General features: G+C 68.6%; 115 protein-coding genes, 1 tRNA gene and 1 pseudogene (1 of these 117 running past the window's edge). 68 read left to right on the top strand and 49 right to left on the bottom strand.

Features of this window, described 5'->3' with window-relative positions; genetic code table 11:
- Nucleotides 1–154: 154 nt before the first annotated feature.
- Together AC07OA_RS06625 and AC07OA_RS06630 are read right to left on the bottom strand one after the other, a co-directional pair.
- A pseudogene (locus AC07OA_RS06625) lies at nt 155–240 on the bottom strand (hypothetical protein).
- A gap of 146 nt (nt 241–386) precedes the next feature.
- Nucleotides 387–518, bottom strand: coding sequence for a hypothetical protein (locus tag AC07OA_RS06630; RefSeq protein WP_494662997.1), 132 nt, complete (start codon nt 516–518; stop codon nt 387–389).
- 143 nt (nt 519–661) lie between these two features.
- Here AC07OA_RS06630 and AC07OA_RS06635 point away from each other — a divergent pair, with 143 nt between their 5' ends.
- A complete protein-coding gene (locus tag AC07OA_RS06635) occupies nt 662–1,438 on the top strand; it encodes a methyltransferase domain-containing protein (protein ID WP_494662998.1) in 777 nt (258 codons plus the stop codon).
- Here AC07OA_RS06635 and AC07OA_RS06640 read toward each other — a convergent pair.
- Entirely contained in the window at nt 1,432–3,186 is a 1,755-nt protein-coding gene (locus AC07OA_RS06640; protein ID WP_494663738.1) for a patatin-like phospholipase family protein, read from the bottom strand. The two genes, AC07OA_RS06635 and AC07OA_RS06640, sit on opposite strands and share 7 nt — an antisense overlap.
- 113 nt (nt 3,187–3,299) lie before the next feature.
- Between AC07OA_RS06640 and AC07OA_RS06645 the strand changes: the two genes are divergently transcribed.
- Genes AC07OA_RS06645 through AC07OA_RS06675 form a run of 7 tightly spaced genes read left to right on the top strand, consistent with a single transcriptional unit; the run spans nt 3,300 to nt 10,752 of the window.
- Nucleotides 3,300–4,907 carry a carboxyl transferase domain-containing protein gene (locus tag AC07OA_RS06645; RefSeq protein WP_494662999.1) on the top strand — a complete coding sequence of 536 codons (1,608 nt, stop codon included), beginning with the start codon at nt 3,300–3,302 and terminating at the stop codon, nt 4,905–4,907.
- 13 nt (nt 4,908–4,920) lie between these two features.
- Entirely contained in the window at nt 4,921–5,394 is a 474-nt protein-coding gene (locus AC07OA_RS06650; protein WP_494663000.1) for a hypothetical protein, read from the top strand.
- A gap of 14 nt (nt 5,395–5,408) precedes the next feature.
- Nucleotides 5,409–6,248 carry an enoyl-CoA hydratase-related protein gene (locus AC07OA_RS06655; RefSeq protein WP_494663001.1) on the top strand — a complete coding sequence of 280 codons (840 nt, stop codon included), beginning with the start codon at nt 5,409–5,411 and terminating at the stop codon, nt 6,246–6,248.
- 30 nt (nt 6,249–6,278) lie between these two features.
- The gene (locus AC07OA_RS06660; protein WP_494663002.1) at nt 6,279–7,670 is read left to right on the top strand and encodes a DUF3667 domain-containing protein; all 1,392 of its coding nucleotides are present in this window, start codon (nt 6,279–6,281) and stop codon (nt 7,668–7,670) included.
- 25 nt (nt 7,671–7,695) lie between these two features.
- Nucleotides 7,696–9,660, top strand: a complete 1,965-nt coding sequence (locus tag AC07OA_RS06665) for an acetyl/propionyl/methylcrotonyl-CoA carboxylase subunit alpha (protein WP_494663003.1) — start codon at nt 7,696–7,698, stop codon at nt 9,658–9,660.
- An 8-nt stretch (nt 9,661–9,668) separates the two neighbouring features.
- Nucleotides 9,669–10,070, top strand: a complete 402-nt coding sequence (locus AC07OA_RS06670) for a DUF1489 family protein (RefSeq protein ID WP_494663004.1) — start codon at nt 9,669–9,671, stop codon at nt 10,068–10,070.
- A gap of 4 nt (nt 10,071–10,074) precedes the next feature.
- Complete coding sequence (locus AC07OA_RS06675; RefSeq protein ID WP_494663005.1) at nt 10,075–10,752, top strand: phytanoyl-CoA dioxygenase family protein; 678 nt, start codon at nt 10,075–10,077, stop codon at nt 10,750–10,752.
- Here AC07OA_RS06675 and panC read toward each other — a convergent pair.
- Nucleotides 10,749–11,612: a pantoate--beta-alanine ligase gene (panC, locus tag AC07OA_RS06680; protein ID WP_494663006.1), complete on the bottom strand. Its 864-nt coding sequence runs from the start codon at nt 11,610–11,612 to the stop codon at nt 10,749–10,751. The genes AC07OA_RS06675 and panC overlap by 4 nt on opposite strands.
- 181 nt (nt 11,613–11,793) lie before the next feature.
- Here panC and mipZ point away from each other — a divergent pair, with 181 nt between their 5' ends.
- Nucleotides 11,794–12,630, top strand: coding sequence for a division plane-positioning ATPase MipZ (mipZ, locus tag AC07OA_RS06685; RefSeq protein WP_494663007.1), 837 nt, complete (start codon nt 11,794–11,796; stop codon nt 12,628–12,630).
- Nucleotides 12,631–12,660: 30 nt separating this feature from the next.
- Nucleotides 12,661–13,083, top strand: coding sequence for a J domain-containing protein (locus AC07OA_RS06690; RefSeq protein WP_494663008.1), 423 nt, complete (start codon nt 12,661–12,663; stop codon nt 13,081–13,083).
- Nucleotides 13,084–13,089: 6 nt separating this feature from the next.
- On the opposite strand, the gene AC07OA_RS06695 is transcribed toward AC07OA_RS06690, so the two are convergent.
- Nucleotides 13,090–14,397 (bottom strand): serine hydrolase, encoded by a 1,308-nt coding sequence (locus tag AC07OA_RS06695; protein WP_494663009.1) that lies wholly within the window; start codon nt 14,395–14,397, stop codon nt 13,090–13,092.
- 302 nt (nt 14,398–14,699) lie between these two features.
- Between AC07OA_RS06695 and AC07OA_RS06700 the strand changes: the two genes are divergently transcribed.
- The 4 genes from AC07OA_RS06700 (at nt 14,700) to AC07OA_RS06715 (ending at nt 17,643) form a co-directional block, all read left to right on the top strand.
- Nucleotides 14,700–15,134, top strand: a complete 435-nt coding sequence (locus tag AC07OA_RS06700; protein WP_494663010.1) for a phasin family protein — start codon at nt 14,700–14,702, stop codon at nt 15,132–15,134.
- A gap of 120 nt (nt 15,135–15,254) precedes the next feature.
- Complete coding sequence (locus tag AC07OA_RS06705; RefSeq protein ID WP_494663011.1) at nt 15,255–15,713, top strand: RidA family protein; 459 nt, start codon at nt 15,255–15,257, stop codon at nt 15,711–15,713.
- The gene (locus tag AC07OA_RS06710; protein ID WP_494663012.1) at nt 15,713–16,486 is read left to right on the top strand and encodes a glycerophosphodiester phosphodiesterase; all 774 of its coding nucleotides are present in this window, start codon (nt 15,713–15,715) and stop codon (nt 16,484–16,486) included. Before AC07OA_RS06705 ends, AC07OA_RS06710 begins: the two co-directional genes overlap by 1 nt.
- On the top strand, nt 16,483–17,643 hold the full coding sequence (locus tag AC07OA_RS06715) for a GNAT family N-acetyltransferase (RefSeq protein ID WP_494663013.1): 1,161 nt from the start codon (nt 16,483–16,485) through the stop codon (nt 17,641–17,643). Before AC07OA_RS06710 ends, AC07OA_RS06715 begins: the two co-directional genes overlap by 4 nt.
- Here AC07OA_RS06715 and AC07OA_RS06720 read toward each other — a convergent pair.
- Nucleotides 17,640–18,125 (bottom strand): pyridoxamine 5'-phosphate oxidase family protein, encoded by a 486-nt coding sequence (locus tag AC07OA_RS06720; protein WP_494663014.1) that lies wholly within the window; start codon nt 18,123–18,125, stop codon nt 17,640–17,642. The genes AC07OA_RS06715 and AC07OA_RS06720 overlap by 4 nt on opposite strands.
- 53 nt (nt 18,126–18,178) lie before the next feature.
- On the bottom strand, nt 18,179–18,769 hold the full coding sequence (locus AC07OA_RS06725; protein WP_494663015.1) for a DUF5655 domain-containing protein: 591 nt from the start codon (nt 18,767–18,769) through the stop codon (nt 18,179–18,181).
- A 51-nt stretch (nt 18,770–18,820) separates the two neighbouring features.
- Here AC07OA_RS06725 and AC07OA_RS06730 point away from each other — a divergent pair, with 51 nt between their 5' ends.
- Nucleotides 18,821–19,252 (top strand): HIT family protein, encoded by a 432-nt coding sequence (locus AC07OA_RS06730; protein ID WP_494663016.1) that lies wholly within the window; start codon nt 18,821–18,823, stop codon nt 19,250–19,252.
- 60 nt (nt 19,253–19,312) lie between these two features.
- Nucleotides 19,313–19,756, top strand: a complete 444-nt coding sequence (locus AC07OA_RS06735) for a BLUF domain-containing protein (protein ID WP_494663017.1) — start codon at nt 19,313–19,315, stop codon at nt 19,754–19,756.
- Between the two features lie 2 nt (nt 19,757–19,758).
- On the opposite strand, the gene AC07OA_RS06740 is transcribed toward AC07OA_RS06735, so the two are convergent.
- The 4 genes from AC07OA_RS06740 to AC07OA_RS06755 all read right to left on the bottom strand — a co-directional run bounded on the left by AC07OA_RS06740 (nt 19,759) and on the right by AC07OA_RS06755 (nt 24,322).
- The gene (locus tag AC07OA_RS06740) at nt 19,759–20,100 is read right to left on the bottom strand and encodes a CCDC90 family protein (RefSeq protein WP_494663018.1); all 342 of its coding nucleotides are present in this window, start codon (nt 20,098–20,100) and stop codon (nt 19,759–19,761) included.
- Between the two features lie 115 nt (nt 20,101–20,215).
- Entirely contained in the window at nt 20,216–22,540 is a 2,325-nt protein-coding gene (gene clpA, locus AC07OA_RS06745) for an ATP-dependent Clp protease ATP-binding subunit ClpA (RefSeq protein WP_494663019.1), read from the bottom strand.
- Between the two features lie 11 nt (nt 22,541–22,551).
- Nucleotides 22,552–22,881 (bottom strand): ATP-dependent Clp protease adapter ClpS, encoded by a 330-nt coding sequence (gene clpS, locus AC07OA_RS06750; protein WP_494663020.1) that lies wholly within the window; start codon nt 22,879–22,881, stop codon nt 22,552–22,554.
- 415 nt (nt 22,882–23,296) lie between these two features.
- Nucleotides 23,297–24,322 (bottom strand): NADP-dependent oxidoreductase, encoded by a 1,026-nt coding sequence (locus AC07OA_RS06755; RefSeq protein ID WP_494663021.1) that lies wholly within the window; start codon nt 24,320–24,322, stop codon nt 23,297–23,299.
- Nucleotides 24,323–24,439: 117 nt separating this feature from the next.
- Between AC07OA_RS06755 and AC07OA_RS06760 the strand changes: the two genes are divergently transcribed.
- Entirely contained in the window at nt 24,440–25,360 is a 921-nt protein-coding gene (locus tag AC07OA_RS06760; protein ID WP_494663022.1) for a Gfo/Idh/MocA family protein, read from the top strand.
- 7 nt (nt 25,361–25,367) lie between these two features.
- Here AC07OA_RS06760 and AC07OA_RS06765 read toward each other — a convergent pair whose 3' ends face one another.
- The 3 genes from AC07OA_RS06765 to xth form a co-directional block, all read right to left on the bottom strand.
- Nucleotides 25,368–25,703, bottom strand: a complete 336-nt coding sequence (locus tag AC07OA_RS06765; protein ID WP_494663023.1) for a hypothetical protein — start codon at nt 25,701–25,703, stop codon at nt 25,368–25,370.
- A 63-nt stretch (nt 25,704–25,766) separates the two neighbouring features.
- Entirely contained in the window at nt 25,767–26,633 is an 867-nt protein-coding gene (locus tag AC07OA_RS06770; RefSeq protein ID WP_494663024.1) for an SRPBCC family protein, read from the bottom strand.
- Nucleotides 26,634–26,677: 44 nt separating this feature from the next.
- The gene (gene xth / locus AC07OA_RS06775) at nt 26,678–27,466 is read right to left on the bottom strand and encodes an exodeoxyribonuclease III (protein ID WP_494663025.1); all 789 of its coding nucleotides are present in this window, start codon (nt 27,464–27,466) and stop codon (nt 26,678–26,680) included.
- 35 nt (nt 27,467–27,501) lie between these two features.
- Between xth and AC07OA_RS06780 the strand changes: the two genes are divergently transcribed.
- A complete protein-coding gene (locus AC07OA_RS06780) occupies nt 27,502–27,840 on the top strand; it encodes a hypothetical protein (RefSeq protein ID WP_494663026.1) in 339 nt (112 codons plus the stop codon).
- Here the strand turns inward: AC07OA_RS06780 and AC07OA_RS06785 are convergent.
- Nucleotides 27,837–28,169, bottom strand: coding sequence for a HesB/IscA family protein (locus tag AC07OA_RS06785; protein WP_494663027.1), 333 nt, complete (start codon nt 28,167–28,169; stop codon nt 27,837–27,839). The two genes, AC07OA_RS06780 and AC07OA_RS06785, sit on opposite strands and share 4 nt — an antisense overlap.
- Nucleotides 28,170–28,247: 78 nt before the next feature.
- Between AC07OA_RS06785 and AC07OA_RS06790 the strand changes: the two genes are divergently transcribed.
- The 8 genes from AC07OA_RS06790 (at nt 28,248) to tatC (ending at nt 34,898) form a co-directional block, all read left to right on the top strand.
- Nucleotides 28,248–29,432: a deoxyguanosinetriphosphate triphosphohydrolase gene (locus AC07OA_RS06790; protein WP_494663028.1), complete on the top strand. Its 1,185-nt coding sequence runs from the start codon at nt 28,248–28,250 to the stop codon at nt 29,430–29,432.
- A gap of 113 nt (nt 29,433–29,545) precedes the next feature.
- Nucleotides 29,546–30,352, top strand: a complete 807-nt coding sequence (ftsN, locus tag AC07OA_RS06795) for a cell division protein FtsN (RefSeq protein WP_494663029.1) — start codon at nt 29,546–29,548, stop codon at nt 30,350–30,352.
- Nucleotides 30,353–30,362: 10 nt separating this feature from the next.
- Nucleotides 30,363–31,388, top strand: a complete 1,026-nt coding sequence (gene nagZ, locus AC07OA_RS06800) for a beta-N-acetylhexosaminidase (RefSeq protein ID WP_494663030.1) — start codon at nt 30,363–30,365, stop codon at nt 31,386–31,388.
- On the top strand, nt 31,385–32,209 hold the full coding sequence (locus AC07OA_RS06805; protein ID WP_494663031.1) for a segregation and condensation protein A: 825 nt from the start codon (nt 31,385–31,387) through the stop codon (nt 32,207–32,209). Before nagZ ends, AC07OA_RS06805 begins: the two co-directional genes overlap by 4 nt.
- Nucleotides 32,206–32,859 carry an SMC-Scp complex subunit ScpB gene (gene scpB, locus AC07OA_RS06810; protein WP_494663032.1) on the top strand — a complete coding sequence of 218 codons (654 nt, stop codon included), beginning with the start codon at nt 32,206–32,208 and terminating at the stop codon, nt 32,857–32,859. The genes AC07OA_RS06805 and scpB overlap by 4 nt, the downstream gene beginning before the upstream one ends.
- Before the next feature lie 163 nt (nt 32,860–33,022).
- Nucleotides 33,023–33,247 (top strand): twin-arginine translocase TatA/TatE family subunit, encoded by a 225-nt coding sequence (locus AC07OA_RS06815; protein ID WP_494663033.1) that lies wholly within the window; start codon nt 33,023–33,025, stop codon nt 33,245–33,247.
- Nucleotides 33,248–33,387: 140 nt separating this feature from the next.
- On the top strand, nt 33,388–33,990 hold the full coding sequence (tatB, locus tag AC07OA_RS06820) for a Sec-independent protein translocase protein TatB (RefSeq protein ID WP_494663034.1): 603 nt from the start codon (nt 33,388–33,390) through the stop codon (nt 33,988–33,990).
- Entirely contained in the window at nt 33,987–34,898 is a 912-nt protein-coding gene (gene tatC, locus AC07OA_RS06825; RefSeq protein WP_494663035.1) for a twin-arginine translocase subunit TatC, read from the top strand. Before tatB ends, tatC begins: the two co-directional genes overlap by 4 nt.
- A gap of 94 nt (nt 34,899–34,992) precedes the next feature.
- Here tatC and AC07OA_RS06830 read toward each other — a convergent pair whose 3' ends face one another.
- Nucleotides 34,993–35,457, bottom strand: coding sequence for a hypothetical protein (locus tag AC07OA_RS06830; protein WP_494663036.1), 465 nt, complete (start codon nt 35,455–35,457; stop codon nt 34,993–34,995).
- 239 nt (nt 35,458–35,696) lie between these two features.
- On the opposite strand from AC07OA_RS06830, the gene serS reads away from it, so the two are divergent.
- The 4 genes from serS to dipM all read left to right on the top strand — a co-directional run bounded on the left by serS (nt 35,697) and on the right by dipM (nt 40,404).
- A complete protein-coding gene (gene serS, locus AC07OA_RS06835; protein WP_494663037.1) occupies nt 35,697–36,992 on the top strand; it encodes a serine--tRNA ligase in 1,296 nt (431 codons plus the stop codon).
- Nucleotides 36,989–37,783 carry a 5'/3'-nucleotidase SurE gene (surE, locus tag AC07OA_RS06840; protein WP_494663038.1) on the top strand — a complete coding sequence of 265 codons (795 nt, stop codon included), beginning with the start codon at nt 36,989–36,991 and terminating at the stop codon, nt 37,781–37,783. Before serS ends, surE begins: the two co-directional genes overlap by 4 nt.
- Nucleotides 37,783–38,439, top strand: a complete 657-nt coding sequence (locus tag AC07OA_RS06845; RefSeq protein WP_494663039.1) for a protein-L-isoaspartate(D-aspartate) O-methyltransferase — start codon at nt 37,783–37,785, stop codon at nt 38,437–38,439. The genes surE and AC07OA_RS06845 overlap by 1 nt, the downstream gene beginning before the upstream one ends.
- A 99-nt stretch (nt 38,440–38,538) precedes the next feature.
- Complete coding sequence (gene dipM / locus AC07OA_RS06850; RefSeq protein WP_494663040.1) at nt 38,539–40,404, top strand: cell division endopeptidase DipM; 1,866 nt, start codon at nt 38,539–38,541, stop codon at nt 40,402–40,404.
- A 163-nt stretch (nt 40,405–40,567) separates the two neighbouring features.
- Here the strand turns inward: dipM and AC07OA_RS06855 are convergent, their stop codons facing one another.
- On the bottom strand, nt 40,568–40,807 hold the full coding sequence (locus AC07OA_RS06855; RefSeq protein ID WP_494663041.1) for a hypothetical protein: 240 nt from the start codon (nt 40,805–40,807) through the stop codon (nt 40,568–40,570).
- Nucleotides 40,808–40,826: 19 nt separating this feature from the next.
- Entirely contained in the window at nt 40,827–41,666 is an 840-nt protein-coding gene (locus tag AC07OA_RS06860) for an ATP-binding protein (protein WP_494663042.1), read from the bottom strand.
- A gap of 118 nt (nt 41,667–41,784) precedes the next feature.
- Here AC07OA_RS06860 and yajC point away from each other — a divergent pair, with 118 nt between their 5' ends.
- The 6 genes from yajC to AC07OA_RS06890 all read left to right on the top strand — a co-directional run bounded on the left by yajC (nt 41,785) and on the right by AC07OA_RS06890 (nt 46,610).
- Nucleotides 41,785–42,096 carry a preprotein translocase subunit YajC gene (yajC, locus tag AC07OA_RS06865; RefSeq protein ID WP_494663043.1) on the top strand — a complete coding sequence of 104 codons (312 nt, stop codon included), beginning with the start codon at nt 41,785–41,787 and terminating at the stop codon, nt 42,094–42,096.
- Between the two features lie 56 nt (nt 42,097–42,152).
- Entirely contained in the window at nt 42,153–43,751 is a 1,599-nt protein-coding gene (gene secD / locus AC07OA_RS06870) for a protein translocase subunit SecD (RefSeq protein WP_494663044.1), read from the top strand.
- Nucleotides 43,752–43,765: 14 nt separating this feature from the next.
- The gene (gene secF, locus AC07OA_RS06875) at nt 43,766–44,719 is read left to right on the top strand and encodes a protein translocase subunit SecF (protein WP_494663045.1); all 954 of its coding nucleotides are present in this window, start codon (nt 43,766–43,768) and stop codon (nt 44,717–44,719) included.
- Nucleotides 44,719–45,078, top strand: coding sequence for an Mth938-like domain-containing protein (locus AC07OA_RS06880; protein ID WP_494663046.1), 360 nt, complete (start codon nt 44,719–44,721; stop codon nt 45,076–45,078). Before secF ends, AC07OA_RS06880 begins: the two co-directional genes overlap by 1 nt.
- Before the next feature lie 90 nt (nt 45,079–45,168).
- Nucleotides 45,169–45,783, top strand: a complete 615-nt coding sequence (locus tag AC07OA_RS06885; RefSeq protein ID WP_494663047.1) for a urate hydroxylase PuuD — start codon at nt 45,169–45,171, stop codon at nt 45,781–45,783.
- An 83-nt stretch (nt 45,784–45,866) separates the two neighbouring features.
- The gene (locus tag AC07OA_RS06890; protein ID WP_494663048.1) at nt 45,867–46,610 is read left to right on the top strand and encodes a squalene/phytoene synthase family protein; all 744 of its coding nucleotides are present in this window, start codon (nt 45,867–45,869) and stop codon (nt 46,608–46,610) included.
- A 142-nt stretch (nt 46,611–46,752) separates the two neighbouring features.
- Here AC07OA_RS06890 and AC07OA_RS06895 read toward each other — a convergent pair whose 3' ends face one another.
- The gene (locus AC07OA_RS06895) at nt 46,753–47,814 is read right to left on the bottom strand and encodes a hypothetical protein (protein ID WP_494663049.1); all 1,062 of its coding nucleotides are present in this window, start codon (nt 47,812–47,814) and stop codon (nt 46,753–46,755) included.
- A 60-nt stretch (nt 47,815–47,874) separates the two neighbouring features.
- Entirely contained in the window at nt 47,875–50,007 is a 2,133-nt protein-coding gene (locus AC07OA_RS06900; RefSeq protein WP_494663050.1) for a prolyl oligopeptidase family serine peptidase, read from the bottom strand.
- Between the two features lie 292 nt (nt 50,008–50,299).
- Between AC07OA_RS06900 and lpxC the strand changes: the two genes are divergently transcribed.
- From lpxC to recN, 3 genes are all read left to right on the top strand, one after another.
- Nucleotides 50,300–51,196: a UDP-3-O-acyl-N-acetylglucosamine deacetylase gene (lpxC, locus tag AC07OA_RS06905; protein ID WP_494663051.1), complete on the top strand. Its 897-nt coding sequence runs from the start codon at nt 50,300–50,302 to the stop codon at nt 51,194–51,196.
- Between the two features lie 154 nt (nt 51,197–51,350).
- Complete coding sequence (locus tag AC07OA_RS06910; protein WP_494663052.1) at nt 51,351–52,316, top strand: outer membrane protein assembly factor BamD; 966 nt, start codon at nt 51,351–51,353, stop codon at nt 52,314–52,316.
- A 127-nt stretch (nt 52,317–52,443) separates the two neighbouring features.
- Nucleotides 52,444–54,138, top strand: coding sequence for a DNA repair protein RecN (gene recN, locus AC07OA_RS06915; protein ID WP_494663053.1), 1,695 nt, complete (start codon nt 52,444–52,446; stop codon nt 54,136–54,138).
- 2 nt (nt 54,139–54,140) lie between these two features.
- On the opposite strand, the gene AC07OA_RS06920 is transcribed toward recN, so the two are convergent.
- Together AC07OA_RS06920 and AC07OA_RS06925 are read right to left on the bottom strand one after the other, a co-directional pair.
- Complete coding sequence (locus tag AC07OA_RS06920; RefSeq protein WP_494663054.1) at nt 54,141–54,551, bottom strand: hypothetical protein; 411 nt, start codon at nt 54,549–54,551, stop codon at nt 54,141–54,143.
- 36 nt (nt 54,552–54,587) lie between these two features.
- On the bottom strand, nt 54,588–55,712 hold the full coding sequence (locus AC07OA_RS06925) for an acyltransferase family protein (protein WP_494663055.1): 1,125 nt from the start codon (nt 55,710–55,712) through the stop codon (nt 54,588–54,590).
- A gap of 977 nt (nt 55,713–56,689) precedes the next feature.
- Here AC07OA_RS06925 and ligA point away from each other — a divergent pair.
- The 3 genes from ligA to AC07OA_RS06940 all read left to right on the top strand — a co-directional run bounded on the left by ligA (nt 56,690) and on the right by AC07OA_RS06940 (nt 60,151).
- Complete coding sequence (gene ligA / locus AC07OA_RS06930; protein ID WP_494663056.1) at nt 56,690–59,041, top strand: NAD-dependent DNA ligase LigA; 2,352 nt, start codon at nt 56,690–56,692, stop codon at nt 59,039–59,041.
- Complete coding sequence (locus AC07OA_RS06935; protein ID WP_494663057.1) at nt 59,041–59,646, top strand: 3'-5' exonuclease; 606 nt, start codon at nt 59,041–59,043, stop codon at nt 59,644–59,646. Before ligA ends, AC07OA_RS06935 begins: the two co-directional genes overlap by 1 nt.
- An 85-nt stretch (nt 59,647–59,731) precedes the next feature.
- Nucleotides 59,732–60,151: a DUF2147 domain-containing protein gene (locus AC07OA_RS06940; protein ID WP_494663058.1), complete on the top strand. Its 420-nt coding sequence runs from the start codon at nt 59,732–59,734 to the stop codon at nt 60,149–60,151.
- Nucleotides 60,152–60,196: 45 nt separating this feature from the next.
- Here AC07OA_RS06940 and AC07OA_RS06945 read toward each other — a convergent pair whose 3' ends face one another.
- The 3 genes from AC07OA_RS06945 to AC07OA_RS06955 are packed head-to-tail and all read right to left on the bottom strand — an operon-like array spanning nt 60,197 to nt 63,230.
- Entirely contained in the window at nt 60,197–60,988 is a 792-nt protein-coding gene (locus tag AC07OA_RS06945; RefSeq protein ID WP_494663059.1) for a TrmH family RNA methyltransferase, read from the bottom strand.
- Nucleotides 60,989–60,993: 5 nt separating this feature from the next.
- Nucleotides 60,994–61,896: an RsmD family RNA methyltransferase gene (locus tag AC07OA_RS06950; protein WP_494663060.1), complete on the bottom strand. Its 903-nt coding sequence runs from the start codon at nt 61,894–61,896 to the stop codon at nt 60,994–60,996.
- A 17-nt stretch (nt 61,897–61,913) separates the two neighbouring features.
- The gene (locus tag AC07OA_RS06955; RefSeq protein ID WP_494663061.1) at nt 61,914–63,230 is read right to left on the bottom strand and encodes a glycosyltransferase family 2 protein; all 1,317 of its coding nucleotides are present in this window, start codon (nt 63,228–63,230) and stop codon (nt 61,914–61,916) included.
- A 315-nt stretch (nt 63,231–63,545) separates the two neighbouring features.
- Between AC07OA_RS06955 and AC07OA_RS06960 the strand changes: the two genes are divergently transcribed.
- From AC07OA_RS06960 to AC07OA_RS06975, 4 genes are read left to right on the top strand one after another with little or no spacing between them, the layout of a single operon-like run.
- Nucleotides 63,546–64,181 carry a TetR/AcrR family transcriptional regulator gene (locus AC07OA_RS06960; RefSeq protein ID WP_494663062.1) on the top strand — a complete coding sequence of 212 codons (636 nt, stop codon included), beginning with the start codon at nt 63,546–63,548 and terminating at the stop codon, nt 64,179–64,181.
- A 4-nt stretch (nt 64,182–64,185) separates the two neighbouring features.
- Nucleotides 64,186–64,986, top strand: a complete 801-nt coding sequence (locus tag AC07OA_RS06965) for an ABC transporter substrate-binding protein (protein WP_494663063.1) — start codon at nt 64,186–64,188, stop codon at nt 64,984–64,986.
- On the top strand, nt 64,929–65,969 hold the full coding sequence (locus AC07OA_RS06970; RefSeq protein WP_494663064.1) for a FecCD family ABC transporter permease: 1,041 nt from the start codon (nt 64,929–64,931) through the stop codon (nt 65,967–65,969). The genes AC07OA_RS06965 and AC07OA_RS06970 overlap by 58 nt, the downstream gene beginning before the upstream one ends.
- Nucleotides 65,966–66,736 carry an ABC transporter ATP-binding protein gene (locus tag AC07OA_RS06975; protein WP_494663065.1) on the top strand — a complete coding sequence of 257 codons (771 nt, stop codon included), beginning with the start codon at nt 65,966–65,968 and terminating at the stop codon, nt 66,734–66,736. The genes AC07OA_RS06970 and AC07OA_RS06975 overlap by 4 nt, the downstream gene beginning before the upstream one ends.
- On the opposite strand, the gene AC07OA_RS06980 is transcribed toward AC07OA_RS06975, so the two are convergent.
- Nucleotides 66,733–68,907: a transglycosylase SLT domain-containing protein gene (locus tag AC07OA_RS06980; RefSeq protein WP_494663066.1), complete on the bottom strand. Its 2,175-nt coding sequence runs from the start codon at nt 68,905–68,907 to the stop codon at nt 66,733–66,735. The two genes, AC07OA_RS06975 and AC07OA_RS06980, sit on opposite strands and share 4 nt — an antisense overlap.
- Nucleotides 68,908–69,168: 261 nt before the next feature.
- Between AC07OA_RS06980 and dapA the strand changes: the two genes are divergently transcribed.
- Complete coding sequence (gene dapA, locus AC07OA_RS06985; RefSeq protein WP_494663067.1) at nt 69,169–70,053, top strand: 4-hydroxy-tetrahydrodipicolinate synthase; 885 nt, start codon at nt 69,169–69,171, stop codon at nt 70,051–70,053.
- Nucleotides 70,053–70,511: an SsrA-binding protein SmpB gene (gene smpB, locus AC07OA_RS06990; RefSeq protein ID WP_494663068.1), complete on the top strand. Its 459-nt coding sequence runs from the start codon at nt 70,053–70,055 to the stop codon at nt 70,509–70,511. Before dapA ends, smpB begins: the two co-directional genes overlap by 1 nt.
- Here the strand turns inward: smpB and AC07OA_RS06995 are convergent.
- Together AC07OA_RS06995 and AC07OA_RS07000 are read right to left on the bottom strand one after the other, a co-directional pair.
- Nucleotides 70,508–71,179 carry a spermidine synthase gene (locus AC07OA_RS06995; protein ID WP_494663069.1) on the bottom strand — a complete coding sequence of 224 codons (672 nt, stop codon included), beginning with the start codon at nt 71,177–71,179 and terminating at the stop codon, nt 70,508–70,510. The two genes, smpB and AC07OA_RS06995, sit on opposite strands and share 4 nt — an antisense overlap.
- Nucleotides 71,180–71,313: 134 nt before the next feature.
- Complete coding sequence (locus AC07OA_RS07000; RefSeq protein ID WP_494663070.1) at nt 71,314–71,517, bottom strand: SHOCT domain-containing protein; 204 nt, start codon at nt 71,515–71,517, stop codon at nt 71,314–71,316.
- 205 nt (nt 71,518–71,722) lie between these two features.
- Here AC07OA_RS07000 and AC07OA_RS07005 point away from each other — a divergent pair, with 205 nt between their 5' ends.
- The 5 genes from AC07OA_RS07005 (at nt 71,723) to AC07OA_RS07025 (ending at nt 80,053) form a co-directional block, all read left to right on the top strand.
- Nucleotides 71,723–72,499 carry a class II aldolase/adducin family protein gene (locus tag AC07OA_RS07005; RefSeq protein WP_494663071.1) on the top strand — a complete coding sequence of 259 codons (777 nt, stop codon included), beginning with the start codon at nt 71,723–71,725 and terminating at the stop codon, nt 72,497–72,499.
- Nucleotides 72,500–72,606: 107 nt separating this feature from the next.
- Nucleotides 72,607–73,296 (top strand): hypothetical protein, encoded by a 690-nt coding sequence (locus AC07OA_RS07010; protein WP_494663072.1) that lies wholly within the window; start codon nt 72,607–72,609, stop codon nt 73,294–73,296.
- A 119-nt stretch (nt 73,297–73,415) separates the two neighbouring features.
- Nucleotides 73,416–74,540 carry an efflux RND transporter periplasmic adaptor subunit gene (locus AC07OA_RS07015; RefSeq protein ID WP_494663073.1) on the top strand — a complete coding sequence of 375 codons (1,125 nt, stop codon included), beginning with the start codon at nt 73,416–73,418 and terminating at the stop codon, nt 74,538–74,540.
- A complete protein-coding gene (locus AC07OA_RS07020; RefSeq protein ID WP_494663074.1) occupies nt 74,540–77,683 on the top strand; it encodes an efflux RND transporter permease subunit in 3,144 nt (1,047 codons plus the stop codon). The genes AC07OA_RS07015 and AC07OA_RS07020 overlap by 1 nt, the downstream gene beginning before the upstream one ends.
- A 15-nt stretch (nt 77,684–77,698) precedes the next feature.
- Nucleotides 77,699–80,053: a thiamine pyrophosphate-binding protein gene (locus AC07OA_RS07025; protein ID WP_494663075.1), complete on the top strand. Its 2,355-nt coding sequence runs from the start codon at nt 77,699–77,701 to the stop codon at nt 80,051–80,053.
- A gap of 7 nt (nt 80,054–80,060) precedes the next feature.
- On the opposite strand, the gene AC07OA_RS07030 is transcribed toward AC07OA_RS07025, so the two are convergent.
- From AC07OA_RS07030 to AC07OA_RS07040, 3 genes are read right to left on the bottom strand one after another with little or no spacing between them, the layout of a single operon-like run.
- Complete coding sequence (locus AC07OA_RS07030; RefSeq protein WP_494663076.1) at nt 80,061–80,414, bottom strand: nuclear transport factor 2 family protein; 354 nt, start codon at nt 80,412–80,414, stop codon at nt 80,061–80,063.
- Nucleotides 80,411–80,779: a nuclear transport factor 2 family protein gene (locus tag AC07OA_RS07035; protein WP_494663077.1), complete on the bottom strand. Its 369-nt coding sequence runs from the start codon at nt 80,777–80,779 to the stop codon at nt 80,411–80,413. Before AC07OA_RS07035 ends, AC07OA_RS07030 begins: the two co-directional genes overlap by 4 nt.
- A 12-nt stretch (nt 80,780–80,791) precedes the next feature.
- Complete coding sequence (locus AC07OA_RS07040; RefSeq protein ID WP_494663078.1) at nt 80,792–81,289, bottom strand: c-type cytochrome; 498 nt, start codon at nt 81,287–81,289, stop codon at nt 80,792–80,794.
- A gap of 290 nt (nt 81,290–81,579) precedes the next feature.
- Here AC07OA_RS07040 and AC07OA_RS07045 point away from each other — a divergent pair, with 290 nt between their 5' ends.
- From AC07OA_RS07045 to AC07OA_RS07055, 3 genes are all read left to right on the top strand, one after another.
- Nucleotides 81,580–82,065 carry a GcrA family cell cycle regulator gene (locus AC07OA_RS07045; RefSeq protein WP_494663079.1) on the top strand — a complete coding sequence of 162 codons (486 nt, stop codon included), beginning with the start codon at nt 81,580–81,582 and terminating at the stop codon, nt 82,063–82,065.
- A gap of 34 nt (nt 82,066–82,099) precedes the next feature.
- Complete coding sequence (locus tag AC07OA_RS07050; RefSeq protein WP_494663080.1) at nt 82,100–82,333, top strand: hypothetical protein; 234 nt, start codon at nt 82,100–82,102, stop codon at nt 82,331–82,333.
- Nucleotides 82,334–82,590: 257 nt separating this feature from the next.
- Complete coding sequence (locus tag AC07OA_RS07055; protein ID WP_494663081.1) at nt 82,591–83,115, top strand: MarR family winged helix-turn-helix transcriptional regulator; 525 nt, start codon at nt 82,591–82,593, stop codon at nt 83,113–83,115.
- Nucleotides 83,116–83,125: 10 nt separating this feature from the next.
- Here AC07OA_RS07055 and AC07OA_RS07060 read toward each other — a convergent pair whose 3' ends face one another.
- The 5 genes from AC07OA_RS07060 to AC07OA_RS07080 all read right to left on the bottom strand — a co-directional run bounded on the left by AC07OA_RS07060 (nt 83,126) and on the right by AC07OA_RS07080 (nt 87,220).
- Complete coding sequence (locus AC07OA_RS07060; protein ID WP_494663082.1) at nt 83,126–83,635, bottom strand: GNAT family N-acetyltransferase; 510 nt, start codon at nt 83,633–83,635, stop codon at nt 83,126–83,128.
- Nucleotides 83,636–83,784: 149 nt separating this feature from the next.
- The gene (gene arfB / locus AC07OA_RS07065; protein ID WP_494663083.1) at nt 83,785–84,207 is read right to left on the bottom strand and encodes an alternative ribosome rescue aminoacyl-tRNA hydrolase ArfB; all 423 of its coding nucleotides are present in this window, start codon (nt 84,205–84,207) and stop codon (nt 83,785–83,787) included.
- Complete coding sequence (locus AC07OA_RS07070) at nt 84,204–84,659, bottom strand: YaiI/YqxD family protein (protein WP_494663084.1); 456 nt, start codon at nt 84,657–84,659, stop codon at nt 84,204–84,206. Before AC07OA_RS07070 ends, arfB begins: the two co-directional genes overlap by 4 nt.
- A complete protein-coding gene (locus AC07OA_RS07075) occupies nt 84,656–85,564 on the bottom strand; it encodes an alpha/beta hydrolase (RefSeq protein ID WP_494663085.1) in 909 nt (302 codons plus the stop codon). Before AC07OA_RS07075 ends, AC07OA_RS07070 begins: the two co-directional genes overlap by 4 nt.
- Nucleotides 85,565–85,624: 60 nt before the next feature.
- A complete protein-coding gene (locus AC07OA_RS07080; RefSeq protein ID WP_494663086.1) occupies nt 85,625–87,220 on the bottom strand; it encodes a DHA2 family efflux MFS transporter permease subunit in 1,596 nt (531 codons plus the stop codon).
- A 65-nt stretch (nt 87,221–87,285) separates the two neighbouring features.
- Between AC07OA_RS07080 and AC07OA_RS07085 the strand changes: the two genes are divergently transcribed.
- The 5 genes from AC07OA_RS07085 (at nt 87,286) to AC07OA_RS07105 (ending at nt 90,381) form a co-directional block, all read left to right on the top strand.
- Nucleotides 87,286–87,879, top strand: a complete 594-nt coding sequence (locus AC07OA_RS07085) for a TetR/AcrR family transcriptional regulator (protein WP_494663087.1) — start codon at nt 87,286–87,288, stop codon at nt 87,877–87,879.
- On the top strand, nt 87,876–88,340 hold the full coding sequence (locus AC07OA_RS07090) for a PaaI family thioesterase (protein WP_494663088.1): 465 nt from the start codon (nt 87,876–87,878) through the stop codon (nt 88,338–88,340). The genes AC07OA_RS07085 and AC07OA_RS07090 overlap by 4 nt, the downstream gene beginning before the upstream one ends.
- Nucleotides 88,337–89,464, top strand: coding sequence for an HlyD family secretion protein (locus AC07OA_RS07095; protein WP_494663089.1), 1,128 nt, complete (start codon nt 88,337–88,339; stop codon nt 89,462–89,464). Before AC07OA_RS07090 ends, AC07OA_RS07095 begins: the two co-directional genes overlap by 4 nt.
- 364 nt (nt 89,465–89,828) lie before the next feature.
- Nucleotides 89,829–90,008 carry a hypothetical protein gene (locus AC07OA_RS07100; protein ID WP_494663090.1) on the top strand — a complete coding sequence of 60 codons (180 nt, stop codon included), beginning with the start codon at nt 89,829–89,831 and terminating at the stop codon, nt 90,006–90,008.
- Nucleotides 90,009–90,156: 148 nt separating this feature from the next.
- The gene (locus tag AC07OA_RS07105; protein WP_494663091.1) at nt 90,157–90,381 is read left to right on the top strand and encodes a hypothetical protein; all 225 of its coding nucleotides are present in this window, start codon (nt 90,157–90,159) and stop codon (nt 90,379–90,381) included.
- Here AC07OA_RS07105 and AC07OA_RS07110 read toward each other — a convergent pair.
- Nucleotides 90,378–91,016 (bottom strand): TetR/AcrR family transcriptional regulator, encoded by a 639-nt coding sequence (locus AC07OA_RS07110; RefSeq protein WP_494663092.1) that lies wholly within the window; start codon nt 91,014–91,016, stop codon nt 90,378–90,380. The two genes, AC07OA_RS07105 and AC07OA_RS07110, sit on opposite strands and share 4 nt — an antisense overlap.
- A 416-nt stretch (nt 91,017–91,432) precedes the next feature.
- On the opposite strand from AC07OA_RS07110, the gene AC07OA_RS07115 reads away from it, so the two are divergent.
- Nucleotides 91,433–93,946, top strand: coding sequence for a TonB-dependent receptor (locus AC07OA_RS07115; RefSeq protein WP_494663739.1), 2,514 nt, complete (start codon nt 91,433–91,435; stop codon nt 93,944–93,946).
- 60 nt (nt 93,947–94,006) lie between these two features.
- Here the strand turns inward: AC07OA_RS07115 and AC07OA_RS07120 are convergent, their stop codons facing one another.
- Together AC07OA_RS07120 and AC07OA_RS07125 are read right to left on the bottom strand one after the other, a co-directional pair.
- Nucleotides 94,007–94,540 (bottom strand): hypothetical protein, encoded by a 534-nt coding sequence (locus AC07OA_RS07120; RefSeq protein ID WP_494663093.1) that lies wholly within the window; start codon nt 94,538–94,540, stop codon nt 94,007–94,009.
- A gap of 95 nt (nt 94,541–94,635) precedes the next feature.
- Nucleotides 94,636–94,710 (bottom strand) — tRNA-Thr (locus tag AC07OA_RS07125).
- Nucleotides 94,711–94,838: 128 nt separating this feature from the next.
- Here AC07OA_RS07125 and AC07OA_RS07130 point away from each other — a divergent pair.
- The 3 genes from AC07OA_RS07130 to AC07OA_RS07140 are packed head-to-tail and all read left to right on the top strand — an operon-like array spanning nt 94,839 to nt 97,916.
- Nucleotides 94,839–96,158: a serine hydrolase domain-containing protein gene (locus AC07OA_RS07130; protein WP_494663094.1), complete on the top strand. Its 1,320-nt coding sequence runs from the start codon at nt 94,839–94,841 to the stop codon at nt 96,156–96,158.
- 39 nt (nt 96,159–96,197) lie between these two features.
- On the top strand, nt 96,198–97,133 hold the full coding sequence (locus AC07OA_RS07135) for an NAD(P)H-dependent flavin oxidoreductase (protein WP_494663095.1): 936 nt from the start codon (nt 96,198–96,200) through the stop codon (nt 97,131–97,133).
- 15 nt (nt 97,134–97,148) lie between these two features.
- Nucleotides 97,149–97,916: an SDR family oxidoreductase gene (locus AC07OA_RS07140; RefSeq protein ID WP_494663740.1), complete on the top strand. Its 768-nt coding sequence runs from the start codon at nt 97,149–97,151 to the stop codon at nt 97,914–97,916.
- A gap of 8 nt (nt 97,917–97,924) precedes the next feature.
- Here AC07OA_RS07140 and AC07OA_RS07145 read toward each other — a convergent pair whose 3' ends face one another.
- On the bottom strand, nt 97,925–98,776 hold the full coding sequence (locus AC07OA_RS07145) for an arginyltransferase (RefSeq protein WP_494663096.1): 852 nt from the start codon (nt 98,774–98,776) through the stop codon (nt 97,925–97,927).
- A 136-nt stretch (nt 98,777–98,912) separates the two neighbouring features.
- Nucleotides 98,913–99,812: a flagellar motor protein MotB gene (locus tag AC07OA_RS07150; protein WP_494663097.1), complete on the bottom strand. Its 900-nt coding sequence runs from the start codon at nt 99,810–99,812 to the stop codon at nt 98,913–98,915.
- A 116-nt stretch (nt 99,813–99,928) separates the two neighbouring features.
- On the opposite strand from AC07OA_RS07150, the gene AC07OA_RS07155 reads away from it, so the two are divergent.
- Complete coding sequence (locus AC07OA_RS07155) at nt 99,929–100,783, top strand: NAD(P)-dependent oxidoreductase (protein WP_494663098.1); 855 nt, start codon at nt 99,929–99,931, stop codon at nt 100,781–100,783.
- A 712-nt stretch (nt 100,784–101,495) separates the two neighbouring features.
- Here AC07OA_RS07155 and AC07OA_RS07160 read toward each other — a convergent pair.
- Nucleotides 101,496–102,149 (bottom strand): SRPBCC family protein, encoded by a 654-nt coding sequence (locus AC07OA_RS07160; RefSeq protein WP_494663099.1) that lies wholly within the window; start codon nt 102,147–102,149, stop codon nt 101,496–101,498.
- A 111-nt stretch (nt 102,150–102,260) separates the two neighbouring features.
- Between AC07OA_RS07160 and AC07OA_RS07165 the strand changes: the two genes are divergently transcribed.
- Complete coding sequence (locus AC07OA_RS07165; RefSeq protein WP_494663100.1) at nt 102,261–102,866, top strand: TetR/AcrR family transcriptional regulator; 606 nt, start codon at nt 102,261–102,263, stop codon at nt 102,864–102,866.
- A 4-nt stretch (nt 102,867–102,870) separates the two neighbouring features.
- Here the strand turns inward: AC07OA_RS07165 and AC07OA_RS07170 are convergent, their stop codons facing one another.
- Both AC07OA_RS07170 and AC07OA_RS07175 read right to left on the bottom strand, forming a co-directional pair.
- Nucleotides 102,871–103,128 carry a hypothetical protein gene (locus AC07OA_RS07170; RefSeq protein ID WP_494663101.1) on the bottom strand — a complete coding sequence of 86 codons (258 nt, stop codon included), beginning with the start codon at nt 103,126–103,128 and terminating at the stop codon, nt 102,871–102,873.
- 96 nt (nt 103,129–103,224) lie between these two features.
- The gene (locus AC07OA_RS07175) at nt 103,225–104,070 is read right to left on the bottom strand and encodes a metal-dependent hydrolase (protein ID WP_494663102.1); all 846 of its coding nucleotides are present in this window, start codon (nt 104,068–104,070) and stop codon (nt 103,225–103,227) included.
- Nucleotides 104,071–104,141: 71 nt separating this feature from the next.
- On the opposite strand from AC07OA_RS07175, the gene AC07OA_RS07180 reads away from it, so the two are divergent.
- Nucleotides 104,142–104,738, top strand: a complete 597-nt coding sequence (locus AC07OA_RS07180; protein ID WP_494663103.1) for a TetR/AcrR family transcriptional regulator — start codon at nt 104,142–104,144, stop codon at nt 104,736–104,738.
- Here the strand turns inward: AC07OA_RS07180 and AC07OA_RS07185 are convergent.
- The 5 genes from AC07OA_RS07185 to AC07OA_RS07205 form a co-directional block, all read right to left on the bottom strand.
- Nucleotides 104,735–105,139: an NUDIX hydrolase gene (locus AC07OA_RS07185; RefSeq protein ID WP_494663104.1), complete on the bottom strand. Its 405-nt coding sequence runs from the start codon at nt 105,137–105,139 to the stop codon at nt 104,735–104,737. The genes AC07OA_RS07180 and AC07OA_RS07185 overlap by 4 nt on opposite strands.
- Nucleotides 105,140–105,173: 34 nt before the next feature.
- Complete coding sequence (locus AC07OA_RS07190) at nt 105,174–106,262, bottom strand: serine hydrolase domain-containing protein (protein ID WP_494663105.1); 1,089 nt, start codon at nt 106,260–106,262, stop codon at nt 105,174–105,176.
- 32 nt (nt 106,263–106,294) lie between these two features.
- Nucleotides 106,295–107,158, bottom strand: coding sequence for a helix-turn-helix transcriptional regulator (locus AC07OA_RS07195; protein WP_494663106.1), 864 nt, complete (start codon nt 107,156–107,158; stop codon nt 106,295–106,297).
- 1 nt (nt 107,159) lies between these two features.
- Nucleotides 107,160–108,161 (bottom strand): porphobilinogen synthase, encoded by a 1,002-nt coding sequence (gene hemB, locus AC07OA_RS07200; protein ID WP_494663107.1) that lies wholly within the window; start codon nt 108,159–108,161, stop codon nt 107,160–107,162.
- Nucleotides 108,162–108,252: 91 nt separating this feature from the next.
- Nucleotides 108,253–108,399, bottom strand: the 3' portion of a protein-coding gene (locus AC07OA_RS07205; protein WP_494663108.1) for a DUF6289 family protein. Its footprint extends 105 nt past the window's final position; 147 of the gene's 252 nt are visible here — the last part of the coding sequence; the start codon falls outside the window, past its right edge; it ends in the stop codon at nt 108,253–108,255.

Raw genomic sequence — 108,399 nt, forward strand, 5'->3', positions numbered from 1 at the left:
GCCCCTTGCCGCCGCTGCCCCCTCAGTCGCTTCGCGACAGCTCCCCCAAGGGGGGAGCATGAAATGCAAGGGCCGCCCCGATTGCTCGGGGCGGCCCTCCATCGTCGTGGCCGCGCTCGCGCGGCGTGACTTGAACCTTAGGCGTTCAACGCCTTCAGTTGGAAACCTCGTTCTTAAGGCTCCAGGTCACGACTTGCGACCGCGGTTGGAGACAATGAGACACTGGTCACCTCCTTTCAGTTGGTTGAACAACACAAGGAGAATATGGGCGCCGATCGGTGGTCCTGCAAAGGGGTAAGTGGCGGCGCGATGTCGCGGTTCGGCGGGAAAAGGCACTCCCGGGTCGCGCAAGGGGGGGAAGCGCGACCCGGGTCCGCATCGTCCGGTCAGGCGTAGAGGGCTCGCCCGGCCAGAACGATGAGGGTCCACAGACCGACGTTGAGCCCCAGCATGGCCAGGCGATGCACGTTCAGGGCGGGACCCTTGGCGGCAATGGCGATGGCGGCGGCGCGGCTCACGGCGGTTTCCTCATCCTGTGGCGCCTGTCGATCAGCGCCTTAACCAAAGATAGGGAATGTCGGCTCCCGGACCCATGCGACAAATGCGACGTACCCGTGCAAAAAGACGGACGAATTGTCGCAGTTTCGAGCAGGAGGGCCGGATGCCGGTCTGGGATCCCGACGTCTACCAGCGCTACAAGGCCTATCGCGACCGTCCGGCCCTGGACCTGATGCTGCAGATCCCGCGCGATCTGGACCCGCGCGAGATCTGGGACCTGGGCTGCGGCACGGGCGAGCACGCCGCCCTGCTGGCCTCGCGCCATCCGAACGCCCGCGTCCACGGCCTGGATTCCAGTCCCGAGATGCTGGCCCGGGGCAGGGCGCGGCGCGAGGACATCGACTGGGTGCTGGGCGACATCGCCGCCTTCCAGCCCGAAATTCCGCCCGACCTGATCTTCACCAACGCCGCCCTGCAGTGGGTGGGCGACCACCAGACCCTGTTCCCGCGCCTGATGAGCCTGTTGGCTCCTGGCGGCGTGCTGGCCTGCCAGATCCCGGTGGTGGCCGACGACGGCTGGCGGCGCAGCCTACGCGAGACGGCTCTGGACGGGCCGTGGGCGCCGCGCCTGAAGGACGTCGAGCGGGTAGGCTCCGGCGTCGACCCGCGCCCCTATCACGACTGGCTCTCGCCCCTGAGCGAGGACCTCGACATCTGGGTCACCACCTATGTCCACGCCCTGGGCGGCGAGGACCCCATCGTCGACTGGACCTCGGGCACGAGCCTTAGGCCTTATCTGGAGGCCCTGACGGACCCGGCCGAGCAGGCGGCGTTCCTGTCGGCATGGCGCGAGCGGTTGTCGGTCGATTATCCCCGCCGCGAGGACGGGGTGACCCTGTTCCCGTTCACGCGCCTGTTCGTGGTCGCCCGGCGCTACTGACGCCGGCTGGGCTGGGCCGCCAGGTCCGCCAGGCTGGGGCGGCGGCGCAGTTCGGTGACCGGCTTGCCCAGGCTGTCCAGGGCCAGGCCGGCGGCGGCGCGCCCGGCCGCCACCGCCTCGTCGAAGGCCTTCCAGTCGCGGATGTCGATCTTGTCGAGCTTGGGCGTGATCAGCACGTCGGAGGCCTCGCGGCTGGCGGTCAGGTCGCGGCCGGTCGAGACGGTGGCCGCGCGCATCAGCAGGGCCACGATGGGCGGACCCTTGCGCCACTCGCCCGACCACAGCCAGCGCCACAGCGAGGCGGGGCGGTCGACATCGTCGGCGGTGATGCTGCGGCCGCGCGTGACGTCCACCCCGACGATGGGGCCCAGCTGGAAGGCGCGCATCACGTCGGCGGGGAAGTTCTTCATCACCGCCCCGTCGACCAGCACCGAGGTTCCGTCGGCCACGGGCGGCAGCACCCCCGGCAGCGAGATCGAGGCGCGCAGGGCGTCCTGCAGCACGCCCTGCCGATGCAGGTGGTACGAGCCCGAGGTCAGATTCGACGAGACGCAGAAGAACGGCAGCCACAGGTCGGCGATCTCGATGGCGTCGAAATGCTCCTCCAGCCGCGCCTTGACCTTCAGCCCCTGGGTCATGGCCACCAGGGGGAAGGCGATGTCGTCCAGGGGACTGGTCTCGACGAAGGCCTTGCGGATGCGGGCCTCCATCTCGCCGTCGTCCCAGCCCATGGCCAGGCCCGCGGCGACCACCGCGCCCATCGAAGCTCCGCCCACGAAGTCGATCGGCACGCCACGCTGGCGCAGGGCCTGGATCGCGCCGATATGGGCGTAGGCCCGCGCCCCGCCGCCCGACAGCACCAGCCCCACCGACTGGCCGGTCAGCACCCGGGCCATCCGCTCGACGTCGGCCATGCCGTTTTCGCGCAGATGGAACAGCCGCGCGGCCTGGGTGGCGTTCAGCCACTCGGCCGAGCCCTTGGGATGGGTGACCCCTGCCGGCTGCAGCAGGATCAGGTCGACCAGCCGCTGGTCCTGCAGCGGGCCCGAGGCGTAGGAGGGGATGACGGCCGGCGGCCGGCGGTCGCCCTGGCCGACGCGGAACAGCCGGTCCACCTGGCGGCCGACCACGTGCTTCCAGGCGGTCTCGTCGGCCTCGGCGACGTACAGCACGAAGTCGTGCCGCCGCTCGACGCTGCTGAACCACTCGGTCGGGGCCAACAGGGATTCCGCACCCTCGACGGTGACGGTGTAGCCCAGCAGCGAAATGGCGTGGGCGATACGCTCGACGATGGGGCGGATCGGCTTGCCGGGCTCGACCGCGATGAAGCCGTAGACCGACGGGTCGCCGATGGAGGCGTGGGCGCCGGCGTTGCGGGCGCGGCGAATCATCAGCCGCGACAGCTCGATCATCACCTCCGGATCGCGCTCGACGGCCTCGAAGAAGGCGGCGCGGGGCAGGGCCAGGATTTCCGAGTCGCGCAGGGCCACCAGATTGGCCGAGTGGGACGAGCCGGCGATCATCGCCATCTCGCCGGCCGGCTCGCCCGGGCGGATCACGCCCAGGAACTGCGGCTCCTGGCCTTCTTCGCGCCGGAACGCGCCCAGCCGGCCGGTGCGCAGGAAGTAGAGGTAGTCGGCCGCCTCGCCGGGCGCATACAGTGTCGCCCCGCCGGGCAGGGAAAACCACGCGGCGTCGCCCTCGCGATGTTCGTGCGCGAAGAGCCGGGCTAGGGCCGTGTCGGCCATGAAGTCGGGTAGGGTGACCACGACGGAGACGCTAACTTGAACCGCCGAACTTGACCATCGCAGGTCAAAAACTGCGGCTTCCGGTCTGAAATGGAAAAGGCTATGCCTCGCTAATGCCGAAGATGAACACGGGTATCGACAAAAGCGGCGAGTCTTTCGCCAAAAACGCCGCGCACAACCTCGCCCTGGTCGAGGGACTGCGCGAAAGGGTCGCGACGGCGGCCCTGGGCGGTCCGGAAAGCGCCCGCGTGCGCCACACGTCGCGCGGCAAGCTGCTGCCCCGCCAGCGCGTCGAGCGCCTGCTGGACGCCGGTTCGCCCTTCCTGGAGATCGGCCAGCTGGCCGCCTGCGACCTCTATGGCGGCGAGGCCCCGGGGGCGGGCGTGATCACCGGCATCGGCCGGGTCTCGGGCCGCGAGGTGATGATCGTCGCCAACGACGCCACCGTGAAGGGCGGCGCCTATTTCCCGATGACGGTGAAGAAGCACCTGCGCGCCCAGGAGATCGCCCAGCAGAACCGCCTGCCGTGCGTCTATCTGGTCGACAGCGGCGGGGCCAATCTGCCCCACCAGGCCGAGGTGTTCCCCGACCGCGACCACTTCGGCCGCATCTTCTTCAACCAGGCCCGGATGAGCGCCCAGGGCATCGCCCAGATCGCCTGCGTCATGGGCTCGTGCACCGCCGGCGGGGCCTATGTGCCGGCCATGAGCGACGAGACGGTGATCGTCCGCAACCAGGGCACCATTTTCCTGGCCGGTCCGCCGCTGGTAAAGGCCGCCACCGGCGAGGTGATCAGCGCGGAGGAACTGGGCGGGGCCGACACTCACGGTCGCCGCTCGGGCGTGGTCGACCACGTGGCCGACGACGACGAGCACGCGCTGGAGATCGTCCGCTCGATCGTCGCCAACCTCAACACCACCAAGCCGTCCGAGACGGTGCTGGCCGACGCCAAGCCGCCCTTGTTCGACGCCCAGGAGCTGTACGGCATCGTGCCCACCGACGTGCGTGCGCCCTACGACGTGCGCGAGGTCATCGCCCGCATCGTCGACGGCAGCGAGTTCGACGAGTTCAAGGCGCTGTACGGCACGACTCTGGTCTGCGGCTTCGCTCGCATCTGGGGCCAGCCGGTGGCGATCCTGGCCAATAACGGCGTGCTGTTCAGCGAGAGCGCCGTGAAGGGCGCGCACTTCATCGAGCTGGCCTGCAAGCGCAAGATCCCGCTGGTGTTCCTGCAGAACATCTCGGGCTTCATGGTGGGCGGCAAGTACGAGGCCGGCGGCATCGCCAAGGACGGCGCCAAGCTGGTCACCGCGGTCGCCTCGGCCGAGGTGCCCAAGTTCACCGTGCTGATCGGCGGCAGCTTCGGGGCCGGCAACTACGGCATGTGCGGCCGCGCCTACAGCCCGCGCTTCCTGTTCACCTGGCCCAACAGCCGCATCAGCGTGATGGGCGGCGAGCAGGCGGCCAGCGTGCTCTCCACCATCAAGCGCGACGGCATGGAGGCCAAGGGCGAGACCTGGGCCGTCGAGGACGAGGAGGCCTTCAAGGCCCCGATCCGCCAGCGCTACGAGGAAGAGGGCGACCCCTACCACGCCACCGCGCGCCTGTGGGACGACGGCATCATCGACCCGGCCCAGACCCGCGATGTCCTCGGCCTGGCGATCAGCGCCAGCCTGAACGCCCCGATCCCGGACACCACCTTCGGCGTCTTCCGGATGTAGGCGAGGAGCCGCGATGATCCTGATCCCCCTCCTGGCCGCGCTGCTGGCCGCCGCGCCGGCCCAGGCGTCCAAGCCGGTCATGGTGCAGATGCCCGTCGACGATCCCGTCCTGCCGACGGGCCCGCTGACGGCCGTCGGCCCGGCGGCGGAGGGGACGTTCTACGTGGACGCGTCCAGCTTCGAGCGATCGGATATCCCGGACACCATCCGCATCACCACCGTGATCGTGCGCCAGGACGCGGCCGAGCCGCTGCTGGTGGCCCTGACCTGGGTCAACTGCGCCAAGGACGTCTATCAGGTCTCCAGCGGGCGGACCTACGACGCCGCCGGCAAGGAGATCCGGCGGACCACGTTCGTGCGCGACAAGGCCTATGCCGAGGGCTCGGGCCCGGCGCGGTTCGCGGCGGCCTATTGCTCGCCCCAGGGGCCGGGCCTGGGCGACGCGGCCACCGTCGCGGACTACCGCGCGGCGCTGGCCGCGCACTGAACCGAGGGCGATCCATGACCAACCCCATCGCCGATCCCATCGTCGAGGTGCTCGACACCGACGCCATGACGCCGCTGGTTCACCTGGACTCCACGCCCGACGGCGCGGTCACGGTCTGGATCAACCGGCCGGCCAGGAAGAACGCTTTCGACGCGGCCACCATCGCGGCCCTGCACCAGGCGTTCGAGACCCTGCACGGGGCCGAGGGCGTGCGGATCGTGTTCCTGCGCGGGGTGGGCGGGGCGTTCAGCGCCGGGGCCGACCTGGAATGGATGAAGGCCGCCGCCGACTGGAGTGAGGACGACAACCGCGACGACGCCCTGGGCCTGGCCCGCATGCTCAAGGCCCTGCACGACATCCCGGCCCTGACCGTGGCCCTGGTCGAGGGACCGGCCTTCGGCGGCGGGGCGGGCCTGGTGGCCGCCTGCGACCACGCCCTGGCCGCGGCCGACGCCAAGTTCGCCTTCTCTGAGGTCAAGCTGGGCCTGACCCCGGCCACCATCAGTCCGTATGTGATCGCGGCCATCGGCCCGCGCACCGCCAAGCTGCTGTTCGCCACCGGCCGGGTGTTCGACGCCGACCAGGCCTGGGCCTACGGCCTGGTCGACGAGGTGTTCGACGACGTGGCCGGCCTGGTCGCGGCCCAGAAGGCCCTGATCGCCGAGGTGGCGGTCTGCGCGCCCGGCGCCATCGGCGACGCCAAGGCCCTGGTCAACGACTTTGTCGGCCAAAAGATCGACAAGGGCCTGATCGACGAGACGGCAAAACGCATCGCGCGCCGTCGCGTGTCGGACGAGGGACAAGAAGGCGTGCGCGCGTTCCTCGAACGCCGTAAACCCAACTGGACGATCTAGAGTCGAGTAGGGGGTCTTATGACGGCGGACATGGAAGCGGCTGCGGCCGACTCGTTCACCGAGTTCTTCAGGCGGCGCAACAAGAAGCACGCCTTCGACGGCGTGGGTAAGCCGTGCGCCAACTGCGGGACCACGCTGGAGGGTCCGTACTGCCACGTCTGCGGCCAGAACGCCGACAACCACAAGCGCTCGATCTTCCACCTGATCATCGAGGCCATCGAGGGGATGTTCCACCTCGACGGTCGCCTGGCCCAGACACTGCCGCTGCTGTTCTTCCGGCCCGGGGTCCTGGCCAAGGACTATATGGAAGGCCGGATCGTGCGGCACGTGCCGCCGTTCCGCACCTTCCTGGTGGCCCTGCTACTGTTCATCTTCGCCGCCGAGCACGCCATCCACTCGGTCCAGCACCATGCCGAGGAAGAGGCCCACAAGCGCGCCGAGGCCCTGGCCACGCCGCAGGGCCGGGCCGCCGAGGCCGGCAAGATGCGCGTCGAGGCCGCCAAGGACCGCGACGCGCGCCTGAAGGAGGTCACCGAGGACCGCGACGGCGCCCTGGCCGAGGCCGCCAAGGACCGGGACGAAGCCTTGAAGGAGGCCGGCGCCGACCGCGCCCAGGTCCTGAAGACCTATCAGGACGCCGTCGCCGAGGCCCAGGCCAGGTTCAAGGAAAGGACCGACAGGGCCCAGGCCCGTTACGCCAAGAACCTCGCCGACGCCGATCACCTGCAGAACAATCCGCTGGCGGCCAAGGAAATCCTCGAGGCCGACGAGAAGATGCGCAAGAAGGCGGCCGACACGATCCGTGGGGCCAAGGTCACCAGCGTGTTCGACGGCGACCAGGTCGAAGCCCAGGCCAACAAGTTCGCCGAAGACGCGACCGACACCATGACGGTCGGCGGCGTCGACATAAAGACGCCCAAGCCCGAGGCCGCTCCCGCTGAAACCGACCACGGCGGGATCGCGGTCCCGGTCGGGGACGGCGCGCACGGCAAGGAGCACTGGCTCAAGACCGGCCTGATCAAGGCGCTGGAAAACCCCGAATACTACATGCTGGTGATGTTCGGCTGGGGCCACCGCCTGGCGGTGCTGCTGCTGCCGATGCTGGGGCTGAGCCTGGCGCTGGTCTATGTGAACAAGCGCCAGTTCTACATCTACGACCACCTGATCGTGGCCACCAACCTGCTGTCGTTCGCGTTCCTGACCAACGCGCTGGGGCTGGTGCTGCCCGAGGCCGTCCGGGGCTGGTGGTTCTTCCTGTTGATGTTCTGGACCCCCATCAACCTGTTCCAGACCCTGCGCGGGGCCTACGGCTCCAGCATCGTGGGGGCGGTCTTCAAGACCCTGTTCGTCTGGACCTCTACGTTCTTCTCGTTCCTCGTGCTTCTAACCGGCTTGCTGATCTTCTCCTTGGCGCAGATTTGAGCGCCCAGTTTCTAGGATTTCACCGTTGATCTCTTCCGTCCTCATCGCCAATCGCGGCGAAATCGCCCGTCGGATCATCCGCACCGCCCGTGAGCTGGGCGTGCGGACGATCGCGGTCTATTCCGAGGCGGACGCCGACGCGCCGTTCGTTCTGGAGGCGGACGTCGCCATCCTGATCGGCCCGGCCCCGGCGCGCGAGAGCTACCTGGTCCCCGAGAAGATCCTGGCCGCCGCCCGCCAGACCGGCGCCGAGGCCATCCATCCGGGCTACGGCTTCCTGTCCGAGAACGCCGATTTCGCCCAGGCTGTGATCGACGCCGGCCTGGTGTGGATCGGCCCGCCGCCCTCTGCGATCCGCGCCATGGGCCTGAAGGACGCGGCCAAGAAGGTGATGATCCAGGCCGGCGTGCCCACCACGCCCGGCTATCTGGGCGACGACCAGACCGTGGAGCGCCTGACCGCCGAGGCCGAGAAGATCGGTTTCCCGGTCCTGATCAAGGCCGTGGCCGGCGGCGGCGGCAAGGGCATGCGCAAGGTCGACAAGGCCCAGGACTTCGCCGCTCTGCTGGCCTCGTGCCAGCGCGAGGCGTCGGCCAGCTTCGGCGACGAGCGGGTGCTGCTGGAAAAGTACGTCACCCGTCCGCGCCACATCGAGGTGCAGGTGTTCGGCGACAGCCACGGCCAGGTCGTCCACCTGTTTGAGCGCGACTGCTCGCTGCAGCGCCGCCATCAGAAGGTCATCGAGGAGGCTCCGGCCCCGGGCATGGACGAGGCCACTCGCGCCGCCGTCTGCGGCGCGGCGGTCAAGGCCGCCCAGGCGGTGGGCTATGTGGGCGCCGGCACGGTGGAGTTCATCGCCGACGCCAGCGAAGGCCTGCGCGCCGACCGCATCTGGTTCATGGAGATGAACACCCGCCTGCAGGTCGAGCATCCGGTCACCGAAATGGTCACCGGCCAGGACCTGGTCGAATGGCAACTGCGCGTCGCTTCGGGTGAACCGTTGCCGCTGGCCCAGGACGAGATCACCCTGACGGGCTGGGCCATGGAGGCGCGCCTCTATGCCGAGAACCCGGCCACGGGCTTCCTGCCGTCCACCGGCCCGCTGACCCATTTCCGCCTGCCCGAGGGCGACGTGCGGGTGGACAGCGCGGTGGAGGAGGGCGGCGAGGTCACGCCGTTCTACGACCCGATGATCGCCAAGCTGATCGCCCACGGCGCCGACCGCGAGGACGCCGCCTACCGCCTGGCCGAAGCCTGCGCCCTGGTCGAGGTCTATCCGGTCAAGACCAACGCCGCCTTCCTGGCCAAGTGCGCCAGCCACCCGGACTTCATCGACGGCGCCATCGACACCGGCTTCATCGAGGCGCGGCTGGAGGAACTGACAGAGCGCGACTTCTCCGACGCCCCGACCCTGGCCGCCATCGGCCAGCGGCTGGAGGCCTTCATGGACGCCGACCAGCCCAAGGCCGACGTCTGGGCCAGCGCACCGTCGCGTCTGCTGGGCTTCCGGATGAACGCCTCCCGGGCCGCCATGGCCCTGCCGATGAGCGTCGACGGCAAGGCCGTGCCGCTGCGCGTGGCCCTGGCCGGCGGAAAGGGTGACGACTGGTCGTGGGACATCACCGTCGAGGACGGCCGTCCGCTGGACGACGTCGACGTGCTGCCCGGCACGTTCGGCGGCGATCCGCTCTATGTGTTCGAGGGCGGCGACGTCCAGGAGTTCGATTTCACGCCCAAGGTCGGCGGCGGCGCCCATGCGGCGGCCTCGGACGGGGCGATCCTGTCGCCCATGCCGGGCAAGATCGTTTCGGTCGCGGTCGAGGCCGGCCAGAGCGTCGTTAAGGGCCAGACCCTGCTGACCCTGGAGGCCATGAAGATGGAGCACGCCCTGGCCGCGCCGTTCGACGGAGTGGTGGCGGAACTGTCGGCGTCCGCCGGCGGCCAGGTCAGCGAAGGCGTGGTGCTGGCGAAGCTGGAGCCGGTCGCCTAAGTAGGCGCATGCCCCTGCACATCATCAAACTGGTCGTCGGTTGCGACAACATCGACGAACTCGTCGCCTGGCACGCCGAGGCCGACCGCCCCTGGATCATGCACACCCGCATGACCCCCAAGCGCATCGACGAGGTGCTGGACGGCGGCTCGCTGTATCGGGTGATGAAGGGGCAGATCCTTTGCCGCCAGACCATCCTGAAGATCGACACCGTCGGCGACGGCCAGGCCTCGCGCTGCGAGGTGACGGTGGATCCGACCATCGTGCGCGTGGCGCCCACCCCGCGCCGCCCGTTCCAGGGCTGGCGCTATCTCAAGCATGAAGACGTGCCGCCGGACCTGACCGAGGCCGAGGCGGCGGAGATGCCGGCCGACCTGGCGCGCCAGTTGCGCGAACTGGGAGCCTGGTAGGGTCATGAGCGGGGGCGGGGCGGTCACCGAGGTCGAGCCTCTGGACCCGGCGCTGGCCGCCGCCCTGGACCGCGACGGCTATCTGCTGCTGCGCGGCGCCGTGCCCGAGGCCTGGCGCGAAGACCTGCGCGCGGCCTTCGACGCCGGTGTCGGAACCCCGGACCAATGGTCCGCGCCGCGCGGCCCCGGCTGGCGTCACGCCCTGGTCGACCTGGATCCCGTCGTGCAACGCGCCTGTCGCGCGCCGGCGCTGCTGGCGGCGGCGGCGCGGATGCTGGGCGAGCCGTTCTTCCTCTCCCAGGTGGAGGGGCGCGAGCCGCTGCGGGACGGCGGTCATCAGCCCCTGCACCGCGACGGTCTGGGCCAGAACGCGGTCGCCGCCCTGATCTTCCTGGATCCCTATGGGCCTGAGAACGGCGCCACCCGGGTGACGCCGCGCCATCTGGACCAAGGTGAGCCGGACGAGGCCTTGTCGCTGACCCTGTCGGGCGAGGCGGGCGACATCCTGGTGTTCGACGCCGACCTGCTGCACGGGGCCACGCGCAACCGTTCGGGCGAGCGGCGGCGCTCGCTGTTGCTGGGCTTCAAGCCGGAAGATGTCCGTGTGATCGCGGACCAGACACGTGGGGTTCGCGACGTGCGAATGGACACCAGCGAGCGTTTCGTCCCGCGAACGGTCTAGCCGACGGCCATGTTGTCGATCAGCCGGGTCTTGCCCAACCAGGCGGCGGCCAGCAGCCGCGCCGGGGCGCCGTTCAGTGGGCCGGGACCCAGCCGCGACAGGTCGGCGGCGTCTCGCACGTCGAAATAGTCGATCTGGTGGAAGCCGGCCTGGATCAGGGCGGTCTTGCCGGCCGCCTCGGCGTCGTCGACGCGGCCGCCGGCGACCAAGGCCTGGATGGCGGCCTTCATGGCTTCGGGCAGGGCCACGGCGGCGGCGCGCTGCTCGGGCGTCAGATAGGCGTTGCGCGAGGACAGGGCCAGGCCGTCCTCGGCCCGGGCGGTGGGGGCGCCGACAATTTCGACCGGGATGTCCAGGTCGCGGACCACGCGCTTGATGACCTGAAGCTGCTGGTAGTCCTTCTCGCCGAAGATCGCCACGTCGGCCTGGCTCTGGATCAGCAGCTTGGTCACCACCGTGGCCACTCCGCCGAAGAACTGCGGCCGCGCCGCGCCTTCCAGCGGTTCAGAGACGCCGGTCAGGTTGATCGTGGTCGAGAAGCCGGGGGCGTACATCTCGTCGACGTTCGGGGCGAACATCAGGTCGCAGCCGACGGCCGCCAGCAGCTCGGCGTCGCGGGCCTCGCCGCGCGGATAGGAGTCGAAGTCCTCGTGCGGAGCGAACTGCTTGGGATTGACGAAGACGCTGGCCACGGTGCGCCCCGCCAGGGTCTGGCCCAGCTGGATCAGCGACAGGTGGCCCTCGTGCAGCGCGCCCATGGTCGGAATCAGCGCCACACGCTCGCCAGCGGCCTTCCACGCGGCCACTTCCGCCCGCAGATCGGCGACGGTGCGGACGATTTTCGGCGTCTTGAGGCCCACGGAGAACTCCTGTCTCGAACAGGCGTTGGCTTATGACGGAGACGGCGCCGGGCGTCCACCTGCGACAATGGGTCCACAGGGAACGAGGCCCAGGATTGACGTCCCGCCCTCTCAGGGCGTCTCCTGCGTGTTAATCTTTCATTGAGAGTCGCCGAGTCGGGCGAAAAGAAGGAAAGAAGGCATGGCCGAAACGCGTGTCATCGTCGTCGGCAACGAGAAGGGCGGGGCGGGCAAGTCCACCATCGCCGTTCACCTGGCCACCGCGCTGCTCTACGGCGGCGCCAAGGTGGCGTTGCTGGATCTCGACCTGCGCCAGTGCACCTCGATGCGGTTCTTCGAGAACCGCGACGCCTGGATCGCCGGCAACAACGTGACCCTGCCCGTGCCGCTGCAGTTCCGACTCAGCGAGGACGACATCGCCCTGGCCGCCGCCTCGGAAGAGGAGCAGGTGGCCAAGTTCGAGGCCGCCTTCGTCGCCGCGCGGGAAGCGGCCGACTTCGTGCTGATCGACACCCCAGGCGGCGACACCGCCATCTCGCGCATGGCCCACGGCCTGGCCGACCTGATCGTCACCCCGATGAACGACAGCTTCGTCGACTTCGACATGCTGGGCCACGTCGATCCGGTGACCATGGAGCTGCAGAAGCCCAGCCTCTACTCCCTGACCGTGTGGGAGGCCCGCAAGGCCCGCGCCCTGTCGGGTCAGCGCCAGGCGCTGGACTGGGTGGTGCTGCGCAACCGCCTGGCCACCACCGAGGCCCGCAACCGCAAGCGCGTCGAGGACCGCCTGACGGCCCTGTCCAAGCGCGTCGGCTTCCGCATGGGCCCGGGCCTGCGCGACCGGGTCATCTATCGCGAGCTGTTCCCGTTCGGCCTGACGATCGCCGACCTGTCGCCCCAGGTGCGGCCGGTGCCGGTGTCGCTGCAGCACCTGGCCGCGCGCCAGGAACTGCGGGCCCTGATGCATTCCCTTGGCCTTTCGGCCTATTCCGGGGAAACTCTGCTCGCCGCCCAGTAGGTTTCGGGGCGGCGTCGGGACAGACGCTTCATGTTCTATCTGCTGCTGGGCGGCGTCGTGCTGCTGTTCATCCTCTCGGGACGCGCCTCGCGCCTCCTGAAGGGCGACGGCTGGCGCGTGGGGGCGGGGGCCTTGGCCATCGTCTGCTTCGCCGGCGCGGGCTATGCGGGCATCCGCCAGGCCTGGGAGGTCTGCATCGTCCTGCTGGTCATCGGCATCTGGACGGCGACCACGGCCAAGCAACGGCCGGTGATCCGCAAGGTGGCCGAGAAGGCCGAGGTCGGCCTGGCCGAGGCGCGCTCGATCCTGGGCGTCGGGCCCGACGCTTCCAAGGCGGAGATCCAGGCGGCCTATGCCCGCCTGATGCGCCTGGCCCATCCCGACAAGGGCGGCACGGCGGGCCTGGCCGCGCAGCTCAACGCCGCGCGGGACCGGTTGCTGGGCGGGAAGTAGCGCGCCTTAGCGCGGCGACAGGACCATGCAGGGCTGGCGCTTGGCGGTGATGGCCTGGCAGGCGCCGCGGGCGGCCTCGGCCGTCAGGCCCTGGAACTGGGCGCGGAAGGTGCTGCTGGCCGCGCCTTCGACCGCGCCCTCGGCGTCGGCGACGAACTTGCCGAAGCGCGAACGCACCAGCGCCAGCTGCTCGTTGGCCAGGCTCTTGGACTTGAACGCCCCGACCTGGACCGACCACTCGCCCTTGGCCTTCTTGGGCGTGGGCTTGGCTTGAGCGGCTTTGAGTGTCGGCGCGACCTTCAGGGCCGGCGGCGGCTTGGGATTGTCGGTCAGCACGATCTTCAGCCCGGCCTGGTCGCCGTCGCCTTCCTCGGTGGAGGGGCGCATGATCGGGCCGCGCGGCTCGTCCTCGTAGAGGTTGGCGGCGATGCTGGTGCGCTCGCCGTGCGAGCGGCGCTTGAGCACGTCGAAGCCGGTGGTCAGCAGGTCTTCCATGTTGTTGTCGCGCCAGGCGGTGGACGAACCGCCCAGGACCACGGCGATCAGGCGGCGACCGTCACGCACGGCCGAGCCGGCGAGGTTGTAGCCGGAAGCGTTGGTGTAGCCGGTCTTCAGGCCGTCGAAGCCGGGCATGCTGTTGAGCAGGCGGTTGTGGCCGGCGATGTAGCGGCCGCGGAACTCGAAGCCCTTGATGCTGAAGTACGAATAGTACTGCGGGAAGTCGCGCATGGTGGCGCGCGACAGGATGGCCAGGTCGCGGGCGGTCGAGATCTGGCGGCTGTCGGGCAGGCCCGAGGCGTTGACGAAGCGGGTGTTGCGCATGCCCAGTTCCTGACCGCGCAGGGTCATCAGGGCGGCGAACCGCGACTCGCTGCCGCCGATGCGCTCGGCCATGGCCACGGCGATGTCGTTGGCCGATTTCACGGTCATGGCGCGAATCGCCTCGTCCACGCTGACGCTGTCGCCGACGGGCAGGCCGAGCTTGGTGGGCGCCTGGGCGGCGGCGCGCGAGGTGATCGGCACGCGGTCGGTCAGCTTCAGACGGCCCTCGCTGAGCGCCTCGAAGGTAAGGTACAGCGTCATGACCTTGGTGACCGACGCTGGATAGCGCGGGCTGTCGGCCCTTTTGTCGTAAAGCATTTCGCCCGAATTGGCGTCGATCACGATGGCCGAATATTTCGGCTCGGTCGCGTTCATCTGCAGATACGGAATTTGCGCGGAAGCCGTCGTCGACGCGGTCAGGCCGCACATCAGGGCGCCGGCGAAACCGGCGGCGGCGAGAACGAAGCGGGCGGACTTAAGCTTGGCGAACATGGGAATGCGTCCGTCATTTGAACTGAGCGGTTCCGCACCGCCACACGCGTGACCTTAGCATGGGGGTTGTCGCCTTTCTCTAAGGTAAACAACTGGTGAGCGATTTCGCCGCGGAGATGGATATTTTCAAGGCGTTGCGGCGAAGCTTCAACAGGGTGAACAAGCGTTTACGCTAGGTCATGGTGCGCTGCACAAAATTCTTGACTGCTGCACTGCAACATGAGACACCGGCGTTGTCCCATCGCATGGGCTGGATCGTCGGTCCGGCGCCATGCCCCGCCCCCACGCCAGGAGACATCCCCATGGCCGCCGCCGAAACCCTGAAGAACACCGTCGAGCAATTCAGCACCGCCTCGAACCAAGCGTTCAAGGACGGCGTGGAGAAGTCTCTGGCCGCCCTGGCCGAAGCCAACACCCACTCCAAGCAGAACCTGGAAGCCGTCATCGCCTCGGTGACCGCCGCCACCAAGGGCGCCGAAGCCCTGGGCGCCCAGACCTTCGCCTATTCGAAGAAGGCCGCCGAGGACCAGGTCGCCGCCGCCAAGTCGCTGGCCGCCGCCAAGAGCGTGCAGGAAGCCGTCGAGCTGCAGACCGCCTGGGCCAAGTCGACCCTGGAAGCCTACATCGCCCAGCTCAGCAAGGCCTCGGAGATCGTCTCGGCCTCGATCAAGGACTCGGTGAAGCCGCTGAACGAGCGCGTCACCGCCACGGTCGAAAAGCTGCAAGCCGCCCGCTAAGCGGCTGGACCTTCGCGGGTCCGAAACGAACAGAGGCCCGAGCCGGCAACGGTTCGGGCCTTTTTTCTTGTCCTGTCATCCCGCCGCGCTAAGCATGCGTCCAGGTTTCAGGAGAGCGTTATGTCCAAGGTCGAAGAGCGTCTGGCGGAACTCGGGATCGTGCTGCCCCAGCCGGTCGCGCCGGTGGCCAACTACGTGCCCTTCGTCCAGTCGGGGAACCTGGTCCACATCTCCGGCCAGATCTCGCTCGACGCCAACGGCGGCCTCAAGGGCACGGTAGGGACCGACGTGGATCTGGAGACCGCACAGCAGGGCGCGCGCCTGTGCGGCATCAATCTGCTGGCCCAGATGAAGGCCGCCACTGGCAACCTCGACCGCGTCAAGCGGGTGGTCAAGCTGGGCGGCTTCGTCCAGGTCAGCCAGGACTTCACCGACATCCCCAAGGTCATCAACGGTTGCTCGGATCTGATGGTCGAGGCGTTCGGCGACGCCGGCCGCCACGCCCGCTCGGCGGTGGGGGTCTACAAGCTGCCGCTCGGCTTCTCGGTCGAGGTCGACGCCGTGATCGAGGTCGCCTGATGCGCGCCCGCCCGCGCCCCGGAACCGAGGTGTTCGGCGAGGCGTGGGAGCGCCTGTTCGAGCCGGCGGTGGCGCATCGCGGGCTGTGGACGCCGGGCGGCGCGCCCGAGAACTCCCTGGCCGCCTTCCAGGCCGCCTGCGCCCACGGCTACGCCATCGAGCTGGACGTTCAGCTGACCGCCGACAACCACGTGGTGGTCTTCCATGACGACAATCTGGAGCGCCTGACCGGCCAGCCGGGCAAGCTGCGCGACCACACGGCCGCGGACCTGAGCCGGATGACGCTGGCGGGCACGGACGAGACGATCCCGACCCTGGCCGACGCCCTGACCCTGATCGGCCACCGGGCCATGGTCTATATCGAGCTGAAGACGCCCTTCGGCGAGGTGGGCGAGCTGGAGAAGCAGGTCAGCCAGATCCTGCTCGACCACAACGGCCCCACCGCCGTGATCGGCTTCAATCCCTATTCCCACGCCTGGTTCGCCGAGCACCAGCCGCAGATCCTGCGCGGGCTGGACAGCTACAACTGGGACGACGAGGGCGCGCGCAAGCTGTCGCCGGAGATCCGCAAGTCGCTGGCCAATCTGGAGCAGGTCGAGATCGCACGGCCCGACTTCCTGGCCCTGGGCCTGGACATGCTGCCCAGCGCCCGCGCCGATCTTTTCCGCGCCAAGGGCATGCCGGTGATCGCCTGGACCGTGCGCTCGGCCGAGCAGTGGGACGCCGTGCGCGACCATTGCGACAACCTGATCTTCGAGGGCTTCGCCGCGTGACAGCCGTCAAGGCGGAGGTGCGCGTCCATCGGCGCATCGCCGAGATCGGCCGCGAGGCCTGGGACGTCTGCGCCGCGCCGTTCGGCGATCCGTTCGTCAGCTACGACTTCCTCAACGCCCTGGAGGAGAGCGGCTGCGCGGTCGAACGCACCGGTTGGGCGCCACATCACCTCAGCGTCGAGGACGAGCAGGGCAGGGTGGCGGCGGTGATGCCACTCTATCTGAAGTCCCACAGCCAGGGCGAATACGTCTTCGACCACAGCTGGGCCGACGCCTACGAGCGGGCCGGTGGCCGCTACTATCCCAAGCTCCAAGGCTCCGCGCCGTTCTCGCCGGTGACAGGGCCTCGGCTGATCGTGCGGCCCGACGTCGATGTCGACGACGGCCGCTCGGCCCTCCTGGGCGGGGCGCTCACCCTGTGCGACCGCCTGAACGCCTCGTCCCTGCACGTGACCTTCCCCCGCCAGGAGGAGTGGGACTGGATGGGCCATCGCGGCATGCTGTTGCGGCAGGACCAGCAGTACCATTGGTTCAACAACGGCTACGCGACCTTCGACGACTTCCTGGCGGCCCTGTCCTCAGGCCGCCGCAAGACCATCCGCCGCGAGCGTCGCGACGCCCAGGCGGGGCTGGAGATCGTGGCCCTGACCGGCGACCAACTGACTGAAGACCACTGGGACGCCTTCTTCGGCTTCTACATGGACACCGGCGGCCGCAAGTGGGGCCGGCCCTATCTGAACCGGGCCTTCTATTCCCTGCTGGGTCAGCGGATGGCCGACAAGGTGCTGCTGATCATGGCCCGCCGGCCGGGCGGACCGTGGATCGCCGGGGCCCTGAACCTGATCGGCGACGACTGCCTCTATGGCCGCCACTGGGGCTGCACCGAGGACGTGCCGTTCCTGCATTTCGAGCTCTGCTACTACCAGGCCATCGAGCACGGCATTCGCCTGGGCCTGCCCCGCGTCGAGGCCGGCGCCCAGGGGCAGCACAAGATCGCGCGCGGCTATCTGCCCAGCGCCGTCTATTCCGCCCACTGGATCGCCGATCCCGCCCTGCGCGAGCCCGTGGCCCGCTACCTTGAACGCGAACGCGAAGCGGTCAGCGCCGAGATCGAGGCGCTGACCGAGGAATATTCGCCGTTCCGGCACGAGGGCTAGTTCAGTCGGACCTCGCCGGTCTTGTCGGCGTAGTCCTTCTTGGGATCGACGCCGAGCAGCATCTTCAGCCCGGCGAACAGGCTGTTCTCGTTCAGCCAGATCTGGGCCTCGGTGGGATCGAAGCGCAGCAGGCGGATCTTGGGATCGTCCTTGCCCTCGAACCAGGCGGCGATGAAGGGATTCCACAGGCGTTCGATCGTGGCGCGGTCGGTGCTGACCGAAAGGTCGCCCTCGACCTTGGCGAACAGTTCGTGGCCTTTGGAGGCGAAGTTCAGCAGAGCCGGGTGGCGGCTGCCGGCGCCCTCGACCAGATCGTTGCCGGCGGCGGTGAAGAACCAGATCGGCCCGCCTTCGTCGCCCTCGATCTGGGCGGTCATCGGCTGGCCGCCGTCTTCCTCCGAGCCGACCAGACCCAGCATGGCGGTGCGGTCGGACTTCAGGGCCTTCCAGAACTTCGACTTCAGTTCGGCTTCGTTGGGCATGGGATGTTCCTCCGTGGGTGAAACCAACGGAGAGGCGGGGCAGCCCGTTCCAATCACGACCGTTCCCAGGCCGCCTTCAGCAGGGCGCGAACCTCGTCGTCGACCTGCGCCGGCGAGGCCAGGACGAGCTTGGACTTCAGGCGCTCGGACCAGCTTTCGTTCTTCGGCTCCAGTAGGCGAGGGGAGGCGTCGGGCGTCACGGCCAGGCCCAGGGTCGCCGTGCCGCCCTTGACCGGCTTGGCGGCGGCGAACTGGAACTCGCGCGACCAGGCGGTGAAGGTCTTGCGCTGGCCGGTGACCAGGTTGTCCAGATCGGCGACGGCTTTTTCGAGCGCTTCCAGGATCGCGGTCGAGGCCGGGTCGGCCCACAGGGCCGTGCGCAGGTCGCCCGGATTGTCCCAGGCCATCTTCTTGTCGGGGAAGGCTTCGGACAGCACATAGGCGGCGCGGTTGACGCCCAGGCCGTGGTGCTCCTTCAGCCAGGCCTGGCGGGCGCGGGGCTTGGTCTCCGGGCAGGTGCGGGCGATGGTCACCCACTCCTCCAGGCTCTTGCCGGTGTCACGGGCGAGGCCTTCGCGCACAGAGGCGAACCACTTCTTCTGGCGCTCGGTCAGGTGCTCGGGGCCGCCCGTGTCGCTTCCCATGGCCTGCTTCTCCCCGGTTTGCTAGGACGCTTCCCGAGACAGGAGACGACCATGAGCCTTCACGGAAGCTACGACGCCGACAACATCTTCGCCAAGATCATCCGCGGCGAGATTCCGGCCGTGAAGGTGTTCGAGGACGACCAGGTCCTGGCGTTCATGGACGTGTTCCCCCAGTCGCGCGGCCACGTTCTGGTGATCTCCAAGACCAGCCAGGCCCGCAACCTGCTGGAGGCCGAGACCAAGACCCTGGGGCGGCTGATCGGGGCGGTGCAGAAGGTGACCCAGGCGGTGACCACGGCCCTGAAGCCCGACGGCGTGGTGGTGACCCAGTTCAACGGCGCGCCCGCCGGCCAGACGATCTTCCACCTGCATTTCCACATCATCCCCCGCTACGAGGGCGAGGCCCTGGGCCGTCATGGCGAGGGCATGGCCGACACCGAAGAGCTGAAGGCCCTGGCCGAGAAGATCTCGGCGGCGCTGTAGCCGAACCTTTGACAGGCCTGGGCATTGCTCAGGTCACAGTAGCTTGGGGCCAGCCCGTTCATGCTCGAATTCGACGACGCGCCGAAGGGCCTGGCTCGCCTGATCTATGCCAGCCGGGCGACCGGACCGGCGGGAGGCTTTTCCGAGCAGGTTCGGCAGATCCTGCTGCGGTCGATCCACAACAATCGCATGGCCGACATCACCGGTTTTCTGGCGGTGGGCGAGGGGCGGTTCCTGCAACTGCTGGAGGGGCCGCAAGTCCAGATCGAGGCGACATTCGCTCGTATCCAGAAAGACGCTCGGCACGCCGACGTCACGGTCATCGCCGAAGGGGCGGCCGACAAGCGGCTGTTTCGCGATTGGAACATGGGCCAGCACGTGCTGGGGCCGGGCGACGCCGGCCTGCTCTCCGCGGTCGGGCTGGAGGCCTTCACACCGGAAGCGCTGGACGAGGAGAGGGCGCTGAAACTGCTCGTCGCCCTGGGCGCGCACCACCTGCGCTGAGATCAGGGGACCAGCTTGATCAGGGCGGTCGAGATCGTCATCAGCACCGCCACCCCGCCCATGATCGCCCAGCCCTGAAGTCGGATCTTCTCGCTCAGGTCCGCGCGCAGCCGGCTCTCCATCAGGGCCATGTCGGCTCGTACGCCGGCGATCTCGCTCTTCAGGTCGACCTTGAGCTCCGACTTGGCCGCATCTAGTTCTGATCGGGTGGCGAGGTCGCTGATATCGGGCATGCGGGCTGTCTGCTGGACGAGTTCGACCACCGCCTCGGCCACGCGTTCGTCCATGCCCGCTTCCCGCAGGCGTTTTGACGCGTTGAGCGTGTCGAAGGCGATCGAGGTCATGGCTGCACGCTAGCCGCTTGTTCTCGTTTCGTCCACAATTTTCGCGCGACCTGACGGGCAAGAAAAAGGCCCGGATCGCTCCGGGCCTTTCGCTGTTTCGTCCTGTTTGGCCAAGCTACTCGGCAAGCGCCGGTTCGGCCTCGTCCTCGGACTTGGGAGACTTGCCGGGTTTCTCCGGCGCGCTCTCGATCTCGAAGTCGATCTTGCTGTCCTTGAGCACCACCTTGACGTGGCCGCCGCGGACCAGGCGTCCGAACAGGATGTCGTCGGCCAGAGGCTTCTTGATGTGCTCCTGGATGACCCGCGCCAGGGGGCGGGCGCCGTAGAGCTCGTCGAAGCCGTTCTTGGCCAGCCAGTCGGCCGCGTCGTCGCCCAGCGAGATCGTCACGTTCCGGTCGGCCAGCTGGGCCTCCATCTGCATGACGAACTTCTGCACGACCTGGCGGATGATCTCCGGCGTCAGCGGCTTGAAGGCCACCACGGCGTCCAGGCGGTTGCGGAACTCCGGCGTGAACAGGCGCTTGAGGGCGGCCTCTTCTTCACCTTCGACCTTCGAACGGCCAAAGCCGATCGACTGGCGCTGGGCGTCGGTCGCGCCCGCATTGGTGGTCATGATCAGGACCACGTTGCGGAAATCGACCTTCTTGCCGTTGCTGTCGGTCAGGGTGCCATGGTCCATGACCTGCAGCAGGATGTTGTAGACATCCCCGTGCGCCTTCTCGATCTCGTCCAGCAGCACCACGGCGTGCGGGTGCTGGTCGACGGCGTCGGTCAGCTGGCCGCCCTGATCGTAGCCGACATAGCCGGGAGGAGCCCCGATCAGGCGGCTGACGGTGTGGCGCTCCATGTACTCCGACATGTCGAAGCGGATCATCTCGATCCCCAGCGTGTGGGCCAGCTGCTTGGCGGCTTCGGTCTTGCCCACGCCCGTCGGACCGCTGAACAGGTAGCAGCCGATCGGCTTTTCCGGTTCGCGCAGGCCGGCCCGGGCCAGCTTCATGGCCGAGGCCAGCTGGGTCAGGGCTTCGTCCTGGCCGAAGACGGCGCGCTTCAGGTCGGTCTCGAGTTCCTTCAGGGCCTCGGTGTCCGACTTGCTGACCGACTTGGGCGGGATGCGGGCGATCTTGGCCACCACGGCCTCGATCTCCTTGACGCCCAGGGTCTTCTTGCGACGGCCTTCCGGCAGCAGCATCTGGCCCGCGCCCGCCTCGTCGATCACGTCGATCGCCTTGTCGGGCAGCTTGCGGTCGGTGATGTACTTGGCCGACAGCTCGACGGCCACCTTGATGGCGTCGTTGGTGTACTTCAGCTTGTGGAAGTCCTCGTAGTAGGACTTCAGGCCCTTGAGGATCTTGATCGTGTCCTCGACCGTCGGCTCGTTCACGTCGATCTTCTGGAAGCGACGGACCAGGGCCCGATCCTTCTCGAAGTGCTGGCGGAACTCCTTGTAGGTGGTCGAGCCCATGCAGCGCAGGGAGCCCGAGGCCAGGGCCGGCTTCAGCAGGTTGGAGGCGTCCATGGCCCCGCCCGAGGTGGCGCCCGCGCCGATCACCGTGTGGATCTCGTCGATGAACAGCACCGCGTTGGGGTGGTTCTCCAGCTCCTTGACCACCTGCTTGACGCGTTCCTCGAAGTCGCCGCGATAGCGGGTGCCGGCCAGCAGCGCGCCCATGTCGAGCGAGTAGATGGTGGCGCCGGCCAGGACTTCGGGGACCTGGTTGGTGATGATCTTGCGGGCCAGGCCTTCGGCGATGGCGGTCTTGCCGACGCCGGGTTCACCCACCAGAAGCGGGTTGTTCTTGGTGCGGCGGCACAGGATCTGGATCGCGCGTTCCACTTCGTTCGCGCGGCCGATCAGCGGGTCGACCTTGCCCTGGCGGGCCTTTTCGTTGAGGTCGACGCAGTAGGCCTCGAGCGCCTCGCCGCCGGTCTTGGCGTTGGGCTTCTCGACGTCTTCCTCGACCGCCGCGCCCTTGGCCGCCTTGGGCTCGGACGCGCCGGCCTTCTTGGCGATGCCGTGGGCGATGAAGTTCACCGCGTCGTAGCGGGTCATGTCCTGCTCTTGCAGGAAGTAGGCGGCGTGGCTCTCGCGTTCGGAGAAGATGGCGACCAGCACATTGGCGCCGGTGACCTCTTCGCGACCCGAGGACTGCACGTGGATGACGGCGCGCTGGATCACGCGCTGGAAGCCCGCCGTGGGCTTGGCGTCGTCCTCGTCGTCGACGACCAGCGAGGTCAGTTCCACGTCGAGATAGTTCACGAGGCTCTTCTTCAGAGCGTTGAGGTCGACATCGCAGGCCCGCATGACGCCGGCCGCGTCGTCGTCGTCGGTGAGCGACAGCAGCAGGTGTTCCAGCGTGGCGTATTCGTGCTTGCGCTGATTGGCGTAAGCGACGGCGCGATGCAGGGATTCTTCAAGTGGGCGCGAAAAAGAGGGCAAGGGGAGGCTCCTCAGTCCTTTTCCATGGTGCACTGCAGTGGGTGCTGATGCCTGCGCGCCGAGTCGATCACTTGCGCGACCTTGGTCTCGGCAACTTCGTAGGTGTAAACGCCGCAAACGCCGACGCCATGCTGATGAACGTGCAGCATGATCCGGGTCGCATCTTCGCGCGACTTGTTGAAGAAACGTTCAAGTACGTAAACGACGAACTCCATCGGAGTATAATCGTCGTTCAAGATCAGTACGCGATAGAGCGAAGGCTTCTGTGTCTTCGGTTTCACTTCCGTGATCACCGAAGAGCCCGCGCCGTTGTTTTGTCCGCCTTGCTTGCGCTCGGCCATCGACCGCTTTCTCCCGGCGGGCCGAACCACCCGCCTTACATGGATTAGATATGGAAACGCGGCAGCATTGGAAGAGGCTGCCGCGCGGCTGCGCCGCTTTAACACAGGGGCGCCGCGCAAAGTGGCTTGTCGCTTGGGATAGCGGCGTCGCCGGCCTTTGGTTGCCGGCGGCGAGGGGCGGAGATGGGGGCGTGTTTCGGCCTCCGCAAGGGGCGGAAAGGCCGACTCAGTCGAGGTTGCGGCTGACGTCTTGCCACATCACTTGCCCCCACCTGGCGACTGACGTCGCCTGTCCGCCCCCATAGGGGGCGGAGCCTTGTAGAGCTCGTCGCAGCTCCGCCCCCTATGGGGGCGGACAGACCGCGAAGCGGTCAGGTGGGGGCAAGTACGAACCCACGGCGCTCGATCAGGGGCCTCAGCCCAGCTTCACCAGCATCTTCCCAAGGTTCTCGCCCTTGAAGAGCTTGATGAAGGCGTCCGGCGCCCGGTCGACGCCTTCTTCCACCGTCTCGTTCCACTTGATCTGGCCCGCGCCGATCCAGCCGGCCATGTCCTTGAGGAACTGCGGCGCCAGGTCGTAGTGGTTGGAGACGATGAAGCCCTCCAGCCGCAGGCTCTTGCCCACCGCCTGGATGATGTTGGCCGGACCGGTCAGCTTTCCGGTCTCGTTATACTGCGAGATCATCCCGCACAGGGCGAAACGGCCGAACGGGCGGGCAGAGTTCAGGGCCGCCTCCAAGTGCACGCCGCCGACGTTCTCGAAATAGACGTCGATCCCCTTGGGCGCGGCTTTCTCCAGTTCGGCGACCACATCGGGCGTGGCCTTGTAGTCGATGACGTGGTCGACGCCGATGCTCTTGAGGAACGCCACCTTGTCGGGGCCGCCGGCCGAGCCGATCACCGTGTGGCCCTTCAGCTTGGCGATCTGGCAGACCACCTGGCCCACGGCGCCGGCGGCGGCCGAGACGAAGACGACGTCGCCGTCCTTCAGCGCCGCCACCCGCAGCAGGCCGACATAGGCGGTCAGGCCGGGCATGCCGGCCACGCCCAGGAAGGTCTGGGGCGGCAGGCCGTGGGTGTCGATCTTGGTGATCGCCCCCATCCCTCCGGCCGCCAGGGCCTTGGGCGAGGCGTTGAACACCTCGCGCCAGCCGAACATGGTCGAGACGATGTCGCCGACCTTGAAGTCGGGATCGTTGGAGGCGGTGACCTCGCCGATGGCGCCGCCCTGCAGGGCCTTGCCCAGCTCGAACGGCGGCACATAGCTCTTCCGGTCGGTCATGCGGCCGCGCATGTAGGGATCGACCGACATCCAAAGGTTCTTGACCTGGATCTCGCCGTCGCCCGGCGCGGCGACCTCGACGCTGGCCAGTTCGAAGTTCTCTTGGGCCGGAACGCCCACCGGGCGGCTCTTCAGGCGGATTTCGCGCGACGTGACCATGGTCGTTTCTCCCAGCCTCGCTCGTCGAGGTGCGTTGTTTAAACGAACGTTTAGACCGGTCTCGCCAAAGGCTCCAGTGCCTTCCCGCGACAAAGCGAACGAGATAGAGAGCGGGGCATGACCCAGGATGTTCTGAAAGCAGGCGTCGTCGGCGCCGGCGTGTTCGGCGGCTATCACGCCAAGAAGTATGTCGAGTTGCCCGGCGTCGAGCTGGTCGCCGTGTTCGATGTCGATCTGGCGCGGGCCCAGACCCTGGCCGCCCCGCTGGGCGCCGAGGCCTTCGACGACCAGGCCGCCTTCCTGGCCGCCGTCGACGTGGTCACGGTGGCGACCCCGGCCATCCACCACGCCCCGGCCGTTCTGGCGGCGCTGAAGGCCGGCAAGCCGGTCTATTCGGAAAAGCCCCTGGCCGTGACGCCGCAGGACGCCGACGCCCTGGTCGCCGAGGCGGCCAAGCGCCAGCTGCCCCTGGCCTGCGGCCACCAGGAGCGCGTGGTGTTCCAGGCGATGGGCCTGCTGGATATTCCCGAGCAGCCCCTGCGCTTGGAAGCCGTGCGCCGCGGCACGCCCTCGGACCGCAATCTGGATGTCTCGGTGGTGCTGGACCTGATGATCCACGACATCGATCTGGCCTTGGCCCTCTGTGACGGCGAGCCGGTGACGGTGGAAGGCGAGGGAGCGATCACCCGCTCGACCTCTCTGGATTGGGTGAAGGCCGAGGCCACCTTCGACAACGGCTTCACCGCCGTGTTCGACAGCTCGCGCGTGGCCGAGGCCCGCGAGCGGACGATGAAGGTGGTCTATCCCTCCGGCGAGGTCGAGATCGACTTCCTGGCCCGCACCTTCCGCAACACCACCCCGTTCCCGCTGATCGAGGACTTCACCGAGACCCCGGCCGGCAAGGACCCCCTGGGCCAGAGCATCGCCGGCTTCCTGGCCGCCGTGCGCGGCGAGGCCCCGCGTCCGGTGGTGACGGGCGAAGAAGCGGCCCGGGCGCTGGATTTGGCCCTGGCCGTGGAGCAGGCGGCGGGCGGGTAGAGCGGCCCTACTTCTTCGTCTTCCGGAAGTCCTTGTAGAACAGGTCCTCGGGCGGGCGGTTCTCCGGCGCGGGCGCGCGGAAGTCGTTGGGGCGGTTGAGGCTCTGGTCGAACATCGAGGCGCGCCATTCCATGGCGGCCGCCGCGCGGGCCGGGGCGCTGAGGCGGACCGGGACGATGACGCCGCGATCCCGTTCGAGCCAGGCGGCGGCTTCCTCGGTGCTCACTACGCCGTCACGGTTGGTGTCGGCCGGGATCAGGGCCAGCGGCTGAGTCTGCGTGGTGGCGGCCAGGGCCGGAGCGGCCGTGAAGGCGAGCAGGGCGGCGGCGAGGACGATGCGCATCGATCGGAACTCCCAGGCTGACAAGGCCATTGGGCGGTCGAACGCGCGAGCTGTCAAACCCTTCTAATCGTCCAGGTCGAACGGCAGCTCGTCCTGATCGCCCTTGGGCGCCCGCGAGGCCTTGGAGACCGGTTTGTAGGACTTGGCGGGGATCGGCGGCGGATCGTCGTCCAAGTCATCGTCCCAGGGCGCTTCCATCGGATCGGCGGTGGTGTCGATCTCGTCGAACAGCGGCGCGGTCTTGGTCGGGCGGGCCTGGGGCGGCAGGGTTTCGGCGCTGACGGCCTCCAGCGCGGGCGTGTAGGGCTTGGGCGCCGGGGCAGGGCGGGGCGCCTCGGGCTCCGGCGCGGGCGCGCGCGACTGGATCGCCGGCTCGGAAGGCGCCTCCGGCTTGGACTTCGGGGCCAGCGGGCGGCGGACGATGGCGTCGGCGCGCAGCAGCCAGCGGTTGGCTTCCTGGATGGCGTCGGCGGGCGAGCGGCTCTCGCGGCGCGCCTGGTCGCCGTCCAGCCACAGGTCCAGCTCGAAGTCGGGATGGCGCGGATCGTCGAAGATCAGCTTCAGGGTCACCTGGGCGGCCTGCTGGACGATCTGGTCGATGGCCCGCCGCTGCTCGCCCCGGAACACCCGGCCGATCACCTGGCCGTCGACCGACAGCTCGGCCCCCATCAGCTCGTCGATGCGATAGATCAGGCACCAGGCGCCGCTGTCCCAGGCCACGGCGGCCTGGTTGGTCGAGAAGTTGAAGCCCGCGCCCCGGCCGCGCCCCTTGGCGACGATCACGGTTTCGGGCGCGCCTTTCAGCACGTGGCGCAAGGCGCGGCGGATGCGCCGTTCCTCGTCCATGAACCAGATCGCGGCGCTGCCCACGAAGGTCACGGCCGACGCGGACAGGGTCACGAGCACCAAGAGACGCCAGAGTTCGCTCATGAGATCAGGCTAGCGGGAGTCCCGGTTTCCGAAAAGTTGACGTTTCAGAGCGCCAGCTCGGCCACCACGGGAACGTGATCCGAGGGCTTTTCCTTGTCGCGCTCGTCGCGGTGGATGACCACGCCCGCCAGCTTGTCGGCCGCCTGGGGCGACAGCAGCAGGTGATCGATGCGAATCCCCAGGTTCCGGGGCCAGGCGCCGGCCTGGTAGTCCCAGAAGGTGTAGCCGCCCGGCGCGCCGTCGGCCTGCATGTAGGCGTCGGTGAAGCCCAGATTCTTCAAGGCCCGGAACGCGCCCCGGCTCTCGGGCTGGAACAGGGCGTCGCCCAGCCAGGCCTCCGGATTGGCCACGTCCTCGACCTCGGGGATGACATTGTAGTCGCCGGCGATCACCAGCGGCTCCTCCAGGGCCAGCAAGCCCTGGGCGCGGGCGTGAAGGCGCTTCATCCAGGCCAGCTTGTAGGCGAACTTCTCGGTGCCGATCGGATTGCCGTTGGGCAGATAGATGCCGATCATCCGGAAGGGCGTGGGCGCGCCGATCACCGCCTCGATGTAGCGCGACTGCTCGTCGACCTCGTCGTCATGCAGGAAGGGCAGGCCGCGCCGCACGTCTTCCATGGGAAACTTCGAGAGCATGGCCACGCCGTTATAGGTCTTCTGGCCGTGGACGGCGACGTTGTAGCCCAGGCGCTCGAACGCCTCGGTCGGGAACTTCTCGTCGACGCATTTGATCTCCTGCAGCACCGCCACGTCGGGCGAGGCCGATTCGAACCACTCCAGGACTCTTTCCAGGCGGGCGTTGACAGAATTGACGTTCCAGGTGGCGATGCGCATTGACGGCTCCAGTCGGCGGCGGGAGGCTAGGGCGCATGGGGAACGCGCTCAAGTCGGGCTTCCAGATTTCACGACGCAACCGGCTTTTGCTGCTGGTTCTGGCGACGGGAGCCTGTTGCCTGCTGGCCGTGGGCGGCGCGATCGGGGCGGTGTTCACGCCCCTGGTCTTCGACGCCCCGGGCTCGCTCTACAATCCGATGGCCTGGCTGGGCTTCGTGCTGGGGGCGGGGTTCTGGATCGTCTGCCTGCTGGCCCCGCTGCGGGCCTGGATCGAGTGGCGGCGCGACCGCGAGCCCATCGCCTGGGCGGCCATGGCCGCGCCGGTCGCCTGGGGCGCGGCGACGCTGACGGTGCTGCAGTTCGTGCCGGGCTAAATCGAGAAGCTGACGCCGCAGCCGCAGCTGGACTTGGCGTTGGGGTTGCGCACGCGGAACTCCGCGCCGGCCAGTTCGTCGACGAAATCGATCTCCGAGCCCTTCAATAGGGCCAGCGAGATCACGTCGACCAGGGCCGCTGCCCCGTCGCGCTCGACGCGCAGGTCGTCGGCCTCGGCGCTGTCGACCAGGTCGAACCGATACTGGAAGCCCGAGCAGCCGCCGCCGTCGACGGCGACGCGCAGCATCATCGGCCGGCCCTCGGCCGCCGAGATGGTGTGGAGCCGGCGGGCGGCGTTGGGAGAAAGCGTGACGCTGGTTTCAGTCATGGCTGTGGAAAATCCATACTTCGCCTATATGAGGGCGTGAACGCCCCGTGGAAAGGGGGCGATCAGCAAAGGCCGTCCATGTCGTCGTCTCCGTTCTACGTTCCGCGCGCTCCCTATGCCGAAGATCCGGCCAAGTCGCGGGGGCGCCGCTTCCAGGAAGACGAGAGCCGCACGCGCACGCCCTTCGCCCGCGACCGCGACCGCATCATCCACACCTCGGCCTTCCGGCGCCTGAAGGAAAAGACCCAGGTGTTCGTCGCCCACGAGGGCGACAACTTCCGCACTCGCCTGACCCACTCGCTGGAAGTGGCTCAAGTTGCGCGGTCGTTGGCGACCGCGTTGGGGTTGGATAGCGACCTGGCCGAGACCATCGCTCTCGGCCACGACATCGGCCACCCGCCGTTCGGCCACGCCGGCGAGGACGAGCTGCAGGCCTGCATGAAGGACTTCGGCGGCTTCGACCACAACGTCCAGACCTTCCGCGTCGTCACCGAGCTGGAGCGCCGCTATCCCGACTTCGACGGCCTGAACCTGACCTGGGAGACCCTGGAAGGGATCATCAAGCACAACGGTCCGGTGACCGAGAAGCTGAACAAGCCGTCCTGGAAGGCGATCTCCAAGTACGACGCCGAGTACAAGCTGGGCCTGGGCACCTGGGCCTCGGCGGAAGCGCAGGTCGCGGCCCTGGCCGACGACATCGCCTACAACAACCACGACATCGACGACGGGGTCGAGGCGGGGCTGTTCAGCCTGGACGAGCTGCTGGACGTGCCGCTGATCGGGCCGATCCTGGCGGCCGTGCGCAGCGAGCTGCCCGACCTGGACCTGCGCCTGACCCGCCTGGAGGCCGTGCGCCGCATGATCGGGGCCATGGTCGACGACGTGATGGGCGAGACCCTGCAGCGGGCCGCCGCCACCGGTGTGCAGTCGGCCGAGGATGTCCGCAACCTGGACCACGCCCTGGTCTCCTTCTCGCCGGACATGGCCGAGGACCTGGCTCGCCTGCGCCAGTTCCTGCACGCGCGGATGTACCGTCACTGGAAGGTCAACCGCACCCGCAGCCAGGCCCGCCGCATTCTGGCCGAGATGTTCGGTCTGTTCTTGGCCGAGCCCGGCGTCCTGCCGACCGAATGGTTCGCCCGGTCGCAGAACCGCGACGAGGCCGGCCGCGCCCGCGTGGTGTGCGACTATATCGCGGGCATGACCGACCGTTTCGCCATCGAGGAGCACCGGAAGTTGTTCCAGCTGGATGTCTGGAACTAAACGGACTGGCGAGGGCGTTTCTGGGTAGGACCGGGCTCCGATAAACTGCGGTCGCGCGCGTCTGATTCGCTGTCGGCGATCCGCGCGCCTGGAAGTCTGGAGCCTCGACGCGAATGTCCGATCCCCACCGCGGCGCCTATACGCCGCCCACCGATGCGCCGCTCTCGTTCGATGCGCGCCAACCGGTTCGCGGTTCGCGGCCCCTGCCCATGACCCTGATCCTCAGCGCGGTGGTCCTGGCCACGCTGGTGGTCGCCGTGCTGCTGATCTATCGCGGCGGGGTGCGCGGTCCCAACGATCCGCCGCGCACCGTGGGCGACAATGTCGGCCAGATGAAGAACCCGCCCAAGGCCGGCACCGTCCAGCCGGAAGACCCGGCTTCGGGCCTGCAAATCTACAAGAGCGAAGCGCCCCAGGCCTCGCCCACCTACGCCGCGCCGCCCGAGCAGCCGATGGCGCGTCCCACGCCGCCGCCGCCCAGCGCGCCGGTGCAGAGCGCCACCCTGCAGCCGGCCAAGCCCGCGCCGACCGGTCCTGCGGCTCCCGTGGCCGCCACGCCCGCCGCCAAGCCGCCGGCCAAGGCCCCGACCATCGAGACCCTGGCCACCGCCGCCGTGGCGCCCAAGGCCGCTCCGCCCGTGGCCAAGCCGGCTCCGACCCCCGCCGCCTCGAGCGCCGGCGGCGCCGCCAGCGTGCAGATCGGGGCCCTGTCCTCAACGGCCCTGGCCGACAAGGCCTGGAACGACGCCGCCCGCATCGCGCCGGGCCTGGCCGCCGGCAAGGGCAAGAAGGTCGAGGCGATCGACAAGAACGGCGCCACCCTCTACCGGACCGCCGTGACGGGCTTTTCCAGCCGCGCCGACGCCAAGGCGTTCTGCGACGCCCTGACCGCCGCCGGCAAATCCTGCTTCGTGAAGTAGGAGAGGGCGCATGGCCTCCATCTCCGCCGCCATCCTCGGCTGCGCCGGGACCACCCTGACGGCGGAAGAGGCCGCGTTCTTCCGCGACGTGAAGCCGTGGGGCTTCATCCTGTTCAAACGCAACATCGCGGATCCGAACCAGGTTCGGGCCCTGACGGCGGCGCTGCGCGAGACGGTGGGGCGTCCCGACGCCCCGGTCCTGATCGACCAGGAGGGTGGGCGCGTGGCCCGCCTGCAGCCGCCGCACTGGAAGACCTATCCGCCCGGCCGCGCCTACGGGGCGCTGGTGGCTAACGATCCGCTGGTGGCCCGCGAGATCACCCGTCTGGGCGCGCGGCTGATCGCCCACGACCTGCGCGATCTGGGGATCAATGTCGACTGCGTGCCGGTGCTGGACGTGCCCGATCCGCAGGGGCACGAGATCATCGGCGACCGCGCTTATGGCGACACGCCGGAGCAGGTGGCCACCCTGGGCCGCGCGGCGGCCGAGGGGCTGCTGGCCGGCGGCGTCCTGCCGATCATCAAGCACATCCCTGGCCACGGCCGCGCCATGGCCGACAGCCACCTGGAGCTGCCGGTGGTGAAGGCCAAGCTGGCCGAGCTGGACGCCCGCGACTTCGCGCCGTTCCGGGTGCTGTCGGACATGCCCATGGCGATGACCGCCCACGTCGTCTACACGGCCATCGACCGCAGCCGCCCCGCCACCACGTCGAAGAAGGCGATCAAGAAAATCATCCGCGAATCCATCGGCTTCGACGGACTTCTGATGAGCGACGACCTGTCGATGAAGGCCCTGTCGGGCGACTTCCGGCAGCGCGCCAAGGACAGCCTGTCGGCCGGTTGCGACGTGGTCCTGCACTGCAACGGCGACATGGACGAGATGAAGGGCGTGATGTCGGGCGTGGGCCGGATGTCCAAGGAGGCCCGCCGCCGGGCCCAGGCCGTCATGGGCCGCCTGGTCAAGGTTCCCGAGCCCTTCGACGTCGCCGAGGCCCGCGCGCGGTTCGACGCCGCCTTCGACGGAAAGTACGCTTGAGCACGGGCTTCCAGCCCACTCTGGACTTCGAAGCGGCCAACGAGGCGGCCGAGGACGGCGCCGCGCTCGTCATCGACATCGACGGCTACGAAGGCCCGCTGCACGTGCTGCTGGCCCTGGCGCGCAGCCAGAAGGTCGACCTGCTGCAGCTGTCGATCACCAAGCTGGCCGAGCAGTATCTGGCCTTCGTGCAGCAGGCCCGCCGCGTGCGCTTCTCGCTGGCCGCCGACTACCTCGTCATGGCCGCCTGGCTGGCCTATCTGAAGTCGCGCCTGCTGTTGCCCAAGCCCGAGCGCCCCAAGGCCGAGGAGCCGCCGGCCGAGGAGATGGCCGCCCAGCTGGCCTTCCGTCTGGCCAAGCTGGACGTGATGCGCAAGGCCGTGGAGGCCCTGAAGGAACAGCCGATCCTCAAGCGCGATGTCTTCATGCGCGGCGATCCGGAGGCGGTGAAGATCGTCTCCACGACCCGTTTCGAGGGCGACCTCTACGCCCTGATGACCGCCTACATCACCCAGCGCAAGCGCGAGCACGGCCGCCACTACGCCCCGCGTCCGCCCCAGGCCTATCCGCTGGAAGACGCCCGCGACCGCCTGCGCGACCTGCTGCCCGAGATGAAGGACTGGACGACGCTGTCGGGCATCGCGCCGGTCGACCGCTGGGAGGAGGACCCCGAAGGCCCCAGCCCGGCCAGCTACCTGGCCTCGACCTTGTCGGCCAGCCTGGAGCTGGTGAAGGAGGGGATCCTGGAGGCTCGCCAGATGGAGGCGTTCTCGGACATCTATCTGCGCACCCGGGCCGAGCCGCTGGAGCCGATCGTTTGAGCCAGGACCCTCTCTTCACCGAACGCTGCATCGAGGCCCTGCTGTTCGCGGCGGCCGAGCCGCTCAGCTTCGAGGACCTGGCCAAGCGGTTGCCCGAGGGCGCCGACATCGGGGCGGGCCTGGCCGATCTGCACGCGCGCTATGCCGGTCGCGGTATCGAGCTGGTCCAGGTGGCCGGCCGCTGGCGCTTCCAGACGGCCCAGGACCTGGCGTTCCTGATGACCGAGGAGCGCGAGGAGCCGCGGCGCCTCTCCAAGGCCGCCCAGGAGACCCTGGCGATCATCGCCTATCACCAGCCCGTCACCCGGGCCGAGATCGAGGCGGTGCGCGGGGTTCAGGCCAGTCGAGGCACGCTGGACGTCCTGCTGGAGCTGGGCCTGGTGAAGATGCGCGGTCGTCGCCGCACGCCGGGCCGCCCGGTGACCTTCGGCACCACCGACGCCTTCCTGGAGCACTATGGCCTGGCGACCCTGGGCGACCTGCCGGGAATCGCCGAGATGCGCGCCGCCGGCCTCCTGGCCCTGGACCTGCCGCCGGGCTTCACCGTGCCCGACCCCATGGGCCTGCGTCCGGGCGAGGACGAGGACCCCCTGGAGGACGGCGACGAGGCGCCCGAATTCGCTCAGGATTTCCTGGGAGAGGCGCCCTAGTTCTCGTTCCGCTGACAGGGGCGCGAGAAAAGCTCCGGGCCAAGCGGACAGGGGGCGACCGATAGGATTGGCCCGCTGCCTCGCGACCGCCTATATTGTCTGAAATATTATGGTATGGCGTGCGGACGGCGCGAGCCGCGTACGCGAAGGAGCACTGGCGATCATGGGTAGTTTGAGCATCTGGCACTGGCTTGTCCTGGCCGCCATCGTCGCGATCTTCTTCGCTCGCCCGGGCAAGCTGTCGGGCATCATGGGCGACGCCGCCAAGGGCATCAAAGCCTTCAAGGACGGCCTGAAGGACGACACCTCCGACGAGGTCGCGGCCAACAAGTCGACCGGCGCGCTGCCGCGCACCGAGGCCGAGAAGGAAGACCTGCGCAAGTCGTAGTCAGGGTTGGCGCGGCGCGGCCCCCGGGTCGCCGCCGCGCGGTTTCGCCGCCCCGACGCATCGGCTTCGGGGCGACTTCTTTTCAGTGACGCGGCGGCCGGGACGTTCCCGCGTCTCGACCCGCTCCAAGGCCGGCGGCAATGCTTCCTGACATCGGTGGATCCGAACTGCTCATCATCGCCGCGGTCGCCCTGATCGTGGTCGGGCCCAAGGACTTGCCCATACTGATGCGCAAGATCGGCCAGTTCATCGGCCGGATGCGCGGCATGGCCAACGAATTCCGCGCCAGCTTCGACGAGATGGCCCGCCAGTCCGAGCTGGACGAGCTGCGCAAGGAAGTCGCGGCCATGCGCTCGGGCCAGTACGCCCAGCCGTTCAAGGAAGCCGCCGAGGCCGCCCGCGATGTGGGCCTGGACGAGACTTTCGCCCAGATCGACGCCAGCCTGAGCAGCGGCGCGGTCAATCCCTATCCGGGCGCCGCCGCGCCGCTATCGCCCGAGCCGCCCGCCGTCGAGATCGTCGAGGCGCCCAAGCCGCGCAAGCCTCGGGCGAGCAAGCCCAAGGCCGAGCCCGTCGCCGAGGTCGCGACCAAGGCCGTCGCCGCCAAGGCGCCCCAAAACAAGATGGGCAAGCCGACCAAGACCGTCTCCAAGCGCCCTCCCGCCAAGAAGGGCTCTGACCTGTCCGCGCCGGCGCCGCGCACGCGTCGCGCCCCCGCCAAGAAATCGGATATCGCCTCGTGACCCAGGCCATCGGACACGACCCGGACGAGGCCGAGATCGAGGCCTCGCGCGCCCCGCTGCTGGACCATCTGGTCGAGCTGCGCACCCGCCTGATCATCTGCGTGGCCGCTCTGGCCGTGGCCTTCATCGGCTGCTTCGCCTATGCGGGCCCGATCTACATGTTCCTGCTGCACCCGTTCCAGGTGGGCTCGGAACTGCTGGCCGCCCAGAAGGCCAGCGGCGGCCATCACGGGCCGTTCGACCTGCTGCTGGCCCTGCTGGGCCTGAAGGAAGTGCCGCACGCCGCGGCCGGCACGCTGAAGTTCGTCTACACCGCGCCGCTGGAGTTCTTCTTCACCAAGATGAAGCTGGCCGCGTTCGGGGCCGTGGTCGTCTGCTTCCCGGTCATCGCCTGGCAGCTGTACCGCTTCGTGGCCCCGGGCTTGTACCGCAAGGAGCGCCACGCGTTCCTGCCGTTCCTGATCGCCTCGCCGGTGCTGTTCTTGATGGGCGCGGCGCTGGTCTATTTCGTGATGCTGCCGTTCGTCCTGTGGTTCTCGCTGAGCCAGCAGATCACCGGCAACGGCGCCATCGAGGTGCAACTGCTGCCCAAGGTTTCAGACTATCTGAGCCTGGTGACGACCCTGCTGCTGGCCTTCGGGCTCAGCTTCCAGCTGCCGGTGGTGCTGACCCTGGCGGGCCTGGCGGGACTGATCGGCTCCAAGCTGCTGCGCACCGGCCGACGCTACGCCATCGTCGGCGTGTTCCTGATCGCCGCCATCGTCACCCCGCCGGACCCGATCAGCCAGATCACCTTGGCGATCCCGCTGTGCCTGCTCTACGAGGTCTCGATCTGGTGCGTGTGGCTGATCGAACGCCGCCGGGCCAAGGAAGAAGAAGAGACCGGCACGGACGTGGCGGTGGTCTGATCCCTAGCCGCCGGACGAGGGTCTCTCAAAAGTAAAAGCCGCGCCCGGTCTTGCGACTGGGCGCGGCTTTTCCGTCTTCGGGGAAGAGCGGTCTTTAGGCTTCGGTCTTGGCCGACACGGCCGCCGCGTGCAACTGGGCCTTGGCCGAACGGACCGCGCCGCCGACGCAAGCGCGGTAGTCGATCTGGCTGGTCGGCTTGGCGGCCCAGCAGACCGTCTCGGCCGCCTGACGGATGTCGGCGTGGATCTGGTCGACCGACTTGTCCTTCAGCGACACGCGCATGACGGTCAGGGTTTCGCGGCGGGCCGGGGCCTGGGCCGAGCGGGCCTTGATGACCTTCAGCTGGCGGTTGGCGCCGCTGATGGCGGTGGCGACGCATTCGGTCGAGTCGCTGGGCTTGCGGTCGGTGCAGACCGTCTGGGCGGCGGCGCGGATCTCGGCGTCGATCTGGGCGGTCGACTTGTCGGCCAGCGAGATGCGGACCAGGTGGGCGGCGCTGGCGGGCGCGGCGACGGCGGACACGGCGGCGACGGCCGCCAGGAAAGCGAACTTCTTCAAGGGAGGCTCCGGGGGAATTTTCAAATGAAACGCGGGCACTGAATTGGCGCGCTGTGTTTCATCCCGCGCTTAAGCTCGGGTGCAGGAACGGGCTTAACCGCCGTTAGCCTTGCGTTTGGAGCCGCGACATCTCGCCGCGCATCCGGGACGGGCGGTCTTGGGACCCCGAAAAGGTTGGCGCCCCCGCCGACGCGCCTTAGAGAGGTCGTTTCTTAACGACCTCTCCTCCGAGCGTTCCGATGCACGACATCAAGGCCATCCGCGACAATCCCGAAGCCTATGAAGCCCACTGGGCGTCAAAGGGCCGATCGGGCGCGGCCGCCGAGGCGGTCAGGCTGGACGTCCAGCTGCGCGCGGCCGTGACCGCCCTGCAGGAGGCCCAGGCCAAGCGCAACGAGAGCTCCAAGCTGATCGGCCAGGCGAAAGCCAAGAAGGACGAGGCCGAAGCCGCGCGCCTGATGGCCGAGGTCGAGGCCCTGAAGGGCGCCATGGCTCACGCCCTGGTCGATGAGGAGAGGTTCGGCGGCGAGCTGAAGGACCTGTTGTCGGCCCTCCCCAACATCCCTGCGCCCGAAGTGCCCAAGGGCGAAGACGAGGCGGAAAATGTCGAGGTGCGCCGCTGGGGCGATCCCTCAAAGCTGCCGGCCGGCCGCCTGAACAATCCCAAGGACCACGTCGACCTGGGCGCGGCCCTGGGCGGCATGGACTTCGAAGCCGCCGCCCGCATGAGCGGCGCGCGCTTCGTGGTGCTGAAGAGCCAGATCGCCCGACTGGAGCGGGCGCTCGGCCAGTTCATGCTGGACCTGCAGACGGTGCAGAACGGCTATGTCGAGATCAGCCCACCGCTGCTGGTCAAGGACGAGGCTCTGTACGGCACCGGTCAGCTGCCGAAGTTCGCCGAGGACCTGTTCAAGACCACGGTCGACCACTGGCTGATCCCCACCGCCGAGGTCTCCCTCACCAACATCGTGCGCGAGCAGATCACCGACGAGGCCGAGCTGCCGTTGCGGATGACGGCCCTGACCCCAAGCTTCCGCTCGGAAGCCGGCGCCAGCGGTCGCGACACGCGCGGCATGATCCGCCAGCACCAGTTCTACAAGGTCGAGCTGGTCTCGATCACCACGGCCGACCAGTCCGAGGCCGAGCACGAGCGCATGGTCCAGTGCGCCGAGGCGGTGCTGAAGGCCCTGGAGCTGCCGTTCCGCACCGTGCTGCTGTGCACCGGCGACATGGGCTTCGGCGCGAAGAAGACCTACGACCTGGAAGTCTGGCTGCCGTCGCAGAACACCTATCGCGAGATCAGCTCGTGCTCGAACTGCGGCGACTTCCAGGCGCGCCGCATGGACGCGCGCTGGAAGAAGGCCGGCGAGAAGGGCACCCAGTACGTCCACACCCTGAACGGCTCGGGCCTGGCCGTGGGCCGCACCCTGGTGGCCGTGCTGGAGAACTATCAGGACGAGACCGGCCGCATCACCATCCCGACCGCCCTGGTCCCGTACATGGGCGGGGTGACGCACATCGGGGGCGAAGGGTGAGGATCCTCCTCACCAACGACGATGGCATCCACGCCGAGGGGTTGCAGGCGCTGGAGCGCATCGCCCGCGCCCTGTCGGACGACGTCTGGATCTGCGCGCCGGAGTACGAGCAGTCGGGCGCCGGCCGGGCCCTGACCCTGTCGGACCCGATCCGCGTGCGCCGCATCGAGCCCAAGCGCTTCGCCGTCGAGGGCACGCCCACCGACTGCGTGGCCATGGCCGTGCAGCAATTGATCGACGGTCCGGCGCCGGACCTGGTGCTGTCGGGCGTCAACCGCGGCCAGAACCTGGCCGAGGACGTCACCCTGTCGGGCACGGTGGCCGGGGCCATCGAGGGCATGGCCCTGGGCATCCCGTCGATCGCCCTGTCGCAGGCCATGACCTATTTCCACGACGAGGTCGTGGCCCACTGGGAGACGGCCGAGGCGTTCGGGCCCGGCATCGTGCGGCGCCTGCTGGAGATCGGCTGGCCCAAGGACGTCGTCATGAACGTCAACTTCCCGCCGCTTGCCCCCGAAAGCGTCACCGAGGTGGAAGTCACCCGTCAGGGCTTCCGCGACTCGCACATGCGGAGCATGGAAAAGCGAACCGACCTGCGCGGTCGCGACTATTACTGGACGGGCTTCGTCACCAAGATGTCGAACCCGGCGGAGGGCACCGATCTGAAAGCCGTCTACGAGGGGCGCATCTCGGTCACCCCGCTGCACATCGACCTGACGCACAACCAGACGGTCGCGGCCATGAAGGGCGTGCTGGGCGGGGCGCCGCCCAAGCTGGAGGTCGCTTCGTGATGGCCCAGGCCAAGGCCGATACGCCCGAGGCCCGCCTGAAGGCGCTGATGGCCGCCCTACGCGTCCAGGGCGTCACCGATCCGGCCGTGCTGGCCGCCATCGAGAAGACCCCACGCGACCTGTTCACACCCGACCTGTTCAAGGAACGCTCGTGGGAGGACTCGGCCCTGCCGATCGCCTGCGGCCAGACGATCAGCCAGCCGTTCATCGTGGGCCTGATGACCCAGGCCCTGACCCTGGAGCCGCGCTGCCGGGTGCTGGAGATCGGCACAGGCTCGGGCTACCAGACCGCCGTCCTCAGCCGCGTCTCGCGCCTGGTCTATACGATCGAGCGCTACCGGACCCTGATGAAGGAGGCCGAGGCCCGCTTCGCGGTGCTGGGCCTGACCAACGTCATCACGAAATTTGGGGACGGATGGGAAGGTTGGCCCAAACAGGCCCCATTCGACCGTATTCTGGTCACGGCCGCCGCGCAGGATGAGCCGGAAGCTTTGCTCTCGCAATTGAAGCCCCATGGCGTGCTGGTCGCGCCGGTGGGCAAGGGGCCGGTGCAGAGCCTTCGCCGCTATGCGGGCGACGGGAAGGGGGGCTTCACGGTCGAAGTCCTGTGCGACGTGCGTTTCGTCCCGATCCTGGACGGCGTGGCCCGCGAATAGGCGGGGCGCGACGTCGGGTTTCCGACGCCGTACGGTATGTTTAATGGTTGGTTTACCCTTGCGGCGGCGACTGGAGCCTCGCGAGGCAAAGGAGAGGCTATGAGGCAGTTGTGGACGCGCGCGGCGGTGATCGCCCTGACGGCTGGAACGCTCTCGGCCTGCGAGAGCACGGGCGGCGCTCAATATCCCGTGCGAGGCCAGGCGGGGCCGCCGCCCCCGACGGTCCAGGCGCCGGTCGCCAACCAGCAGCCCGAAGGCCCGCCGCCGGCCCAGGACGAGCCGCAACCCAATATTTCCGCGCCCGCCTCCAGCGTCGGCGTTTCCAGCCAGCCGCTGGCGCCGGTGCGCAGCTACGAGCCGCCTCCGCCCCCGCCGCCGCCGGTCGAACGTCCGGCCCCGCAGGCCTCGCGTCCGGTGGTGGTCACCACCGTGGGCGGTCCGGTCGTCTCGGTCACCGGTCCGCGCAAGACCTATACCGTCAAGTCGGGCGACGCGATCGACGCCATCGCCCGGGGCCTGGGCACCACCCGCGCCGACCTGGTCAAGGACAACGACCTGGAGCCGCCTTACCGCATCAAGCCGGGCCAGGTGCTCAAAGGTCCGCAGAGCAAGGACGCCAAGGCCTATGTCGTCCAGCAGGGCGACACGATGTTCGGCATCGCCAAGCGCTTCTCGGTCACCGCCGCCGACCTGGCCGACGAGAACGACCTGAGCAGTGGCGCATCGATCAAGAAGGGCCAGAAGCTGCGCCTGCCGGCGGGCTACAAGGACAAGGGCCCGACCAAGACCACCGTGCTGCAGCCCGTGGCCCAGGCCCCGCTGGCCGGCGCGCCGGCCGCCCAGCCGCCCATCGGCTCGGCCCCGGTCCGCACCTCGCCGCCCGCCTACACGGCGCCGGCCCCGTCGCGCCCCGTCGTCGATGACGAACCCGAGCCCGCGCGTCCGGTCACCACCACCACGGTCAGCGTCACCGGCAAGGTGATCGAGGTCGCCGGCCCACGCCGCACCTACACCGTCAAGTCGGGCGACGCGATCGACGCCATCGCCCGGGGCCTGGACACCACCCGCGCCGACCTGGTCAAGGACAACGACCTGGAGCCGCCGTACCGCATCCACCCGGGCCAGAAGCTCAAGGGACCGGCGACCACGGCCAAGGCCTATGTGGCCGAGAGCGGCGACACCCTGGCCAACATCGCCAAGCGCTTCAGCGTCAAGCCGGCCGCCCTGGCCGACGAGAACGACATCAAGGTCTCGGCCTCGATCAAGAAGGGCCAGAAAATCCGCCTGCCGTCCGGCTACAAGGACAAGGGCCCGCTGAAGACCACGACCACCACCACGCCGGCCGCGCCGCGCCCGACCACGCCCGCCTATACGCCCCCGGCCCAGACGACCACGGCGCCGCCCGCGACCCTGCCGTCGGCGCCGCGCCCCTACACGCCGTCGCCTAGCACCAACTATCCGCGCCCCAGCGGCCCGGTCTCGGCCCAGCCGGTGACCCCGCCGCCGTCGCAAGGCCAGATCATCGGCAGCAGCGCCCCGCCGACCGAGGCCGAGATCACGGCCGCCGGCCGCGGCCGCTTCGTCTGGCCGCTGCAGGGCGACGTGCTTTCGGACTTCGGTCCCAAGGGCACCGGCCAGCGCAACGACGGTGTCAACATCCGCGCCCCCGCCGGCACCCCGGTCCGCGCCGCCGCGGCGGGGGAGGTGGTCTATGCCGGCAACCAGGTGCCCGGCTTCGGCAATCTGGTGCTGGTCAAGCACGCCGACGGCTGGGTGACGGCCTATGCCCACCTGTCGTCCACCGAGGTGAAGATGCGCCAGCAGGTGGCCCAAGGGGCGACCCTGGGCGCGGTCGGCCAGACCGGCGGCGTCACCGAGCCGCAACTGCACTTCGAGGTCCGCTACGCTCCGACTCCGCAGGACAAGGCGCGTCCGGTGGATCCGGGCCTGGTGCTGCCGAAGTAAGGCGGGGAGGGCGGTGCGAACGCACTTGCCCCCACCTGACCGCTTCGCGGTCTGTCCGCCCCCATAGGGGGCGGAGCCGCTTTGCGCCGACCAAGCTCCGCCCCCTATGGGGGCGGACAGGCGACGCAGTCGCCAGGTGGGGGCCAGTGTCCCGTGGCGCCGCCTAGGCGTCTTCCCCGTTCCGCCACTTCCATGGCCCATCGCTCTTGCGCCAGGCGATGAGGACGAACACGGCCGCGGGAACTACAAGCAACACGATCCGCAGGCCGGTGTTCTCTCCAGCCAAAAGGCCCCCGCCGATGGCGATGGCGAAGAAGGCGGCGGTCGCCGCCCAGCCTTCCCAGCTGCACGGCAGACCGGCGCCGTAGCCGTAGCGCTTCACGCGAAACCAGGGCTTGCCCATCCGGGCCTCCGAGCGGTTCTTACGCCGGCAAGTTTACACCCAGCTCTCCGGCCAGGTCACGGATGAACTGGTAGGCCACCCGGCCCGAGCGGGCGCCGCGCAGCTGCGACCACTGCAGGGCCCGCCGCTCCAGGTTTTCCACCTTCAAGCCGAAGCGCTCGGCGTAGCCGTGGATGGCGGCCAGGTAGGTGGGCTGGTCCATGGGCGGGAAGCCGATCCACAGGCCGAAGCGGTCGGAGACGCTCATCTCCTCCTCGGCGTTCTCGGCGGCGGCGATGGCGCCCTGGCTCTCGACGTGGTCGCGCGGCATCAGGTGGCGGCGGTTGGAGGTGGCCACGAACAGCACGTTCTCGGGCGGACCGGCGACGCCGCCCTCCAGGGCCGACTTCAGCGCCTTGGCGGCGGCCGCGCCGTCCTCGAACGACAGGTCGTCGCACAGCACCACGAAGCGCTCGGCGCGCGTGCGCAGGGCGTCGAACAGCGGGGGCAGGGCGGTGACCTCGTCGCGGTCGACCTCGACCAGCTTCAGGGCCGGGAACTCCTCGGCCAGCAGCATGAAGGCCGACTTGGTCATCGAGCTCTTGCCCGTGCCGCGCACGCCCCACAGCAGCACGTGGTTGCACGGCAGGCCCACGGCGAAGCGGCGCAGGTTCTGGACGAACCGGTCCTTCTGGCGATCCACCCCGATCAGCAGGTCCAGCGGCATCGGATAGTCGGGGGCCGGTACGAAGCTACCGCTGCCGGGCTCATGGCGGAAAAGACGTCCGCCGGCGAAGTCCGGGGCGGGCGGGGCGGCCGGGGCCAGGCGCTCCAGGGCGTCGGCGATCCGGGCGAGCAGGGGCAGGGCGGCGTCGGTCATGTGTTGCGTCCTAGCCTCAGTGCGCCGTCATTGCAAAAGGGGAGGTGAACGCATAGCTTCCGCCGACTTGGCGGCCCCCCATGTGTGGCGGGACGCTCGCTAGAATTTTGGAGACGACATGTCCGGCGCCGGCTTGCCCGCTACCCTGATGCAAATGGCCCCCATCCTGCTGATGGTGGTCCTGTTCTACTTCATGCTGATCCGCCCGCAGCAGCAGCGCGCCAAGCAGCACGCCGCCGCCATCGCCGCCGTCAAGCGCGGCGACAACGTGGTGCTGTCCAACGGCATGCTGGGCAAGGTCGTCCGCGTCGAGGAATCCGAAGTGGGTGTCGAGATCGCCCAGGGCGTGACCGTCAAGGTCATCAAGAGCATGATCGCCGAGATCCGCGCCAAGGGCGAACCGGCCCCGGCCAACGATCCCAAGAGCTGATCACCCTTCGCGCCGACCCAGAGGCGCCGAAAGGCGTCGTCCAGAGCCTGTAATCCATGCTGACCCTCTCCCGCTGGAAAGTCACCGCCGTCATACTGTCGGTGATTTTCGGCATCGTCTTCACCCTGCCCAACCTGCTGCCGCAGAAGACGCTCGACGCGCTTCCCGGCTGGGTTCCCCACCAGAAGCTGAACCTCGGCCTCGACCTGCAGGGCGGTTCGTACCTGCTGTACGAGGTCGACACCGACGCCCTGCGCGCCGAGCGGCTCAGCAACATGGTCGAAGACGTTCGCACCACCCTGCGCAACGACCAGATCACCTTCGGGGAACTGGGAGAGTCGGGCGGGATCGTGCGGGTCCGCATCACCGATCCCACCAAGGTGGACGCGGCGGTCAGTCTGCTGCGTCGTAGCGTGGGCGGGCCTCTGGCCGGCGCCATCGGCGGCCGCGACACGGCCATCAGCAACAAGGGCGACGGCCGGCTGGAGCTGACCTTCGTGCCCGAGGCCGCCAAGGCCGACGCCGCCAAGGCCGTGGACCAGTCCATCGAGACGATCCGTCGCCGGATCGACGCCCTGGGCACCAAGGAACCCACCATCACCCGCCAGGGCGTCAACCGGATCGTCATCCAGGCGGCCGGTGAAAGCGACCCGGCGCGCCTGCAGGCCGTGATCGGCCAGACCGCCAAGCTGACCTTCCAGATGGTGGACGAGACGGTCTCGCCCGAGGACATCGCCGCCGGCCGCATCCCGCCCGGCGTGATCGTGCTGGCCGGCACCGAGCCCGGCGCGCCGCCCCTGGCCATCGCCAAGCGGGCCCTGGTGACCGGCGAGGACCTCGTCGACGCCAACCAGACCTTCGACCAGAACGGCGCGGCCGCCGTCGGCTTCCGCTTCGGCGGCGCCGGCGCCCGCAAGTTCGGCGACGCCACCACCCGCAACGTCGGCAAGCGCTTCGCCATCGTGCTGGACGGCAAGTACATCTCGGCCCCGCGCATCAACCAGCCGCTGCCCGGCGGTTCGGGCATCATCACCGGCAACTTCACGCCGGAAAGCGCCGCCGAGCTGGCCCTGCTGCTGCGCTCGGGCGCTCTGCCCGCCAAGCTGAACCTGGAAGAGCAACGCACCGTCGGGGCCGAGCTGGGCGCCGACGCCGTCAAGGCCGGCGCCATCTCGCTGGTCATCGGCGCCATCGCGATGCTGGTGTTCATCATCCTGGCCTACGGCCTGTTCGGGGTGTTCGCCGCCATCGCCCTGGTCGCTAACGTGCTGCTGATCATCGGCATCATGTCGGTGACCCAGGCGACCCTGACCTTCCCCGGCATCGCCGGCCTGATCCTGACCCTGGCGGTCGCGGTCGACGCCAACGTGCTGATCTACGAGCGCATGCGCGACGAGGCGGCGGCGGGGCGTTCGCCCATGTCCTCGGCCGACACCGGCTACCGGCTGGCCCTGGTCTCGATCATGGACGCCAACATCACCAGCCTGATCTCGGCGGCGATCATGTTCGGCTTCGGCTCGGGTCCGGTGAAGGGCTTCGCCTGGACCCTGGCGATCGGCCAATTCACGTCGCTGTTCACGGCGATCATCTTCACTCAAGTGTTCATCGGTTGGTGGTTCAAGGCCACCAAGCCGAAGAAGCTGCCGATCGCGTAAGGGATCAAAAGCTCATGGCTGCCTGGCCTCTCATCCGCCTGATCCCGCGCTCGACCCACTTCCGCTTCGTGCGTTGGGCGCCCATCGCCGCCGCCATCTCGGCCGTGCTGATCGCCGGTTCGTGCGTGTCGTTCTTCACCCAAGGCCTGAACCTGGGCATCGACTTCAAGGGCGGCGTCGCCCTGGAAGCCCGCATGACCACGCCGATCTCGGCTGACGATCTGCGCACCGTCGCCCGGGGCACCGGCGCGCACGACGTGCAGGTGCAGGGCAATTTCGGCTCGCCCAACGTGGCGATGATCCGCTTCCTGCCCACCGAAGGCGGCAACGCCATGGAGGAGGCCAATCGGGTCAAGGCCCAGATCATCTCCAAGTTCCCCGGCATGACCATGCCGGCGCCGACCGTCATCGGCGCCAAGGTCTCGGGCGAGCTGCTGATGGGCGGCTTCAAGGCCCTGGGCATCGCCCTGATCCTGATGCTGGGCTACATCTGGTTCCGCTTCCAGTGGCAGTTCGGCGTCGGCGCCGTGGTGGCCGTGTTCCACGACATCATCCTGACCCTGGGCCTGCTGTCGGTGATGCAGATCGAGTTCTCGATGACCTCGATCGCCGCCCTGCTGACCGTGATCGGCTACTCCATGAACGAGAAGGTCATCACCTTCGACCGTCTCAAGGAGAACCTGCGCAAGTACAAGAAGACGCCGCTGCGCGAGATCATCGACCTGTCGGAGAACGAGCGTCTGTCGCGCACGATCATCACCGGCTCGACGGCCCTGCTGGCCCTGGGCGGCACGATGATCTTCGGTGGCCCGGTTCTGTTCCCGCTGGTCTTCACCATGGTGTTCGGCATCATCATCGGCACCTATTCGTCGGTCTATATCGCCCTGCCGCTGATCCTGGTCTGGGGCGTCAAGCGGGGCGACGAGGAAGCCACGCCGATCAAGCTCGGCGCCGGCACCCGTCCCTGATGCAGCCGCGCCAGCCGCCGTCGCTCGACGCCTGGGGCGGGGGCGGGTTCCGCGTTTCCGGCGAATGGCGTCCGGGATCGCTGCTGATCATCGACGATCAGCCGCGGTCCTGGGCCGCCACGAGCCTGGCCGCCCTGACCCCCGACGACTTCGCCGAGGTCTTCGCGGCCGGTGGGGCGGTGGAGTTCGTGCTGCTGGGCGTGGGCCTGGTCAACGCCCTGCCGCCACGTCCCGTCCGCGACGCCCTGAAGGCGGCGGGCGTGGGCCTGGAGTTCATGAGCACCGAGGCCGCCGCCCGCACCTACAACGTCCTGGCCAGCGAAGGTCGCAGGCTGGCCGCGGCCCTGATCGCGGTCTGATCTCAAAAATAACCGTAGAAATCGTGTCTATTTGCCGACTCTGCGCGGCGCCCTATACCTGAGCGCAAGCAAGGGCATCAGGGGGAAGACATGACCGCGCTACTTTCCAACTTCCGCAACACCATCATCCTCAGCGTCATCCTGGCGCTGGTGGTGGTCTACGGCTTCGGGCACAGCCCGACGCACTTCGACGCCGGCTACTGGCAGGCCGTATTCCGCCTGCTGCACGTGTTCTTCGGCATCCTGTGGATCGGGCTGCTGTACTACTTCAACTTCGTGCAGATCCGGGTGATGCCGCAGATCCCCGCCGAGCTGAAGCCGGCCGTCACCAAGTACATCGCGCCGGAAGCGCTGTTCTGGTTCCGCTGGGCCGCCCTGGCGACCTGGATCATGGGCGTGGTCCTGGCCATCGCGCGGGGCTACTTCGCCGAAGCCGCGACCCTGGGCCTCTGGCACGGCTACGAGCGCGGCGTCGACATGGGCTTCACCTTCATCGGCCTGGGCATGTGGCTGGCCACGGTGATGTTCCTGAACGTCTGGGGCGTGATCTGGCCCAACCAGAAGCGCGCCCTGGGCATCATCGAGGTCGACGCGGACGCGAAGGCCAAGGCCGCCAAGATGGCCATGCTGTTCTCGCGCATCAACACGCTGCTCAGCATCCCGATGCTGGCCTGCATGACAATGTACCAGACGCTGTTCGGCTGATCCGTCGAACCGAGAGACCGGAGAAGGCCCGCCTGCCAGGCGGGCCTTTTTCTTTTGCACGACGCGGCGCATAAGGCGCGCCCATGACCTCGCTGGACATCGCCCACCGCAACGAAGGCCCGGACACCGACCTGGACGCCCAGGTTCGGCGCGTGGACCCCGACCGCTGGCTGGCCAGCCGCTTCATCGCCGATCCCAAGGCGCGGGCCGACGTCATCGCCCTCTACGCCTTCAACTACGAGCTGGCCCGGGTGGCGGGTGGGGTCAGCAACGCCCTGATGGGCGAGATCCGCCTGACCTGGTGGCGCGAGGCCATGGACGAGATCGTCGCCGGCAAGCCCGCCCGCAAGCATCCCACCGTCGAGGCCGTGGCCGCCGCCGGCTATCCGCTGAAGGCTCTGGCCGAGATGGCCGAGGCCCGCATGGCGGATCTCGACGCCGCGCCGTTCGAGACGGAAGCCGAGGTGCTGGCCTATGTCGACGCCACGGCCGGGGCTGTGACCATGCTGGCCGCCTGGCGACTGGATCCCAAAGCCGATCCCCACGCCGTCCAGAGCGCGGCGAGGGCCTACGGCCTGGCGGGTTTGTGGCGGCTGAAGCGGGCAGGGGTCCAGCGGCTGCCCGTGGACTGGACGCAAGGCGACGTGGCCCGGCGGGTGCGCGCGGCGCGGGCCAAGGCGCGGGGGGAGCTCAAGGACCTGCCGATCGGAGCGTTTCCGGCGGCGGCCCCGGCGGCCTTGGCCGTGGCGCAGACCGGGGCGCGGGAGCTGAGCGCGCTGGAGACGCAGATGCGGCTGACCTGGGCGGTGGCGACAGGGCGGGTCTAGGACGCCCCCTCCGTCGGGCTTCGCCCGCCACCTCCCCCGTTTCACGGGGGAGGAGAAGATCAGCGCGGCTTCCTCCTCACCCGCATAGCGGGGGAGGTGGCGCGTCGCGCAGCGACGTGACGGAGGGGGCGTCAGGCCACCGCTAAGCCGCCTCCGACGGCTTCTTCGTCTGCCGTGCCGCCTTCGTCAGGCGATCCAGCACGTCCGGCACCAGTTGTTCCGAAAACCCGCCGATGAACGCCCAGACCATCATCTTGGCGGAGTCCCCCGCCGCGGCGAACATCAGGCCGCGATTGACCAGGCTGATGGGGCAGTCGTAGCGGCAGGGCACGATCTGCGGAAATAGCGACGCCGCGCCGGCCCCGACGATGGCGCCTTCGCGCACCAGGCCGCTGGCGAAAAAGGCCACCATCACGAACGACACCGACATGCCCACGAACGCGGCGATGAACACCGCCGTCAGGCCCTGGCTCAGCGCGCTGACCTGGCGGACCGGGTCGATCTCGGACGAGGCCGATTCCATCGCCGACTCCGTGCGCCGCAGCACCGAGACCATGGCCCCGGCCGCGCCGATGAAGGCGATCAGCGAGAAGTTGGAGATCACGTTCACCGACTCCCGCAAGGCGCCGGTCGGGATCAGGGTGGGGATGAACCGGGTGACCATCAGGGCGATGAACAGCACGGCCAGCAGGCCCAGGGCCCAGCGCCGCATCCGGCCCGTCAGCACCTCGCGCTCGCTGCTGAGGGTGTAGAGCAGCTTCAACCGTTCCAGCAGGCTCAGGGCCTCGGCCTCCAGCTCGGCGCGGCTGGCGCCCTCGGGGGCCTGGGGGATCGGCTCCAGCTTGCCCTTGGGGCCCATGGCCAGGGCGTAGCGCTCGCGCAGCTGGGGCACGAACCAGACCAGGCGCTCGTAGCCATAGTCGCGGACCATCCATTTGCGCAGGTCGACGGCGGCGGCGATCTGTTCGCTGGGATAGGCGCTGTCGAAGCCCAGTTTCAGGCGGTCGAACTTCTCCTGGCGCTCGGCCAGGCTGTTGCCTTCCTCCTCGGCGTTCTCGGCATGGCCGCGACTGCCGTGGCGCAGGGCGATCTCGGTCAGGTCCAGGTCCAGCTCCGCCGCCAGCACCCGGGCCTCGGCGAAGCGCCCGCCCAGGCGCGATTGCAGCGTGAGGACCTTGGAGATCGCGCGGATCAGCTTGAGCATGGACGCCCCTTCCGTTGTCAAACTAACGGAAGGGGCGAACGGCTGCAATTTAGAAGGGTGTTACTTGGGTTGCTCGCCCTTGGTCCACTGGTCCAGCCACTTCTGGACCTCGTCGTGCCACTGGATCGAGTTCTGGGCCTTCAGCACCCAGTGGTTCTCGTTGGGGAAGTACAAGAGCTTGCTGGGCACGCCCTTGCGCTGCAGGGCCGTGAACGTGCCGATGCCTTCTTCCAGCGGCACGCGGAAGTCCTGGCCGCCCTGGACCACCAGGGTCGGCACGCTCCACTCGGCCACGTGGTCGGCGGGGTTGAACTTGGCGTAGGTGGTGTTGGGGGCGAAGGGCGGGCCGCCGTTCTCCCACTCGCTGAACCACAGCTCTTCGGTGGAATAGCCCATGAAGCGGCTGTCGAAGATGCCGTCGTGGTTCACCAGGCACTTCCAGGGTTCCTTCCACTGGCTGGCGATCCAGTTGACCATGAAGCCGCCGTACGAGCCGCCCAGGGCGCAGGCGCGGTCCTTGTCCAAGAAGCCGTACTTGGACGTGGCGAAGGCCCAGCCCTTCTGCAGGTCTTCCAGCGGGCGGTCGCCCCAATGCTGGCTGATCGCGTCGGTGAAGGCCTGGCCGTAGCCGGTCGAGCCGTGGAAATCGATCATCACCACGGCATAGCCGGCCCCGGCATAGGTCTGGGCGTTCCAGCGATAGTGGAAGAGGTTGCCGAACGACCCTTGCGGGCCGCCGTGGATCAGGAAGGCCACCGGGTACTTCTTGGCCGGATCGAAATTGGCCGGCTTGACCAGGTAGCCGTGCACGGTCTCACCGTTCCAGCCGGGGAAGCTGAACTGCTCGGCGTCACCCATGGCGACGTCCTTCAGGGCCTCGGCGTTGTTGTTGGTCAGCTTGATCGGCGGCTGGGGTTTCTTCGTCGTGGTCGAGAGGGCGTAGAGCTGGGCTGGCCCCTTGAGGTTGTCCTGGGCGTAGACCAGCGTCCCGCCGCCCAGGCTGAAGCCGCTGACATGGCCTTCGCCGGTCAGGGCGGTGACCTTGCCGGACTTGACGTCGACGGCGAACAGCTTGGTCTGGCCGGTGTCTTCGGCCGTCGTGTAGATCGTCTTGCCGTCGGCGCTCCAGGTGATCGACTGGGCCGAGTGGTCCCAGCCCTTGGTCAGCTCGCGCTCGGTGAAGGCGTTGGGATCCTTGGCGTCATTGTACTCGCGCACCATGATCGCGAAGCGGTCGGCCTCGAAGCCTGGACGCTTCATGGCCAGATAGGCGCCCATGCCGCCCTGGGGCGCGAAGTTGGGCTGGGCGTCCCAGGCCTTGTTGGCCTCGGTGCGGTTGACGGGCTTCTGCGAGCCGTCCAGCGGCACGCGCCACAGATCGTAGTTGGTGCTCCACGCCTCCTCGCGATCGGCCGGCTTGGCCGAGAACACCAGGGTCTTGCTGTCGGGCGTGATGCTGAAGTCCTCGTCGCCGCCGAAAGGCTTGGTAGGTGTATCGCCGTTGAAGCCGTTCATCAGGGCCACCGGCGCGCCCGTGGCGATTCCGGCCTCGTCCAGCTTCAGGGCGTAGAGATGGTTCTGCAGGCCGTCGTTCCACTGGTCCCAGTGGCGGATGAACAGCTTGTCGTAGACCACGCCGGTGGTCTTCAGCGCGCCCTTGGCGGCCAGCTTGTCCTTGGTGCAGTCCAGGGTGTCGCAATCGGGGAACACGGCCTGGGAGATGACGATGGTCTTGCCGTCCGGAGCGATCTTGTAGGCGCCGACGTCGAACGGGGCCTTGGTCACCTGGACGGCCGTCTCGCCGGCCGCGTCGGTGCGATAGACCTGGTCCAGGCCGCCCGTCCGTCCCGAGACGAAGTACAGGCCCTTGCCGTCCGGCGACCAGCGCGGGCTGGACGCGCCGCCGTCCGACACCGCCAGCCGGCGCGGCAGCATCTTGGCCTTCAGGTCGGCGACCCACAGCGACATCGAGGCCTTGTTGGCCGGCAGGTCCATCGTCCGCACGCTGTAGACCACGTAACGGCCGTCGGGCGAGACGCGCGGATCACTGATCCGCTCCAGCTGGACCATGTCCTTGGCGGTGAAGCCGCGACCCTGCGCCAGGGCGCTCGGCGCGACGGCGAAGGCGGCCAGGGAGAGGGCCCCAAGGGACACGGCCATGGCGGAGGCGGCTATACGCAAGGTCTTGGTCATCGAAACAGTATCCAGGAGAAGTTGGCGCCGGAAAGTCGCGGGAGCCTAGCGAGGGCGTGCCCGTGAGGCCACACCTAACGCGGAAGTTTGCCGCCGTGCCCTCCAAGCGTTGCAATGCGACAAAAAAGTGACGGGAAAATGTCGAAAAAAGCCATGAAAAACAAGCCGCTAAGGAGGTAACAATCGGAAACAGGACTTGCTTTGCCGCGACGCAGCATTGTCCCTAAATGGTACGCGGGGCGAGAAGGCGGTCGGACGAGCCGCCCCGCCGGTTAGATAAGGGTCTCTACGCGTGTCGGCTTCGGCATATTTTCAGCATACGGTCGCCGGACCGGTCATCTTCGCCGGGGTGGGCCTGCACACCGGTTCGCACGTGCGCGTCGCCGTGCGTCCCGCGCCGGTCGACACCGGCGTCGTCTTCGTGCGCACCGATGTCCACGACCGCGACAACCGCGTGCCGGTCAAGCCCGACGCCGTCTGCCAGACCCAGCTGGGCACCGTGATCAACAACGCCGCCGACGTGCGCGTCTCGACCATCGAGCACCTGATGGCGGCCCTGGCGGCCCTGGCCATCGACAACTGCGTGGTCGAGCTGGACGGCCCCGAGATTCCGATCATGGACGGCTCGTCCGAGCCCTTCGTCCAGATCCTGGACCGCGCCGGTCGCCGCAAGCAGGAAGCCGCGCGCCGCTATATCGAGATCCTGGCCCCGGTGACGGTGGAGGAGGGCGACAAGACCGCCAGCCTGACCCCGTGCGACCGCTTCGAGGTGGCCTTCGAGATCGCCTTTTCCAGCAAGGCCATCGGCCGCCAGCGCGTCGACCTGGCCGTCGACGAGGAATCGTTCCGCGCCGAGCTGTCCGACTGCCGCACCTTCGGCTTCCTGCGCGACGTCGAGGCCCTGCGCGCCATCGGCCTGGCCCGCGGCGGCTCGATGGAGAACGCCGTGGTCATCGACGGCGACCGCGTGCTGAACCCCGAGGGCCTGCGCCGTCCCGACGAATTCGTACGCCACAAGGCGCTGGACGCGGTGGGCGACCTCTACGTGCTGGGCGCGCCGATCATCGGCCGTTTCGAGGGCGTTCTGGCCGGTCACGGCCTGAACAACGCCATCGTCCGCGCCCTGATCGCCGACCCTTCGGCCTGGCGCGTGCGCTCGCATTCGGTGGAATTGGCGCAGGCCGTCTGACAAACTGATACGAACGCGTCGGCCTTCGACCTGATTTGGTCAAAAAGCCGATGTCTGTAGGGTTTGGGCGGATTCCTCGGGGGATGCGTCTTGGGGCGTATCCTCGTCACGGCTCGGCTTCCATTTGCGCCCGCAACGGCGTGGTGTAGAAGCCTTGCACGGCGCAGGGGCGCACGTTTGCTTCGAGGGTGAAAAGTCCGTGCTTCGTAATATCTCGGGACGCCAGGCCGCTACCGTCGCGACCGCCGTGCTGGTGGCCCTGTCGATCTCCGCCTGCGCGGGCAAGCAGAAGAAGCCCACCCTGGCCTATGAAGAGCGCCCGGTGGAGCTGCTCTATTCGACCGGCGCCAACCGTCTGGACCGCGGCAACTGGAACGAGGCCGTCGACTACTTCCGCGAGGTCGAGCGCCAGCACCCCTATTCGGAATGGTCGCGCCGCTCGATTCTGATGACCGGCTACGCCCACTACATGGGCAACCAGTACAATGAGGCCATCTCGGACGCCGACCGCTTCATCGGCCTCTATCCGGGTAACCCCTCGGCCTCCTACGCCTACTATCTGAAGGCCGTCTGCTATTTCGAGCAGATCGTCGACGTGAACCGCGACCAGGCCGCCACCGAGCAGGCCATGGCGGCCCTGCGCGACGTGGTCCAGCGCTATCCGAACTCGGAATACGCCCAGGACGCCCGCCTGAAGATCGACATGGTCAGCGACCAGCTGGCCGGCAAGGAAATGACCATCGGCCGCTACTATCTGAAGAACGGCCAGACCCTGGCGGCCATCGGCCGCTTCCGCACCGTGGTCGACCGCCACCAGACCACCTCGCACACGCCCGAGGCCCTGTATCGCCTGGTCGAGTCCTATCTGACCATCGGTCTGCTGGACGAGGCCAAGCGCAACGGCGCGGTGCTGGGCTACAACTTCCCGGGCGACCCCTGGTACGCTGAGGCCTACAAGCTGCTGACCGCCAACAACCTCAAGCCGGCCGTCGAGCCGCTGAAGGCGGGCAACAAGAAGAACTTCCTGGACCGCCTGACCAAGGACAAGGACGCCACCCTGGCGCCTCCGGGCGAGACCAAGAAGAAAAAGGGCGGCGTGATGGGCGTCCTTGGTATGTAGATTTCAAGCGGGCCGATCCTTTCAGGATCGGCCCGTTTTCCGTTCCGGACGGCCCCGAAGCCCTGTGAGAACGTGACGAGAACAAGCCCTCTATGAAAAACCGTGATTCCCGGCGATCCTGCGCGCCATGCTGATCGGTCTCTCCATCCGCGACGTCGTGCTCATCGAGAGCCTGGACCTGGCCATCGGGCCGGGCCTGACCGCCCTGACCGGCGAGACCGGGGCGGGCAAGTCGATCATCCTGGACGCCCTGGGCCTGGCCACCGGCGCGCGGGCCGACGCGGGCCTGGTTCGTCGCGGAGCCGCCGGCCACGCCAGCGCCACGGCCATCTTCGCCCTGCCGGCCGACCACGCCGCCTTCGCCTATCTGGACGACAAGGGCCTGGACTACGCCCGCGACGAGGACCTGGTCCTGCGCCGCCAGCTGTCGCCCGACGGCCGCTCCAGAGCCTTCGTCAACGACCAGGCCGCCAGCGTGGGCGTGCTCAAGGACCTGGGCGCCCTGCTGCTGGAGGTCCACGGCCAGCACGAGACCGTCGGCCTGCTGGACGTCCGCACCCACCGCACCCTGCTGGACGCCTTCGGCCAGGTGGGCGTCGGGGCCGTGGCCGCCGCCTGGAGCGGTTGGCGCGCCGCCCGCGAGAAGGCCGCCGCCCTGCGCGACCTGGCCGATCGCGCCGCCGTCGAGACCGAGGAACTGACCCTGCGCCTGGCCGAGCTGGATCGGCTGGATCCGCGCGAGGGCGAGGAGACGGCCCTGGCCGAGGAGCGGGCCTTGCTGGGTTCGGCCGAGAAGGCCCTGGCCGACATCGCCGCCGCCAGCGACGCCCTGGGCGGCGACGCCCTGTCGGGCAAGCTGGCCTCCGCCTTCCGGGCGCTGGAGCGCGCGCGGGACCGGGCCATCCAGGCCGGCGCGCCCGCCGACGGTCCGGCCGTCACCAAGCTGGCCGCCGCCTGCGAGGCGGTCGACCGCGCCCTGGTCGAGGCCCAGGAGGCCGCCGCCGCCATCGACGCGGCCGCCGAGGGCTTCGAATTCGAGCCCGACCGCCTGGAAAAGGCCGAGGAGCGCCTGTTCGCCCTGCGCGGCATGGCCCGCAAGCTGAATGTCGCCGTCGAGCTGCTGCCCGACAAGCGCGCCGAGTTCGCCGCCAAGCTGCAGGCCATCGAGACCTCGGGCGAGGCCCTGACCGCCGCCGAGCGCGAGGCCGCCGACGCCCGCGCCGGGTATCTCTATGCCGCGCAAGCCCTGTCGGCCGAGCGCCGCGCCGCCGGCGATCGCCTGGCCGAGGCGGTGATGGCCGAATTGTCGCCGCTGAAGCTGGAAAAGGCCCGGTTCCGGGTCGCCGTCGAACCGCTGGACGAGGACCGCGCCGGCCCCACCGGCGCCGACCGCGTGGCCTTCGAGATCTCGACCAATCCCGGCGCGCCGTTCGGCCCGATGGAGGCCATCGCCTCGGGCGGCGAACTGGCCCGCTTCGCCCTGGCCCTGAAGGCCGCCCTGGCGGGCCGCGAGGGGCCCCAGCCGCTGATGATCTTCGACGAGGTCGACCAGGGCGTCGGCGGGGCCGTGGCCGACGCGGTGGGCCTGCGCTTGAAGCGTCTCGCGGCCAACGCCCAGGTCCTGGTGGTCACCCACTCGGCCCAGGTGGCCGCTCGGGCCGACGCCCACTGGCGCATCGCCAAGTCCGGCGACGACGCGGCGATCCGCACCCGGGTGGAGCCGCTGTCGCCCGCCCAACGCCAGGAAGAGATCGCCCGCATGCTGTCGGGGGCCGAGGTCACCGAAGCCGCGCGCGCGGCGGCCAAGGCGCTGATCGGGTAAGGCTAGGGCCGCGCTTCCCGGCGCTCGATGACGAACTTGGCCAGGGCGGCTGGCAGCATCGCCAAGGCTGTCAGCGCCATCCGCTCGGCCTCGTCGTCGATGTGCGGGATGAGGTTGAAGGCGACCACGAAGCCTATGGCGACGGCGACAGGCAGCCAGTCGGTCCAAGGTTCCTGGCCCGTGTCGTCTTCATCCGGCGCATCGACCGCGCGGCGTCGCATCAGGGCCCCGACCACGAGCAGAAAGACGGCGACCAGGGCGAACTGCTGGAACGGGGGAAGGGCGCTGGTCGCGCGCCAGATCGCGGCCATGCCGCCGCCCGCGACGCCGAACGCCATCCAGCCTTGCCAGGCCAGAATCTCGGCGCCGTCGACGCCGATACGAAACCAGGGTTTGCTGACCGTCGCTTTCATGAGCGCGGTCAGCCTAGCATGGCTGTGCGACGTTCGTCAGACGACGACGGCGGTGCGGCGAGAATCCGGCGCGGGCTCCCGCCGCGACCAGCCCTTCACCCACACCTGCAACGGCGCATCGACGAAGCGCTCGAACAGCCAGGCGGCGGCGACGCAGACGGGCAGGGCGAGGGCCCAGGTCAGCCACAGCATCGGCGTGGAGAGGTTCAGCTTGGCCGCCAGCACGTGCTGGGCGCCGAACCACGAAACGGCGGTCAGCTGGTTGGTCAGGAACAGGGCGAACGACAGGCGGCCGGCCGTGGCGGTCCAACCCCAGCCCTTCGCGCCCGAAGCGCCGGCGGCGTAGATCAGCAGGCCCAGCAGGGCGAGGCTCGCGTGGTCGAAGCGGCCCAGGGCCTGCAGGGCCACCACGCCGACGCCCGAGGCGATGGCCAGATGGTCGGCGGTGCGGGGCGCGATGGTCGTGGGCATCCGGGCGACCAGCATGCCGACCACGAACAGCGGAATGCCGCGCACCAGGCCGAAACGCAGCGGCAGCTGGTGGCCGGGAATGCCGGTGACGGCCTTGGCGGCGTAGTCGACGACCAGGAACAGGGCCACGCCCATGGCCAGGGTGGCCCAGGGCGAACGGACCTTGGCCACGGCGCGCCAGGCGACCGGGAAGCCGGCGTAGCAGACGATCAGGGCCGACAGGGTCCAGGTCGGCATGTTCCAGCCCGACGGGCCGGGCACGAACCACGACTGCATCAGGAAGACCTGCGGCAGCAGCTGGTCCCACTGGAACCACTGCGGGTTCTGCGGGGCCAGGCCGACGGCGGCGGTCCCCAGCACGAAAGCCACGAACAGGGCCAGCATCACCAGGTGCGGCGGCCAGATGCGCAGGATGCGGCGCTTGAGGAACTCGGCCGTGGTCACGCCCTGGCTGAGGACGCGGGGGCCGTAGGTCTTGGCCAGGACGTAGCCCGACAGCATCAGGAAGAAGTCAGTGGCCAGATAGCCGCGGCCCAGGGCGGGGTGGATCTCGAACAGCGACACCGGCGCGCGCTCGGCCACGTGATAGATCACGATGAACAGGGCCGCCACGAACCGCAGCAGGTCCAGCGTGCCGCCACGGGACAGTCCGCGCGATCCGGTCTGCGAAAGCGATGCGGTTTGGGACATGCGGCGGCTCCTTTCCCCTGTCGCAGCAAGGGATGGGCCAAGGAGGGGACATGCACTCACGGCAGAGTGTGAGCCGATTTGCAGGGCGGTTGGGGTGAGTGCGTGTCCCCAAAGTCGTCCGCTGAGGCTGGCGGGCGCCGTGATCGAAGGTGGGGACACGCACTCACACCATGGCCGTTGATCATCTCGCAAGATCTTGCCGTGAGTGCATGTCCCCGGCGATTCAGCGGCCACGGCTGGGGACACACGCATGCGTGTGTCCCCATCAGCGAGGCTCTATCCCTAGCGGATAGCGAGCGGACTTCAGCGATTTCAATCGCTTGAAGTTTTTCGAGCTAAGTTATCCCCACTCTCCGGACCTCTCGTATCCTGATCTCACCTGAAAGCACGGGAAGGGCGTCCGGCCGGCGACCGAACGGCTTTCAGGGGTGGTCGAGCGGGAAGCGCTCGTCGGTGGTCTTCAGTGACGCCTTCGCGGCGGTCCAGGGCAGGTGCTCTTAGTGAGACGAAGCCCTGGCGGCGGAGGATCGGCGGACGCGGCAGGCGGGGGCTGAAATCGCCTCTGCGGTCCGGGATGCAGCCAGCATCCCGCCCGTCGGGGGCCTCCATCGGAGCGGGTTAAAAATCCGCGATCCGAAGGCTTCCGGATAACGGTTCCACGCGAAGCGCCTGAACTTCGTCGAAACGGTATCAACATCAAAGCTACTCCGGGCGAGGCCCGGGCGCTTCGCACCCTTCCCACTTCTCACAGCCGCAGGCGTGAGAGCGCACCCACTTGCCCCCACCTGACCGCTTCGCGGTCTGTCCGCCCCCGTAGGGGGCGGAGGACGGAAAGCGCGCGTCCTCTTCCCCCTACGGGGGAAGGAGCGCCGAAGGCGCGAAGGGGGCAAGTGGTCGCCGCGACTGGTCTCCCAAATGCTCCCCCACGAACGGACGGCCTGCTAGGTTGCGCTCCGCCTCAGCCTTCGGATTCGCCCGTGTCCCAGATCCCCGTCGCCGACCTCACCAACGACCAGGCCGATGCCGAACTGGCCTGGCTGGCCGACGAGCTGGCGGCGCACGACCTGCGCTATCACCAGCGGGACGCCCCCACGATCAGCGACGGCGAGTACGACGCCCTCAAGCGCCGCAACCTCGACATCGAGGCCCGGTTTCCCGAGCTGGTCCGCGAGAACTCGCCGTCGATGCGGGTGGGGGCGGCGCGGGCCGAGCAGTTCTCGCCGGTCGAGCACGGCGTGCCGATGCTGAGCCTGGACAACGCCTTCTCCAACGACGAGGCGACCGACTTCGACGCCCGCATCCGCCGGTTCCTGCGCCTGACGGCCACCGAGCCGCTGTTCTACACCGCCGAGCCCAAGATCGACGGCCTGTCGGCCTCGCTACGCTACGAGAAGGGCGTGCTGGTCCAGGGGGCGACGCGGGGCGACGGCCGGGTGGGCGAGGACGTCACCGCCAACCTGCGCACCATCGCCGACATCCCCCACAAGCTCAAAGGCTCGGGCTGGCCCGACGTGATCGAGATACGCGGCGAGGTCTATGTCGAGCTGGAGGCCTTCGCCGCGTTCAACGCCGCCGCCCTGGAGGCCGGCCAGCGCACCTACGCCAACCCCCGCAACTTCGCCGCCGGTTCGCTGCGCCAGATCGACCCCAAGATCAGCGCCCAGCGACCCTTGCGCTTCTTCGGCTATGCCTGGGGCCTGACCAGCGACGGCTTCGCGGCCAGCCAGTGGGAGGCGCTGGAGAAGCTGCGCGAATGGGGCTTCGTCACCACCGCCCCGCCGGCCGAGCGGGTGCAGGACGCCCAGGGCCTGCTCGACATCTATGCCCGCTTCGAGGACATGCGGCCGAAGCTCGCCTTCGACATCGACGGCGTCGTCTACAAGGTCGACGACCTGGAGCAGCAACGCCGCCTGGGCTTCGTCTCGCGCTCGCCGCGCTGGGCCATCGCCCGCAAGTTCCCGGCCCAGCAGGCCCGCACGATCCTGGAGGCCATCGACATCCAGGTGGGCCGCACTGGCGCCCACACCCCGGTGGCGCGGCTGAAGCCCGTCACCGTCGGCGGCGTGTCGGTGACCAACGCCACCCTGCACAACGCCGACGAGATCGCCCGCCTGGACGTCCGCATCGGCGACACCGTCGTCCTCCAGCGCGCCGGCGACGTGATCCCGCAGATCGTCGAGGTCGACCTGACGGCCCGCCCGGACCCGGCGCCGCCCGTCTATGAATTCCAGCACCTGTGCGAATGCCCGCTGAAGACGCCGCTGGCCCGCGAGATCAACGCCAACGGAGTCGAGTCCGTCGTGCGTCGCTGCACCGGCGAGTTCGCCTGTCCGTTCCAGCGGGTGGAGCATCTGCGCCACTTCGTTTCCCGCCGGGCCTTCGACATCGAGGGCCTGGGCGAAAAGCAGCTTCAGGCCTTCTTCGACGAGGGCTGGATCAACGAGCCGGCCGACATCTTCAGACTGGCCAAGGACGAGGAGAAGCTGGCCGCCCTTCGTGAGCGCGACGGCTATGGCGAGACCTCGGTCACCAACCTGGTGCGCGGCATCGAGGCGCGGCGGACCATCGGCCTGGACCGCATGATCTACGGCCTGGGCGCGCGCGACATCGGCGAGACGACGTCCACCGTGCTGGCGCGCAACTTCGACCGGTTCGAGGACCTGCAGGCCGCCGCCGAGGCCGCCGCCCGGGGCCTGCCGGGAGAAACCTATCTGGCGCTGTCCACCGCCCAGGGCGTGGGTCCCAAGGCGCTGGACGTCCTGATCGAGGCGGGGCGAGGGGGGCTGGTCGCCGATCCGTGGCCGGAAGCCGCCGACCTGGAGATCAAGATCGGCCACGCCGTGCCCAAGCTGACCAAGCCGGCCCGCGCGGCCCTGGCCCAGCGCTACGGAACCTGGGACGCCTTCGCCGAGGGGCTGGCGGCGGCCGCGTCCGGCGCGCCTGGCGACGACTATCTGCACCTGGCCGCCGTCGACGGGGTGGGGCCGGTGGCGGCCCAATCCCTGGCCCGGTTCTTCGCCGAGGAACACAATCGCCAGAAGGTCGCCAATCTGGTGGCCGAGCTCGACATCCAGGCGGTGGCCAAGCCCAAGACCGACACCGCCGTGGCCGGCAAGACCATCGTCTTCACCGGCTCGCTGGAGAAGATGACCCGCGACGAGGCCAAGGCCCAGGCCGAGGGACTGGGGGCGAAGGTCGCCTCCTCGGTGTCCAAGAAGACCGATCTCGTCGTGGCCGGTCCCGGCGCCGGCTCCAAGCTGAAGACCGCCACGGAACTGGGCATTCAGGTCATGACCGAGGACGAGTGGCTGGCGATGGTGGCCGGCTGATGCCCGTCGTCGCCATCGACTTCGAGACCGCCAACGAGCAGCGCTCCAGCCCCTGCGCCATCGGCCTGGCCTGGATCGAGGACGGGCGGATCACGGAGGTCGAGCACCACTACATCCGCCCGATCGACATGCGGTTCTCGGGCTGGAACATCGCCGTCCACGGCATCCGGCCGGCCGATGTGGAGGACGCCGAGGAGTTTCCGGCGGTGATGGGAAAGCTCCAGGCGCGGATCGAGGCGGCGACGGTGATCGCCCACAACGCCTCGTTCGACATCAGCGTGATGCGGCGCACCTGCGAGCTCTACGGCCTGCCGTTCCCGTGCTTCGACTACATCTGCACGGTGCAGGTGGCCAAGAACACTTGGCCAGGCCTGGGCTCGGCCAAGCTGGACGCGGTCTGCGGCTTTCTGGGCGTGGACTTCAAGCACCACGACGCGGCCCAGGATGCCTATGCCTGCGGCAGCGTGGCCCTGGCGGCGGTCGAGGCGACCGGGGCGGGGCACATCCGCGAGCTGCCCGGAAAGCTCGGCATGGTGGCCGGGCGGCTGAACGCCGACAGCTACACCACCTGCTCCAGCCCGGGCCCGAGGCGGCGCGCCTTTTGACGAGCCTTGTTCGAACTTGGCCATCAATTCATGGCCGGTTCAGCCGAACGCGCGTTAGAAGGAGACAACAACAGGGAGTGACCCCATGAAATTGCCTTTCCTCGCCACCGCCGCCCTGGCCCTTTCCGTCTCCGCCCCGGCCTTCGCCCAGGACGTGACGGGCCTGTGGCAGACCCAGACCAACGGCGGCCAGGTCGAGATCAGCCGCTGCGGTAACAGCCTGTGCGGCAAGCTGGTGACCTCGGATCACATCAAGAGCGATCCGGCGATCAAGGACACCAAGAACAAGGACGCGTCGCTGCGCACCCGTCCGCTGAAGAACATGCAGATGCTGTACGATTTCACCGGCGGCCCCACCAAGTGGACCGGCGGCAAGGTCTACAACGCCGCCGACGGCGGCACCTATTCGGGCACGATCACCGTGCTCTCGGCCACCGAGCTGAAGCTGAAGGGCTGCATCGTGGCCCCGCTCTGCAAGACCGAGAAGTGGACGCGGATCAAGTAGTTATTCAAACGGGGACAGGCCCATGGGCCTGTCCCCAGCCTCGTCTTACCCCGTCACCGTATAGATCATGATCCCCGTCGCCACCGACAGGTTCAGGCTGTCGGCCCGGCCCCGCATCGGGATCTTGACGTTGACGTCGCACGCGGCGGCCAGTTCGGGCGGCAGGCCCTGCTGCTCGTTGCCCATCAGGATCAGAGACGGCTTCACATAGTCGGCCGACTTGTGGTCGACCGTGGCGGTCAGCAGGGTGCCGACCACGCTGCCCGGCCATTCCTCGCGCCAGGCCAGGAACTCGGCGATGGAGGCCTTGGCGATCTTCACAGCGAAGATCGAGCCCATGGTGGCCCGCACGCCCTCGACCGAATAGGGGTCCACGCAGTCGCCCACCAGGATCACCCCGCCGCATCCGGCCGCGTCGGCGGTGCGGATGACGGTGCCCAGGTTGCCCGGATCGCGCACGGCCTGCATGGCCACCCAGCACGGGGCGCTCTGCGGCACGATGGCGGAAAGCGGCGTGTAGACCTGCTTGAACACCCCGACCACGGCCTGGGGATTGTCGCGCCGCGAGACCTTTTCCAGGATCTCGCGATTGACCTCGATCACCTCGCCGCCGGCCTTCAGGCAGGCCTGGCTGGCCTTCTGCAGCATCGGATGGTCGGCGGCGTCGCGGCCGTACATCAGGATCTTGGGCGCATGGCCGCAGTCGATCGCCTCGATGACGATCTTCAGACCCTCGGCCAGGAACAGGCCGCTCTCCTCGCGTTCCTTGCGCATATGCAGGGCGCGGACGGCCTTGACGGTATTGTTCGACAGGGAGGTGACGGTCTTGGCGTTCACGGCGGTCACCCTTCCGAAGCCCAGCGGGCGAAGAACGACAGGCCGATCTGGCGGTCGCCCTTCTCCTCGACCAGGGCCAGTTCGCCCCAGTCGATGACCCCGCCGCGTCCCTTCAACTCCTGGGCCAGCAGGCCCGACATCGCAGCTCCCGAGACCCGGGCGGCATAGGCGTTCATCAGCAGGAACGAGGCGTCGGGGGCCAGGATCTGGGCACAGTTCGTGGTCAGCTCGGCCAGGTCCTCGAACAGACGCCAGACCTCGCCGTCGGCGCCGCGTCCGAACTTCGGCGGGTCCAGGATGATGCCGTCATATTGCGAGCCGCGCCGCACCTCGCGGGCCACGAAGCGGCGGGCGTCCTCGACGATCCAGCGGATCGGCCTGTCGGCGAGGCCCGCGAAGGCGGCGTTCTCGCGGGCGAAGCCGACCGACTTCTTGGAGGCGTCCACGTGGGTGACGGCCGCGCCGGCGGCGGCGCAGACCAGGCTGGCCACACCCGTATAGCCGAACACGTTCAGGACCTTGGGCTGCTTTCCCTTGATGGCGCGGACACGCTGGTCCTGCCAGGCCCAGTTGGCGGCCTGTTCGGGGAAGAAGGCCAGATGGCGGAACGGCGTGAACTGGCCGTGGAACTTGGCCTGGCCCCAGGCCAGGTCGAACTTCTCCAGGGGGCGGCCCTTGAAGCGCCAGCGCCCGGCCTCGTCCTCGTCGGACGGGTCGAAGACGGCGTCGGCGGCGTCCCACACCTTGGCGTCCAGGCGCGGGGCCCAGAAGCACTGCGGCTCGGGGCGCACGACGGTGTAGCGGCCGTAGCGCTCCAGTTTCTTGCCATGACCGCTGTCGAGCAGGGCGTAGTCGGCCCAGCCGGTGGTGCGCATGACGAGGGGGGCGGCGGCGATAGTCGGATCCATGCCCCGCCAATACGCGCTCAGGGCAAGGCCCGTCCAGTCCGCGCCAGCAGCCGGGGCAGCAGAGGGTTGGCGGCGCGCGGCGTATGCGGGGTCTTGTCCCAGTGAAACGGGGCGACGACGAACTGCCAAAGGGCCTTGGTCGCCGCGATGCTCTGCAGCGGCCAGTAGAGGACCGCGCCGAACAGCGGCAGGTATCTTTGCCGGTGGCCGGCGCGGCGCTGGGCCTCGGCGCCGGCGATGGCCGTGCAGGTCCAGCCGCAATAGACCAGCATCCAGTCGAGGACGGGCACGGGCGGGCAGAGGTCGTAGGCCGCGCCCAGCCAGTTCAGCGCCAGCCAGACCAGCAGCGGTCCGTGCAGGTGCGAGGACGCCACCGACAGGGCCAGGGTCAGGAGCAGGGCGGTCAGGCCGCGCGGATCGCGCAGGATCGGCCCTCGCGCCTGGACGGCCAGGGTCTGGACGTGGCCCTTGATCCAGCGGGCCCGCTGCGGGATCCAGGCCTTCAGGCAGGTCGGCGCGGTCTCGAAGGTGGGCCGCGAGATCACGCCCAGCTGGTAGCCGTGGGCGGCCAGGCGAAAGCCGATGTCCGCGTCCTCGGTGACGTTGTAGGCGTCCCAGCCGCCGACGGCGCGCAGGGCCTCGGCGCGGAAGTGGTTGCTGGTGCCGCCCAGCGGAAACGGCAGTCGCCAGCGGGCCAGGGCCGGCAGGAAGACCTCGAACAGCACCGCGTATTCCAGGGCGAACTGGTCGGGCAGAAAACGCGGATCGGGCTCGATGCGCAGCGGCGCCTGAAGGCAGGCCAGGCGTCCGTCCTCGTCGGCGGCGAAACGGGCGGCGGCCTCCCGGAGTTGGCCGGGATCGGGCGCGTCCTCGGCGTCGTAGATCACCACCAGGTCGCCGTGGGCGCGCTCCAGGGCGACATTGCAGGCCCGAGGCTTGGTCTGGGGCTTGCCGGGCGGGGCGATCAGCACCTGAAAGCCGGCAGGCAGGTCCAGCGACGCGAAGGCCGCCTGGGTCTCGTGGTCGCCGGCCTCCAGCGCGATCAGCACCTGGAGCCGGTCTCGCGGATAGTCGAGCTTCGAGAGATTGGCCACCAGTTCGGCCGCGACCGAAGCCTCGCGGTAGAGGGGCGCGATCACGGTGTAGGCGGGCAGGTCCTGATCGGGCTGGGAGGGAACCACGACTTGGGCGCGCGGCGTGCAGGCCGCCGCCAGCTTGATCAGCGAATTGGCCATGAAGCCGGCGAAGAACACCAGGTGAAGGGCTTCCCAAGTCGTCCGGGGGCGGATCGCCACCGCGATAACTAGGATGAGCGCCAGAAGGGCCAGTCCCACGCCCTGTGCCCTGGACAGCCGTCGATGCGCGCCGTCGGGCAAGGGCGGGGCCGGGGGCGGATCGCCTGGCGCCGGGGTCTCGATTCGGATATCGCCAACGGCGCCGGGCTCATGGACCCGCCTGCGCTGATCTCGTTCCTCTCGCGCCATCGTCCCCCGCCGCGCCTGTCGGATCCAGCGGGCACTAGCGAATCTTCAACCCTGAGGTGTCAAATATAAAAACACGCGTTTCAGGCAAATCCTGGAATGTTGCGATGGATGTGTGATTCCCGTTTAGTGTCTGGTTCGGGGATTTAGGCAGGGGAACGCCATATCGTGACGGTCGCGCTGAAGAAGCCGCACAAGTCTGCGCGCAAGCCCAAGGGGGACGGGCATCTGCGTCGTGGGGAGATCCTGGCCGCGGCCGAGAAGATCTTCATCGCCGAGGGCTATGCCGGGGCGACGATCCGCAAGATCGCCGACGCCGTGGGCGTGTCCTCGACGGCCCTCTACATGCACTTTCGCGACAAGGACCAGATCCTGTTGGAGATCAGCGACGACGCCATCGGCCAGCTTCTGGCCGTGAACGTCGACATCGCCCATCGCCCCATCGACGCGGTGGCGCGGGTCAAGCTGATGCTCGAGGCGTACATGAAGTTCGCCCTCGACAATCCCAACACCTATCAGCTGGTGTTCTGCGGCTCGCGCGACGTGATCTCCAAGGAAAAGCAGGCCGCGACCGCCGAGCTGGGCGACCGCTGCTTCGCCGAGTTCAGCGGCCCGATCCACGAGATCGCCGCCGCCGGACGTCTGCGGACCGGGTCGGGCGAGAGCGCCGCCCAGGTGCTGTGGGCCGCCTGCCACGGCATCGTCTCGCTGCTGATCACCATGCCCGACCGTGATTGGGCGCCGCGCGAGGAACTGATGAAGGTCACGCTCGACGGGCTGCTGCACGGCCTGGTCACGGACTGACGTCATGCGCGCCGCCTTGCTCGCCGGTCTCGTCGCCGGCTTGGCGGCCTTGGCGGGCCCCGCCGCGGCTCAACGGGTCATGTCGCTGGATTCCTGCGCCGACCAGTACGTGCTGGCCCTGGCGTCGCGCGAAACCATCGTGGGCGTGTCGCCGCGAGCCGGTGCGCCGGATTCCTTCCTGCGAGCCAAGGCTGCGGGTCTGCCCAAGCGGCGGACGACGCTGGAGGCGGTGCTGGGCGCGCGTCCCGAGGTGGTGGTGCGGCAGTGGGGCGGCGACGCGCGGCTGACGGCAGCCCTGACCCGGCGTGGGGTGCGCACGATCAGCCTGGGCGACGCGACCGACTTCGACGGCGTGCGGGCCAATGTCCGCCAGGTCGCCGAGGCTCTGAACCGCCGGTCCGAGGGCGAGGCCCTGCTGGCGCGGATGGACGCCGACCTGGCCAGGGCGGCGGGGGCGGGCAGGGGGCGCGCCGCCTTCTACCTGACGCCGGGCGGCTACACCGCCGGCCCCAACACCATGATCGACGCCATGCTGAAGGGCGCGGGCTTCACCAACGCCTCGACCCAGCCCTATTTCTCGCCCGCGCCGCTTGAGCAACTGGTGCTGAACCCGCCCAAGGCGGTGGTGCTGGGCTTCTTCGACCTGACCCGGGCCGGCGCCGACCGCTGGGGTCCAGGCCGCCACGCGGCGCTGCGCCAGGCGACGCAAGGACGGGTGATCGCCTCGCTGCCGGGCGCCATGCTGGGTTGCTCGGCCTGGTTCGCCGCCGATGGGGCCAGAGCCCTGGCGGAGGCGGCCCGATGAGCACGCGACGCCTCGAGCTTCTTCTGCTGCTGGGTTTGATCGTCGCTGCCGTCGTCGCCATCGGTCTGGGCGAAAGCGCCTTGAGCGCCTTGCAGTACCATCAGGCCCTGACCGATCCGGCCTCGCCGCCGGGCGAAGTGCTGTGGGCCATCCGCTTGCCGCGCGTGCTGATGGCCGCCCTGGTGGGGGCGGGCCTGGGCCTGGCGGGCGCGACCATGCAGGGGCTGCTGCGCAATCCTCTGGCCGAGCCTGGCGTGCTGGGCGTCTCGGCCTCGGCGGGCCTTGGAGCCTCCCTGGCCATCGCCGGCGGGCTGGCGGCCTTCCCGGGCGCGATCGAGCTGGCCGCCCTGGCCGGAGCGCTGACGGCCGGCGCGGCGGTGGTCGGGCTGGCGGCGCGGTTCCGCGAGCCGGAGGTGCTGATCCTGTTCGGCGTGGCCCTGTCGGCCTTCGCCGGAGCGCTGACGGCCCTGGTCTTCAACCTGTCGCCTTCGCCGGTGGCCATCGCCGAGGTGCTGGCCTGGCTGATGGGTTCGGTCGAGAACCGCGACCTCACCGACATCCTGCGCGCCCTGCCGCCGATGGCGGTCGGCGCCGCGCTCTGCTTCTATGCGGCCAAGGGGCTGCGGATGCTGACCCTAGGCGAGGAGGCGGCCCAGATGTCCGGCCTGCCGATGGCGCGGCTGCGGGTGGCGGCGGTGGCGGGCTCGGCCCTGCTGGCTGGGGCCTCAGTCGCGGCGGCGGGGGTGATCGGCTTCGTCGGCTTGGCCGCGCCGCATCTGGTGCGGGCCGCCGTGCGCGACGATCCGGGCCGGATCCTGCGACCCTCGGCCCTGGCGGGCGCGCTGCTGCTGGTCGCCGCCGATCTGGCCGCGCGGGTGATCCCGACCGAACAGGAGCTGAAACTGGGCGTCGTCACCGCCCTGTTCGGCGCGCCGGTCTTCGCGCTCCTGGCCTGGCGCGCGGCGCGGAGCTGGCGGTCGTGAGCGCCGCCTGGATCCTGGAAGGCCTCAAGGCCCGTCGCGGCAAGGCTCGCGTTCTGGACGGCGCCGATCTGACGGTCGCTCCGGGCGAGGTCCTGGGCGTGGTCGGACCCAACGGCGCGGGCAAGACCAGCCTGCTGCGGGCCGGACTGGGGCTGATGCCGCTGGAGGCGGGCAGGGCGCTGCTGGCCGGCCGTCCGGTGGGCGGCCTCGATCCTGTCGAGCGCGCCCGGCTGGTCGGCTACCTGCCGCAGGAGCGCCGCCTGGCCTGGAACCTGCCGGCCCTGGACGTCGCCGCCCTGGGCGCGCCCGACCTCCCGCCAGGCGAAGCCTTGGCGGTGGCGCGGGACCGGCTGGACCGGGTCGGGGTTTCCGAGCTGGCCGAGCGCGGCGTGCTGGACATGTCGGGCGGCGAGCGGGCGAGGGTGCTGCTGGCGCGCCTGCTGGCCACCCGCGCGCCGCTGCTGGTGGCGGACGAGCCGGTGGCGGGCCTGGACCCGGACGCCCAGCTTCTGACCCTGGACCTGCTGCGCGCCGAGGCGGCCGCCGGGGCGGCGGTGGTCGTCACCCTGCACGACCTGGGCCTGGCGGCGCGGTCCTGCGACCGCGTGCTGGTGCTGGACCACGGCCGCGTGGCGGCGGACGGGCCGCCGGCCGATGCCCTGTCGCCCCGGGTGCTCAAGACGGTGTTCAAGCTGGACGGCGCGCTGATCGAGACGCCGGCCGGACTGATCGTGGCGGTGCGGCGCTCGTCCGCCAATCCGGCTTAGCGCGTGCCCGGCACGTAGCCGCCCTGCGGGATAGCCGGCGCGCCGCCGATTGGCGGCAAGGCGCCGGTCGTCGCGCTGGCCGACGTCGCATAGCTGTAGCCGCCGCGCTTGAGGTCGCTGGACAGGGTCAGGGGCGCGACGCCGCCGTTCAGTCGGGCGCGGTACACCATGGTCGTCTCCAGGGTCCGCATCACATAGTTGCGGGTTTCCGAGAACGGGATGCACTCGATGAAGTCCAGCGGATCGGTGGCCGCCCCGCGCGGGTCGCCGCACAGGGTGGCCCACTGGGCCGGGCGTCCCGGGCCGGCGTTGTAGGCCGCCGAGGCCATGATGTAGGAGCCGCTGAAGTTGCTGACCATGCTGCCCAGATAGGTCGAGCCCAGGCGCATGTTGTAGAACGGGTCCGACAGGCGGTCGGCGCTGTAGCTCTCGCCGATCTGCCGCGCGACGAGGGCCGCCGTCGAAGGCATCAGCTGCATCATGCCGCGCGCCCCGACGCCGGAGCGGGCGTTGGGGTCGAAATTGCTCTCCTGGCGCGAGATCGAATAGACGAAAGCTGTCTCGGCCGCGCCCGGAGCCGGGGTGAACAGGTGGTCCAGCAGCGGGTAGCCGCGCTCGGGCAGGGTGAAGCCGCGCTGGGCGGCGGTGCGGACCGCGCGCATGGCCAGGTCCTGGTCGCCGTAGTTGCGCGCCAGGTCGACCAGCAGGGCCTCTTCCTCGGCGCTGGGCAGTTGGTCGTCGATGTAGAGCACGAAGACCCGCACCTGGTCGCGGGCGCCGACGGCCATCAGGGTCCGCACGGCGCGGACCAGCTCCCGGCCCTCGAAGCGGGCGCGGTCGGCCTGGGTGATCGTCGGATCCTTGTCGAGCCGGATCTCGGTGATCCCGGCCTTCTCGGCGGCCAGCTGGCCGTAGAAGGTGGTGATGTAGCGCCCACCCTCGGCATAGAAGGCCTGTGCGGCGATGCGGTCGCCCTGGGCCTCGGCCGCGCGGCCCTGCCAGTAGAGGGCGCGGCCGCGGGTGATCGGCGAGGCGCCGATCTCGGCGATGCGGGCGAAGTGATCGGCTGCCAGGTCGGCGTTCTTCAGCCGGGCCAGGGCGATCCAGCCGGCGTAGAACTCGCTTTCGGCGGCGTCGGAGCCGGCCTTCAGGCGGGCGTTGGCGGCGGCGTAGGCGCCGGTGTTGTCGCCGGCCTTCAGGGCCGAGACCACCAGTTGCTTGCGCTCGCGCCAGATCGCCGAAGAGGCCTCCTCGGTCGGCGGCGGGGCGGGGAACTGACTCACTAGCGGCAGGGCCAGGGTGTCGAGCCCCTTGCGGCGCAGATAGGCCGCGCGCTCGAAGACGACGCCGGGCTGGGCCTGCTGTGCCGGGCCGAGGGCGGCGTAGAGCGTGTTGGCGTTGGCCGCGTTCGAGCGGAAGGCGATGCGGGCCTGGGCGGCGGACTGCTGGTCGTACGGCAGCAGCGTGATCATGTCCCGCGCGGCCGGCCCCTGGGCGCCGTACAGCAGGATGTCGGCGCGACGGACGTGATCGTCCGGCGTCAACAGGGCGCCGAAGCGGGCCAGGATGCCGCGCTGGGTGTCGAGTTCGAACACCTGGTCGCGCCAGAAGCGGCGAATCAGCTTGGTCGCGTCGCCGCTGCGGCCGGCGGCCTGATAGGCGGCGGCCAGGGACATGGCCCCCTCGGCGGTCTGCGGGTCGCGGCCGCCGAACCAGGCGATCATGCGCTCGGCGTCGAGACCGGACGAGACCAGGGCCTTCTCGGCGGCGTTCTCGCGGCGGGTGGCGCGGGGCCAGCCCGAAAGGTCGCGGCGCGCCTGGTCCAGCTCGAAGAAGCTCATGCTCTCGGCCCCGGCGTCGACCAGGGCCCACAGGGCGATCTTGCGCGACAGCGGGTCCTGGATGCTGGACATCGCCATGCGGATCGTGGCCGGGTCGCGGCTGGTGACGGCCGTGCGCAGATTGGCGGCGTCGGCCTCGGCGGGCGTGGCGTAGGTGGCGGTGGGCGGCGTGGTGATCAGGCCGCGCGGCGTGGCCGAGCCGGTATAGGGCTGGGGCGCGCTGGGCAGGTCGGCCGTATCCTGGGCGATCGCGACCCCGAAAAGCGCGATTCCGCACAGCGCCACCGTGGCGCTTCCGCCCAGCAAGACCCGACCCAACCCTGACGCCAAAACGTCGCCTCCTTCGATTCTCTGCCCCGTGGGGGCGGTATTCTCGCCGTTCTCGGATATCCGAAGGGCCGATTTGCGGCGCGGCGACCCTTGTCGGGCAGGTATAGACCGCTTCGCGGGGAATTGACCCCCACCGAAACGTCCCCAAATCACAGCAAAGCGTCACGGGCTGTTGCGGGACATGGGGGGCGAGACATATTGTCCGCCCCCATCCTCAGGCCGCAACCGTCGCGGCGCGTTTCTCACGGCAAATTGCAAGTCATGGCTCATTCTCCGTTCAAGGGCGTTCTTCCGGCGCTGGTCACGCCTTTCCGCGACGGCGCGGTGGACGAGAAAGCCTTCGTGGCCCTGGTCGAGCGCCAGATCGCCGGCGGGGTGCATGGGCTGGTGCCGGTGGGCACCACCGGCGAGACGGCGACCCTGTCGCATGACGAGCACAAGCGCGTGGTCGAGCTGTGCGTGCAGACCGCGCGGGGCCGCGTGCCGGTGATCGCCGGCGCCGGCTCCAACTCGACCGCCGAGGCCATCGAACTCGTGGCCCACGCCAAGGCGGTGGGCGCCGACGCGGCCCTGGTGGTGTCGCCTTACTACGTGCGGCCCAGCCAGGAGGGCGTCTACCAGCACTTCAAGGCCATCAACGACGCCGTGCAACTGCCGGTGCTGGTCTACAACGTGCCCGGCCGCACCGGTTCGGACATCACCAACGAGACGCTGGAGCGGCTGTCGAAGCTGCCCAACATCATCGGCATCAAGGACGCCACGGGCGACCTGACGCGCGCCAGCATGCAGCGGGTCCTCTGCGGTCCGGACTGGGTGATGCTGTCGGGCGACGATCCCACGGCTCTGGGCTACGTGGCCCACGGCGGCCACGGGGTGATCTCGGTGACCTCCAACGTCGCCCCCGACGCCTGCGCCACCTTCATCAACGCCGCCCTGGGCGGGGAGTGGGAGACCGCTCTCTACTGGCAGGATCGCCTGGTGCGCCTGCACAAGGCGCTGTTCCTTGACGCTTCGCCGTCGCCGACCAAGTTCGCCATGGCCCACCTGGGCCTGTGCGAAGCCGATGTGCGCCTGCCGATCTCGGCCTGCGCGGACTCGGTCAAGCCGGCGATCCTGGACGCGATGCGCGAGGCGGGTCTGGTCTGATGACCAAGCCGATCGCCGAGAACCGCCGCGCGCGGTTCGACTACTTCATCGAGGAGACGGTCGAAGCCGGGCTGATGTTGACGGGCACCGAGGTGAAGTCGCTGCGCGTGGGACGGGCCAACATCGCGGAGTCCTATGCCTCGGTGGAAGGCCGTGAGATCAAGCTGATCAACGCCGACATCCCGCCCTATGGCCATGCCAATCGCTTCAACCACGAGCCGCGCCGGCACCGGAAGCTGCTGCTGCATCGCAAGCAGATCGACAAGCTGATCGGCGCGGTCCAGCGCGACGGCCGCACCCTGGTGCCGCTGAAGCTCTATTGGAACGACAAGGGCCTGGCCAAGCTGGAGATCGGCCTGGCCAAGGGCAAGAAGGCCCACGACAAGCGCGAGGCCTCGGCCGAGCGCGACTGGCAGCGCGACAAGGCGCGGCTGATGAAGGGCGATCGCGGGGACTAACCCCGCGTCGCCATCCAGATGACATGCCGCGCGCCGCGTCCCTTGTGGGCGCGCACGCCGATCTCCTCGACCGCGTAGCCGGCCTGCTTCAGGCGCTGGGTGAAGCCGTTGTCGCGGGTCGAGGACCACACCTCCAGCACACCGCCGGGACGCAGGGCGGCCTTGGCGTCGGCCAGGCCCTTGCGGCTGTAGAGGCCGTCGTTTTCCTTGCGGGAAAGGCCGCCGGGTCCGTTGTCGACGTCCAGCAGGATGGCGTCGTAGCCGCCGGCCTCGGCGCGGATCGCCTCGCCGACGTCGCCCTGGTGGAGGGATACGCGCGGGTCGTCGAGGCTGGTCCCGTGCAGATCGCCCAGCGGACCGCGCGCCCAGGCCACGACGGCCGGCACCAGTTCTGCCACCACGATCCGGGCGTCCGGTCCGAAGGTGGCGAGGGCGGCGCGCAGGGTGAAGCCCATGCCCAGCCCGCCGATCAGGACGCGCGCCTTGGGGCGCCGGCCGATACGCTCGAAGGCCAGGGTGGCCATGGCCTCTTCCGAGCCGCTGAGCCGGCTGTTCATCAGCTCGATCGGCCCGGCCATGATCGAATACTCGGTCCCGCGCCGCATCAGCTTCAGTTCGCCGCCGTCGCCGGGGACCTTGGCGGTGTCCAGGTGCTGCCAGGGGATCATGAGAGGTCGTTGTCCAGGAACTTGGGTCACGTCGCGTGATCGTTCCCGGCGGCGTCGAACGCGCGGCGGGGACATCGACGCCGGGCATAGGCTCCCCGGCGTCGAGGTCAAGCGTCGCGAACGCGGAGCAACCGTTACTTCCTGAGAATTTCCTTACGCTTGTGCTCGTATTCGGACTTGGTGATCACGCCCTCGTCGAGCGCCTTCTTGAGGTCCACGAGCTGCTGTCCGGTGGTCGAGGTCTCCACCGCCGTGGTGTTGCTGCTGCCGCAAGCCGTCAGAGAGGAGCCTCCAATGACGAGCGTCAGGCCGAGCGCGAAAGCTGAGATGGTCTTCATGGCCGATCCTCCTGGGCGGATAGACCTTGGCCATGGCCGATCGGACTGGCCATCGGGGGAACCTCGCCATGCGAGGGGGAAATCCCGACAAGTTCTCCGGAAATGACCTGATCGGCTTTGGACCGGTTTCAGCGGGAGTCGCTTGACGCCGGGTCCACGCGGCGCGACCCTCAAACCTAACAACGATAACCTAGGAGGATCCGCCATGGCCGACGGCGCGACTCAAATCGAAGCTTCCGTGAAGGACCGGGTCAGCGAAGCCGAGTGGAAGGCTCGCGTCGACCTTGCCGCCCTCTATCGCCTGGTCGCCGTGCACGGCTGGGACGACATGATCTTCACCCACATCTCGGCTCGCATTCCGGGACCCGAGCACCACTTCCTGATCAACCCCTACGGCATGTTCTTCGGCGAGATGACCGCCTCGATGCTGGTCAAGGTCGATCTGGACGGCAACGTCATCGACAAGACCCCGTACTTCATCAATCCGGCGGGCTTCACGATCCACTCGGCGATCCACGCCGCGCGGGAGGACGCCCATTTCGTCATGCACCTGCACACCGACCAGGGCGTGGCTGTGTCGGCTCACAAGGCGGGCCTGATGCCGTTGTCGCAACACGCTCTAATTGTATTGCCACAGCTGTCGTATCACGACTATGAAGGTATCGCTCTCAACCTTGACGAACGGGAACGCCTGGTGGCCGACCTCGGCGAGAAAAAGCTGATGATGCTGCGTAACCACGGCACCCTCTCCGTGGGCATGACGGCGGCCGAATGCTGGCTGAGCATGTTCTACTTGGAGCGCGCCTGCGCCCAGCAGGTGATGGCGCTCAGCGCCGGCCTCGATGGCGTGCTGGAAGCGCCCGACGCGGCTCAGGCCGAGGTCCGCAGCCAGACCGGCATGGGCCTGGGCATGATCGCGGGCCTGGCGTGGCCCGGCAACCTGCGCAAACTCGACCGGGAGTCCCCCGGCTACGCGGATTGACGCCGAAACGTCGAAAACGAAACGCCGTCGCGATCCTCGGGGTCGCGGCGGCTTTCTTTTGGGCGTTGCTCGCCTCACCAGACGATGCCCTGGCCGGCGCATGGCCGATGAAGCAGGGCGAAGGACAGGTGATCCTCAAATACGAGGACCAGAAGGCCGACACGGGGTTCGATCCTGACGGCGTGGAGGTCGACATCGATCCGCGCCGTGACCAGACGCTGTCGCTCTATGGCGAATACGGCCTGACCGACCGGCTCACCCTGCAGACCAAGGCGGCGCTGACCCGGGGGCATGACCGCTTCGTGGACTACGACGGGCGCGGGCCGATCGAGCTGTGCCTGCGTTACGCGGTGGTCCGCACGGATCGCTCGGTCATCAGCCTCTATCTGGGCGCGGCCAAGGATGGGGTCGGGCGCAACGCCGGCTACGCCGCGCCGGGGCAGGGCGACACCGATCTGGAGGCGCGGCTGCTGGCGGGAACCTCGCGGGAGTGGCGGGGCGCTCCGGTTTTCGCCGAACTGCAGGTGGCTCGCCTCAAGCGAAGCGGCCTGGCCGACGAGACCCGGGCCGACTTCACATTCGGCCTCAGGCCCAAAACCAACTGGCTTGTCCTGGTCCAGTCCTATGCCGGCCAGGCGGATTCCCAACCCGTCCGTTCACGTTGGAGCAAGGGCGAAGTCTCGGTCGTTCGCGACCTGGGCGCGTGGAGCCTGCAGGCCGGGTGGCGGCGGGCGGTGTCCGGCCGCGAGACGCCCGCCGATCATGGACCGGTATTGGCGGTGTGGCGGCGGTTCTGACTGTTTCGGAACTGTAATATTCGGTCATCCGCGTGTCACTGGACGCAGGCTAGGGCAGACGGCTAATGAGCCGCATTCTGCTTAGCTAGGCCGACTCTCCTCGGCGCCCGGAGCTTTTCGTGATCCGCAGACATTTCTTCCTCGTCGCGGCGGTGGTCGCCGTGCTGCTGATGCTGGTGGCCGGCGGTCTCAAGCTGGCCTTCGGCGGCAAGGCTCCCGGCGCGGGCGGGCAGGGCGGTGGCGGACGCGCGACGGCGGTCTCGCAGGTCGTGGTTCAGCCGCGCGCCTTCACCGATCGCGTCGAGGTCCTGGGCGTGGCCAAGGGCCTGCAGTCGGTGACCATCACCTCCAACACCGCCGAACTGATCACCGCCGTGCACTTCCGCGACGGCCAGGCGGTCTCCAAGGGGCAGGTCCTGGTCGAGCTGAAGGCCGACCAGGAGACGGCCGGCATCGCCGAGGCCCAGGCCCAGCTGGCCCAGGCCGAACGCGAATACACCCGCTGGAAGACCCTGGCCGATCGCGGCATCGCCCCGCGCGCCTCGGCCGAGCAGTATCTGGCCGCGCGCGACACCGCCCGCGCGGCCCTGGCCGCCGCCAGCGCCCAGAAGCTGGACAAGGTGATCCGCGCGCCGTTCGCCGGCCGGGTTGGCATCACCGATATCGCGCCCGGCGCCCTGATCAGCCCCGGCACCGCGATCGTCACCCTGGACGACACCTCGGTGATCCGGGTCGATTTCTCGGTGCCGGACCGCTACCTGCCGATCCTGCGCGAGGGCCTGGCCATCACCGCCAAGCCGGACGCCTTGCCGGGCGAGGTCTTCACCGGCCACATCGCCCAGATCGACACCCGGATCGATCCGACCACCCGCGCCCTCAAGGCCCGGGCCGAATTCCCCAACGCCGGCGGCCGCCTCAAGCCCGGCATGATGATCAAGGTCGGCATCGACCAGGGTCAGCGCCAGGGCGTGGCCGTGCCCGAGGCCGCCATCCAGTTCGACGGCAATCAGGCTTCGGTCTATCTGATCGCCAAGGGGCCCAAGGGCCAGGTCGCGCGCCGCACGGCGGTGCAGACCGGCCTGACCGCCGACGGCTTCGTCGAGATCACCTCGGGCCTGAAGGCCGGGGACAAGATCGTCGGCGACGGCCTCAACCGCGTGCAGGACGGCGCGCCGGTCAATCCTGGCGGCAAGGGTGACAAGGCCCAGGCCGGCAAGGATGGTCACAAGCAGAAGGCCGGCTGATGCTTTCCGACCTTTCCGTTCGCCGCCCGGTCTTCGCCGCGGTCGCCGCGATCATCCTCTGCGTGGTCGGCCTGGCCGCGTTCAAGGCCCTGCCGATCCGCGAGCTGCCCAGCGTCGATCCGCCCGTGGTGTCGATCTCGACGACCTATACCGGCGCCTCGGCCGAGGTCATCGAAGAGCGGATCACCCAGATCATCGAGCGCCAGGTCGCCGGCATCCAGGGCATCGACCGGGTCAACTCGTCCTCGCGCGACGGCCGCTCGCAGATCACCATCACCTTCACCCTGGACCGCGACCTGGACGCGGCGGCCAACGACGTGCGCGACGCGGTCAGCCGCGTGGCCGCCAACCTGCCCGATCAGGCCGACCCGCCGCAGATCGCCAAGGCTAACGCCGACAGCTCGCCGATCATCATTCTCAACCTGACCTCGACCTCGCTCAGCACCCTGCAGCTGGCCGACTACGCCGACCGCTATCTGGTCGAGCGGATGTCGACGATCCCCGGCGTGGCCCAGGCAAACCTCTACGGCGCGCCGCTGTACGCCATGCGCATCTGGCTGGACGCGGACGCCATGGCGGCGCGCGGTGTGACGGTCGACGACGTCGAGACCGCGCTGAACGCCCAGAACATCGAACTGCCGGCCGGTTCGCTGGAGAGCGCCTCCAAGGACTTCACCATCCGGGTCAGCCGCTCCTATTCCAAGCCCGAGGACTTCCTGAAGCTGCCGCTGCGCGCGGGCAATGCCGACGGGTTCGTGGTGCGCCTGGGCGACGTGGCGCGGGTGGAAGAGGGACCCGACGAGCGTCGCAAGCTGTTCCGAGGCAACGGCGTGCCCCAGGTGGGCATCGCCTTGACCCGCCAGTCGCAGGCCAACGACGTCGCCATCTCCGACGCCGTGCGTAAGGAAGTCGAGACGATCAACCAGACCCTGCCCGCAGGGACCAAGATGATCGTGGCCATCGACAACTCGGTGTTCACCGCCGAGGCGATCCACGAGGTCTGGGTCACCATGGGCATCTCGATCGCCCTGGTCGCCCTGGTGAACCTGCTGTTCCTGGGCAGCTGGCGTTCGGCCCTGATCCCGTCGATCGTCGCGCCGATCTGCATTCTGTCGACCTTCACCGTCCTGGCCCCGCTGGGCTTCTCGCTGAACCTGCTGACCCTGCTGGCCCTGGTGCTGGCCGTCGGCCTGGTGGTCGACGACGCCATCGTCGTGGTCGAGAACATCCAGCGTCGGGTGGACGAGGGCGAGCCGGCTCCGGTGGCGGCCCTGCGCGGCACCCGTCAGGTGTTCTTCGCGGTTGTGGCCACCACCGTCGTGCTGATCTCGGTGTTCGCTCCGCTGATGTTCCTGCCGGGCTATATCGGCCGTCTGTTCGTCGAGCTGGCCGTGGCCATCGCCGCGGCCGTGGGCTTCTCGGCCCTGCTGGCGCTCAGCCTGTCGCCGATGATGGCCTCCAAGCTGCTGAAGTCGGCTAAGAGCAACTGGCTGTCCAGTCGCGTCGACCGCGCCATGGAAGCGCTCAAGGACAGCTACCGCCACTCGCTGGAGGCCTTGCTCGGCAAGGGTTCGGCCACCCTGGTCACCGGCCTTTCGGTGCTGGTGCTGGCCGTCTGCGCCGGCGGCCTGTTCGCGCTGCTGCCGCAGGAGCTGGTGCCCGCCGAGGACCGTGGCCGGGTGGACATCTCGATCAACGGCCCCGAGGGCAGCGGCTTCGACGCTACCGTCAAGGTGGCCGACAGGGTCGAGAAGATCATCGACAAGTACCGGCAGGACGGCGTCGCCGAGCGGACGATCATCGCCGTGCCGCGCTTCAACCAGAACCAGTTCAACACCGGCAACGGCGTCATCGCGCTCAAGCCCTGGGGCGAGCGGGACAAGTCGGCCGACGATGTGGCCGCCGAGCTGAACAAGAGCCTGTCCAAGATCACCAGCGTCCGCGCGGTGGCCTCGGTGCGCGGCGCGTTCCAGCGGGGCGGCGGCGGTGGTGGCGGGGGCGGCACCAATGTCGACCTGATCGCCGTGGGCAACGACTACGTCCAGCTGGCCGGCTGGATGAAACCGATCCTCGAGGCCGCCCAGGACAATCCAGGCCTGTCGCGTCCGCGTCTCGACTACGAGCCGACCTCACCGCGTCTGTCGGTGCAGATCGACCGTGACAAGGCCGCCAGCCTGGGCATCTCGGCCCAGTCGATCGGGCGGGCCCTGGAGACCATGTTCGGCTCGCGCAAGGCCACGACCTACATCAAGACTGGCCAGGAATACGACGTCATTCTGCAGACCAATCTCGACCAGCGCCGCAGCGTCGAGGACCTGAACCGCCTGCAGGTGCGCACTGCCTCGGGCGCCCTGGTGCCGCTGTCGACCGTGGTGACAACCCAGCTGCGCGGCGACATTCCCGATCGTCCGCGTGTGGACCGCCTGCGCTCGGTGACCCTGACCACCCAGTTGAACCCCGGCTATACGGTGGCCGACGCGGTGAAGTTCTTCCAGGACCAGGCCCAGGCCCATCCGACCCCCGGCGTCAGCGTCAAGTGGGGCGGCCAAGCCAAGGACTATCTGGAAGCCTCCGGTGCCGTCGGCCTGGCGTTCGGCCTGGCCCTGCTGCTGGTCTTCCTGGTGCTGGCGGCCCAGTTCGAAAGCTGGATCCACCCGGCCGTGATCATGCTGACCGTGCCCCTGGCGGCGCTGGGCGGGCTGTTCGGCCTGCTGATCACCGGCTCGACCATCAACACCTACAGCCAGATCGGCCTAATCATCCTGGTCGGCATCGCGGCCAAGAACGGAATCCTGATCGTCGAGTTCGCCAACCAGCTGCGCGACGAGGGTCTGAAGGTCCGCGAGGCGGTGATCGAGGCGGCGGCCCTGCGCCTGCGTCCGATCATCATGACCTCGATCTCGGCCGCCATGGGCGCCTTGCCGCTGATGCTGTGGACCGGCGCGGGGGCGGGCAGCCGCAAGACGATCGGGGCGGTGATCTTCACCGGCGCGATCTTCGCCACCCTGCTGACCCTGTTCGTCGTGCCGGTGTTCTACAACCTGCTGGCCCGCTTCACGAAGTCACCGGAGTGGACGGCGCGGCAGATCGAAGAGTATGAAGCCCGCGAGAAGAGTGGTGAGGGGCAAGCCTCACCCGTCTGAACCGGGTGAGGAAGCATGGCTGAAGCCATTCTGGCGGCGAAGCGGCAGGAGCTTGCGCTCCTGCGGCGCATCGAGGAACGCATTCTCTGGCTGGCCTCGTGGACGATCCACAACGCCAACCATCTGCGCGAAAGCCGTGATGGCCTGAAGGTGGGCGGCCACCAGGCCTCGTGCGCCTCGATGACCACCCTGATGACCGCGCTCTACATGAAGGCGCTGCGGCCGCAGGACCGCGTGGCGGTCAAGCCGCACGCCAGCCCGGTGTTCCACGCCATCCAGCATCTGTTCGGCCGTCAGAGCCTGGAGAAGCTGAAGGCCTTCCGCGCCCTGGGCGGCGCGCAGTCCTATCCCTCGCGCACCAAGGACACCGACGACGTCGATTTCTCGACCGGCTCGGTGGGCCTGGGCGTGGCCATGACCGCCTTCGCCTCGCTGAGCCAGGACTATCTGGCGGCGCGCGGCGCGGTGAAGCCCGAGCGCATGGGGCGGATGATCTCGCTGCTGGGCGACGCCGAGCTGGACGAGGGCAACATCTACGAAGCCCTGATCGAGGCCTGCAAGCACGACATCCGCAACACCTGGTGGATCGTCGACTACAATCGCCAGAGCCTGGACGCGACCACCCAGGACCGGATGTTCACCCGCTACGGCGAGATCTTCGAGGCCGCCGGCTGGACCGTCGAGACCCTGAAGTGGTCCAAGCGCCAGCGCGAGGCCTTCGCCAAGCCCGGCGGCGAGGCGCTGCGGCAGTGGATCGAGACCGCCCCCAACGACCTCTACGCGGCCCTCAGCTACCAGGGTGGCGCGGCCTGGCGCGAGCGGCTGAGCGCCGACCTGGCGGCCGACGCCGACGCCCTGAAGCTGATCGCGGCCTACAAGGACGTTGCCCTCGGCGAGCTGATGACCGAGCTGGGCGGCCACTGTATGGAGACCATCCTGGAGGCCTTCGAGCGGGCCAGCCAAGACGACGCGCCTCGGTTCTTCATCGCCTACACCGTCAAGGGCCTGCGCCTGCCGTTCCAGGGGCACAAGGACAACCACGCCGGCCTGATGACCGAGACCCAGATCGCCGAGCTGCGCGGCCGGCTGGGCGTGGTCGAGGGCGAGGAGTGGGACGCGCTGTCGGGTCTGTCGGCGGCCGAGCACACGGCGCTGAAAGGCCTGGTCGCCCGCGCGCCGTTCGCGGCCCAGGTCGAGCGCGAGCATGTCGCGCCCGGTATCGTTATCCCCACCGCAGACGAACTGCTGGTTCCCGTGCTGGGTGGGGGCGAGCAGTCCACCCAGGCGGCGTTCGGCAAGGTGATGTTCGAGATCGCTCGTCGCGACGACGAGTTCGCCGGCCGGGTGGTGACCACTTCGCCGGACGTCACCGTCTCGACCAATCTCGGCGGCTTCGTGAACCGGCGCGGCGTGTTCCAGCGCCGGGCCCATGACGACGTCTTCAAGCGCCGGCGCATCCCGTCGGCTCAGGTCTGGTCCAAGGCCGAGACCGGCCAGCACGTCGAACTGGGCATCGCCGAGAACAACCTCTTCATCGCCCTGGCGGCCCTGGGCCTGACCGCGCCGCTGTTCGGCGAGCGGCTGTTCCCGGTCGGCACCCTGTACGATCCCTTCATCGCCCGGGGCTTGGACGCCCTGAACTACGCCTGTTACCAGGACGCCCGGTTCCTGTTGGTCGCAACACCATCAGGACTGACTCTCGCCCCCGAAGGCGGCGCGCACCAGTCGATCGGCTCGCCCCTGATCGGCATGAGCCAGCCGGGGTTGGACAGCTACGAACCGGCCTTCGCCGACGAGACCGCCGTGCTGATGGCCCACGCCTTCGGCCAGATCCAGGCCGAGGAGGGCGCCTCGACCTATCTGCGTCTGTCGACCCGGGTGATCGCCCAGCCCGAACGCACTGACGACGCCTGGCGTCAGGGCGTGGTCGATGGCGCCTACTGGCTGCGGCCGCCGGCGCCGGGCGCGCGCTTGGCCATCGTCTACAGCGGCGCCCTGGCGCCCGAGGCCCTGGCCGCCTTCGAGGCGGTGCTCGAGGACGAGCCCGGCGCGGGCCTGCTGGCCGTCACCTCGGCGGACGTCCTGCATCGCGACTGGACGCAGGCGGGCCGCTCGCGCTGGACCGGAGACGGGACGCGCGTTTCGACCATCGAGACCCTGCTGGCCCCGCTGTCGCGCGAGGCGGGCCTGGTGACCGTGATCGACGGCGCGCCGGCGACCCTGTCCTGGCTGGGCTCGGTGCGCGGCATGCGGCTGCGGGCCCTGGGCCTGGAAACCTTCGGTCAGTCGGGCGACCTGTCGGACCTCTACGCCAAGTACCGCCTGGACGCGGACGCCATCCTCGACGCCTGCGCCGACCTGCTGGTCTGACGCCGGTTCAGGCGACGGGCTGCAGTTCGATGCTCTGGATCCGGCCGTCCACCACGGCATAGAGGGCGTAGCTGCGGGTGTCGGACCACAGGTGGCCGGAGCTGTCGTGAGTGGCCACCTGCATCTCCGCGCGGATCCGGCCGTCCGGCTGCAGCTCGGCGTCGATCAGGTCGAAGTCCGGCGCGAGGGTCTCGAACAGCTTCTGGAAGAACGCCCGAACGGCGTCCGGGCCGGCGATCTCGCCGCCGTCCAGGAAGTCATCGAAGCGGGCTTGGGGGTGCATCAGCGCCATGACCGCCTCGAGGTCGCGGCGTCCCAGCGCGTCGTAATAGCGGACGATGAGGTCGCCGGCGGCGGTCACGACCTGGACGCCTTGTCCACGGTCTCGGCGTCGAGCCTGGCGACCAGGCCGTCGCGCAGCGTGAAGGTGTGGCGCACGCAGGTGTCGGACCACACCTGGCCGGCCAGGTTGCGGACGATCTGGTTGGCCTCGGCGACGACCCGGCCGTCGGGCAGGTCGATGAAGTCGACCACGGCGATGTCGATCGTGATCAGCTTGTCGTTGCGGGCCCAATAGGCGCCGACGGCTTCGGAGCCGACCAGCCGTCCGCCTTCGACCTGGTTGGGCCAGTCGACGTCAGGCGTCAGGAACGCCGAGAAGGCGGCGAAGTCGCGCCGGTTGTAGGCTTCGTAGACCCTGGTCAGCAGCGCGTGCGCGTCTTCCATGGTTGCCCCAATTCAGCCCTTGGGGGGCTTGTAGCCGGTCTCGACCTTAAGATAGGCGATCAGGTCCACGCGGTCCTTCGGATCGTGCAGGCCGGCGAAGGTCATCTTGGTGCCGGGCATGAAGCCGCGCGGGTTGTCCAGCCACTTGTCCAGGTGCTCGGCGTCCCAGTCGAAGCCGGCGGCGGCGACCGCGGGCGAGTACTTGTAGCCGGCCAGGCTGCCCGCCTTGCGGCCGAACACGCCATAGAGGTTGGGGCCGATCAGGTTGGGGCCGCCCTGGGTGATGGTGTGGCACGAGCGGCAGAGGGCGAACTTGCTCTGACCGTTCAGCAGGTCGCCGGTGTTGTAGGGGGCGGGGAGGGCGGCCAGCAGGGCCTGTTTCTCGGCGTCGGTCGGCGGGGGCGCGACCGGGGTCGCCGTGACGGAGTCCGAAGTCGTCTCCTTCGGCTTCGAACAGCCGGCCAGGGAGACGCAAAGAACCGCCGCCAAGGCGATGTGAAACTGACGCATTACAAGTCCCCGACTGACATTATGCCGCAAGCTGTGCGGCGCGGCGCCGCATTCATTTTCTGGCCCAGATATGGGCTCCGCATCCAATATATAACGTCGTTATCTGGTCAAGGTCTCGCCACCTTTCGGCGAACGCCCTGCGACAACGCGCGTTATCCCACAGAATGTAAAAGCAAAATGACCGATTACAAACCGTGGGTATGCACATAAAAAATTGACCGGAATTAACCATAAAAGTACCCAGAAAGCGCCGGAGGGGCTGCTCCGGCGCCGGGTAAGAAGAACACGTCATGGACTGGAACGAAGAGCGCACCGCGACCCTCCGTAAGCTGTGGATGGAGGGCATGAGCGCCAGTCAGGTCGCCCGCCAGTTGGGCGGCATCAGCCGCAGCGCGGTGATCGGCAAGGTGCACCGCCTGGGGATCACGGTCCGCGATGTCTCCGCCCGCCAGCGCAGCGCGGCGCGCACCACCACCCGCCCTCAACCCCGCGCTCGCGTCGTCCGCGAAACCGTCCAGACCCCGCGCCCCGCGCTGCGGCTGGTCGAGGTGGTCGAGATGGAGCCCACCTCCAACATCCTGGGTCTCGAGACCCACTCCTGCCGCTGGCCGATCGGCAATCCCGACTCCCACGACTTCGGCTTCTGCGGTCGCGAAAAGACCGCCCGCGGATCGTACTGCGACGACCATGCCCGCGGCGCCTTCCGCAAGCTGGCTTCGTCCTCCGAGATCAAGGCCTGGGGCGTCCGCCCGGCCCGCGAACTCCACACCGCCTGATCGCTGAAATCAAACCCAAGCCGGGACGACGACAATGAACATGGTCTTGATCGAAAACGCCGCCGGCAGCAGCCAGGTGATCACCATCATCGAGGAGTTCGCCGGTCACTCGGTGTCGCGCGACCTGAACCCCGGCGAGCGCACCCACATCCCGGTGGGGCAGTTCAAGTCGATCGTCGTGCGCGAGACCTACCCCGACGATTGGTTGAGCCGGGCCCGCGCCCGCAACGCCACCATCCCCGACGTGATCTCCAACCGGGCGGCCTGATCCGCGCCAGACCTCGGATGCTCAGGAAACGCACGAGCCCCGCGAACTTGTTCGCGGGGCTCGTTTCGTCTGGAACCACATGGTTGGCGTGGCGTTAGCCATCGTCGAACGGCGTTCGTTGTCGTTCACGCCAGGGGGAACGGCGTCGAGTTCCAAAAGCATGCAAACGCGCACATTCGCGCGCGTCGGGCGGAGCCGTGATTGTGTGTGGCTCTCGCGTGTGAGATGAAGGCGCGCCATTTGGCGTGGGGGGAACCATGTCAGAGCAGAAGCAGGGGGAGGGCCGCGGTTTGCCGCTACCGACCTATGTCAGCTATCTGATGTATCAGACTGAACAACATCGGCGCGCCTTGGCGGCCGATTGCATCGCGCAGCATGGGATCACCTTTCCCAAGTGGGTGGCGTTGGCGTCGCTGGCCAGTTTCGGCGAGTGTTCGATGACGCGTCTGGCGCGGCTGTCCGCTGCCGACCGCACCACACTGACCCGCTCCATCGACGGACTGATCCGCGACGGCCTGGTCGAGCGCGGCACCCAGGCCTCGGACCGTCGCAAGGTGGTGGTTCGTCTGACGGCGGAAGGTCAGGCGATCCTGGGCCGTATCCGCGAGGACATCCAGCCGATCAATCAGGAAGTCTGCTCCGAGCTCACCGAGGAAGAGCAGAACAACCTCGCCCATTATCTGAAGAAGATCCTGGGCGGGCTGATCTCCGAGCCGGAGTGGAAGCACGAGGTGCTGTCGTACGGTCCGGGTCCGGTCACGCCCGCCTGGAAGCACGGCTAGGACTACGCCTTCAAGCGTCGGCCCGTCGCGGCTGGGTGATCACCCAGCGCGCGACCGGCTGCCGGAAGTTCAGCGGCCCCGGCGTGGTCATGTGCGTCTTCAGATAGCGGAAGCCGGCCGAGGGCAGGGTGCGGTTGGGCGCGGCGTTGAAGGCGTGGGGCTCGCAGAACAGCCGCTTCAGCTTCAGCTGCTCGAAGTAGAGCGCGACGCTGTGCTTGACCGCCTCGACCCCAAGGCCACGCCGACGGTCGGCCGGCGCGGTGACGTGCAGGTGCATGTGGGCGTGGTCGCCATAGGCGATCTTGTCGGCGCTCGAGAAGCCCACGGGACGGTCGTCGTCCAGCCAGGTCAGCAGCAGGGTCTCGCGCGTCTCGACCGGTTGCCGGAAGGTCGCCGCGTAGTAGCTGCGCCAAGACTGGGGATCTGGAAGTCGCGCGGGATCGACGCCGATCAGCTCGAGATGCTCGGGCGTCGATGCGTGAAAATAGTCGATGATCAGATCGACCTCGGACTCCGTCATCTGACGTACTGAAAGGCACATGGGGACCACCCTCCGCCACTAGCGCTTCAACGCCTATGTGGATGGCTTCCGCAAGGATTGTCCAGAGGTTAATAGTATCGCATCAGTTGTATATCGGCGCGCCGCTCAATGCCGGTCGAAGCAGATGCTCAGTCGTCGCCACGCGGCTTGCCCCGCAAGGCTTTCACGCCCGACCGCTTGCCCTTGGTCTGCAGCCGCTTGAGCTTGCTGGCATAGGTGGGCTTGGTCGGGCGTCTCGGTTTCGGCTTCTCGGTGGCGCGCAGGATCAGTTCGATCAGCCGTTCGCGCGCCTCCTGACGGTTCATCTCCTGCGACCGGCTGCCCTGAGCGAACAGGACGATCACCCCGTCCTGGGTCAGGCGGCTGCCGGCGAGAGCCTCCAGCCGGGTCTTCACGTCCTCGGGCAGGGTGGGGGAGTTGCGGACGTCGAACCGCAGCTCGATCGCCGTGCTGGTCTTGTTGACGTGCTGGCCGCCAGGGCCCGAGGCGCGGGTCGCCTTCTCGACGATCTCCTCGTCCTCGATGCGCAGCCAGTGGGTGATTTCGATCATTGGACCACGCGCCTGGCCTTGACCACGGCCTGGTCGAGCGCCTGCAGGAAGCGCGAGCGGTCGGCGGGGCCGAAGGCCTGCGGGCCGCGCGTGACCTCGCCCATCGAGCGCAGGTGCTCGCCGATCATCCGAGAGGCCAGGGCCGAGCCGATGGAGTCCGGCGTGAACGGCCGACCGTTGGCGCCCAGGGCCTGGCCGCCGGCCTTCAAAACTCGGTCGGCCAGAGGGATGTCGTTGGTGATCACCACGTCGCCCGGACCGGCGCGCTCGGCGATCCAGTCGTCGGCGATGTCCGGACCGGCGTCGACCACGATCTGCTCGATGGCCGGGGTCTGGGGCACGCGGATCCAGCTGTTGGAGACCACGAAGGTCTTCAGGCCATAGCGGGCGGCGACCTTGTAGACCTCGTCCTTCACGGGGCAGGCGTCGGCGTCGATGTAAAGAACGGTCATGGACCGTCTCGTAGCGCCTTCCCCAGTTGGGCGCCAAGCGTCGAGACGGCTTCGACCGCCACGGGCAGGACGTGGGTGAAGTTGACGAAGCCGTGGGCCTGGCCCGGATATTCCCTGAACTCGACCGCGACCCCCGCCGCCGACAGGGCCGCGGCGTAGCGCTGGGCGTCCGGATGGACCGGGTCCAGCAAGGTCCCGGTCGCCAGGAAGGTGGGCGGCGTCGACGGCGTGACGGTATCCAGCAGCGACGGCGCGTGGGCGTTGGCCAGTTGGGCGTTGATATAGGCCACGGCCAGGCGGCCGATCAGGCGGGCGTCGCGCAGCAGGGTCTGGGCCCAGACCTTGTCGTCCAGGTGGACCAGGGGCGAGAAGAAGCCCTGGGCCCGCACCGCGCCGGGACGGGCGGCGTTGGCCTCGGCCGCGACCGTGGCGGCCAGGTAGGCTCCGGCGCTGTCGCCCGCCACGGCCAGGCGGTCGGCGTCGATCCCCAGCTCGGCGGCCTGCTTGCGCAGCCAGGCCAGGGCCGCGCGGGCGTCGTCGATCTGAGAGGGAAAGGCATGTTCCGGCGCCAGGCCATAGCCGGCCGACACCACGCGCACGCCGGCGGCGTGGGCCAGGCGGTGGCAGAGCGCGTCGTGGGTCTCGATGTCGGAGATCACGAAGCCGCCGCCGTGGAAGAACAGAATGGCCGGGCCCGTAGCGGGGGCGTCCATCGGCACGTAGAGACGGGCGGCGCGCTTTCCACTGGCGGCCGGGTAGTCGAGGTTACGGATTTGGGCCAGACGCGGAAGCTTGCGGTCGCGGTGGGCGATGGCGAAGCGCACCGCTCGTCGGACGCGTTCGAGCCCGAAGCGATGGGCGCCGGCCACCCGTTCGGCGAAGACGCTGGTCAGGGGCGCGTTCATCGGTCGGTCCTCGCCTGGGCCGGTGGGCGTGGAAGGCTTAACCGGCATAGGTTCGGCTGGCTAGTGGGCGTCGGTCGGCGGGGCCGAGGTCTGCGGCGCGGGCCTGCAGAACGGCACCATCACCAGGGCGGCCAGGAAGATCCACGACATCAGGCGGAAGACGTCGTTGAAGGCCAGGGTCATGGCGTAGCGGCCGACCACCTTGGCCAGCTCGCCCTGGGCCATGAGGGCGGCATGGGTTGGATCCGGCGTCAGTTCGCCGATCCTGGCGGCCAGGCCCGCGACGAAGTCGGGCGCCACGCGACCGGCCTGGCCCAGGCTCTCGCCGATGCGGGCCACATGGATGCGGGTGTTGTCGCTCAGCCAGGTGTTGACCACGGCGATGCCGATAGCCCCGCCCAGGTTGCGCATCAGGTTGAACAGGGCCGAGGCGTAGCGCAGCTCGGCCATGGCGAAGCCGGACAGGGCCAGGTTCACGCTGGGCACGATGCACAGCATGATCGCGAAGCCTCGCAGCGCTTGTGGCCAGAGCAGGGCGTGAAAGCCCCATTCCGGCGTCAGGTGCGAGGTCAGGAACAGGCTGCCGGCGAAGGCGCTGAGGCCCACGGTGATCAGGATGCGCGGATCGACCCGCTGCGACAGCCGCGCGGCGATCACGGTCGACAGGATCTGGGCGACGCCCGTGACCACCACGGTCGTGCCGATCTCCAGGCTGTTGTAGCCCCGCACCCGGCCCAGAAAGACCGGGATCAGATAGGTCGCCGAATAGAGGCCGAACCCGATCACCAAATTGAACACGCAGGCGAAGACGAAGGTCGGCTTGCGGAAGGGCGACAGCCGCACGATCGGGCCGCCGGAATTGAACGAGCGCTCTAGGAACAGCAGCAGGGCCACGAACGACACCCAGGCGGCGATGGTGATCGAGGGCTCGCCGAACCAGTCGTGGCGCGGGCCTTCTTCCAGCACGTATTCCAGGCCGCCCAGGAACACCGCCATGGCCGCCAGGTGGGAGTAGTCGATGGTCTTGAGCATCTCGGGCTTGGCCCGGTCGACGTGGATGAACCGGATGGCCAGGATCGTCACCAGGATACCCGGCAGGATGTTGATGTAGAAGATCCAGCGCCAGCCGGCCGCGTCGGTCAGCCAGCCGCCGACCGTCGGACCCAGGGTCGGGGCCAGCACCGAGACCATGCCCAGGATGGCCGGGATCATCGCCCGCTGCTTGCCCTCGAACATGGCGAAGCCCGTGGCGAACACGGTGGGCACCATGGCTCCGCCGACGAAGCCCTGGACCACGCGGAAGGCGATCATCGAATTGATGTCCCACGCCGCGCCGCACAGGGCGCTGGAGAGGGTGAACAGGCCCGCCGACAGGGCGAACAGCCATCGGGTCGACATCGCCTGGGCCAGGAAGGCCGAGAAGGGGATCATGACCAGTTCGGCCATCAGATAGCCGGTCTGGACCCAGCTGATCTCGTCAGGACCGGCCGAGAGCCCCGCCTGCACGTCGTTGAGTGACGCGGCGACGATCTGGATGTCGATCAGGGCCATGAACTGGCCGAACGCCATCACCCCGAAGATCAGGTACTTCGTCGCGTCCGGCAGGGCCAACGGGTTGATCGGCGGAGGTGTGGGCCGATCGGCGGTGTCGCGCATGGCGGCCTCTTGAAAGTATGATGATCATAATATTATATGGATCATACCAACAGAGGTCGCAAGCCATGCGCTACGATGCGGACCACAAGCAGAAGACCCGGGAGCGGGTGCTGAAGGCGGCGGCCAAGGCTATTCGCGCCGAAGGGCCTCACAAGATCGGCGTCGCCGCCGTGATGGCCGAGGCCGGCCTGACCCATGGCGGCTTCTACGCCCACTTCGCCTCCAAGGACGATTTCGTGGCCGCCGCCGTCGGCCAGATGTTCCTGGAGAGCAAGACCAGGCTCGACAGGGCGATGGAGGGGCGCACGCCGACCCAGGGGTTGGCGACCTACCTCGACTTCTATCTGTCGCCCGCCCACCGCGACACGCGCACCAGCGGCTGCCCGCTGCCGTTCTTGTCGGCCGACGCCCCGCGCCTGGCCGCGCCGTCGCGCGAGCGGTTCGCCCAAGGCGTCGCCGGCCTGACCGAGCGCCTGGTCCAGGTGTTGACCGAGATGGGCCGGCCCGACGCCGAGGAGACCGCCGGTTCGATGCTGTCGGAGATGGTCGGGGCCGTGTCCCTGGCCCGCGCCGAGCCCGATCCCGCCCGTTCCGACGCCATACTGGCGCGCACCCGCGCGTCGCTGACCCGTCGTCTTGGCCTGGAGGCCGTTCAATGACCGTCCGCGAACTCACCCTGGCCGACCAGCTGGCGCCCGGCGTCACCGGGCTGGAGCAGCTCCAGGCCATGATCGTCGCCGGCGGCCGTCCGCCCATCGGCGACACGCTGGACTTCACCCTGACCGAGGCCGGCGACGGCTGGGCGGTGTTCGAAGGCACGCCCGGCCGCCGCGCCTACAACCCCATCGGCACGATCCACGGCGGCTACGCGGCCACCTTGCTGGACTCCGCCTGCGGCTGCGCGGCCCATTCCAAGCTGAGCGCCACCCAGGGCTATACGACGCTGGAGCTGAAGGTCGCCTACCACAAGGCCATGACTGACAAGACCGGCCCGATCCGCGCCGAAGGGCGGGTGATCAGCTTCGGCCGCCGCGCGGCCTTCACCGAAGCGACGATCAAGGACGCCGCTGGCCGGATCTACGCCACGGCGACCTCGACCCTGCTGGTGTTCGACCGATGAGCGCCGCGGTCCTCGACGCCCCCGCCGGCGTGACGGCGCCTCAGACCAAGAGAGGAGCGCCCTTCTCGCCGCGCACGGCCCTGATGGTTGGCGGCGCCGTGGTCTTGGCCGTGGCGGGCGGGGTCTATCTGTCCGCGCCCAAGGCCACGGTCTCGACCGATGCGGCCTATGTCCAAGCCGACAGTTCGACCATCGCGCCGAAGGTGCGTGGCCTGGTCTCCGAGGTGCTGGTCGCCCACAATCAGGCGGTCCGGCGAGGCGACCCGCTGGTGCGCATCGATCCCGAAGAGTTCGACGCCCGCGTCGCCTCGGCCGAGGCCGACATCCGCGACGCCCAGGCCAATGTGGAATCGGCCCGTGCGGCGCTGATCGCCCTCGACGCCGAGGAGCAGCTGGCCGCCTCGAACGTCCGCGCCGCCCAGACCTCGATCCGCGCCGCCGACGCCCAGAACGTCCAGGCCCAGGCCGACCGCGAGCGGTTCGACGTCCTGGCCAGCAGCGGCGCGGTCGCCCGCCGAGACGTCGAGCGCTATCGCGCGGCCGCCGTCTCGGCCCAGTCGGCGGCGGATCGCAGTCGCGCCGAGTTGGACGTCAGCCGCAACCAGGCCTCGGTGACGACCGCCAAGCGCGCGTCGCTGCTGGCTGCCCTGGCCAGCGCCGAGGCGGCGGTGGCGCGAGCTCAGGCGACGCTGGTTCTGGCCCGGCAGGACCAGGCCCACACCCTGATCCGCGCGCCCATCGACGGCGTAGTGGGCGATCGCCAGGCCGAGCCGGGCGACTATGTCCAGCCGGGCACGCGTCTGCTGACGGTGGTGCCGGTTCGCAGCCTGTACGTGGTGGCGAACTTCAAGGAGACCCAGGTCTCGCGAATGGTCGTGGGCCAGGCGGCGACGATCAAGGTCGACGCCCTGGACGGCAAGCCGCTGAAGGGTTCGGTGGAGAGCTTCGCGCCGGGATCGGGCTCGCAGTTCTCGCTGCTGCCGTTCGAGCCGGGCACGGGCAACTTCACCAAGATTGTCCAGCGGGTGCCTGTGCGGATCCGCATCGACCCGGGTCAGCCCGGCTTGGAGCGTCTGCGTCCTGGCCTATCGACCACCGTCAAGGTGCGCCTGAAGGGCGGGTGAGTCGCGCATGACACCGGTGGACGGCGCGGATGTCGCTCAGGCTTTGTGCAGGAGATGGTCGATTGCACGCTTTGTCGGCAAACGTGCGTTCCCCACGGTCTGGCTTGAATGTCGCACCGCCCAGGCCTTGATCGGCGGCCGAGGCGCATTAGTTATCAACCCGTGGAGCCGCCGTTGGCGCTCCTGCCCTTCCTGGGCGTTTCCTCCCTAATGACTGCCCGGCCTTTGCGCCGGGCATTTTTTTTGACCTGTGCGCCCGCACGTTCCGACAGCCGGGAAACATGCCGCAACACCGCGACAACATCGCGGTGGGACGGTCCTGGTCGACCGCTTCGGTCGTCACGTCTGGGAGGACAAGACGCACATGACTTCCACCAAACTGTTCGGAACCGCCGCGCTGGTCGCCGCCGCGTTGAGCCTGGTCGCCGTCGCCCCGGCCTCGGCCGGCGGGCGCGATCCCCATCACCGCCACGAGCACAAGGTCTGCAAGTGGGAGCGCCATCACGGCCACAAGGTGAAGGTCTGCCGCTGGGTGCATAACTGACCCTGCTGTCCGGGCGTCTTCCTCCAGGAGGCGTCCGGATCGCCCTTACGGGCATAGTTTGATCGACGCGCGCGGGTCAGCGCCGTAAGCTCGGGCTTCGAGTGACAGCCTCGCGGGATCGCCGCCGGGGCCGCAGTGGAGACCGAGTATGGACAAGGCCGAAATCAATCGCGTCGTCGAGCGACACAAGGCCGAGCAGGACGCCCTGGCCGAGCGGCTGGAGGCCCTGCGCAGCGGCAAGCTGCAAGTGGGAGCGGTCGGGGAAGACGGCGCCCTGAAGGACGAGACGCCGGTTCACATCAGCGAGCTGGAACGCCTTCAGCAGTGGCTGATCGAGAACATCGCTCGCTACGAGGCGCTGCTGGGCGCCTAGGCGCGGCGGTTGTCCAGGCCGCGCAGGTTGGCCACGCCGATCGCGGCCATCAGCCGGTCCACCGTCACGCCCTCGACGGTGGGCACCCACTTGGCCAGCCAGACCAGCATGCCGATCAGCAGCTGCACGACCAGTTGCGGCTCGCAGGGCGTGATCGAGCCGTCGGTCATGCCGTCTTCGATCAGTCGCTCCAGCCGGCGCGTCAGGCGTTCGCTCCACGCGGCGATGTCGTCGCGCTGGTTCTGGTCCAGGTAGGAGCGGTCGCCGAAATAGAGCAGGGGGCCGTTGCGGGCGGAATCGACCATCAGGGCGGTCAAAAAGGATTCCAGCTTTTCGAATCCGTTTCCGCTGGCACCGGTGGTCTCGCTCAGCACCCGCTCGAAGCGCTCCAGCGAGCTCTGATGGCAGGCGAAGACCAGAGCCTGCTTGTTGGGGAAGTAATAGTAGAGCGCCGCGTCGCGCAGATCGAGCGCCGCGCCGATTTCGGTCATCGTGGCCAGGGTATAGCCCTTGATGTTGATGATCTCGGTGGCCGCTCTGAGGATCGCGTCGCGCTTCTTGGCGGACTTTGGGCTGTGCGACAGCGGCTTATGGCCGTCCGGCGTGGCCGTCACGGTATCATGCTGGCCGATCACGGCTTTTCGCTCCCCTGGTGTTCTCTTTTCGGAACTTCCGCAGTGGTAGCGGCAGTTCGCGGTCCTGAGCAAGTGTTCAAAAGAACGCTGTTCGGTTCCGTCCTAAAATTTCTAACTTGCTCTAGAATATCTGGGGTGTACTAGAATCGCACCGAAGCCACCAAACGCCGAGACAGGCGTCGTGCGCTTTGGGGGAAACCGAATGGCCGCGAAAGCCGCGCAGGACCTGGTCCGCGCCCTCTCAGAGGGCAGTGGGCGGCGTGGGCTCGTCGCCATACCGATCAACCGAATTCGAAATCGCCAAGTCGTTCGCGCAAGCGCGAGCGGCGGGCCTTGCGCGTGTCGCGATCCGTCCGATCGCCGCCCGCGCTGAAACGACAAAGAAAAAAGCTCGAGGGAGAATAAACGTGAAGAAGATGCATTTCGTCGGCGCTTCGCTGCTGACCCTGGCCTTGGCGGGTCCCGCCCTGGCTCAGGACCAGACGCCCGCGCCCACCCCCAGCTCCGCGACGGTCGAAGAGATCATCGTCACGGCCACCAAGCGCGAACAGACCCTGCAGGATATCCCGATCTCGGTGGCCGTAACCGGTCAGAAGACCATCGAGCGCGCCCAGATCCGCGACCTGATCGACCTGCAGTCGGTGGTGCCGTCGCTGAAGGTCACCCAGCTCAACGCCGCCAGCCAGACCAACTTCATCATCCGCGGCTTCGGCAACGGCAACGGCAACGACGGCATCGAAAGCTCGGTAGGCGTCTTCATCGACGGCGTCTATCGTTCGCGTTCGGCCGCCGCCCTGGATGACCTGCCCGAGATCGAGCGGGTCGAAGTGCTGCGCGGCCCGCAGTCGACCCTGTTCGGCAAGAACGTGTCGGCCGGCGCGATCAGCATCGTGACCAAGCAGCCCCAGTTCGATTTCGGCGGCAAGGCCGAGGTCACCCTGGGCAACTACAACGCCCGGCAATTCAAGGGCACGATCACCGGGCCGATCGCCGACGATCTGGCCATTCGGGTCTCGGGCAGCGTCAACAAGCGCGACGGCTACGCCACCAACGTCACCACCGGTAACGACGTGAACAACCGCGACCGCTGGTCGGTTCGCGGCGACCTGCTGTGGGTCCCGACCGACAACACCTCGGTCCGCATCATCGCCGACTACAACAAGATCAGCGAAGTCTGCTGCGCCGTGACCTCGATCTACAACGGTCCGGCCACCCAGTTCATCGGCGCGCCGGCTCCCTACGGCCTGGGCAAGCCGGTCAGCGATCCGAGCAAGATCTTCGACCGCGACGTCGTCTTCAATACCGACCCGACCAACCGCCTGACCGGCCAGGGCATCTCCGGCCAGGTCGACCAGGATCTGGGCTTCGCCAAGCTGACCTCGATCACCGCCTATCGCGAGCAGACCAGCGCCTCGTACCAGGACGTCGACTTCACGGGCGCCGACCTGGCCAACAAGGCCGACGGCAACAACATCAAGACCTTCACCCAGGAACTGCGCCTGGCGTCCAACAGCGAAGGGCCGTTGAACTGGCTGGTCGGCGGTTTCTATCAGGACGAGAAGCTGGAGACCGGCCGGACGATCAACTACGGCAGCGACATCCGCGCCTATGCCGAGGGCCTGAGCGGCCAGGTGCCCGCCACCCTGCTGGCCGCCCTGCCGCTGACCATCCGGCCGGCCGTCGCTGGCAGGTCCAATCTCTATGCGCTGGAATTCTTCCAAAGCCTGGTGACGCCGTCGATCCATCCGGGTTCGACCTACTTCCAGGCCGGCCAGGGCATCGACGACGACTATTCGATGAAGCAGCGTTCCTATTCGCTGTTCGGCCAAGTCGACTACAAGATCACCGACAAGCTGACCGTCACCGGCGGCCTGTCCTATCTGAACGACCGCAAGCGCGTGGTGTCGAACGTGGTGCTGCGTGACCCGTTCTCTGCCCTCAACCTGAGCGCCGTGCCGCAGTTCCCGTACATCGGCCTGCCGGGCAACCTGTACGCCGCTCTGGGCGGTCTGCAGTTCTACTACGGCAACACCACCAACCACGCTCCGGTCAACTTCCCCAACGCCACCGAGTCCGGCGAGCTGAAGGGCGACAAGATCACCTACGCGGTTCGCGCCGCCTACGACTTCGGTTGGGTGAACGCCTATGTCAGCTATTCGACGGGCTGGAAGGCCGGCGCCTACAATCTGTCGTCCGACAGCCGTCCGCCGAATGCCAACGGCGTGGGCCGCACCGCCGCGCCGGAAGACGTCAGCGTCTACGAGGCGGGCCTGAAGGCCAACTTCCAGGGCGGCTACCTGAACGTCGCGATCTTCGACCAGTCGATCAAGGGCTTCCAGTCGAACGCCTATACCGGCATCGGCTACAGCCTGGTCAACGCGGGCGAGGAGTCGGTGAAGGGCTTCGAGGTCGACAGCGCCTATCGTCCGCTGGACTGGCTGTCGCTGACCGCTTCGGTCACCTATCTGGACCCGAAGTACGACTCGTTCACCGGCGCGGCCTGCGTGAACTACGACACCGTGCGCTGCCCGCTGAACACCTCGACCGGCCTGCGGCCCAACTTCCGGGATCTGACGGGCGACACCCCGGCCGGCATTCCGAAGTGGACCTTCTCGACCTCGGCCACGATCACCCATGATCTGGGCAAGGGCTACGGCGGCTTCGCCCGTGTCGAGTACGACTACACCAGCAAGACGCAGCTCAGCGAAACGACCCCGCCGGATATCGGCACCTGGGGCCAGAACATCGTCAACGCCAGCCTGGGCGTCACCAACGACGAGCGCCAGCTGGAGCTGACGGCCTGGGTGCGCAACCTGACGAACGACGAGAGCCTGATCGCGACGTTCCCGACGGTGGCCCAGGACGGCAGCTACAGCGGCTATCCCACCCCGCCGCGTATGTACGGCGTGACGCTGCGCAAGACGTTCTGATCTACCTCGAAGCCTGAAGCGCCACCCGGTCCCCTGGATCGGGTGGCGTACTTTTGGGGCCTACCCGCCGAGCCCGTGCGCCAGGCCATAGAGCGTCAGGGCCCAGATGGCTTCCCGGTCCAGCCCGCCGGCGACGGGCGCGGTCAGGAAGTCGACCAGCAGAAGACCCAAAGGCGCGACCAAGGCCTGGGCGGGGCCGGCGCGAGTGTCCAGCATCTGGGCGCACAGCTCCCGATAGCGCCGCGCGCGCTTGGCGGCCGGATAGGCCAGCAGCGACAGATCCAGCCAGACCCCGTGTTCGATCTCGAATTTGGCCTTGGACATGGCCTCCAGGTCCATGGCCGCCAGGGCTCCGGCCAGCCTTTGGCGAACGGCGGCGCCCAGCGGCAGCTTCAGTCCGCCGACGACGGCCACGAAGGGTGCGGCGAACTCTGGCAGCAGCCGAAGGGCAGGGCGGCGCGTGGTGTCGGTGACCAGGACCCGGCCTTCCAGAGCGCGGTCGGCGACGCTCTGGGGAATGTCGGCCAGCAGGGCGACCTCGCGCCGGGAGAATACCTCGCCAGTACGCTCTGGGCGTCGGACGATACTGGGCATGTCACGGGTCCTGAACTTCGCCTGAAACTATACAGTCATGACGTCAGGCCTAGCCACGCCCCTCATCGTTTCTCGAAAGCGGTCGTGATGAGGTGTGGTGCCGGATGCAGGGATCGAACCCGCGACCTTCGGTTTACAAAACCGCTGCACTACCGCTGTGCTAATCCGGCCACGCCGGCTACGCCGAGCGGGGCTCTTCCTTAGACGCAAGGACGGGGCGCGGGCAAGCTCACCTCTTCCATTGCCGTGTGGCCAAACACCGCTAAGGTGCCGATCAAACAATTGTTCGGGAGTGGTCATGCGGGTTCGGCTGACGATGGCGGCGGCGTTGGCCGTCATGACCTTGGCCGCCGCGCCGGCCTGGAGCGCGCCCAAGGCGGCGCCGGCCGCGACCTTGGCCCCGGCGGCTCCCGAGGCCGAGGGGTTTTCCTCCGAGCGACTCAAGCGCCTGGACGCCCATATGCAGGCCCTGGTCGACCAGGGCCATCTGCCAGGCGCGATCACCCTGGTGGCGCGCCACGGCAAGATCGTCAGCTACGAGACCTTCGGCAAGACGGCCATCGACGGGCGGCCGATGACCAAGGACACGATCTTCCGGATCTATTCCCAGACCAAGCCGGTGACCGGCGTGGCGATGATGATCCTGTTCGAGGAAGGCAAGTGGCGCCTGGACGACCCGGTGACCAAGTTCGTGCCCGAACTGGCCCACCTGCAGGTCTACAAGGGCCAGAACCCCGACGGCTCCTTCATCACCGAGCCGGCGGCGCGTGTTCCGACCATGCGCGAGCTGATGAGCCACACCGGCGGCTTCGCCTATGGTCTGCGCACGGACCATCCGGTCGAGAAGGCCTATCGCGACAGCGGCCTGCTGGGCTCCAAGACCCAGGCCGAGTTCCTGACCGGCCTGACCAAGCTGCCCCTGGCCAGCCAGCCGGGCACGGAGTGGCGCTACAGCGTCTCGGTCGACATCCAGGGCCTGATCGTCGAGCGCCTCTCGGGCATGAGCCTGGCCGACTTCATGAAGAGCCGAATCTTCGATCCGCTGAAGATGACCGACACCGGCTTCTACCTCCCGGCGGCCAAGCAGGACCGGCTGGCGGCCCTCTATATTCCCGATCCCAAGACCCGCAAGCTGACGCCCGCCGACAACTTCATGGTGCTGGACGTCTCCAAGCCGCCGGCCATCGCCTCGGGCGGTGGCGGTCTGGTCTCGACCACGGCCGACTACGCCCGCTTCGCCCAGATGCTGCTGAACGGAGGCCAGCTGGACGGCGCGCGGATCTTGGCGCCGGGCACGATCCAGCTGATAGCCAGTAACCACCTGTCCGACGCCGTGATGGGCGCGCCGGGCGCGTCGTTCTCGCCGGCCAAGGGGCTGGGCTTCGGGCTCGACTTCGCGGTGGTCACCGATCCGGCCCGCGCCGGCACGCTGCAGGGCGAGGGCAGCTACAGCTGGGGCGGGGCCGCGGGCACCTGGTTCTGGATCGATCCCAAGAACGACCTCTTCATGCTGGGGATGATCCACATCCTGGCCAAGGAGATCGATCCGGCCCTGGCCAAGATCGACGATGACGCCACCACCCTGGTCTACCAGGCCCTGGTCGACCCGGCGAAATAGGCCGGTCGCGAGAAGAAGGCTCAGGGAGGAGCGCGTCGCATGACCAACCGCGTACTGGCCCATACGGGCGCCAAATATCCGATCGTCCAGGCCCCGATGGGCTGGATCGCCCGCTATCCCCTGGCCAGCGCGGTGTCGCGGGCCGGCGGCCTGGGGATCATCGAGACCTCGTCCGGCGAGACCGAGACCTGCAAGGCCGAGATCCGCAAGATGGCGGAGAGCGGCCTGCCGTTCGGAGTGAACCTGCCGATCCTGTTTCTCAAGGACGACGCCATGCTGCGCTTCGTCTGCGAGAGCGGCGTGAAGTTCGTCACGACCTCGGCCGGCAGCCCGGCCAAGTTCATCGGCCCGCTGAAGGGCGCGGGCATCGTGGTCTATCACGCGGTGCCCACCGTCGACGCGGCGGTCAAATGCGCCGAGGCCGGGATCGACGGCCTGGTGGTGGAGGGCGCCGAGGGCGGGGGTTTCAAGAACCCCGAGGAGGTCTCGACCCTGGTCCTGCTGCAGGCCATCCGGGCCCGGGTGGACGTGCCGCTGATCGCCGCCGGCGGCATCTGCGATGGACGCGGCATGGCCGCCGCCTTCGCCCTGGGCGCGGAGGGCGTGCAGATGGGCACCCGCTTCGTCAGCGCCGCCGAGAGCCCGGTGCACGCCAATTACAAGGCGGCGATCACCGACGCCAAGGAGACCGGCACCTGGGTTCTGAACAAGAAGGCCAGCCCCTGCATCCGCGCCCTGAAGTCCGAGCGCACCAAGGAAATCCACGAGGCCGGCGTCATGCCGCCCGACGTCCTCAAGAACATCCTGGACGTCTATTTCGGCGGTGACATGGAGGCCGCGCCGGCCCTGGCCGGCCAGACCGTCGGCCTGATCGACGAGGTCAAGCCGGCCGCTCAAATCATCGACGAGACCGTCGCCCAATTCTTCGACATCACCCAGCGGCTGGGCGCGCTCGCCGCCGGCCGCAGCTTCTGAGAGATCCAGTCCATGATGCAGAACCTGTTTTCCCTGAAGGGCCGCGTGGCCCTGGTCACCGGCGGCTCGCGCGGCATCGGCAAGATGATCGCCGAGGGCTTCCTGACCTACGGGGCGCGCCGCGTGTACGTCTCGGCCCGCAAGGCCGCCGCTTGCGACGCCACGGCCGAGGAGCTGTCGGCGCTGGGCGAGTGCATCTCGCTGCCGGCCGACGTCTCGACGCTGGAGGGCATCAACGGCCTGGTGGCGCGGATCGCCGAGCGCGAGGACAAGCTGGACATCCTGGTCAATAACGCCGGCGCCGCCTGGGGGGCGGACTTCGACGCGTTCCCCGAGAGCGGCTGGGACAAGGTCGTGGACCTGAACATGAAGACCCCGTTCTTCCTGACCCAGGCCCTGATCGGCCATCTGCGCGCCGCCGCCCAGGACCACGTGGCCAAGGTGATCAATATCGCCTCGATCGACGGCCAGTCGGTGACCAAGGACGAGACCTATCCCTACGGCGCGTCCAAAGCCGGCCTGCTGCACATGACCAAGCGCATGGCCCTGCGCCTGGCGGCCGACAACATCGCCGTCAGCTGCATCGCGCCGGGGGCCTTCGCCTCGGACATGAACAAGGTCGCTCGCGACCATACCGACGCGGTGTCGAAGATGATCCCGGCCGGGCGGATCGGCACGACCGAGGACATGGCCGGGGCGGCGATCTTCCTGGCCTCGCGGGCCGGGGACTATGTGACCGGTTCAGCCGTCACCGTGGACGGCGGGGTCAGCTTCGCGCGCTGACCCGGACTTCAGGGCTTGCCCGGGCTCGGGAAACCCCCGAGTTCGGCGGGCTCGGCGTCGCTGAGCTCGACCCCGGCGCCCGTGCCCTGGCCCACCGGCTTGGGCGGGCGAGCGCCGCGTTCGCGGGCCGACATCAGGGCCCAGCCGCCGGGCTTGAGGATTTCCAGCGGCGAGAAGCGCGCCTTGTAGGCCATCTTCTCGCTGCCCGGCACCCAGTAGCCCAGATAGACGTAGGGCAGGCTGTTCAGCTTGGCCTGCAGGATGTGGTCCAGGATAATGAACGAGCCCAGGCTGCGCTTGGTCAGGCTGGGGTCGTAGAAGCTGTAGACCAGCGACAGGCCGTCGGCGAGGACGTCCACCAGCACGCAGGCGATCAGGTCGCCGGGGCCACGGTCCTGCGAGCGCAGGCGGTATTCGATCAGGTGGGTGCGGACCGCCGTGTCCTCGACCATGGCCACGTAGTCGGGCCAGGTCATCTCGGCCATGCCGCCGTCGGCGTGGCGGGTCAGCAGGTAGCGGCGCAGCAGTTCGAACTGCTCCAGCGTGGCCTCGGCCTCGACCAGGTGGCGTTCCAGGTCGGTGTTGCGGGCCAGGGCCCGACGCTCGGAGCGCGAAAAGACGTAGTCGCCGGCCGGGGCGCGCGCCGATTGGCAGGCGCGGCAGGTCTCGCAGGCGGGGCGGTAGGCGATGTTCTGCGAGCGGCGGAAACCGACCTGGGTCAGGCTGTCATTGACGGTGGGACCGTCCGACAGCGGCAGGTGGGCGAAGACCTTCCGCTCCTCGCGGCCGGGCAGGTAGGGGCAAGGCGTGGGCGCCGTGAGGAAGAAGCGCAGCTGTCGCGTCGGAAAATGCTGCGTCACGGAAAGCGCCCGATCCCTCTAGAAACCTCGCCCGCGAAGCCGGGCCGATAAGCGATTAGGGGGCATCCGCGCCGGTTGCGCAAGCTGCGCAGAGCGCTTGAGCGTCATAGCGCCGCAGCGGTCTTCGCGGGTCGCCCTACAAGCCATCCGGAAGCACCGGTTTTTCGCGCAGCAGGACGATGGAGATGCGCCGGTTGCCGGGCAGGGTGGGATCGTCCGCGTACAGCGGTTCGGAATTGGCCTTGCCCGACACCTGGTAGATGCGGTCCTCGTCGACGCCGGCCCCGCGCAGCACTTGGCGGGAGGCGTCGGCGCGCTCGGCCGACAGGGCCCAGTCGCTGTCGGCGCGCTTGCCGAACGAGCTGGCGCTGGTATGGCCCGAGATGGTGATGCGGTTGGGCAGCTGGTTGATCACCTTGGCCACGGCGCGCAGCAGGATGCGGGCGCGGTCGTTGGGCTCGCGCGAGTTCTCCTTGAACATCGAGCGGCCGTCCTGGTCGATCAGCTGGATGCGCAGGCCCTCTGGGGTCTGGTCGATCATGATCTGCTTGGACAGTTCGGCCAGCTCCGGCATGTCCTGCAGCGACTGGCGCAGCGACTGGGCGGCCGAGGCGAAGCTGTCCTGTTCCTTCTTGGCCAGGGCGTCGCGCAGAGCCTGCTCGCTGGCCGAGTCGAGATTGGCGGTCGTGGAGCTCTGGCCGTCCTTGCTGGTCTCGGTCGGGGCCTCGGGGGCCATCTGCTGGATGACCGACATCTTGCCGTCGGCCTTGGCGCCGTCGTCGCCCAGCGAGGTGCCGCCCAGGATGCCGCCCGAGCCGCTGGTGCTGGACGAGATCGAGGCGGGGGCGAAGTAGTCGGCGATGCCCTGTTTCTGCTCGGGGCTGGTGGTGTTGAGCAGCCACATCAGCAGGAAGAAGGCCATCATCGCCGTCACGAAGTCGGCATAGGCCACCTTCCAGGCGCCGCCATGGTGACCATGGCCGCCGCCCTTCTTGACCTTCTTGATGATGATCGGCTGCTCGCCGCTGACGGCCATCGTGCTTAAGCCTGCTTAACCCTGTTCGACCGAACCTGACGGCTGGACGTTAAAATGCCGTTGCGATCGGGGCCGCGAAGGGCGATGGAGCGCCTCTGCCAAGAGGAGTTTCGCGGATGAAGACGGCGTTTATCGGCCTGGGCGTGATGGGCTTTCCGATGGCCGGCCACCTGAAGGCCGCCGGTCACGAGGTGACCGTCTTCAACCGTACGCCTGAAAAGGCCGCCCGCTGGGTGGAAAAGCACGGTGGCGCCTCGGCTCCGACCATCGTTGAGGCCGTGACGGGCGCGCAGATGGTGGCGCTGTGCGTGGGCAATGACGACGATGTCCGCGGCGTCGTGGCGCAGGTGCTGCCGGCGATGGCGCAGGGCGGGGTGATCGTCGACCACACCACCACCTCGGCCACCGTGGCGCGCGAGATGGACGCGGCCGCCCGCGCCGTGGGCCGGTGGTTCGTCGACGCCCCGGTGTCGGGCGGCCAGGCCGGGGCCGAGAACGGCCAGCTGACCGTCATGGCCGGCGGCGACGCGGCGGCCTTCGCCCGGATCGAGCCGGTGATCATGGCCTATTCCAAGGCCGTGCGCCTGATGGGGCCGGTCGGCGCGGGCCAGCTGACCAAGATGTGCAACCAGATCGCCATCGCCAGCCTGGTCCAGGGCGTGGCCGAGGCCCTGCACTTCGCCAAGCGCGCGGGCCTGCCCACCGACGACGTGCTGGCCGCCATCTCCAAGGGCGCGGCCCAGTCCTGGCAGATGGAGAACCGCTGGAAGACCATGTCGGAGGGCAAGTTCGACTTCGGCTTCGCGGTGGACTGGATGCGCAAGGACCTGGGCATCGCCCTGGCCGAGGCCCAGGTGAACGGGGCGAAGCTGGAGAGCACGGCGCTGGTCGACGGGTTCTATGAGGAACTCCAGGCGATGGGCGGGAACCGGTGGGACACGTCGAGCCTGGTGGCGCGGTTGGAGAAGTAGGGGCGGCGCCACGGGATACTTGCCCCCTACGGACCGCTTCGCGGTCGTCTTCCCCCATAGGGGGAAGAATTGCATTTGCGGGCTCGGCGCTTTCGGCTCCGCCCCCTACGGGGCGGACAGACCGCGAAGCGGTCAGGTGGGGGCAAGTGGGTGTGCTCTCACGCCAAAGGCCATGAGCTGTTGGGAAGGGTTGCGAAGCGCCCGGGCCTCGCCCGGGAAAGCTTTGATGTTGTTACCGTTTCGACGAAGTTCGAGCGCTTCGCGTGGAACCGTTATCCGCAAGGCCGGGGCGCGCGGGCCTTTTCCGCCCTTCACCCCACCCGGTATTCCCTCCTGGATCTGTGCACCGCTTGATTTCAGAGGCGGGAGTGAGCCTAACGAGGACCGGAGCGAACCCCACGACGGGCGGAGCCTTCCAGCGAAGACCCCGATGGGCGAGCTTACGTCCCTCGCCCTCTGTTTTAAGTCTCCCTCCAGCCGAAGCCGAAGAGGACCCCGCGCGTCCACCCCTGAAAGCCGCTTCGGTCGCTGGCCTCGCGCCCTTCCCGTGCCTTCAGGTGAGATCAGGATACGGGAGGTCCGGACAAGGGGGATAAGTTAGGTCGAAAAAGTTCAAGCGATTGAAATCGCTGAGCTCTGGTCGCTATCCGCTAGGGATAGAGCCTGCTGATGGGGACACACGCATGCGTGTGTCCCCAAGCCGTGATCCGGCTTAATTCCCCGTCACCGCCTTGTCGGCCTCGGCGTTGGCCTTCGCCCCGTCGCCCGCCGTGCGGTCGATGGCGCCGGTCGCGAAGCGCTTCTTCAGTTCGGCCAGGGTGTAGGCGTTGCCCCATTCGAAGTGGCCGTAGACGGTCTTGGCCTCGGGGCTGTCGCCGTAGCCGGTGTTGGTGATCCGCACCCGCGTGCCGGCCGCGACCGGTTCGAACTCGACCACCGTCACCGTCTTCTGGAACTCGCCCTGGCCCGCGAAGGCCTTGGGGGCCTGGAGGTTGCGCAGCACCAGCAGGCGGTCGGGGATGAAGGTGACGATCTGGTTCCTGATGTTGTTGGGATCGCCGATCGTCGCCTTGGGATCGTAGCTGGACTCGATGGAGCCGCCGGTGCGCAGGTCGATCTTCGCCACGGCCACCGCCCAGCTCTTGAACCCCGCGTCGGTGGTGAAGGCCTCGAACACCGCGTGGGGCGGGGCGGGGATGTCCATCGACAGCTGCAGAGCCTTCTGGCCGGCGGCGTCGACATAGCTGGTGTTCGCCACGCCCGGGAAATCGCGCCAGCTGGGCGCCGGTTTGGACGGGGCCTGGGCTTGCGCGGCTCCGGCCCACGCCACGAGCGCGGCGGCGGCGATCAGGGTCGATCTGAACATGGGCTTCCCCCTCCCAGGGCGTCTTGAACGATCATTCAAGACAAGCACGACTTGATCGATCGTTCAAGCGGCGAGTTGACTGATCGTTCAAGAGGGCGCTACGCATGGCTCATGGCCCCTGCGAACCCCCTCGACACCCGGCGACGCATCCTGCTGACGGCGATGGAGCTGTTCGCCACCAAGGGCTACGGCTCGACCTCGGTGTCGGACATTCTCTCGCGGTCCCAGGCCAACAGCGGCAGCCTCTACCACTTCTTCCCCGGCAAGCAGGACGTGCTGATCGGGGTGCTGGAGATGTACCGAGACGGCATCGAGGCCATGCTGCTGGATCCGGCCTGGCGCGGGGTGGACGATCCCGTCGAGCGGATCTTCGCCCTGCTGGCGGCCTATCGCGGCATGCTGCTGGACAGCGACTGCCTGTACGGCTGCCCCATCGGCTCGCTGGCCCTGGAGCTGCACGAGCCCGACCCGCCGGTGCGCGAGCTCTTGGCCGACAATTTCCGCAAGTGGACCGGCGCCATCGAGGGCTGCCTGCGCGACGCGGGCGAGCGTCTGCCGCCGGGCCTGGACCTGCGGGCGCTGTCGGAATTCATCCTGACCACGATGGAGGGGGCTGTCATGCAGGCCCGCACCCACCGCGATATCGGCTTCTTCGACCGCAGCATCGGCCAGCTGCGCCAGCACATGGCGCTGCTGACCGCGCGAGCAGTGGCTTAGGGCGTCAGCGCCCCTCGATCCACAGGTTCAGCGGCTGCTTTTCCTCGTGGCGCACCAGGATCACGTAGCCGACCGCGAACACCACGATCCCGATGATCGTCCCGCCCCAGAAGCCGGCCGGGCTGGCGAACCAGAGGGTCAGGGTCGTGATGACGGTGGCCAGGCCCAGCATGCACCATCGCAGGAGGATGCTGAAACCGTGGTAGGTCTGCTCGTGGGCGAGCAGCTCGGGTTTTCCGGTGTCGTTGAAATCGGCGTCCATACGTAACCTCCGCTATCGTCGAGGTTCTGGCCAGGCCGTCGTACGCGGCCTTGGGCCGAACACTGGAGACACCTTAGGACGAACGAAGGTCTCCGACTAGGCCGCCACCGCCGCGTCGAACTCGGCCTTCCAGTCGGCGAACCGCTCCCGGTCGTCCTGGTCCCACGGGTGGAAGCCGGGGCGGTACCAGGCCAGATAGGTCTTCCAGCCGCGCCGGAAGAGGCCCGGATCGCTCCAGACGAAGCGCTCGACCGCCTTCAGCGCCGCCTTGGGCGTGTAGCCGTCGGCCTCCAGCAGGCGAGCGGCGTAGCGGCTGATGTTGCGGGTGAACATGATGGTCACGAAGAACATCGCCCGGCAGCGGATGAAGTAGCGGCGCAGGGGCGACCAGTCCTTGGTCACTTCCTGGAAGACGTCGTAGGCCACGGCCTTGTGCTCGGTCTCCTCCATGGCGTGCCAGCGCCACAGCTGCTCGACGCCCTCGGGCGTATTGTCGAAGAGGTCGCGGTGGCGGGCGTGCATCTCGGCCATCATGGCGGTGAAGTGCTCCAGCGCGATGGTCGAGATCAGCATCGCCATCTTGCCGCGCTCGCGGGCCATCTTCACCCGGGCGCGCACCATCTCCTCGATCTCGGCGACGGGGTAGCGCTCGCGATCGATCAGGCTGTTGAGCTGGTGGTGTTCGCGCGAGTGGATGGCCTCCTGGGCGATGAAGCCCCTGGCGTCGTCCAGCAGCTTGCCGCTCAGCCGGCCGCGATAGTTCTTCACCGCGTCCATGAACAGGCGCTCGCCGTCGGGGAAGGTGAGGGACAAGGCGTTGAAGACCGCCGTGCCGACCGGGTCGCCGCCCAGCCAGTGGCCTTTGCGGACGTCGTCCAGGGCGAAGCTGATGTCGCGCGGCTTGACGTCGAGATCTTCGGGGGTGGTCTTGGTGTCGATCATGGCGTTCCGAGCTCCGCCGGTTTAGGCCTGGACGGCCTTCCATGCGCGCACAGTGAGTTATACTGACAAAAATGTCAATAGAGACGCCAGCTCCCAAGACCCGCGTGCGCCGTTCACCCGAGGCCGCGCGCGAGAACATCCTGGCCGCCGCCGAGGCGCTGCTGGTCGATCACGGCCCGCAGGCCATCAAGCTGGCCGACGTGGCCAAGGCCGCGGGGGTGGTGCACGCCAACGTCATCCACCACTTCGGCTCGATCGCCGGGGTCGAGACCGCCCTGATGGAGCGAATGATCCGGCAGCTGGCCGACCGGATCATCGACGGCTTCGAGCGGGACGGGGCGGAGCGGGGCTTCGGCGCCCAGGCCCTGTTCGACGCCTTCGAGACCCGGGGCGCGGCGCGCCTGGCCGCCTGGCTGGAGCTGACCGGCGAGGGGCGGCGCATGACCCTGGTCCGGGCGGTGGTCGACGAAGTGGTCCAGACCCGCCTAGTGCGCGACGCGGGCGTCGACCGTGACACGATCGTCGACTTCATCCTGCTCAACATCGTCTTGGCCATCGGCGTGGGCCTGTTCGGCCCCACGTTGAGCGAGCTGCTGGGGCGGCCGCCGGAGCGGGCGCGGGAGCTGGCCCAGGCGCTGATCCAGGCCCGGATCGAGGACGGGTTCTAGGGCGCGGGCTCCAGCGCCAGCAGGGCCGGCAGCACGGCCTGCGTCAGTAGCGGGGCCAGGCGCAGGTCACCCGGCGCGGCCGGGTCGATCCAGGCCAGCTCCTCGATCTCGGCCCGGGCTGCGATCTCGCCCTCCACCTTCGCCAGATAGGTCGCCGACTGCACGGTGAAGCCGGCCTCGTTGGCGGCGGGGGCCGAAAACCGGCCCAAGAGGTCGGCCGAGATCAGCCGGCAGCCGATCTCTTCCTCCAACTCCCGGGCCAAGGTGGTCAGGTCGTCCTCGCCGGCGTCGCGCTTGCCGCCGGGCTTCATGAAGGTGGCCGTGCCCCGCTTGCGCACCAGCAGCATCCGCCCCTCGGCGTCGCGGATCACGGCGGTGACGATGTCGAGGGTGCGGGTCATGCCGCCAGCCTAGCGGCGGGCGCGAGTCGCGTCGTCACTTCTCCACGGCCGCCAGGATGTGCTCGGTCAGCAGCTTTTCCGAGATGGCGTGCGGCTGGCGGACGTTGAAGTTGGTGGTGGTGATCACCGCCACCAGGTCCAGGTCCGGCACGATCACCACCTTGTTGCCGCCCGTGCCGCTCATCGCCCAGGCCTTGTGCCCGGCAAAAGTCTGGAGCCAGATCAGATAGCCGTAGTCGGTGTCCGGCCGGGCGTTGGCGTGGGGGCTGGTGGCGGCCTTGACGAAGGCGGCGGGCAGCAGCTGCTTGCCATTCCACTGGCCGCCATTGGCGTAGAGCTGGCCCAGCTTCAGCAGGTCGCGACTGGTCAGGCCCAGGCCGCCGCCGCCCTGGGCCAAGCCCAGGGGCGAGAACTGCCATTCTGGCTTGTCGATGCCCAGCGGTCCGAACAGGGCCTTGTCTGCGAAGACCTGCAGCGGTTCGCCGACCGCGCCCTGGACAACCGCGCCCAGGGTGGTGACCCCGGCCGTGCAGTAGCTGAAGGCCCGGCCGTAGGGCGAGGCCTCGGGGCGCGGCGCCCAGGCGGGGAAGCCGCGCACGGGCAGGTCGCGATAGAAGCCGACCCAGTCCTCGATCAGGTACATCCGCTCCTCGTTGCCGCGCGAATACTCGTTGTCGTCGTCGCATTCGGCGATGGAGCTCATGGTCAGCAGGTCCTCGACCGTGACCTTGTCCTTGCGCGGATCGGGATTGGCGACCGGCTGGCGGTCCTTGACGTAGGCTAAGATCGGCGCGTCGACGCCGGGCAGGGCGCCCTTGGCGATGGCCGCGCCGGCCAGCATGGCGGTGACGGTCTTGGTGGTGGAGCGGGTGTTGCGGCGGGTCTGGGCGTCGCCGTCGTAATAGGCCTCGAACACCGTCCTGCCGTGGCGGGCGATCAGGACGCTGGTGATCTGCTGGAACTGGCCGGCCTTGATGGCGGCGGACATGGCCTGGAGTTTTGCGTCCGACATTCCCTCGGCGGCCGGGGCGGCGACGGGCATGTCGGCCGGGGCGGCGTGGGACGGCGCGGACGCCAGCAGCAGGGACGCGGACAGGGACAGGGCAAGCAACGGACGCTTCACGAACAGGACCTCCAAGCGGAACTGTTTCCCGTCTAGACCGTGGCCGCGCCCTCGTCTTGGACGGCTGAAACATCGCCCCTTCGACCGCACAGCCTGGCGAACTCACCGGGGGTGACGCCGTAGGCGCGCAGGAACTGGCGGTTCAGGTGGCTCTGGTCGCAAAAGCCGGCGGCCAGGGCGATCTCGCCGATGGGATCGCGGCCGCGCATGAGGAGGTCGGCGGCGCGCTCCAGCCGCCGTGCGCGCAGCCGCTCGCCCGGCGCCGCGCCCAGCCAGCGGCGATAGCCGCGCGCCAGGTGGACCGGGTGCACGCCCGCCGCCCGCGCCAGGTCGGCGACGGCGATGGGCTGGTCGAAGCTGTCGGCCAGGAAGGTCTCGGCCAGGGCCAGCCAGGACGGCGGATGGTCGCCGTCGACGATGGGGGCCATGGCCTGGCTGGCCAGCTCCAGGCCCAGGCTCTCCAGCGTCACCGTGTCGGCGTCGCGGGTGAGCACGGTCCGGGTCAGCCGCAGGGCCGCGCGGCGGGCGGCGGGGCCGGTCAGGCGCAGGGCGTCGATGGCGGTGCGGGGCGAGGCCTGGGAGAGGTCGCGCCACACGGCCGCCTCGAAGCTGACGGCCAGGAAGTAGCCGCCGACGTCGACGAAACGGTCGCGGTGGACCACGCCCGGCGGGTTGTAGACCAGCACCGGACCTTCGGTTTCCGGGCCCCAGGCGGTGGTCATGTAGCGGCCATGGGTGGCCAGCACGAAGTGGGCGTCGTCGTGGCTGTGCTCGTCGACGTGCTCGGCGCGCTTGGTCGCCAGCAGGTGGGCGACGCGCACCCCCGGCAGCTGCCGCTCGACCGTCGGCGCGCCGTAGAACCGTCCGCTGGCGAAGGCGGTTCTGGCCGAGGTCACGTCAGCCCAGCTTCTCGGCCGCCCAGGGGGCGAAATAGGTGATGATCCCGGCCGCGCCGGCGCGCTTGAAGGCGGTCAGGCTTTCCATGACGGCGCGGTCGTGGTCGATCCAGCCGTTCTGGGCGGCGGCCTTGATCATCGCGTACTCGCCCGAGACCTGGAAGGCGTAGGTGGGCATGCGGAACTCGTCGACCAGGCGGCGCAGGATGTCCAGATACGGCATGCCCGGCTTGACCATGACCATGTCGGCGCCCTCGGCGATGTCGAGCGCGACCTCGCGGATGGCCTCCTCGGTGTTGGCCGGGTCCATCTGGTAGGTCTTTTTGTCGCCCTGGCCGGCCGAGAGCTTGGCCGAGCCGATGGCGTCGCGGTACGGGCCGTAGAAGGCCGAGGCGTACTTGGCGGCGTAAGACATGATCATCGTGTCCTGGAAGTTCGCGCCTTCCAGGGCGGCCCGCAGCTTGCCGATGCGGCCGTCCATCATGTCGGACGGGGCCAGGATGTCGGCGCCGGCTTCGGCCTGCATCAGGCCCTGTTCGATCAGGCGCTCGATGGTGGGGTCGTTGAGGATGCGGCCGCCCTCGACCACGCCGTCATGGCCGTGGTCGGTGAAGGGGTCCAGGGCCACGTCGCACATGATGCCGACCTCGGGGGCGGCGTCCTTCATGGCCTTGACCGCGCGGGGAATGACGCCGTCCGGATCTGCGGCGATGGAGCCGGTCGCGTCTTTCCGCGCGCCGTCGATGTGCGGGAAGATGGCGATGGCGGGGATGCCCAGGTCGCGGGCGCGGACGGCGGCCTTGGCGGCTTCCTTGACCGACAGGCGCTCGACGCCGGGCATCGAGGCCACGGGGATTACGCTTTCGCCCTCGTGCACCACCATCGACCAGATCAGGTCGGACGGTTCCAGCGTGGTCTCGCGGACCAGGCGGCGGGTCCAGTCGGCCTGGCGCAGGCGGCGCAGGCGCGTGGCGGGGTAGGGGGCGAGCGGGGGCGTGGTCATGTCCCCGGTGTCGCGCGGGCGGCGGCGCGAGGCAAGACGGTCCGGCGACGTAAGGGGCGGGATTTCGCCGCCCCCTACGCCTTCGGTCCGGCTAGACGGGGTGGTCGGGCTTGCAGGGCGTGCTGAGCATTTCCTGCACATAGGGCGTGACCACGCCGCTGGTGTAGACTTGGCCGGTGCAGCTATCGATGCGGGTGCCGACGTGCTGGGTGTAGGTGTCGTCGGAGAAGTAGAACGT

The organism is Caulobacter sp. GW821-FHT09B08 (assembly GCF_059418225.1).

What these genes read in the sequence shown, in the direction of transcription:
- AC07OA_RS06635 (WP_494662998.1), top strand. Translation starts at nt 662, where the DNA reads ATGCCGGTCTGGGATCCCGACGTCTACCAGCGCTACAAGGCCTATCGC.
- AC07OA_RS06640 (WP_494663738.1), bottom strand. Translation starts at nt 3,186, where the DNA reads ATGGCCGACACGGCCCTAGCCCGGCTCTTCGCGCACGAACATCGCGAG.
- AC07OA_RS06645 (WP_494662999.1), top strand. Translation starts at nt 3,300, where the DNA reads ATGCCGAAGATGAACACGGGTATCGACAAAAGCGGCGAGTCTTTCGCC.
- AC07OA_RS06650 (WP_494663000.1), top strand. Translation starts at nt 4,921, where the DNA reads ATGATCCTGATCCCCCTCCTGGCCGCGCTGCTGGCCGCCGCGCCGGCC.
- AC07OA_RS06655 (WP_494663001.1), top strand. Translation starts at nt 5,409, where the DNA reads ATGACCAACCCCATCGCCGATCCCATCGTCGAGGTGCTCGACACCGAC.
- AC07OA_RS06660 (WP_494663002.1), top strand. Translation starts at nt 6,279, where the DNA reads ATGGAAGCGGCTGCGGCCGACTCGTTCACCGAGTTCTTCAGGCGGCGC.
- AC07OA_RS06670 (WP_494663004.1), top strand. Translation starts at nt 9,669, where the DNA reads ATGCCCCTGCACATCATCAAACTGGTCGTCGGTTGCGACAACATCGAC.
- AC07OA_RS06675 (WP_494663005.1), top strand. Translation starts at nt 10,075, where the DNA reads ATGAGCGGGGGCGGGGCGGTCACCGAGGTCGAGCCTCTGGACCCGGCG.
- mipZ (WP_494663007.1), top strand. Translation starts at nt 11,794, where the DNA reads ATGGCCGAAACGCGTGTCATCGTCGTCGGCAACGAGAAGGGCGGGGCG.
- AC07OA_RS06690 (WP_494663008.1), top strand. Translation starts at nt 12,661, where the DNA reads ATGTTCTATCTGCTGCTGGGCGGCGTCGTGCTGCTGTTCATCCTCTCG.
- AC07OA_RS06695 (WP_494663009.1), bottom strand. Translation starts at nt 14,397, where the DNA reads ATGTTCGCCAAGCTTAAGTCCGCCCGCTTCGTTCTCGCCGCCGCCGGT.
- AC07OA_RS06700 (WP_494663010.1), top strand. Translation starts at nt 14,700, where the DNA reads ATGGCCGCCGCCGAAACCCTGAAGAACACCGTCGAGCAATTCAGCACC.
- AC07OA_RS06705 (WP_494663011.1), top strand. Translation starts at nt 15,255, where the DNA reads ATGTCCAAGGTCGAAGAGCGTCTGGCGGAACTCGGGATCGTGCTGCCC.
- AC07OA_RS06710 (WP_494663012.1), top strand. Translation starts at nt 15,713, where the DNA reads ATGCGCGCCCGCCCGCGCCCCGGAACCGAGGTGTTCGGCGAGGCGTGG.
- AC07OA_RS06720 (WP_494663014.1), bottom strand. Translation starts at nt 18,125, where the DNA reads ATGCCCAACGAAGCCGAACTGAAGTCGAAGTTCTGGAAGGCCCTGAAG.
- AC07OA_RS06725 (WP_494663015.1), bottom strand. Translation starts at nt 18,769, where the DNA reads ATGGGAAGCGACACGGGCGGCCCCGAGCACCTGACCGAGCGCCAGAAG.
- AC07OA_RS06730 (WP_494663016.1), top strand. Translation starts at nt 18,821, where the DNA reads ATGAGCCTTCACGGAAGCTACGACGCCGACAACATCTTCGCCAAGATC.
- AC07OA_RS06735 (WP_494663017.1), top strand. Translation starts at nt 19,313, where the DNA reads ATGCTCGAATTCGACGACGCGCCGAAGGGCCTGGCTCGCCTGATCTAT.
- AC07OA_RS06740 (WP_494663018.1), bottom strand. Translation starts at nt 20,100, where the DNA reads ATGACCTCGATCGCCTTCGACACGCTCAACGCGTCAAAACGCCTGCGG.
- clpS (WP_494663020.1), bottom strand. Translation starts at nt 22,881, where the DNA reads ATGGCCGAGCGCAAGCAAGGCGGACAAAACAACGGCGCGGGCTCTTCG.
- AC07OA_RS06755 (WP_494663021.1), bottom strand. Translation starts at nt 24,322, where the DNA reads ATGGTCACGTCGCGCGAAATCCGCCTGAAGAGCCGCCCGGTGGGCGTT.
- AC07OA_RS06760 (WP_494663022.1), top strand. Translation starts at nt 24,440, where the DNA reads ATGACCCAGGATGTTCTGAAAGCAGGCGTCGTCGGCGCCGGCGTGTTC.
- AC07OA_RS06765 (WP_494663023.1), bottom strand. Translation starts at nt 25,703, where the DNA reads ATGCGCATCGTCCTCGCCGCCGCCCTGCTCGCCTTCACGGCCGCTCCG.
- AC07OA_RS06770 (WP_494663024.1), bottom strand. Translation starts at nt 26,633, where the DNA reads ATGAGCGAACTCTGGCGTCTCTTGGTGCTCGTGACCCTGTCCGCGTCG.
- xth (WP_494663025.1), bottom strand. Translation starts at nt 27,466, where the DNA reads ATGCGCATCGCCACCTGGAACGTCAATTCTGTCAACGCCCGCCTGGAA.
- AC07OA_RS06780 (WP_494663026.1), top strand. Translation starts at nt 27,502, where the DNA reads ATGGGGAACGCGCTCAAGTCGGGCTTCCAGATTTCACGACGCAACCGG.
- AC07OA_RS06785 (WP_494663027.1), bottom strand. Translation starts at nt 28,169, where the DNA reads ATGACTGAAACCAGCGTCACGCTTTCTCCCAACGCCGCCCGCCGGCTC.
- AC07OA_RS06790 (WP_494663028.1), top strand. Translation starts at nt 28,248, where the DNA reads ATGTCGTCGTCTCCGTTCTACGTTCCGCGCGCTCCCTATGCCGAAGAT.
- ftsN (WP_494663029.1), top strand. Translation starts at nt 29,546, where the DNA reads ATGTCCGATCCCCACCGCGGCGCCTATACGCCGCCCACCGATGCGCCG.
- nagZ (WP_494663030.1), top strand. Translation starts at nt 30,363, where the DNA reads ATGGCCTCCATCTCCGCCGCCATCCTCGGCTGCGCCGGGACCACCCTG.
- AC07OA_RS06815 (WP_494663033.1), top strand. Translation starts at nt 33,023, where the DNA reads ATGGGTAGTTTGAGCATCTGGCACTGGCTTGTCCTGGCCGCCATCGTC.
- tatB (WP_494663034.1), top strand. Translation starts at nt 33,388, where the DNA reads ATGCTTCCTGACATCGGTGGATCCGAACTGCTCATCATCGCCGCGGTC.
- serS (WP_494663037.1), top strand. Translation starts at nt 35,697, where the DNA reads ATGCACGACATCAAGGCCATCCGCGACAATCCCGAAGCCTATGAAGCC.
- AC07OA_RS06845 (WP_494663039.1), top strand. Translation starts at nt 37,783, where the DNA reads ATGGCCCAGGCCAAGGCCGATACGCCCGAGGCCCGCCTGAAGGCGCTG.
- dipM (WP_494663040.1), top strand. Translation starts at nt 38,539, where the DNA reads ATGAGGCAGTTGTGGACGCGCGCGGCGGTGATCGCCCTGACGGCTGGA.
- AC07OA_RS06855 (WP_494663041.1), bottom strand. Translation starts at nt 40,807, where the DNA reads ATGGGCAAGCCCTGGTTTCGCGTGAAGCGCTACGGCTACGGCGCCGGT.
- AC07OA_RS06860 (WP_494663042.1), bottom strand. Translation starts at nt 41,666, where the DNA reads ATGACCGACGCCGCCCTGCCCCTGCTCGCCCGGATCGCCGACGCCCTG.
- yajC (WP_494663043.1), top strand. Translation starts at nt 41,785, where the DNA reads ATGTCCGGCGCCGGCTTGCCCGCTACCCTGATGCAAATGGCCCCCATC.
- secD (WP_494663044.1), top strand. Translation starts at nt 42,153, where the DNA reads ATGCTGACCCTCTCCCGCTGGAAAGTCACCGCCGTCATACTGTCGGTG.
- secF (WP_494663045.1), top strand. Translation starts at nt 43,766, where the DNA reads ATGGCTGCCTGGCCTCTCATCCGCCTGATCCCGCGCTCGACCCACTTC.
- AC07OA_RS06880 (WP_494663046.1), top strand. Translation starts at nt 44,719, where the DNA reads ATGCAGCCGCGCCAGCCGCCGTCGCTCGACGCCTGGGGCGGGGGCGGG.
- AC07OA_RS06885 (WP_494663047.1), top strand. Translation starts at nt 45,169, where the DNA reads ATGACCGCGCTACTTTCCAACTTCCGCAACACCATCATCCTCAGCGTC.
- AC07OA_RS06890 (WP_494663048.1), top strand. Translation starts at nt 45,867, where the DNA reads ATGACCTCGCTGGACATCGCCCACCGCAACGAAGGCCCGGACACCGAC.
- AC07OA_RS06895 (WP_494663049.1), bottom strand. Translation starts at nt 47,814, where the DNA reads ATGCTCAAGCTGATCCGCGCGATCTCCAAGGTCCTCACGCTGCAATCG.
- AC07OA_RS06900 (WP_494663050.1), bottom strand. Translation starts at nt 50,007, where the DNA reads ATGACCAAGACCTTGCGTATAGCCGCCTCCGCCATGGCCGTGTCCCTT.
- recN (WP_494663053.1), top strand. Translation starts at nt 52,444, where the DNA reads ATGCTGATCGGTCTCTCCATCCGCGACGTCGTGCTCATCGAGAGCCTG.
- AC07OA_RS06920 (WP_494663054.1), bottom strand. Translation starts at nt 54,551, where the DNA reads ATGAAAGCGACGGTCAGCAAACCCTGGTTTCGTATCGGCGTCGACGGC.
- AC07OA_RS06925 (WP_494663055.1), bottom strand. Translation starts at nt 55,712, where the DNA reads ATGTCCCAAACCGCATCGCTTTCGCAGACCGGATCGCGCGGACTGTCC.
- AC07OA_RS06935 (WP_494663057.1), top strand. Translation starts at nt 59,041, where the DNA reads ATGCCCGTCGTCGCCATCGACTTCGAGACCGCCAACGAGCAGCGCTCC.
- AC07OA_RS06940 (WP_494663058.1), top strand. Translation starts at nt 59,732, where the DNA reads ATGAAATTGCCTTTCCTCGCCACCGCCGCCCTGGCCCTTTCCGTCTCC.
- AC07OA_RS06950 (WP_494663060.1), bottom strand. Translation starts at nt 61,896, where the DNA reads ATGGATCCGACTATCGCCGCCGCCCCCCTCGTCATGCGCACCACCGGC.
- AC07OA_RS06965 (WP_494663063.1), top strand. Translation starts at nt 64,186, where the DNA reads ATGCGCGCCGCCTTGCTCGCCGGTCTCGTCGCCGGCTTGGCGGCCTTG.
- dapA (WP_494663067.1), top strand. Translation starts at nt 69,169, where the DNA reads ATGGCTCATTCTCCGTTCAAGGGCGTTCTTCCGGCGCTGGTCACGCCT.
- smpB (WP_494663068.1), top strand. Translation starts at nt 70,053, where the DNA reads ATGACCAAGCCGATCGCCGAGAACCGCCGCGCGCGGTTCGACTACTTC.
- AC07OA_RS06995 (WP_494663069.1), bottom strand. Translation starts at nt 71,179, where the DNA reads ATGATCCCCTGGCAGCACCTGGACACCGCCAAGGTCCCCGGCGACGGC.
- AC07OA_RS07000 (WP_494663070.1), bottom strand. Translation starts at nt 71,517, where the DNA reads ATGAAGACCATCTCAGCTTTCGCGCTCGGCCTGACGCTCGTCATTGGA.
- AC07OA_RS07005 (WP_494663071.1), top strand. Translation starts at nt 71,723, where the DNA reads ATGGCCGACGGCGCGACTCAAATCGAAGCTTCCGTGAAGGACCGGGTC.
- AC07OA_RS07010 (WP_494663072.1), top strand. Translation starts at nt 72,607, where the DNA reads ATGAAGCAGGGCGAAGGACAGGTGATCCTCAAATACGAGGACCAGAAG.
- AC07OA_RS07020 (WP_494663074.1), top strand. Translation starts at nt 74,540, where the DNA reads ATGCTTTCCGACCTTTCCGTTCGCCGCCCGGTCTTCGCCGCGGTCGCC.
- AC07OA_RS07025 (WP_494663075.1), top strand. Translation starts at nt 77,699, where the DNA reads ATGGCTGAAGCCATTCTGGCGGCGAAGCGGCAGGAGCTTGCGCTCCTG.
- AC07OA_RS07035 (WP_494663077.1), bottom strand. Translation starts at nt 80,779, where the DNA reads ATGGAAGACGCGCACGCGCTGCTGACCAGGGTCTACGAAGCCTACAAC.
- AC07OA_RS07040 (WP_494663078.1), bottom strand. Translation starts at nt 81,289, where the DNA reads ATGCGTCAGTTTCACATCGCCTTGGCGGCGGTTCTTTGCGTCTCCCTG.
- AC07OA_RS07045 (WP_494663079.1), top strand. Translation starts at nt 81,580, where the DNA reads ATGGACTGGAACGAAGAGCGCACCGCGACCCTCCGTAAGCTGTGGATG.
- AC07OA_RS07050 (WP_494663080.1), top strand. Translation starts at nt 82,100, where the DNA reads ATGAACATGGTCTTGATCGAAAACGCCGCCGGCAGCAGCCAGGTGATC.
- AC07OA_RS07055 (WP_494663081.1), top strand. Translation starts at nt 82,591, where the DNA reads ATGTCAGAGCAGAAGCAGGGGGAGGGCCGCGGTTTGCCGCTACCGACC.
- AC07OA_RS07060 (WP_494663082.1), bottom strand. Translation starts at nt 83,635, where the DNA reads ATGACGGAGTCCGAGGTCGATCTGATCATCGACTATTTTCACGCATCG.
- arfB (WP_494663083.1), bottom strand. Translation starts at nt 84,207, where the DNA reads ATGATCGAAATCACCCACTGGCTGCGCATCGAGGACGAGGAGATCGTC.
- AC07OA_RS07070 (WP_494663084.1), bottom strand. Translation starts at nt 84,659, where the DNA reads ATGACCGTTCTTTACATCGACGCCGACGCCTGCCCCGTGAAGGACGAG.
- AC07OA_RS07075 (WP_494663085.1), bottom strand. Translation starts at nt 85,564, where the DNA reads ATGAACGCGCCCCTGACCAGCGTCTTCGCCGAACGGGTGGCCGGCGCC.
- AC07OA_RS07080 (WP_494663086.1), bottom strand. Translation starts at nt 87,220, where the DNA reads ATGCGCGACACCGCCGATCGGCCCACACCTCCGCCGATCAACCCGTTG.
- AC07OA_RS07085 (WP_494663087.1), top strand. Translation starts at nt 87,286, where the DNA reads ATGCGCTACGATGCGGACCACAAGCAGAAGACCCGGGAGCGGGTGCTG.
- AC07OA_RS07090 (WP_494663088.1), top strand. Translation starts at nt 87,876, where the DNA reads ATGACCGTCCGCGAACTCACCCTGGCCGACCAGCTGGCGCCCGGCGTC.
- AC07OA_RS07095 (WP_494663089.1), top strand. Translation starts at nt 88,337, where the DNA reads ATGAGCGCCGCGGTCCTCGACGCCCCCGCCGGCGTGACGGCGCCTCAG.
- AC07OA_RS07100 (WP_494663090.1), top strand. Translation starts at nt 89,829, where the DNA reads ATGACTTCCACCAAACTGTTCGGAACCGCCGCGCTGGTCGCCGCCGCG.
- AC07OA_RS07105 (WP_494663091.1), top strand. Translation starts at nt 90,157, where the DNA reads ATGGACAAGGCCGAAATCAATCGCGTCGTCGAGCGACACAAGGCCGAG.
- AC07OA_RS07115 (WP_494663739.1), top strand. Translation starts at nt 91,433, where the DNA reads ATGCATTTCGTCGGCGCTTCGCTGCTGACCCTGGCCTTGGCGGGTCCC.
- AC07OA_RS07120 (WP_494663093.1), bottom strand. Translation starts at nt 94,540, where the DNA reads ATGCCCAGTATCGTCCGACGCCCAGAGCGTACTGGCGAGGTATTCTCC.
- AC07OA_RS07130 (WP_494663094.1), top strand. Translation starts at nt 94,839, where the DNA reads ATGCGGGTTCGGCTGACGATGGCGGCGGCGTTGGCCGTCATGACCTTG.
- AC07OA_RS07135 (WP_494663095.1), top strand. Translation starts at nt 96,198, where the DNA reads ATGACCAACCGCGTACTGGCCCATACGGGCGCCAAATATCCGATCGTC.
- AC07OA_RS07140 (WP_494663740.1), top strand. Translation starts at nt 97,149, where the DNA reads ATGCAGAACCTGTTTTCCCTGAAGGGCCGCGTGGCCCTGGTCACCGGC.
- AC07OA_RS07150 (WP_494663097.1), bottom strand. Translation starts at nt 99,812, where the DNA reads ATGGCCGTCAGCGGCGAGCAGCCGATCATCATCAAGAAGGTCAAGAAG.
- AC07OA_RS07155 (WP_494663098.1), top strand. Translation starts at nt 99,929, where the DNA reads ATGAAGACGGCGTTTATCGGCCTGGGCGTGATGGGCTTTCCGATGGCC.
- AC07OA_RS07160 (WP_494663099.1), bottom strand. Translation starts at nt 102,149, where the DNA reads ATGTTCAGATCGACCCTGATCGCCGCCGCCGCGCTCGTGGCGTGGGCC.
- AC07OA_RS07165 (WP_494663100.1), top strand. Translation starts at nt 102,261, where the DNA reads ATGGCCCCTGCGAACCCCCTCGACACCCGGCGACGCATCCTGCTGACG.
- AC07OA_RS07170 (WP_494663101.1), bottom strand. Translation starts at nt 103,128, where the DNA reads ATGGACGCCGATTTCAACGACACCGGAAAACCCGAGCTGCTCGCCCAC.
- AC07OA_RS07175 (WP_494663102.1), bottom strand. Translation starts at nt 104,070, where the DNA reads ATGATCGACACCAAGACCACCCCCGAAGATCTCGACGTCAAGCCGCGC.
- AC07OA_RS07180 (WP_494663103.1), top strand. Translation starts at nt 104,142, where the DNA reads ATGTCAATAGAGACGCCAGCTCCCAAGACCCGCGTGCGCCGTTCACCC.
- AC07OA_RS07185 (WP_494663104.1), bottom strand. Translation starts at nt 105,139, where the DNA reads ATGACCCGCACCCTCGACATCGTCACCGCCGTGATCCGCGACGCCGAG.
- hemB (WP_494663107.1), bottom strand. Translation starts at nt 108,161, where the DNA reads ATGACCACGCCCCCGCTCGCCCCCTACCCCGCCACGCGCCTGCGCCGC.